We start from the raw sequence: 115343 nt of genomic DNA on the forward strand, positions 1-115343 counted from the left end.
GTCGAAGACGACTGGTCCCGGCGCCACGGCGCGTGGTGACCGCGCCCGGATCGGCCCCGAGCACGACGAACCCCGCGCACCGCAGCGCGCGGGGTCGTCTCAGAGCGCGGTGAGGCGTGACCGCCTCGCACGAGCGCTCAGGCTTGCGACGACGAGACGGGCGAGGTCTCGTCCTCGTCCTCGTCGTTGTACTGGTCCGCCCACTTGTCGACGTACTCGTCTTCGCTGTGGTGACCGAGCTCGCGCTCGAGCGCCGAGTAGTTCACGCTGTACGTGTCGTACTTCAGCTCTCGGGCGATCTTGGTGTGCTTCGCCTTCTGACGGCCACGCCCCATGCGAGACCCCCTCATTTAGAGTCGCGGGCTTTTCTGCGGGCTTTCCGCCGCGCAACCCGGGCATTCACGAATCCGGCTTCGAGCCGGTAAGAGTAGCATTCAGGATAACACGGAGCCCCCGCACCCCGGCGGTTCCGGCCCCAGTGGTGCGGGAGGAGCACGGACGTATGACCGACGAGGCATCCGAGCCCGAAGTCGACGACAGCAGCAACGCGAGCCTGCACGGGGCGGTGATCGCGGGAGTGATCCCCGACCAGTCGCCGCGGGTCCTCAAAGAGGCCGCTCGGTACGCGAAGCTCCTCCGGGCGCCGCTGGCGGTCGTCCACGTCGACGTCACCCGCTTCGTCACCTACGAGGACCCCGACGGCTACGTCCACTCGGCCCCCATCGACATGAACATCACCGGTGGCGAGGGTGACCTGACGAGCGTCCAGGATGCCGCGGCAGCCGTCCTCGCCGACTCCGGCGTGGACTGGACCGTGCGCCAGCTCGTCGGCGACCCGGCGATGGCGCTCAAGCACCTGGCGGATGAGATCGACGCCCGGCTGCTCGTGGTCGGCACCCGCAAGCGCGGGTTCGGTGAGTCGGTCCGCGAGTTCTTCACCGGCTCGGTCGGCGCCCGCCTCGCGCATCGGCAGCACCGCCCGATCCTGGTGGTGCCGCTGGGCGAACCGGTGCCCGACGACGAGGAGATCTGGCCCGCCTGACGCCCGTCGGTCCAGCGCCGGGCCATCGTCGAAAGAGCGGATGTTTAGGCCGCGCTGTTGACTCGCTTTCCCGATATGTCCAAGATTGAGGACGATACATCGGATGAAAGTCGAGGATGCCGTGACCGATGAGAGCTGGGACGACCTGTCACGCCCGCTGCCCGAATGGTTCGCGAAGGCGAAGTTCGGAGTCTTCATCCACTGGGGTGCGTACTCCGTGCCCGCGTGGGCCGAGCCGATCGGCGCGCTCGGCGAGGTGCCGGACGACCAGTGGTTCGCCCACAACCCGTACGCGGAGTGGTACTTCAACACCATCCGGATCGACGGCAGCCCGGCACAGGAGCATCACCGCACCGTCCACGGAGATGCACCGTACGACGACTTCCTCGACCAGTGGAAGGCCGAGCGCTTCGATCCGGCGGCGTGGGCGGAGCTGTTCGCCCACGCGGGGGCGGAGTACGTCGTTCCGACCACGAAGCACCATGACGGCATCGCGTTGTGGGACGCCCCGGGGACGGCTTCGCGCAACACCGTCCGGCGCGGCCCGCAGCGCGACCTGATCGGCGCGATCGCGGACGCGGTCCGCGCGAAGGGGATGCGGTTCGGCGTCTACTACTCGGGCGGGCTCGATTGGTCGGTGAGCGATCTGCCGCCTCACCGGTCGGGCCCGGAGGTGCACTCGATTCGTCCCAACGACGCCGCGTACAACTACTACGCGCTCGCCCACGTACGCGATCTCATCGACCGCTATCGCCCCGACGTGCTGTGGAACGACATCAACTGGCCCGACGCCGGCAAGCATTTCGGCAAGGACGGGCTGTACGAGCTGTTCGCGCAGTACTACGAGGCGAATCCCGACGGCGTCATCAACGACCGGTGGGGCGATACGCATTCCGACTTCGCGACCACGGAGTACTCGGCCGGACGCGAGAACGAGGCCAAGGAGGTCTGGGAGAACAACCGCGGCCTGGGGTGGTCGTTCGGATACAACCAGCTCGAGTCGCCCAAGGAGATCCTGGACTCGACCAGTCTGGCCAAGCACTGGATCGACGTCGTGGCCAAGGGCGGCCGGCTGCTGCTGAACGTGGGGCCCACCGCGGAGGGGATCATCCCGGAACTGCAGCAGGAGTCGCTGCGCGGGTTCGGCGACTGGAAGCGCGCGGTGGCCGAGGCGTCTGAGACCACGATCCGCCGCGAGAGCCCGCAGTGGTCCGATGGGCGCTGGATGCGGGAGTGGTGGACGCCGTCGGAGCGCATCGTCTTCCTCGACGGGACCGGCGACCACCGGCTCGGCCGTGACAGCGTGGACTTCGACCGCTCCCGCGTGCTGTCGGGCGACCTGGTGGTCGAGCGCGACGGCGACGACGCGATCCTGCGCGTCGGCGACGTCGACGGCGGCCCGGCGGCGGTGGCGTTCGCGCGGCGCTGATCGGCGGCGCGCGCACGACGAGAGGGTGGGCTCCCGGGACGGGGCCCACCCTCTCGCATTCAGCGGATGCCGCGGCTCAGCCTCGCAGCGCGCGTGTCACGTCGCGCGCGATGCGGTCGAGCTCGCCGGCGACCTGGTCCACCACCGTGGAGGCGAGCTCGCCGCCACGGGCGACATGGACGCGGACGTCACCGCGCAGGTTCGCGCGGAACTCGTTCACGAGCGCGTCGAGCCGCTGCACCTGCTCACGGCTGCGGACGCGCGGGTCGTCCTCGCGCGGACGCTGCGGTGTGGTCTCGCGCTCCTCGCGGGAAGCGGCGGCGAGATCCGCCCGCAGGCTCTTCATGGCCTCGCGGACGCTGCCGCGCACCTCGTCGGCGATGAGCCGCACCGAGTCGGCGAGACCCGCCTCGATGCCCTCGAGCTCGCCGGCGCGGGCCTGCACCTCGGCGTGGCCTGCCTCGGTGATCGAGTAGACGGTCTTGCGGCCGTCGACGGACTTCGTCACGAGGCCCTCCTCTTCGAGCTTCGCCAGTCGCGGATAGATCGTGCCGGCGCTCGGGGTGTAGGTGCCTCCGGTGCGGTCCGACAGGGCCTGCATGATGTCGTAGCCGTGTCGGGGCCCTTCATCGAGCAGGTTCAGCAGGTACAGGCGCAGGTCGCCGTGGGAGAAGACCGGGGCCATCACAGCTCCTCCCGGTCGGCGCCGGCCTCGGCCTGCCGGTCGGTTCCGAACGGGGTGTCCGCGGTGCTGTCGCCGCCGTACGCCTCGGCCGGAGCCTCGGAGCCCGCGACGGGAGCCTGAGCGGCCGGCGTCGTGCCGACGGAGGCCGCGGCCGGGGCATCCGTCATCTGGGCGGCCGCGCGGCGGAGCACGGTGATGTCGCCCGAGACGCTGTGGGCCCGCACGTCGGCGAAGTTGCCGCTCAGCTCGCCCACCGAACCGGCGTAGTTGGTCGTCGGGCCGGTGCCCTGGCCGGAGCGCACGACGCCGTCGATCTGCACGCGGCCGCTGACGCTGCGGATGACGTAGTTGGCCGGGTAGCCCTCGTCCAGCCGCACGGTGGAGCTGCCGCTGACGGTGTTGAGACCGACGGAGTGGATCTCGCCGGTGGAGTCGACCAGCACGGAGCCCGACACGGTGTCGACGGTGGCCTTGCGCAGCGAGCCGGTCGCCGCGACGTCGCCCGAGACGCTGTTGGCGTTGAGGCCGCCGACGAGGCCGCGCACCTGCACGTCGCCCGAGACGGCGTTGACCGAGAGGTCGCCGGTGAGGCCGTCGACCAGGATGTCGCCGGAGACGGTGTTCAGTGCGGCGCCGGCCTGGAGGCCGGTGACGAGGGCGCTCGCGCTGACCACGCCCAGGGTGAGCGCGACGTCGCGGGGCACGGCGACGCTGATCTCGGCCTTGGGACCGCCGGCGCCGAAGTTGCGGAACACCTCGAGGAAGTTGTCCCAGCGCAGCTGCGGGTGGTCGATCTCGACCTGGTCCTCGGTGACCTCGATGCGGAGGTCCTTGACGGTGACGTCGTGCACCTCGATCCGGATGCCCGGCTCGTCGTGGGCGACGACGTCGACCTGTCCGCCGACGAGGCCGATCTTGAGCGAGCGAACGGCTTCGATGTCGATGACGCGCGTCTCGCCCGGGTGGATGATCCACTTCTCCAGGGTCATGGCTGCTTCTCCTGCCTGTCTGGGGTATTCGCGATATATCGCGTGTCTGAAGGATAACACGATATATCGCGACCATGTCAAGAAAGTACAGCGATCATTCGGCTTGACCTTGACGCAGCGTCAACCTTTACCGTGATCAGGGACGGCACGAGAGAGGGGAAGAGGTCATGACGGATCACGAGTGGTCGATCCAGCAGATCGCCAAGCTCGCCGGAACGACCAGCCGAACGCTGCGTCACTACGACGACATCGGGCTGCTCGCGCCGTCGAGCGTGGGCCACAACGGCTACCGCCACTACGACCAGGCCGCGCTCGTGCGCCTGCAGCGCATCCTGCTGCTGCGCGAGCTCGGACTGGGGCTGCCGCAGATCGGAGAGGTGCTCGATCGCGAGGCGTCCGAAGCGCACGCGCTGGAGACTCACCTCGCCTGGCTGCGGCAGGAGCAGGACCGGCTGACGCGGCAGATCGCGTCGGTCGAGAGCACGATCAGCGCATTGAGAGGAGGTGAACGACTGATGGCAGAGAACATGTTCGACGGCTTCGACCACACGCAGTACAAGGACGAGGTAGTAGAGCGCTGGGGCACGCAGGCCTACGCCGACAGCGACCGGTGGTGGCGCTCGATGAGCGCGCAGGAGAAGGCCGCGTGGCAGCAGCGCGTCTCCGAGCTCGGCCGTGACTGGATCGCCGCGGCGGAGTCCGGCATCGCGCCCGACAGTGATGAGGCGCAGGCGCTCGCGAAGCGCCACGTCCAGTGGCTGACCGGCGTGCCCGGCACGCCCGCGGCGACGCCCGGTGGCGACGTGAGGGGCTACGTCCTGGGGCTCGGGGAGATGTACGTCGCCGACCCGCGCTTCGGCGCGAACTACGCGACGAGCTCGGGCGGCACACACGGTGCGGAGTTCGTCCGCGACGCGCTCCGCGTGTACGCGGAGGCGAACCTGTAGTCCCGCGCGGACCCCGTAGACAGGCGGATGCCGCGGCCAGCTCTGGCCGCGGCATCCGCCGTCTACAGCTCAGTGGGTCGGGTCAGGCCCTGCGGTTCCCGCTGATCACTCGGAACAACCACACGATCAGCGCGATGACACCGACGATGATGGCCACCCACAGCAGCCAGTTCAGCGCGGAGTTCAGACCGCCCACGATCGCAAGGATGATCGCGACGACGATGATGATGATCAAGGCGAGGTTCATGAGATCTTCTCCTTCTGCGTGTCCGGTGCAAGGGGATGCAACGGATGCCTTGTGGGCACGGTCTCACAGTGGCACTGGTGACCGCTCCTTCGCAGGGGGTTGACGGCGTGTCGGCGCCGGTGATAGTCGAAAGGCCTCGTGTTAAGGCCGTCCGCCGGGGAAGTCAACCCCCGTGAACGCGCGCACGCGCGGCCCTAGCGTGCGGGTATGAGTTCATCGGCGCCCCAGGACCCCACGACCGCGCACCACGACGAAGGCTTCCCGGCTCAGCAGCAGGACCAGCCGGGGCTCACCGGCAAGACGCGTCCCGAACCCGATCACGGCGAGGAGTCGTATCGGGGCGCCCAGCGCCTGACCGACCGCCGCACGCTGATCACCGGGGGCGACTCGGGCATCGGCCGCGCGGTCGCCGTCGCCTTCGCCCGCGAGGGCGCCGACGTGGCGCTGGTCTACATGCCCGAGGAGGAAGAGGACGCGCAGGACACCGCGCGCGTCGTCGCCGACGCCGGCCGGCGGGCGCTGACCCTTCCCGGCGACCTTCGCGAGGAGCAGTTCTGCGCCGACATCGTCGAGCGCACCGTCCAAGAGCTCGGGGGACTCGACGTCCTCGTCCTCAACGCGGCGTACCAGAAGGACCGCGACGGCATCGAGACGCTCGAGACCGCGGAGATGGAGCGGGTGTTCCGGACCAACCTCTTCGCGCAGATCTTCACACTCCGTGCCGCCGTGCCGCACCTGAAGCCGGGCGCCTCGATCATCCTCACCACGTCGGTGCAGGCGTTCAACCCCTCGCCGGGCCTCGTCGACTACGCGATGACCAAGGCCGCTCAGGTCGCGCTCGTGAAGGCGCTGGCCGAGGAGCTGGGGCCCAAGGGCATCCGCATCAACGGCGTGGCGCCCGGTCCGATCTGGACGCCGCTCATCCCCGCCACCGGCTGGGACGAGGAGCGCCTCGCGTCGTTCGGGCAGGACACGCCGCTGGGCCGCGCCGGTCAGCCCGCGGAGCTCGCGGGCGCGTACGTGTATCTCGCCTCGGCCGTGTCGTCGTACACCTCCGGCGCCATCGTCCCGGTCACCGGGGGAAAGCCGCTCTGAGCGGGCGGCCAGCACGTCCGCATCCGAGCGATGCGGCGAGGGAAGGAGGAAGCGATGCCTCGAGGACGCGGATCCAACCTCAAGGATCCCGAGCTGTACGAGGAGCTCCGCAAAGACGGAGCGTCCAAGGAGAAGGCGGCGCGCATCTCGAACGCGGCGGCCAACCAGGGCCGCAAGACGGTCGGACGCCGCGGCGCCCAGGCGACGAACTACGACGACCGGACCGTGCCCGAGCTGCGCAGGCGCGCGAAGGAGCTCGGCCTCTCGGGCTACTCCGGCAAGAAGAAGTCCGAGCTCGTCGAGATGATCCGGAACCACTGACGATGTGGTCGCCGGGCCGACCGGGCAATGCGCCGGCCGGCCCGGCGGTCGGGGGAGACTGAGCACATGCCGAAGCTCACGCGTGTGCGCCCCTTCCACGACCCCGGCTTCCGGCGTCTGCGAGCCGGGTCCGGCTTCCGGTATCTCGACGCGAAGGGCCGCACGCCCGGGCAGCGGCACCTGGAGCGGATCCGGGCGCTGGTCATCCCGCCGGCCTGGCAGGACGTCTGGATCAGCGTCCGCGACGACGGCCACATCCAGGCGGTGGGGACCGACGACGCCGGGCGCCGGCAGTACATCTATCACCCCGCCTGGACGGCCGGCCGCGACCGGGGCAAGTTCGCCCGCGCCCTCGCGCTCGCCGAGGCGCTGCCCCGCGCCCGCGCACGCGTCACCACCTCGATCCGCCGGGACGACCTCGATCGCGAGCGGGTGCTCGCCGTCGCCTTCCGGCTGCTCGACAACGCCGCACCCCGCATCGGATCCGAGCGCTACCTCGCGCAGAACGGCAGCCGGGGGCTCACGACCCTCCATCGACGGGATGCCTCCGTCGAGGGCACCGTCGTCACCCTCACGTTCCCGGGCAAGAGCGGCAAGCTGCAGTACCTCGAGATCGACGACGCCGACCTGGCGGCGGCGATCGAGCTGCTCGTGCCCGGGCGCCCGCGCTCACCGCTGCTGGCGTTCAACCGCGCCGGGCGCCGCGTGCCGCTCACCCCCGCCGAGGTCAACGCCTACGTGCGGTCGCTCACCGGCGGCAAGTTCACCGCCAAGGACTTCCGCACGCTCCGCGGCACGATCCTCGCCGCCGAAGCGCTCGCGCACATCGGCACCGTCGACACCAAGACCGACCTCAAGCGCGCCGAGGTGCTCGCGGTGCGCGCCACCGCGGAGGCCCTCGGCAACACCCCGGCGGTCGCCCGCGGGTCGTACATCGATCCCCGCGTCTTCGTCCGTTACCGCGAGGGCAACCTCCTGGACCTGTCCAGGACGCCCGAGTCGGCGATCCGGTCGCTGCTGCGCCCGGTCCGCAGCGATACCGAGCCGGAGGACGTCGCTGAAGTAGCGTGAGTGGATGCCCCAGCCCGTCGATGTCCGCGTGCTCGCGGTCACCGTGGCGGGCGGGGCGGTCGGCGTGCTGGCCCGGGCCGCGATCGTCCTGCCGGTCGGCGACCCCGCCGCCGTGCCGTGGGTGACGCTCGGCATCAACGCGGCCGGCTCGCTGCTCCTGGGCATCGTCGTCGGATGGCTCGACGGGCGGCGTCCGCTGCTCCGCGGGTTCCTCGGCACGGGCGTGCTCGGCGGGTTCACGACCTACAGCGCATTCGCGGTGGCGACGGCCGCGTGGGCGGCGACGCCGTGGCTCGCTTCGGCGCTGGCCGCGGTATCCGTCACCGCCGGCGTCGTGGCAGCCGTCGTCGGCCTCTTCCTCGGACGCCGGATCGCCGACGCCCCCGGCCGAATCGAGGGACCCGAGGACGCCGAATGAGTCCCCTGCTGCTGGTGGTCGCCGCGGCCGGGGGCGTCGGGGCGGGCCTTCGCTACCTCGTCGACCGCCTCGTCACGCCCGCCGCGGGCGCGCGGTTCCCGGTCGGCATCCTGATCGTCAACGTCTCGGGGTCATTCGCGCTCGGCGTGCTCACGGGGCTCGGCGCGGCGGTGGCGCCCGGGCTGTCGCTCGCCCTCGGTGCGGGGCTGCTGGGCGGGTACACCACCTTCAGCACGGTGTCGGTCGAGACGGTGCTGCTCGCCGAGCGGCGGCGGTGGCGGGATGCCGCGCTCAACCTCTTCGGCACGCTCGCGCTCGCCGCGGTCGCCGCCGGGCTCGGGCTGCTGCTCGGCTCCGCGGCGGCGTGACCCGTCGACCGGCACTCAGGGCGCTCACATGAGAGCTGCATGAAATACTGACACCCGATACATCTTCGTATCGTGCCGGCTCCTGCCGCCGGATCGAGTGCGGTTCCGCGCGAAACGGGGACCGTATCGAGATCATCCGTCGCACCACTTCACCCAGCGAAGGCACCTGTGTCCAACCTCGCCGTCCTGAGCCTCAAGAACCGCGCGCTCATCGCGCTGATCACGATCGTCGCCGCCATCTTCGGCGGCCTGGCGCTGACGAATCTCAAGCAGGAGCTCATCCCCTCGATCGAGTTCCCCGCCCTCATCGTGGTGTCGACCTACCCGGGCGCGTCGCCCGAGGTCGTGAGCAACGACGTCTCGGTGCCGATCGAGAACGCCATCCAGGGCGTGCCGGGGCTCGAGACCTCGACGGCGACCAGCACCACCAACGCCTCGATCGTGCAGGCGTCCTTCACCTACGGCACGGATCTCGCCACCGCCGAGCAGAAGATGACGCAGGCGATCAACCGCATCAAGAGCCAGCTCCCCGAGAGCGTCGAGCCGAGCGTCATCTCGGCGAGCATCGACGACTTCCCCGTCATCCAGCTGGCCGTGACCGGCTACGACGACGAGGAGGCGATCCAGTCGCAGCTGGAGGCATCCGTCATCCCCGACCTCGAGGACGTGGCCGGCGTGAACGCGGCGCAGATCGTCGGCGGCGTCGGGCAGCGGATCACCATCACGCCCGACCAGGCGGCGCTCGCGGCCGCAGGGTTCACGCAGCAGGCGATCAGCGACGCGCTCGAGCAGAACGGCGTGCTGTTCCCCGGCGGCGAGATCACCGAGGGCGACGAGACGCTCACCGTGCAGACGGGCGCCAAGATCACGACGGTCGACGAGATCGCGGCGCTGCCGCTGGTGCCGTCGACGCCGGAACAGACGCTGGCGGGGGCGACGACGATCGCAGACGTCGCGACGGTCGCCGAGGAGGCCGACCCGGTCACGACGGTCTCGCGCGTGAACGGCGAGCCCGCGGTCACGATCGCCGTCACCAAGCTCCCGGCGGCCAACACCGTCGACGTCTCGCGGGGGGTGCTGGCGATCCTGCCCGACCTCGAGGAGTCGCTGGGCGGTGCGCAGTTCACCGTCGTCTTCGACCAGGCGCCGTACATCCAGGAGTCGATCGACACGCTGGCGAAGGAGGGCCTGCTCGGCCTCGTCTTCGCGGTGCTCGTGATCTTCGTCTTCCTGCTGTCGGTGCGCTCGACGCTCGTCGCCGCGATCTCCATCCCCACCAGCGTGCTCATCACGTTCGTGGGCATCCAGGCATTCGGGTACTCGCTGAACATCCTCACGCTCGGCGCGCTCACGATCGCCATCGGACGCGTCGTGGACGACTCGATCGTCGTCATCGAGAACATCAAGCGCCACTACGTCGGCGACGCCGACAAGCGCAGGGCGATCCTCCGCGGCGTGCGCGAGGTCGCCTCGGCCATCACGGCGTCGACGATCACGACCGTCGCGGTGTTCCTGCCCATCGCCTTCGTCGGCGACGTCACCGGCGAGCTCTTCCGCCCGTTCGCGCTGACCGTCACCATCGCCATGACCGCGTCGCTGTTCGTCGCGCTCACGATCGTGCCGGTGCTGGCGTACTGGTTCCTCAAGCCCGGCAAGCCGATCCTCGACGAGCGCGGCGTCGCGATCGACCCGGAGGACCCTGCGGCGCCGCCCAGCCGCCTGCAGAAGTCGTACCTGCCGATCCTGCGCTGGACGCTGAAGCACTCGTGGGTGACGCTGGGACTCGCGCTGCTCGTGCTCGCCGCGACGATCGCCGCGGCGCCCTTCATGAAGACGAACTTCCTGGGCGACTCCGGCCAGAACACGTTCACCATGACGCAGGAGATCGGCGCGGCGCCCTCGCTCGAGGCCGAGAGCGCGGCCGCCGAGGAGGTCGAGGAGGTGCTCCTCGGCATCGAGGGCGTCGAGACCGTCCAGGTGTCGATCGGCTCCAGCGGCTCGGCGCTGCGCGACGCCTTCTCGGGCGGCGGCAGCGGCATCACCTACTCGATCACCACCGACCCCGGTGTCGACCAGGTCGCCCTGCGCGAAGAGGTGCAGGCGGCGGTCGCCGATCTCGACGACGCCGGCGAGATCACCGTCTCGGCGGCGGGCGGCGGGTTCGGATCGAGCGACATCGAGATCGATGTGACGGCGCCCGACGCCGACACGCTGGAGACGGCGACGGATGCCGTCGTCGAGGCCGTCGACGCAGCCGAAGGCGTCGGCCAGGTCTCGAGCAACCTCTCGGCATCGCTGCCGTACATCGCCGTGACGGTGGACCGCGAGCGGGCCGCCGAGCTGGGCCTCTCGGAGGTCGCCGTCGGCGCGCTGGTGTCGAACACGATGCAGCCGCAGTCGATCGGCTCGGTCGAGATCGACGGCACGTCGCTGACCGTGTACCTCGCGGCGTCCGAGACGCCCGCGTCGCTGGACGAGCTGCGTCAGCTCCAGGTGCCGAGCGCCACCGGACCCATCCCCCTCGAGGAGGTGGCGACCGTCGAAGAGAGCGAAGGCCCGACCTCGATCACGACCGAAGGCGGCCGGCGCACCTCGACGGTGACGGTGACGCCGTCGACCGACGACCTCGCCAGCGCCTCGGCCGCGGTCACGACCGCGCTGGAAGACGCCGACCTGCCGGCATCCGCCGACGCATCCCTCGGCGGCGTGGTGACGCAGCAGCAGGACGCCTTCACGCAGCTCGGCCTGGCGCTTCTGGCCGCGATCCTCATCGTCTACATCGTGATGGTCGCGACGTTCAAGTCGCTGCGCCAGCCGCTGCTGCTGCTGATCTCGGTGCCGTTCGCGGCGACCGGCGCCATCCTGCTGCAGATCATCACGGGTGTGCCGCTCGGGGTCGCATCGCTCATCGGCGTGCTGATGCTCATCGGCATCGTCGTCACGAACGCGATCGTGCTCGTCGATCTCGTCAACCAGTACCGCGAGAAGGGGCTGTCGGCCCGCGACGCCACGATCGCCGGCGGCTCGCGCCGTCTGCGCCCGATCCTCATGACCGCGCTCGCGACGATCTTCGCCCTCACTCCGATGGCCCTCGGCATCACCGGCCAGGGCGGTTTCATCTCGCAGCCGCTCGCGATCGTCGTGATCGGCGGCCTGGTGTCGTCGACGGTGCTGACGCTCCTCGTGCTGCCGACGCTCTACAACCTCGTCGAGGGCGCGAAGGAACGGCGGGCCGAGCGCCGCCGCGGACGTGACGGCGGTCCCGGGCCGGACGGCGAGGGTCCCGCCGGCGGGACGGATGCCGCGGCCGTGCCGGCGCTCGTCGGCGCGGGCGCTGCGGCGGGCGAGGCCGATGGCAGCGGCGAGATGGCCGCGGGCGGAAGCGCTGCCGGAGCCGGTGCCGCTGCCGCCGCCGCGGCGGCATTCGAGACGCGACGCCAGCGCCGTCTGCGCGAGTCCGCGGGCGCGGTCTCGACCGATACCTCGGAGATCGCGGTGCCCGTCATCGAGGAAGGGCCCGACATCGAGGTGTCGGATGCCACGCCGGCGCCCGCCGGCGCGGCACACGACGTGGAGCCCGCGCAGGCGAACGTCGAGCCGGTGGACGTGGAGCCGGTGGACGTGGAGCCGGTGGACGTGGATACCGCGGATGCCGGTGAGCCGGTGGACGTGGAGCCTGCGGATGCCGCTGAGCCGGCGAATGCCGGTGAGCCCGGGGGTGTCGGGGCCGACGGCGAGGGCGAGGTGCCGGTGATCGAGCAGGGTCCCGACATCGAGGTGTCGGAGTCGGCTGCTGCGCCGGCGGAGGCGACGCCGAGTTCGGACGAGACCGGCGAGGCCGAGGCATCCGACGATGTCCCCGCGGAGCCTGCCGCGGCGCCGGACGAGGAGGCGGACACCGCAACTGCGGAGACCTCAGCGCCGCTCGAGCGCGAGAACGAGACCGGGGACGCGCATGATCCGGACCGGCGCGAAGACGACGGGGATCGCACCCGCGGCGACGGCTGAGTCGCGGGTCCGACCGGGCGACCGCCCCGGTTGAAGAGCCGGCGGGAGCAGCGGCTACGATTCGGGGATGACCAACCCGGCTCGCATCGACGACGTCTCGATCGGCGGGGGGGCGATCCGTCTCGGGCAGTTCCTGAAGTTCGCCGGGCTCCTCGACTCCGGAGGAGAGGTGAAGGAGGCGATCATCGACGGCGCCGTGACGGTGAACGGCGAGGTCGACCGACGCAGGGGGCGCCAGCTCCGCCTCGGTGACGTCGTCGGCTACGAGGGCCGCCGGGTTCGCGTCTGCGCGTGAAGTCCGATCCGCCTGCTGTGCGAAGCCGGTGACCCGTGAGGGCGAGAATGCGGTTCTCGCCCTCACGGGCCGTCGTGTCACCCGATCGAGCCCGAGGCGTCAGCCCTGGAACAGGCGCGGCAGCAGGTCGATCAACGACTTCTGCCACACGTCCCAGCTGTGCGGGCCGGGGATGATCGGTGCGAACTCATGCTCGACACCGCGGTTCGTCATGCTGCTGATCAGGCTCAGCGTCGCTCCGTAGGTGAAGTCCTGGACGTCACCGGAGTAGATGCGCAGCAGCTTGGTGCCTTCGTTGATCGCTGCGACGTCGGCGCCGGCGGGAACGCTGCCGAACGCCGACATCCCGCTGATGTACGCGAACTCACCCGGGTGCGCCCACAGCGTGGTGAGAGTCGCACCGGAGCCCATCGACAGTCCCGCGAGGGCCCGGTCTTCACCCTCGCTGCTGACGTTGTACTGGGCCTCGGCTGCCACGGTGATGCGCTGCGTGATCTCGTTGGGGAAGTTCACGCCGTTGCCGTTGGCCATGACGACCACCATCGGCACGATGTTGCCCTTGGCGTAGTGGTTGTCCAGGATCTGGGCGGCGAAGCCGACCTCGATCCAGTCCGTCCACGTCTGTCCGCCGCCGTGCTGGAGGTAGAACACCGGGTAGGGCTCTTCACGCTCGGCGTCGTAGCCCGGGGGCGTCCACACGTACGCGGAGCGCTCGGGGTTGCCGTTCGCCGTGCTCGTGTAGTTCATGACCTCGACGCTGCCGCGCAGCTCGGGCGCGACCGGGGTCGTGTACTCGCCGCGCAGCGTCTCGTCACCGGGCACCTGGAACGTGCTCCAGTTGGGCTCGGAGAACACCGTCGTCGGGTTCGTCTCGTCCTTGTGGTCGACACCTTCGACCACGAACTTGTAGTAGTACGAGCCCGCCTCGACCGGCATCGTCAGGCGCCAGCGGCCGTCGTCCTGCTTGGTCATGGGCGTGCGCGGCCAGCTGCCGGCAGGGCCGAAGTTGCCCCACACCGTCACGTTGTTCGCGTCGGCGAACTCCGTCCCGGTCTCGAAGGTCACGACGCCGTTCTCGTCGATCCACGGCGTCGGAGTGGTGCCCGGGGCCGGGAGCGAGTGCGGCTCGAGCGGGAGGTGGCCTTCACTCGGACCGGTGTCGCCCGGGGCCTGGAACACCCGCTGCGCGAAGTCGTGCAGGTTCTTCTGCCAGGTGTCCCAGGTGCCGCCGGTCTCGGGGTCGGAGCCGTCCGACTGGAACTCGACGCCCGCGGCACCGAGCTTGTCGGCGAGGGCCACCGTCGGGTTGTAGTTCGGGTCGGTGACGTTCCCGACGTACAGGCGGATGAGGTCGGTCGCGTCGTTGATCTGCCGCGCCTTGCCCTTGCCCACGTTCTGCTCGAGGTCACCCGAGAAGGAGCCCACGTTCGAGAACTCGCCCGTGGCGCTGACCAGGAGGCTGAGAGCCTGCTCGGCGCCACGCCCGATACCGGCGATCGCGCGGTCATCGGCGTCGCCCGAGATGTTGAACGCCCCCTCCGCAGCCGGGAGCAGGTTCTTGACCACCTCACCGCGGATCTCATCCGTCTCGCCGTCGCCCATCACGACGACCATCGGCTCGGCGTCCCCGTCGACCGTCAGATTGTCGAGGATCTGCTTCAGCCGCCCGAGCTCGACCCATTCGCGATAGCTCTGACCCTCGTCCTGGAGGAGGTAGAGCACCGGGTACGGCTCCGCGCGGTTCTCGTCGTAACCCGGGGGCGTCCACACGAGGGCCGACCGCTCGGCGCCCGCGACGGAGCTGTCGTAGCTGAGCTCCTCGAGACTCCCGCCCGCGGGTTCGTCCGCGAGCCACTCGGCGCCCGGGCCGTCGACGAACAGTGTGTTCCACGTCGGCTTCGACGTCACCTCCTGAGCGCTGGCGGGGTTGCGGAACGCAATGGCGTCCTCACCCCACGACGGTCGTGCCGAGTACTGGTAGTAGTACAGACCCGGCTCGAGCGGGCCGATGGTCGAGGTCCAGTTGCCTCCGCCGGACCCCATGTTCAGGGTCGTCCAGGTCTTGCCCGGCGCGAAGTTGCCTTCGACCGCCACCACCGAGCCCGCGATGCCGGTCGCCGGCTGAATCGCCGAGTTGGGAACCGTGAACCGGTAGACGTCTGGGACGACGTTGTCGATCTCGGCGACCCACGGGTCTTCGGCGGCGGCGGCCGGCTGCGCCGTGAGGAGGGTAGACACGCCCAACGCGGCCGCAGTGGCCATCGCCACCCACACACGACGGGAGCGCTTCTCAGTGCCCCGCCCTTGATCTGTCCACATCACCTTTGATTTCCTCTCGTGTGACCTCCCGCATGGCGTCATGCGGGAGCCTTGCCCGCCGGGAGGGATGAGCCGCCGGCGGAGCGGCGACGTAGCTCCGCGTGTGCGGTTTACAACGTCGTAAATTCCCTACCCGCCCATCGTGATGTCCCGGCAAGTGAAGGTCAAGAGGAATTTGCAACGTTGTACAGAACTGCCTCCGATACCTCCCGAGCCGATCCCGGTTGTTCGGACTCGGGCGCGCTAGTTCTCGTCGGGGAACCTGCCCCGGACGGTTCCGTCCATGGCGTCGGCGAGGGCGTAGATCACCGGCCAGGCGCCCTCCGAGCTGTTGCCCAGCACCGTCACCGTCGTGCGGGTCTCCGGGATGTGGGTGGACCGGAACGACGCGCCCGCGTCGTAGCCTTCGAGGATCAGCGACGAGTTGCGGCGGCCCAGCCACAGCCCCATCCCGTATCGCTTGTGCTCCGATGGCACATCGAGGCGAGGACGGGTCATCTCGGCGAGCGTGTCTGGCGCCACGATCCTGCCGTCCAGGAGTGCGTTCCAGAATCGGTGCAGGTCATCGGCGGTGAAGTACATGCCGCCGTCGCCGTTGCCGCGTACCGGGAGGTGCAGCACGTTGGTGCGGTCGCCCTCCCCCTCCAGGTAGCCGAGCGCGGCATCGCCCGGGAGGTCGTCGGAGCGGAGGAAGGCGGACCCGGTGAGACCCGCCCGGTCGCAGATTTCCGTGTGGACCAGGTCGTGGAAGCCGCGGCCGCTGACGCGCTCGGCGAGAAGCGCGAGCACCACGTAGCCGCCGTTGCAGTAGGAGAAGCGCTCGCCGGGCGGGAACTTCTGCGGGAAGCCGTCGAGGGCGGGGAGGAACCCCTCCGTCTCGGCGAGCAGATGCAGCGGCAGGGAGAAGATGTAGTCGTCGATCTCTCCGTCGCCCTCCTCGTCGAGGTAGTCGCCGATACCGGAGGTGTGCGTGAGGAGGTGCTCGACGGTGACCCTGTCGTCGATCAGCGGCAGGTCGTCACCGAGCAGGGGACGTACGGGATCCGCGAGGTCGAGCATGCCGTCCTCGACGAGTCGCATGATCACGAGCGCGGTGAAGCCCTTGCTTCCGCTCGCGGCCGAGATGCGGGTGCTCGGCGTGTTGCGCACCCCGAGCGCGCGGTGCGCGAATCCCTCGCAGCGCTCGAGCGTGCGGGTGTCTCCCTCATCGATCGTGAGCACACCGGTGAACGACTCCGCTGCGATGGCGGCGTCAAGCGCCTCGGCGGTCAGGGGAACGCTCATGGTCGGGCCTCCGAAGCCTTGGGGGACGACTGTGCCCAACGTAGCCCCCGCCGCGTCGTCGTGTCAGCGAGGTGCGTCAGCCCAGGCGGCGATGTCCACGCCGTGGTTGTCGGGCGAGGCGAGCGACCACCACGCCGGAGCGTGGGTGTCGTCGGCCAGTCTCCCGCCGGCGGCGAGGGCGGCGTCCACTCGCGCCTGCGCCTGGTCGGCGGGCACATAGACGTCGAAGTGCGTGCGGCCTCGCGCCGCGACGTCGCCGGCGATCGGGTTGAAGGCGAGCTGGGGTCCGCGGCGCAGCGGGTCGACGGCATCCGTGTCGCCCCACGCGGAGTAGCCCAGCGCGGCCAGGAAGAACGGACGGACGTCGGCCCGTGAGTTCTGGGCGACGTAAACGCCGATGGATTGCACGCGCGAGGGTTCGGCGGCCAGCCGGAGCTCCGCGGCCGCCTCGGATACCTCCGCCGCGAACGCGATCGCCGCCGCGGGGATGCCGTCGTCGTCTGCCGGGATGCGCACGACGACCCCTTCCGGGCGCAGGTCGACGTCCGGGTGGACCCCGTACCGTTCGGCGGCGGCGACGATCGGCGCGATGAGCTCCGCTGCCTGTGAGAACGACGCGGCGGTGAAGACGGCCTCGGGACCGAAAGGCGTGACCGGCCAATCCGCCGTCTTCTTCGCCCGGCGGAAGTCGGTGGTGGAGATCCGTTCCGATGGGCCTGTCGGCGATTCGTCCATGACAGCTCCTTCACTGTTGTTCCGGTTTCGGTCGACGCGACCGTCTATTCCGAGGCGTCGCGTGCGAGATCTGTCGCCTGCTGGCGCAGGTACCCGGCATACCCACCGGGCGTCCGGCCGGTCAGGCGGCCGGACGTGATGACCTCGGCCTCGTCGCTGGCGACGATACGCGCGCCGCGGTTGCGGCACCGCGTGACGAGGTCCACGTCCTCGTGCTCACCGAGCGGCGCGAACCCGCCGGCGTCGAGATAGGTGCGCGCACTCAGCCCGAGGTTCGCGCCGTGGACGTGCCCGTTGGGTCGGCCGCGCGTGTGGGTGCGCAGCCAGAGGGCGCGCTGCGCGACCGACAGGTCATCGAAGTCGGGCCGTACGGTGCCGACGCACAGGTCCGCGATCCGCGAGATCTCGCGGAAGTGCGTGAGCCACCCTGCGGGCACCCGCGAATCGGCGTCGGTGCTGGCGATCCACACCCGCTCGAGCGGGACGCCCGCGAGCGCGTTCAACGCGTGGGCGATGCCGGCGGCGCGGGCGGCGCCCACCCGGCCGGCGGTCGAGACGAGCGTGGGGAACGCGAACTGCGCGGCGACGTCGGCGGAGGCATCCGTGCACCGATCCAACACGATGCGCACCTCGGTCCTGATGCCGGCCGCCGACCCGCGGTCGACGGCGACGGCGAGGGCCGACAGGGATGCCTCGAGCAGCAGCTCTTCGTCGCGGACCGGGACGGCCACGACCATGACGTCGGCCTGCCGGCGGCTCATACGAGTCCCTCGGCCTCGGCCACCGAGCGCGCGGGACGCCGGGCGAAGACCTCCAGCACGAAGTCGCGCTCCTCGTGGCGGACGATCGCGTCCCACGCCGCGACGCGATGGAGCGCCTCGTGCACGTCGTCGCCCGCCTGCGGATACGCGGCGACCGGGTGACGCCAGTGACAGGCGACCAGCCGGCCGTCGTCGGCGAGCGACCCCTCGATCAGCGCGATCGTGCGCTGCAGGTCCGACGGAGAGAGGTAGTAGCCGACCTCTGACAGGACGATCGTGTCGAAACGGCCCTCCGGCCAGTCCGCCGGGACGCTACCGCGGCGGAGCGACACCCGCGCACCGTCGCCGAGGCGGGCGCGGGCCGTCTGGAGGGCGGCGGCCGCGGCATCCATCGCGATCACGTGTCTCGCGCGGTCGGCGAGCTCGCGGGTGAGCATGCCGGTGGAGCAGCCGATCTCGAAGACGTCGCCCAGCTGGGCGGTCGGCAGCGTCGCCATCAGCACCGCCCGCTTGCGCCGCTCGTACCACCGCGACTCGAATCCCCACGGGTCGTCGCCGTTGCGCCGGTAGAAGTCGTCGAACCAGCGGGCGTCGAGACTCTCCTGGGGCTGCTCGAAGGCGCCCGCTTCGACCACGAAGAGCTCGACGTCGCGGTCGAAGTGCTCCAGCATGCCGGCGTGCAGGAGCACCTCGTCGCCGGGCAGATCGGACAGCGGCGCCGTCTGGGTGGTGTGCGACGCCAGTGCCTGCCGCTTCGCGCGGCGCTCGCCGTCGTCGAGGGCGAGTGCGACCAGCCGTTCCCAGGGCACGTCCGCCGGTGTGCCCCAGTGCCACGCCCACACCGGATACCCGAGCAGCGTGAATCCGCGACGGGCGGCGATCGCCGCGGTGACCTCGGCGGCGATCCGGTGGTCGCGGTGGCGGTCCTTCGCCCACGGAGCGGCGACGACCACCCGATGCGGGTCCACGGCCGGCACCTCGTCGAGGACGGCGCCGAGGCGCTCGCCGAGTTCGCCCTCGACCCGGTCGAGGCCGCCGTCCGGCAGGCCGAGGAAGGTGACCTCGGCGTCGGGCGCCAGCAGCCCGACGGCCCGGCCCACCTCCTCGCGGCGTAAGCGCGCGAGCGTCGCCTGGTCGTGCGTGGGGGATTCCGGGTGGGATGCCTCGCCGTCGGTCGCGATCACCACGACGATCCGCGCTCCCCGCCGGGCGGCGCGGGCGAGGAGCCCACCCGCGCCGAGGGTCTCGTCGTCGGGATGCGCGGCGACCACGACGAGCTGCTCGAACGAATCGTCGAGTCGACGGAACGTGCGGCGCGCCAGCTCGTCGCGCCAGACCGACTCGGCGGTGCCGTCGTCGAGGTGGCTGAACGGCGCCATCAGTCGCGCTCGCCCTCGATCGCGAGGCGTCCCAGCCGTGCGGCATCCCGCAGCCCGTGGTGCTGCCGGAGGTACAGGTGGAGGTCGGCCACCCTGCGTGCGTATGCGGCATCCGACACCAGCGGGCCCGGGCCGAGGGCCGAATCGGCCTCGGCGAGAACGGTGGTCGCGGCGCCGAAGACGGTCGTGCGGACGCGCTCGGCCAGCAGCCGGGGGTCCGTGACGGACCCGCCGTCGATCAGGGCGGCTGCCTCCCGCAGCGCGGCGCGGGCGCCCCAGAGCGCGGCATCCGCTCGCCCGAGGTGGACGAGGGCGATCTGGTCGGCGCGCTCCGACGACGCCGCCGCGCGAACGGCGTCGGCGATCCCGCGCGCACCGCCCCACCAGCAGGCGGCGACCGACATCCCGCCCCACGCGAAACCCGGGCGCGAGAGGTACCAGCCGGCGGCGCCGACCGGGACCGCGCGGGCCCCGTCGAAGTCGACGGGCGCGCTGACGATGTCGGGCAGGCCGCGCGCCACCCAAGGCCCTTCGTGCGGGTGCACCTCCGGCTCGCGCAGCGCGACCGCGAACAGGCGGCGCTCCTCGCCGACGAAGGCCGTCACCAGGGCGTGGGACAGGTGCGCCGCGAGGGAGCACCACGGCTTGGTGCCGGTGAGCCGCCACCCCGAGGACGTCTCGCCCGCGTCCACGCGCATCCCCGACCCTTCCGCCGCGAAGACGCCCCACGACGAGGACTCATCCACCCCGATATCCCGGACCCGCCACGGATCGGCGCCGGAGGCGAGATCGGTGCCGGCCTGCCGAAGGATGCTCAGCGCATCGAGGTGGGGTTCCAGGACGCGGGCCGCTGCGACATCGCGTGCCGCGGTCGCCGCGAGGAGGTCCCACAGCTCCGTCGTGCGTCCGTCGCCCGCGGCGGGGGCCTCACGTCCGACCCGCACGCACCAGTCGATGGTGGCCGGGATGTCGCGCCCGAGGTCCGGGATGCTCACCGCCTCGGCGAGGGCCTCTGCGCACCACCGGTCGCGGGGGAGGCCTGGCGCGATGAGTGACCGACGGTCACGTTCGTCGCCGGCCGTCAGCGGCTGCTCATCCGGCGAGGGGTCGCGGAGGACCGGATCAGTCGTTCGTCCCACGATCGTGCGAACCTCCCAGGTGCGGCGGGGCCTCCTCGGAGCGTACGACGCGACGCCCGGCGCACGGCGGTCTTGACAACCGTCGCCCTATGTCGCCGTGCGGTCGGCCCTCAGTCGCCGTCAGCGTCCGCGTCGCCCGCCTCCGCGGCGGACACCTCGCGGTCCTCGAGGATGTAGGCCGTCGACGTGCTCGTCGCATCGCCGGCACGAAGGTTCGCTTCCTCGAGCGCGCGCTCGATCGCGAGGTCGACTTCGCCTCCGGGCTCAAGATCCCGATCGGTGTTCGCCATGACTCCTCCTCGTGCCGTTGGGCCCAACTGTAACGCCGCTCGGGGAACCGCCGCCGGACCCGGCGCCCTGCCCGTTGCACCGCGCCGCCGCCTGCGGGAGACTCCCACCACGGCAGGCGAGCCGGCCGCCGGGGGGAGGCGCGGGTGCCATGGTCACGCAGCTTGTCGAGTTCCCGCTGGGCGACGGCGGCTCCATCGTCGTCGCCTCGAACGCTCCCGAGACGGATGCCTCGCCCGGCCCCGTCTTCCGTGGCGGCGCTCGCACCGAGGCCGTCGTCACCCGGGCGAGCGAGTCGTTCGAGAGCGTGGTGCAGCGGGCACGGCCGGCCGCCGCCGCCGTCCTCGACGCCGTGCGGTCCGGCCCGAATCCGCCGACCGAGGTGAGGGTCGAGTTCGGGCTGCAGCTGTCGGCCGACCTCGGCGCCGTCATCGCGTCGACCGCGGTGCAGGCGAACTTCACCGTCACCCTCACGTGGCGTCGCGACGCGGACTGACGCCCGTGGGATGGCCGCGGCGTCCGGTCCGTCCTATTGGTTGAGCGTGACGAACGCGGCGAACTCGCCGCTGTTGTCGGCCAGGTCGGTGTCGTTGATCCCGAGCATGAGGTCGCCCTGCGCCGGGCACTCGTAGGTGGTGCCCGCGCCGACGGCGAAGACCTCGGGCGTGGTGCTGAGCGTGCCGATGACGGCGCCGGTGCCCGCCTCGGCGAGGACGCGCGTGCCGGTGGATGCGTCGTCGACGACGCCCTCCGGCCCGATCTGCGACTCGGCCGTCTCGTCGAGCCAGCCGCGCCCGGTCACCTCGATGACGAACTCGTCGCCGAGGAGGCAGTACAGGCCCGTGTCGACCCACTCGATGTCGAGCGGGACGGCGAGGCGGGCGGTGCTGGCGGAGCCGCCGGATCCGCCCTCGTCGGTGCCGGCGGTGCCACCGCCGCCCTGGGCCATCGTCATTGCGGCGTAGATCGCCGCGCCCGCGGCGATCGCGAGGGCGGCGGCGGCACCGCCGATCGCCCATCGTCGCCAGGCGGACGCCCCGCGGACGGATTCGGCGTCGGGCACGGCATCCCGCTGCGTGTCCGTTCCCGAGTCGGCCGTCGGGGAGGCGTCGTCGTCAGGCGGGGTGGGCGAGCGCTGCTCCGGCGGCGGGCCGGCCGCCGGGCCGACGAGATCGAACAGGTGGCCGTCGCCTCGCAGGTACAGCACCGGTGTGACCCACTCGAGCGTCCCGCGTCCGCCGCCGAGGATGCCGATCCGGCCACTGCGGACGGCCTCGTCGACGCCGCGGTCATGGGCCAGGGCCGTGTAGAACCCGCGCGCGAACGCGAGCGCCGCGGGATCGCTGATCGGGAACTGCATCGCGGCGACCGCACGGATGCCGCTGCGCGCGAGAGCGGCCGCGGTGCCCGAGAACAGGTCGGTGGGTCCGCTGGCACCGGACTGACACGAGTTGAGCACCACCAGCGGTGGTGTCGGCTCGGCCTCGTCGAGCAGATCGGCGAGGGCGGAGGCCGTGACGTAGTCCGGCCGACCGTCGCGTCCCACGAACGCCAGCACCCCCTCATCGGTCGCGCTGTCGTACGTCCCATGGCCGACGAAGTGGAGGACATGCCAGGCGGATTCGAGCAGCTTCGCGTGCAGCGCGTCCCACGTGACCTCGTCGAGCCAGTGCAGCTCGACGCGGCCGTCCTCGAGGTGCGCGCGCAGCGCCTCCTCGAGCCGTGAGCGCTCGAGGTCCACATCCAGGGCGACGAGACCCCGCGGCGACGAGATCATGCCGAGCACCCGGAGCGGCCGCGTCACCTGCAGGGCGGGGACGTGCGGCGAGGGAACGTTGCGCACCAGCGGATCCTTGCGGCACAGATAGCGCTCGGTGACGGGGTCGTACAGCGTCTCCCACGGCAGCGCGGCCAGTCCCGGAGCGGTCAGCCGCAGCGAGACCTGCACGCTGAGACCGCGTTCCGAGGCGACCGCCATGCTGGTGCGGTACGCGGTGGCGACGTCACCGGTGAACGCCGCGTCGAAGAGGCGGCGGCCGACGTCCTGGACGATCGCCTCGCTGTCCGCCATCACCCGGCGGGCCGGCACCGCCGACGCCAGGACGCTCGCCTCCAGCAGCGGCCGGCGGTCGAGGAGCTCGTCCACGTCGAGCCGGAAGCTCGCGGTCGGCTCACCCCCGCCGACGGAGTGGAGCACACGGGTGACGTACGAGCCCGGCTCCGAACCGGGCCCGATCTCCAGTTCCATGACGGACGCGTCCATTGCGGACATTGTCCCGCCGCGCAGCGCCCGGCGACAGGGCGTCAGTCCTGCCGACCGGCGACGCCGAGGAAGCGGATGAAGACGGCGATCCAGCCGAAGACCAGCGCGAAGACGATGATCTCGAAGGCGGTGAGTGAGAAGAACCCGATGGCCGGGATGAAGAGGATCACCGATGCCGCCATCGCGGCCAGGAACGCCCATGAGGCCACGAAGTAGGTGCGCGGCATCCCTCGGAAGAATCTGGGGCCCCCGATCAGCAGCACGAGGAACATCGCCGCCATGCCCGAGGCCGAGATGTTGTGCAGCGCGAGATTCACGTCGACGGGAAACACGCCGACGCACGCGAGCATGATGCCCATGATCACGAAGAGCACCGGCACGGTCCGCGGCGCGCGGGGGTTCTCGAGGACCCCCGCCGCCGCGAGTGCGCGCATGTCGTTGGCGATGTAGACCGCGAACGTCGTCACGAGCAGGCCCGCCGCGATCAGGGTGCCGTTGAAGACCCAGCTCGACAGGTCGTCCTCGAAGGTGCCGAGGTGGCTGAAGTGGATCGTCCACCAGCGCGGATCGGGGGTCGTCACCATCGCGGTGAGCGTGCCGATCGCGATGAACGCCAACAGCAGCGTCGACATGCGCTGGGTGGTCATCGCCGACACCGACAGGAAGACGACCCAGGTCGTGAGGCCGAGGGTCACGGACATCAGCACCACGGCCCAGAAGGTGACGATCGGCAGCCCGATGAAGCCCATCGCGAGCACGCGGTACAGCGCGTACACGGCGACGAACGCGAGGGCCGCATGCACGATCACGACCGAGACCGTGTTCACGATGAACTTCCACGACGGCAGGGACTGCCGCCACTCCTGCCCGGGCCGGTGGCGCGCACGCCAGTACTCGGCCGTCGATGCGACGGCGGCGACCACTGTCGCGCCGGCCGCCGCCCAGACGGCGAACGAGTCCGCCTGCCCGGCCAGCTGAAGATCGGGAGCGAACACGCCGACGAAGAAGCCGTAGACGGCGCCGACCACTCCGGCGCCGAGGGCGGCGTAGACGGCCTCGGATTCCGCCCGGCGACCGGGCGTGGGCGCTGCGGCATCACGCGGCGAGGTGTTCACGGTGCTCACGAGGTCAGGGTACGACCGGCACGGGTCGCGTGGGTCGCCCGGCGCGTCAAGATTCGGTGACGGTTCTCCCGGGATGCGCGCAGCGGTGGGAGGATGACAGGATCGCAAGGACGCGGGGGAAGGGGTGATCCCGTTGTCGCGTTGGGGGGCTTCGAAGCGACGGACCGTCGCGCGTCACGCGCCGCTGACCTCGCCGACCCCCCTTGGCCAGGCGCTGACCATCGCGGGCGTCACGGCGACGGCGCTCCTCGTCGCCGGCGGAGCCGTCGTCGCATACTTCCTCTACGACCTCAGCGCGAGCTTCGCCGAGGACGCCGTGGTCCTGCAGGACCAGACGCCGCTGCCGCCGCCCGAGATGGGCCCCATCGAGGGGCCGTTCGACCTGCTCGTCGTCGGCACGGATGAATGCGAGCCCGAGCTCGTCGCCGCGATCGGGCCGCGGTGCACCGGGCCGGACTCGATGAACGAGCTCAACGACGTGAACGTGCTCGTCCACGTCTCGGACGACCCGCGACGGGTGACGGTGGTGTCGTTCCCGCGCGATCTCATGACGCCCGTCCCGTCGTGCACACAAGCGGACGGCTCGACGACCGACGAGATCCCCAAGCTGCAGATCAACACGGTGTACCGCCTGGGCGGGCTCGCGTGCGTGACGAAGACCGTGTCGAACCTGACGCAGCAGAACATCCAGTTCGCAGCGAAGGTCAGCTTCGGCGGCGTCGTGGCGATCACCTCCGCCATCGGCGGGGTCGAGGTCTGCATCGGCAACGACGGGATGCGCGACCCGTTCACCGGGATCGACTGGCCGCCGGGGCCGCGGACCATCGCGGGCTTCGAGGCGCTGCAGTTCCTGCGCACGCGGCACGGCGTGGGCGATCAGAGCGACCTGGCGCGCATCGGCAACCAGCAGCAGTACATGTCGCGCCTGGTGCGGAAGCTGACGAGCGAGGAGGTCCTCGCGAACCCGGCCACGCTGTTCCGGCTCGCCGCCACCGCCGCCGACAACATCACGCCGACCGAGTCGCTCGCGGACCCGTTGCGCATCGTGCAACTCGCGCTCGCGGGCAGGGACGTGCCCCTGGATCAGATCGTGTTCGTGCAGTACCCGGTGCTGGAGGACCCCTACGATCGCAACCGGGTCATCCCCGACCACGCTGCGGCGCAGGGACTGTGGGACGCCCTGGCGGCCAACCGGCCCCTCCAGGTGTCAGGCGACGCCGGGTCGAACGGCGGCGTGATCGAGGTGGCCCCGCCCGAGACGACCGACCCGTCGCCGAGCCCCAGCACCGGCGGCACGAGCGCGCCCGAACCGGTCGAGGAGCCCGTCGTCCTCTCCGAGAACATCACCGGGTCGACGGCCGAGCAGGCGACCTGCTCGGCGGGCAATCGCTGAGTCGGGGGCCTCAGGCGCCCCGCTGCAGCCAGGGGCGCAGCATCCGTGTCACCCACGGGAGCACCGCGTACGTCATCACCGGCGTCAGCAGCAGTGTCGCCAGCAGCACGCGCAGGATCAGCGGCCACTCCGTGAAGCCCGGGACGAAGCCGAGGAGCCACGACGCGAGGAGGTTCGTGGGGAAGAAGCCGAGCCAGATCGTGACCGCCTGCTTCCAGCGCGGAGGAGCGGCCGGGATGGGCTGCTGCACCGGACCGGTGGCCGGTGACGAGGGATGATCCGGATGCCGGCGCTCGACGTGCGTGGCGAACGGAGCGTCGAACCACCCCTCGATGCCGGTGCGGCGCTCGACCCTGACCTCGCTCGCGAAGGCACGGCCGGAGTCGAGCCACCATGAGCGCTGCGGGGAGTCCTCCCACCCCTCGAGGGTCGGGATGTCGCGGAACCGGTACAGCATGTACCAGAGGTCGCTGGCCTCGCCGGCGCGGACCCAGCCCGACCCGAGGAAGCCAGGGAAGCCCGCGGCGAGATCGGTGCCGGCCTGCATCCAGCTCGTGGCCTCGACGGTGCGGGAAGGGTCGATGCGTCGTTCGATCGCGACGGTGATGGGGTGGGCCACGGGTTCTGCCATGGCATCCATTCTCGGGGCGCTCCGGCCGGAGGCCTCACCTGCTCGGCCGCCGGCGCGGGCGTCACCCGGTGGGCCAGGGCGCGCGGCAGCGAGAGGAGCCAGACGCCCATCGAGACGAAGGCGACGAACTCGAAGAGCGCGAGCGTGATGAAGCCCGCGGCGAGCACGACCATGCCGGCCGCGAGCAGGCCGACGCAGAAAGCGGTGGCCCGGCGGAATCGCCGGCTGCGTCCCGGGATCGCCAGGCCCGTGGCCACCGTCGCGAGGAACGACACGCCGAGCCCGCTCGCGATGACGTCGTGCACCACTGCGCTCACCGGGATCGGCACGAGGCCGACGGCGGTGAGGTGGAGCCCCGCGGAGACCACCGAGCCGCGGAACGCGCGCGCTGCGCGGCGGCCGATGCCGGCCGGCAGGGCGAGGGACAGGAACACGCCGTAGGCGGCGAGGAAGAACCCCGAGAAGATCACGATCGAGTTGAAGGTGCGTCCCGACAGGTCGGAATGGGTGCCGAGCTGCGAGAAGTGGAGGTGCCACCACGTCGCGTCGCTGGTCGTCAGAACGGACACCAGCACGCCGACGGGGAGCGACAGCACCGCCAGCTTGCCGACGCGGTGCGCGATGAGCGCGGTCTCTGCGGCCGGGCGCGCGCTCCGCAGCGCGGCCGGCGCGGTCGTCGAGACGATCGACGGCGTGGCGCTCGTCCGGCGGGTCGTCGTGCTGACGGCGGGCACGACGATGTCACGCCGCGTCGCCTGCACCGGCGCCGTGTCCACCGCGACATGTGAGAGAGTGGCGGTGGCCGCCGACATCACGGCGCCGTCCTGGACCGGTGGGGCACTTGGTGCATCGCAAAGGGTCGTGGGAGACATTCGAGACTCACGATCGGTTCGGTGCGTGAGCCCGGTGCCGGTCGTCCCCCCATAGAATCCCCGGTCCGGGGCCCATCGGTATACGACGACTACTCCCCAGGAACAGCCCTCCCAGGCTGTTGAGCGGCAAGCCGCCTGTGGTAACACTAACCTGCCGAGCCCGGCAAGCGCTGACCAGAACTTGCGCCGATCCCCCGGAAGGCGGTATCGGAGGGGTCGCCGGACGGCCGCGAGTACGCTGGGCGCACCCCGCCCACCCCGCGCCGACGGCGCTGCGGGTGCCCGCCGAAACCGCACAGTGAGGAACCGGATGCCCAAGAACAAGAAGCCCGGCGGGGGGCGTGCGGCCAAGAACTTCGACCCGCGCTACAACCCGAAGTACCGCGCCGGCGGATCGCGTGACGGCGACGACGCGAAGCGGCGTCCCGGTGAATCGTCGACGGGGAAGCCCGGCAGCCGCAGCCCGGGGCACCGCGGCCACCGCGACGACGCCGGGCCGGCGCCCGCGAAGCGTCGCTGGACGGAGCAGGAGCGGGCGGGGCGCGATGAGGCGCGCTCCATCCGGAGCCACTCCCGCGATGAGCGAGCGCGCCCCGCAGAGCCGCGACGGGATGCCGCCGCCGGCCGCGACCCGCGCGCCGGCCGCGATTCGCGCCCCGGCCGCGATGCCGCGCCGCGCCGGGACGCCGGTCGCGCCGATCGGACGACCCGCCAGGACGTGGTGCACGAGCGGCTCGACGCCGCGGCGGTCTCGCCCACCGAGGTCGAAGGCGCCACGTTCGCCGACCTCGGCCTGGGGCAGAACATCGTCAAGGCCATCGGCGAGCTCGGGGCGCGGCATCCGTTCCCCATCCAGGCGGCGACGATCCCCGCGATCCTGGACGGCCGGGACGTGCTCGCGCGCGGGCGCACCGGCTCGGGCAAGACCATCGCCTTCGGTGCGCCGCTCGTCGAGAGCGTGCTGCGCTCGCAGGCCGGGCAGAAGCGCGACTTCGGCCGGCCGCCGCGCGCGCTGGTCCTCGCGCCGACGAGGGAGCTGGCGCTGCAGATCGATGCCACGATCCAGCCGATCGCGCGCAGCGTCGGCCTCTTCACGACGCAGATCTACGGCGGCGTGCCCAAGGCGCGGCAGCTCGGCGCGCTCAAGAAGGGCATCGACATCGTCATCGGCACGCCCGGCCGCATCGAGGACCTCGTCGAGTCCCGCGCCCTCGACCTGTCGCAGGTGCGCGTCGCCGTGCTCGACGAAGCCGATCACATGTGCGAACTGGGCTTCCTCGAGCCGGTGCAGCGCCTGATGCGCCGCACGCCGCGGGAGGCGCAGCGGCTGCTGTTCTCGGCGACGCTGGACGGACAGGTGCAGACGCTCGTGCGCGAGTTCCTCGCCGAGGCCGCCGTGTTCGAGGTGGCGGGCGAGACGCAGCGCTCCGGCACCATCGACCATCGCGTGCTCGTGATCGACCACCGCGACAAGCCCGAGATCCTGCGGTCGCTCGTCGGCGCGGCCGGGAAGGCGCTCGTGTTCACGCGCACCCGCGCGTACGCCGAGATGGTCGCGGCGCAGCTCGACGAGGCCGGCATCCGGGCCCTCGCGCTGCACGGCGATCTCGATCAGGCTCGGCGCACCCGAAACCTCGAGAAGCTCACGTCGGGGCGCATCGACGTGCTGGTGGCGACGGATGTCGCGGCCCGCGGCATCCACGTCGACGACATCGACCTCGTGGTGCAGGCCGATCCGCCGGACGAGTACAAGACGTACCTGCACCGCGCCGGCCGCACCGGACGCGCCGGGCGCAGCGGCCTGGTCGTCACCCTCGTGACCCGCTCCCGTCGCGCACGGCTCGCCGAGCTGCTCGAGCGCGCCGACATCGACGCGCCGTTCGACGAGGCGCGGCCGGGCGATCCCCTCTTCGACAGCGAGCGCCGCTGACGGCGAGGGGCGCGCCGGCCGCAGGGGCGGTCAGCCGCGCAGCGTGAAGGCCTCGAGCAGCCGAGCGGCTCCGGCGGCTCCGCCGAGCGACCGCAGCTGTGCGCCCACGCGGCTTGCGGCATCCCTCACCGCGGGGTCGGTCGTGACGCGCTCGTAGGCACGCGCGATCTGCCCGGCGGTCGGCGTGCCGGTGCGCAGATCGACGCCTGCTCCCGTCCATGCGACGCGGGCGGCAACCTCCGGCTTGTCGAGATCGCCGCCCGCGACCACGAGCGGGATGCCGTGGCTGAGCGCGGTCAGGGTGCCGCCCCATCCGCCGTTCGTGATCACGACGTCGGTGCGGGGCAGCAGGCGGTCGTAGGGGAGGAATCCCGCGACCCGGGCGTTCCCCGGCACCGGGAACGGCAGCCTGTCGCGTCCGCGCACCCCGGTCGACACCACGATGAGCAGGTTGCGGTGCGCGAGCGCCTCCAGCGCCGGCCGGATGAGGTCGGCCGGATCGATGTTCTGCGTCCCCTGTGTCACGTGCACCACCGTGCGACCGTCGTGGTCGCCCCACCAGTCCGGGAGCGGGCCGGGATCGGATGCCGGCGCCGCGAGCAGTCCCACGAAGTCCAGGTGGTCGGGCCGCGCGCGGGCGAAGTCGAGCAGTGGCGCGCCGCTGGCGAGGATGCGCTCGGGCGAGTACACCGCTGCCGCGAACGGCGTCGCGTCCGCCGGCAGGCCTGCGGCGTCGCGCGCGCGGGCGAGCGGTGCGGCGAGGGGCCGCATCAGCAGCGGGGCGACTGCGCGGAGGGCGGCATCCCTCGCGCGCGTGAGGGGATTGCGGCCCGGCGCGATGCCCAGGCCGCTGGGGGCGCCCTGCCGGCTCGGCAGGCTCAGCGGCAGCACGGCGACCGTGGCCCAGGGGCATCCGGTCCGCTCCGCGAAGAGCGCGACGCCGACCGAGGTCTCGTCGGCGACGACGACATCCCACGGCTCCCGGTCCCACTCCGCCTGCAGATCCTCCACCTGCGCGGGGGCCGTGCCGATCATGACGTCCTCGAGGTTCACGAAGACCTGCCTGATGCCCTTCCTGCCCTCCAGTCGCGGGAACGACGCGCGCAGATCGATCTCGTCGAAGTCCGGGGCGCTGCGCCATGGCACGAGGACCGCGCCGGATGCCGCCACCGCGGCCCGGAAGGCCGAGCCGGTGTAGAACCGCACGTCGTGCCCGCGCCCCACGAGCGCGTGCGCGATCGCCCGCAGCGGGGTCACGTGCCCGGTGAACGGCATCGCCGACAGCAGGAGGCGCGCCATCCCGACATCGTCCTCCGCGCATCCGGTCCGCGCCAGGGGCGCGCGGCGCGGACGCGGCTCAGGGCGTGGAGGCTGCGCCGATCGCGTCGACCAGCGCGGGGTCACCGCCGAGCGCCGTCAGCCGGGCGCGGACGGCGACCTCGGCGCGGCGGTACGGCTCATCGCTCGCGTGCAGCAGGGAGCGGGTGTTGGCGGCCTCGAGGAACGACACCAGCTCGAACGTCAGCTGGCGCGCATCGTCGAGCAGCGGCAGCTCGCCGGCGGCCATCGCGTGCTCGATGCTCGCGGTGAGGTAGTCCTCCCACTGGCCCGAGGCGGCGATGACGGCGTCCCGCACGGCACCGGGCTTGGCATCGAACTCGACGGACGTCGCCGCGAAGAAGCACCCGCCGCTGAACACGCGGTCGCGCGAGTAGGAGACCCAGTCGGTGAGGAGCGCGCAGACGCGGACGAGCCCGCGCGGTGTCCTGGCACGGGCGGGCGCCACCACCCGATCGATGAAGACCTCTCGCGCCGCCGCGACGACGGCCAGCTGCAGCTGCTCCTTCGACCCGAAGAGCGTGGCGATGCCGCTCTTGCTGTGCCCCGAGGCATCCGCCAGCCGGCCGATCGTGAGGCCGTCGAGGCCCTCGACCGTCGCCGTGTCGACCGCGTGTGACAGCACGGCACGCCGCGACTCGTCGCCGCGCAGGCGGCGGCGGTCGACGGGGGGTTGTGCCATGCGTCGAGGTTACCGTACGATCGTTCGTATTCATAAGTACGACCGTTCGTATTCTTCGGATCGGAGCATCATGGATATCGCAGCCGCCGTCGCCGGCACGTCCGTCCGCGCCGCAGGCGCCCTCTCGCCCCGGTGGGGCGCCGCCGTCGCGATGCCGCTCTTCGGCCGCGTCGCCAGACCGCGGCCCGTTCACCCCGACCACGAGCCGACGATGTCCCGCGCCCGACGCGGTCGTGTCACGGTCGCGGGCGTAGATCGGCGCGGTGCCGAGGTCGAGACGTACGAGTGGGGCGGCGGAAACCGGGTCGTGCTGCTCGCGCACGGCTGGGATGCGCGCGCCAGCCAGTTCGCGCCGCTCATCCGCGAGCTCGTCGCCGAGGATTACCGTGTCGTCGCGTTCGACGCGCCTGCCCACGGGAACTCGGCCGGGCGGCGCACATACCTCGTGGACTGGCTCCACGTCTTCGCGGCCCTCCAGGAGCGCCACGGCAGGTTCGAGGCGATGATCGGGCACTCGTTCGGCGGCCTCGCCACGCTGATCGGCGCCGCGGGAGGCATCCGGACGTCGCGGGCGGTCACCATCGCCGCGCCGGCGGACGCCGCTGCCCTGCTCACGCAGTTCCAGGCGGGCCTCGGCTACTCCGATGCCGTGTCGCTCCGGATGAAGGAGCTGTTCGCGAGCCGCTACTTCCCGGGTGAGCCCGACCCGTTCGCGTGGCTGTCGAGCGTGCAGCGGCCCGTGCCGGCAACGGTGCCGCTGCTGATCGCCCACGACCGTGAAGACCGCCTCGTGCCCTTCGCGGAGGCGCAGCGCATCGCCGCGGCGCATCCCGGTGCCCGTCTTCTGGAGACGCGCGGACTCGGGCACAACCGGCTCCTCGCGGCAGACGTCGTGCTCGACGCGGTGCTGGCGCACCTCGCCGCACCGGCCGTCGCCGCGGCGCCATCGGCGCCGACGATCGCCCAGGGACGACCTGAGCCGGCACCGCTCCCCACCGGCGCGGCACGCTCCGTCCCGGTGGGAGTCTGAGCCCCGTCGCAGCGGGGCCCTTCCGCCCCGATGGCCGCTGTGGTATTGCTGTGACCATCGACGAAGGCGTCGAGTCGACTGGGGGGTCGAGAGCACTGGGGGTATTCCGATGGACGTCTCGATCACACGCGTGCGGACGCACGAGGATTCGCGGCGCCGGCTGCGCGCCGTCATGGCGGTGGTCGCCGCGCTGGCGGTGGCATGCCTGCTCGCGGTCGCGGCCCCCGCTGAGGCGGGCTGGGCCGCGCCGGTCGCGGCCGCGAAGCCCGACAAGCCCGGCGGCGGGGGCGGCGGCGGCGGAGGCGGCGGAGGCGGCGGAGGCGGCGGCGGTACCGCCGAGCCCGCGTACGCGGCGGTGGGCGACTCTTTCGCCGCCGGCGTGGGCGCCGACAGCTATCTCGACAGTTCCTGCTACCGCAGCTCGAAGAGCTACCCGAAGCTGCTCGACGCCGATCCCGACAAGCGGCTCGTCGCCTTCCTCGCCTGCTCGGGCGCCAACACGTCCGCGGTGCTGACGCAGGTCGCCGGCATCCCCGCCGACGCGAGCATCGTCACGGTGACCGTCGGCGGCAACGACGTCGGGTTCGCCGACGTCATGCAGAACTGCTTCGTCCTGGTCACCTCGACCTGCTCCTCGAAGATCGCCGCGGGGTCCGCGATCGCGACCTCGGACGCCTTCAAGGCCAGCATCGGGAACGTGATCGGGGCGATCCGCACCAAGGCCGCGACTGCGCGCATCGTGGTGACCGGGTACCCGCTGCTGTTCTGGGAGAACTCCTCGGGAGTCAACCCCAAGTACACGTGGGCGGACGAGGTGAACGACCAGACCGTCGTCCTGAACGACGTCATCGAGCAGGTGACCGTCGCCAACGGCGCCCGCTTCGTCGACGTCGAGGACGACTTCGCCGGACACGGCATCGGCAGCACCGCCCCGTGGATCAACGACTTCCGGTGGCTCAGCAGCAGGAACGCCTTCCACCCCAACAGCGCGGGGTACGTCGCGTACGCCGCGGCCGTGCGCGTGACGCTGGCCGGCTGAGGGCGGGCTCGCCGTCAGAAGAGCCGGCCGGATGCATCGACGCCGGCCGTCGCGCTCCTCGCCGTCGCCTTCCTCGGCATCGCGTTCCTCGCGCTCGCGGCGGCGGCACGCCCGCGTGAGGTCGTGACGATCGGAGCGGCGCGTGCGTCGGCGCGGTCGGCGAGTCCTGCCACCGGCGCCCCGCGCCCGTGCTCCTCCTCGGCGCGCCCGTCGAGCCGGTGCGCGCGCAGGAGCGGTCGCACGCGCTGCGCCAGCCATGCACGGTACGCCTTCGGCGCATTCGCGGTCACGCCGGGGTACATCCCTCGATACGACGGCACGAGTTCCGGATGCCGCTGCTCGAGCCACTGCATGAACCACTGCTTCGCGCCCGGCCGGAGGTGCAGTGCGCCGTAGACCACCCGGATCGCGCCGGCCTCTTTGATGCGGGACAGCGCGTGGTCGATCGCTGCTGTCGAGTCGGTCAGGTGCGGGATGATCGGCATCAGGAACACCGTGACGCGGAAGCCCGCGTCGGCGGCCGCGCGGACCGTCTGCAGCCGGGCGGAGGCGCTCGGCGTGCCCGGCTCGATCAGGTGCTGCAGCTCGTCGTCGAACACCGCGATCGACATGGCCAGCGTGACGGGCACGTGGGCCGCGGCATCCGTCAGCATCGGCAGATCGCGCCGCAGCAGCGTGCCCTTCGTGAGGATCGAGAACGGCGTGCCCGACTCGGCGAGCGCCGACACGATGCCCGGCATGAGCTGGTAGCGGCCCTCGGCGCGCTGGTAGGGGTCGGTGTTGGTGCCGAGCATCACCGGCTGACGCTGCCAGCTGCCCCGCTGCAGTTCCTTCTCGAGCACGTCGGCGACGTTGATCTTCACGACGACCTGCGTGTCGAAGTCCCGCCCGGCGTCGAGGTCGAGGTACTCGTGCGTGCCGCGGGCGAAGCAGTAAACGCACGAGTGACTGCAGCCGCGGTACGGGTTCACGGTCCAGTCGAACGGCATCGCAGACGCCATCGGCACATGGTTGAGCGCCGACTTGCAGAGCACCTCGTGGAAGGTCACGCCGGCGAACTCGGGCGTGGTGACCGAGCGCACGAGGCCGTTGAGCTGCTCGAGGCCGGGCAGGGCCGCGGCATCCGCCACACCCAGCTCCTGACCCTGCCAACGCATTCACCCATGAGAACAAAAATTCGAAAGCGCGTCAAGACACCGAGGCGGCGTGTCGAACATCGCGGGAAAGCGTGCGCCGATGCTCCGTCCAGGTCAGAATGGCAGGCGTGACGGAGCCTGGCCGGCTCGCCACCCCCCGAGCCGTCCCCGAGACTCGTCGCGCTGCCCGAGCGATGCGCGATGAGGCGGCGCGGCGCGCCCGGGAGGAGTCCGCCGCGGTCGCACCGGACGCCGCGTCCGCCGCACCTGCACCCGCTGCCGCGGCCTACACGGCCTCCCCCGCGTCCGCGCCTCACACCGCATCCCCCGCGTCCGCGCCTCGCACCACCTCCCATGCGGCGGCCGCGCCCGACACGGCAGCGACGCATCCGGTTCCCTCGCTGAGAGCGCGACCGGGCGGGCGCGTCGCGCGCCATAGCCGCCCGGTGACGAGTGAGCGGCGGGCCGCCCGCGGCGCCGAGATCCTCGCCGTCGGCGAGGACGCGCAGCCGGTCCGGCACGCGCGTCCCCGGCGGCTCACGGGCCGCGTCGCCGCGGTGGCGGCCCTCGCCGCAGGTGCGGCACTGCTGCTCGGCTCGGCGGCGATGACGGCGGCGATGCTGCCGCCCGCCCCGCCGGCAGAGGTCGAGGCTGCGCTCACCACCACGCTGGAGGCGCGCGAGATCGAGCAGCTCCCCGTGCCCGCCGTGGAGCAGTCGCCGCTGGCCGCAGACCTCTGCGCTCTCCCCGAGTTCCTCACCGCGCTCCGCTCGGGCGCCGACGAGCAGGCGATCGTCGCCGCGGGTGGCGGCGAGGCGTTCCGCTCGGCAGTGGTCGACGGGCGTGCGCCGTGCGTGGACCTCGGCGACTCGTCGCGCATCTGGGCCGTCGTCGACAAGCTGCGCCCCGCGTCTCCGATCGACTATCGCCCCGGCGGCCTGGTGCTGCCCGACAGCGTGCGCAACATCGAGGGAGGCGCCCTGCGCACGGAGGCGGCATCCGCTCTCACCTCGCTCGTCAATGCGGCGCGCACGGCTGGCGTCGGCGAGATCGCCCTGGAGAGCGGGTTCCGCTCATACCAGACGCAGCAGCAGACCTACGGGCGGCATTTCGCAGAGCGTGGCGACCGTGCCGATCAGGTCAGTGCGCGGCCCGGGTACAGCGAGCACCAGCTGGGCCTCGGGGCCGACGTCGTCGCGTGCGCCGGTGCCTGCGGCACACTCGACGACCTCGCCGCGACGCCGCAGGGGCAGTGGGTCGCTGCGCACGCGTGGGAGCACGGGTGGATCGTGCGCTACGTCGAGGGCGCGACCGAGGTGACCGGGTACCTGCCGGAGCCCTGGCACCTGCGCTACATCGGGCCCGAACTCGCCAAGGCGTACCACGACGGCGGGTGGACGTCGCTGGAGGCCTTCTTCGCCCTCGCCCCCGCGCCGGACTACGCGCAGTGAGCGGGCGCGGCATCCGTGGTGAAGGAACTCGATTCCACATCTGGTGAGACTGGATGTCGCGGGCGCGGCGTAGGATCGGGGTACCGGGGCCGCGACGGGACGCCGGCTCGACGAAGAGAGAGGTTCGCCTGCCATGGAGCGGGATATCTACGACGAGGACCACGACGCCTTCCGCGACGTCGTCAAGGAGTTCATCAAGCGCTACGCCTCGGACGAGAAGCGCCGGCAGTGGGACCGCGACGGCGAGATCGACCGCGCCACCATGCTGGCGGCGGGCGAGGCCGGGATCATCGGCCTGTCGGTGCCCGAGGAGTTCGGCGGCGCCGGCATGCTGCAGGACTACCGCTTCCGCTCGATCGTGCTCGAAGAGACGATCGGCGCGGGCCTCGGCTCGCTGGCCGGCGCCCTCGGCATCCAGGACGACCTGGCCGTGCCCTACATCGTGCACATGGGCACGCAGGAGCAGAAGGAGAAGTGGCTGCCGGGCATGGCGACCGGCGAGATCCTCGGCGCCCTCGCGATGACCGAGCCCGGCGCCGGCTCGGACCTCCGCGGCATCAAGACCACCGCCAAGCGCGTCGAGGGCGGCTACATCGTCAACGGTGCGAAGACCTTCATCTCGTCGGGCAAGACCGCCGACATGGTGGTCACCTTCGTCAAGACGGGTGAGGGCAACCGGCCGGATGCCTTCAGCCTGCTGATCCTCGAGGACGGCATGACGGGCTTCGACCACGGCAAGAAGCTCGAGAAGATGGGCTTCCACGGCTGGGACACCGCCGAGCTGTCGTTCACCGACGTCTTCGTTCCCGAAGAGAACCTCATCGGTGGCAAGGAGGGCCTCGGCTTCATCCAGCTCATGATGAACCTGCCGCTCGAGCGCCTGTCGATCGGCGTCGCGGCGGCGGCAGCGGGCGAGGCCGCGTTCGTGTGGACCCGCGACTACGTGCTCAGCCGTGAGGCGTTCGGCGAGCGCATCGCCGACTTCCAGAACACCCGCTTCAAGCTCGCCGACATGGCCACCACCGTCGACGTCATGTGGGCCTACGTCGACCGCGCGATGATGCTCTACCGGGATGAGAAGCTCACCGCCGAGGAGGCCGCGAAGGTCAAGTTCTGGACGACCGACCGCGAGGCCGAGCTCCTCGATGTCGGCGTGCAGCTGCACGGCGGCTACGGCTACATCACCGAGTACCCGATCGCCCGCGCCTATCTCGATGCCCGCGTGCACCGCATCTACGGCGGCACGAACGAGATCATGCGCGACATCGTCTCGCGCCAGATCGTCGGCAGGCGCTGACGGATGCCACGACCCGGCCCTCTGCGGAGGCGCCGGGTCTCCGGCATCCGTCGCTCCCGGGCCGAGGCCCGCACGAGGTCAGGCCAGACCCCACGGGAAGGTGGCGGCGAGCAGAGCCGCGGAGACCGCCCAGAAGGCCAGCGTGAAGACGGTGTCGCGCGCCCGCCACGGCACGGTGTACCGCTCGGTGCGGTCGGGATGCGCCCCGAAGGCGCGCGCATCCATCGCGAGCGCGACCCTCTCGGCGTGGCGGATCGCTCCGGCCAGAAGCGGCACGATGTAGCCGAACCACCGCGCGACCGCGACGAACGGCCCCCGTCCGCCGTGCGCACCGCGCACGCGATGCGCCTGACGGATCACGTCGAGCTCGTACCCGAAACGGGGCAGGAACCGGAACGCCGCGAGCGCGGTGTAGCCGATCCGGTAGGGCACCCGCAGCTGCTGCACCGTGGCGCGCACGAGGTCGGGACCCGTCGTCGACAGGCCGGTGATCAGGGTGAGCGCGAGGATGGCCGACAGCCGGAGCCCGGTGGCGAAGCCGACGGCGAGGGCTCCGCCGTACATCGTCCAGCCGCCCACCTGCCACACCACCCAGGACTGGTCGACGCGCGACGCGTCCGTCCACAGCGCGAATCCGAAACCGATGATCAGGGCACCGAGCGGCAGCACGAGGAACAGGATCGCCGCCAGGCGCCGCGTGAACGAGACGCCCACCAGCAGAACGGCGTACGCGAGCGCGAGGAAGGCCGCAGGGGTCGCGGCGTCCCGCACGAAGACCAGCAGCGCGGCGGCGGGCAGTGGTGCAGCGAGCTTGGCGAGCGGGTTGAGGCCGTAGAGGAAGCGGACAGCGGATGCCTCGACCCGCCGCGCGTACGGATCGACCGCGCTGCGCGACGCCGTCGCCACGGTCAGGGGCCCGGTGTCGGTCACAGCGCACCTCCCGCGGCGTGCGGGGCGGGTGCCGCGTGCGGGCCGAGCTCCTGACCATTCGCGGCGGAGTGGTCGGGATCGGCGACCTTGCGCGACCTCGACGCGTCGTTCGGAAGCTCGGCCGACGCGGCGCCGTTCGGGAGCTGGGCGGGCGCCCCGTCGGGCTCGGAGCGCGGGAGGGCCGCCCGGCTGCCGGGGAGATCGGCCAGACGTGCGATGCGGGCGAGCTCGGGGTGGCGCACGACGTTCCGCAGCGCACGCCGCAGCGGCGGCGGGCGCAGGCCGGCGCCGGTGATGAGGGCGTCGTCGGCGAACACCTCGGCGGTCGGGCCCTCGGCGAGCACGCGGCCGCCGGTCATCACGACGGTGCGGTCGGCGTAGTCGGTGACCAGCTGCATGTCGTGGGTCACCACCAGGATCGTGGTGCCCTCGGCGTTCAGCTCCGACAGCAGCGACAGCAGCTCCTCCGCCCGTGCACGGTCCTGGCCGAAGGTGGGCTCGTCGAGCACGAGCACGGGGGCCCCGGCGACGAGCGCCGTGCCCACCGAGAGCCGCCGCTTCTGGCCGCCCGACAGCAGGAACGGGTGGCTCGCCGCCTTCGAGGCGAGCCCGAATCGATCCAGGAGAGCCGTCGTGCGCGTCCGCACCTCCTCCTCGGGCAGGCGCTGCAGCCGCAGGCCGTGCGCGATCTCGTCGAAGACCGTGTGCGCGATGAACTGGTGCTCGGGGTTCTGGAACACGAAGCCGATGCGCCGGCTCAGGGTGCGGGCGTCAGCACGGCCGACGTCGACCCCGTCGACGTGCACGGCGCCCCTCGGCGGCGTGACGACGCCCGCCATCGCCTGGATGAGGCTGGTCTTGCCCGCGCCGTTCGCCCCGACGACCGCGACGAACGCGCCGCGCGGAACATCGAGGTCGATGTCGTGGAGCACCTCGGTGCGGCCGCGGCGCAGCGTCAGGCCGCGCACGCGGATGAGCGGGCCGGGTGGCTTGCCTGCGGCCGGTCCGGAAACCGGAGAATCAGCGGTTTTCCGGACTGCGGCGGGCGTGGCATCCGGAATCTGCGCGATTGTCCGAATTCCGGATGCCGCGGGGGCCGGTGCGGGGGGAGACCCGGATGCCGCGGGGACGGGCGCGGGCTCGGCGTCGAGGGCGGCGCGCAGCTCGTCGGGGGTGAGCGGAAGCGGCTCGAGCGCGAAGCCGGCGCGGCGGAGACGCAGCGCGGCGATCGTGGACACGGGCAGCCAGACACCCATCCGCTGCAGCTCCTCGGCGCGGCCGCGGAGGACCTCGTCGACGGTGCCGTCGGCGAAGAGCCGCCCGTCGTGATCGAGCACGACCACCCGGTCGACGAATCCGACCGCGGCATCGAGGTTGTGCTCGACGAGCAGGATGGCCCGATCCCCGGCGGCCACGAGCTCGGCCAGGGCGGCGTAGACCTCTTCGATCCCGGCGGGGTCGAGGTTCGCGGTCGGCTCGTCCAGCACGAGCAGCGGCGAGCCCATCGCGAGGGCGCAGGCGATCGCCAGCCGCTGACGTCCGCCGCCCGACAGCCGGTCGGGGTTCTCGGAGCGGCGCTCCCACAGCCCCACGCGGCGCAGGGCGGCCTCGGCGCGGGCGAGGACGTCGGGCACCGGCATCCGCAGGTTCTCCGGACCGAACGCGACCTCGTCGAGAACCGTTCCGGTGACCAGCTGCGCGTCCGGATCCTGGAAGACCATGCCGACGCGGGTGCTGAGCTCGGCGACCGCGGTGTGCCGGGTGTCGAGGCCGCCGACCTCGACGGATCCCGTGACCTCGGCGGGCACCGTGTGGGGGATGAGCCCGTTCAGCGCGAGCGTGAGCGTCGACTTGCCCGACCCGCTGGGCCCGAGGAGCAGCACGACCTCACCCGGTGAGACGTCGAACGACACGGATGCCGGCGCCGGGGCGGTCTCGCCGTCGTGGGTGACGCCGAGCTCGCGCACCCGCAGCAGCGGCGCGGCAGTGGACACGGGCATCCGATCGTGGTGGAAACTTAGCCTTCCCTAACCTACCTGCGTCCTGGGTGGCGGCGAAACGAGCTCGCGCGCGGACGACGTCAGGCGCGGCTTCGGCGCGCCACGCCGGCGCGGCGCAGCGCCGCGCCGATCCCGAGCCCCACGGCGGTCCATGCCACCGGACCGACGATGAAGAGCGCGACGTAGACGATCTGACCCCAGAGCGGGAACCGCGACACGTCCGCGGCGAACCAGATCGCCACAGCGATCACGGCGCCCACGATCACCGCCGAGAGGAAGAACCGCCAGGGCTCCCAGCGCTTGTAGCGCGACGTGGCGGCGACCAGCTCCTGCAGCGCGCCGACGAGCAGGGCAGTGCCGATGTACCGGCCGATCCACAGCGGAACGACGGCGCTGGCGACGAGCGCCGCGATGAGGTGCGTGATCAGCGCGACCCACGGACGCCGGAGCAGCTCCTGGGCCACCACACCCGGAAGGACGTGCACCCCGAGCACGAGCCCGTACAGGATCGGCGCGCCCGCCGAGACGAACCCGCTGATGGCCCCGGCGCCGGCCTGCAGAACACCCGTCGCAACGCCGATGGCCGCGCACGTGAGCAGAACGCTCGTCGAAAGTCGAATCGGCTCAGCCACCTGCCCAGCCTATCGGCGGGAGGCCTCTCGATTCTCACAGAGCTCTCATTAACCGAGAATCAACCGAGAGTTAGGTTTGAGGTCGCTGCGCCCCGACGAAGTGGCGCAGCGACTCCCCACGAAAACCAATATGGAGGCCACGATGGGTCGATCCTCCGTCAGAGCAGCCGCGGTCGTCACACTCGCCGCACTGTTCACGGGCACTGCCACAGCCAGCTTCGGCGCGGCGCCGGAGGAGGTGAGAACCCCCGTTCCGATCGATGCGCCCTCCGGCCGCTACATCGTCATGCTGAAGGACGCACCGCTGGCGACGTACGACGGCGGCCAGGCCGGCATCCAGCGCACGAAGCCCGAGACCGGGAGGCAGCTGGACGCGCACTCCGCGAACTCGCAGAAGTACATCGCGCACCTCAAGAAGGAGCAGCAGGAGGTCGCCGCCGAGGCGGGCGTCACGCCCGCCACGACGTACCAGGTGACCCTGAACGGGTTCACCGCCGACCTCGACGGCGCTCAGGTCGCGAAGCTGCAGAGCGACAAGAACGTGCTCGGGGTGTACCCCGACGAGATCCGCCACCCCGACGCCGTCCCGTCCACCGAGTTCCTCGGACTCGGCTCGGGTGACGCCGGCACCGGCGGAGTGTGGGATGCCGTCGGCGGCGTCGCCGAGGCCGGCAAGGGCGTCGTCGTCGGCGTGGTCGACACCGGCATCGCCCCGGAGAACCCGTCGTTCGCCGGCGACAAGCTCATCGGCAAGCCCGGAACGGGCAAGCCGTACATAAACGGCGACAACGTCGTCTTCAAGAAGTCCGACGGCAACGAGTACCGCGCCCGGCGCGTGGACGCGTCCGACCAGGGCTGGACGAAGGACCTCTACAGCACCAAGCTCATCGGCGCGCAGTTCTTCGCCGACGGCGCCGCGGCGACGGGCTTCGACTTCAGCTACGACTACCTGTCCCCGCGCGACGGTGACGGCCACGGCTCGCACACCGCGAGCACGGCGGCCGGCAACTTCGGTGTCGAGGCGTCGGTCGAGGGCGTCGGCTTCGGCGACGTCTCGGGTGTCGCCCCGGCCGCGAAGGTCGCGTCGTACAAGGCCTGCTACGTGGGTCCGGACGACCTCGTCACCAGCGACGACATCTGCGCGCTGAGCGACCTGCTCGCCGCGATCGACACCGCAGTCGCCGACGGCGTGGACGTGATCAACTACTCGATCGGCGGCGGCTCGGCCACCACCGTGCTCCAGCCGGAGGACATCTCGTTCTTCAACGCGGCGGCCGCCGGCGTGTTCGTCGCGGTGAGCGCGGGCAACAGCGGCCCCGGTGCCGCCACGGCCGACCACGCGTCGCCGTGGTACACCACGGTCGCGGCATCCACCATCCCGACGTACGAGGGCACCGTCACGCTGCCGAACGGCTTCCAGGCCGCCGGCGCCTCGGTGACCGTGCCGTTCGGCGAGAGCCTGACCGGTCCGGTCGTGTACTCGGGCGACGTCGCCAAGGCGGGCGCCGCTCCCAACGAGGCGGCTCTGTGCTTCCTCGGCACGCTCGACCCGGCCAAGGTCGCCGGCAAGATCGTGGTCTGCGACCGCGGCACGAACGCTCGCGTCGAGAAGTCGCAGGAGGTCGCCGCTGCCGGCGGCACGGGCATGATCCTCGTGAACGTGACCCCGGGCTCGCTCGACAACGACTTCCACTCGGTCCCCACCGTGCACATCGACGCGCAGCACCGCACGGCGCTGCTGAACTACGTGCGCAGCACCGCGGACGCCACGGCGACCCTCGTGGGTGACAACATCACCGGCAAGGAGACCCCGACCCCGCAGGTCGCGGGCTTCTCGAGCCGCGGTCCGATGCTCGCCGACGGCGCCGACGTCATCAAGCCCGACGTCTCGGCTCCGGGTGTCGCGATCGTCGCCGCCACCCACAACGGTCCGACCGAGGCGCCGACGTTCGGCTTCAAGTCGGGCACGTCGATGTCGTCGCCGCACGTCGCCGGCCTCGGCGCGCTGTACCTCGGTGAGCGCCCCACGGCCACGCCGGCCGAGATCAAGTCCGCGCTCATGACGACCGCGTACAACACGGTCAAGGCCGACGGCACCGACAGCACCGACCCGTTCGCGCAGGGTGCCGGCCACGTCGACCCGACGAAGTACTTCGAGCCCGGGCTGCTGTACCTCAACGGTCCCGCGGACTGGGCGGGGTACCTTGAGGGCGCGCTCGGCGAGGACCTCTTCGGCGAGATCGAGCCCACCGATCCCAGCGACCTGAACCTCGCGTCGTTCGGCATCGGCACCCTGCCCGGCCCGCAGACGGTGACCCGCACGGTCACCGCGACGCAGGCCGGCACGTTCACCGCCGAGGCATCCGTCCCCGGGATGAACGTGACCGTCGAGCCGAGCACGCTGACCTTCGGCGCGGCGGGCGAGACGCAGTCGTTCACGGTCTCCTTCGCGAAGGGCGACGCCCCGGTCGAGCAGTGGGCCACCGGCTTCCTCACCTGGACGTCGGGCGAGACCGAGGTGCGATCGCCGATCGCGGTGTTCCCGGTGACGGCCGCCGCTCCCGCGCAGGTCGAGGGCGAGGGTGCCGACGGCAGCGTCGACATCGAGATCACGCCGGGCATCACGGGCGACCTCCCGCTGAACCTGGCCGGCCTCGCTCGCGAGGACGTGCTGATCGACGGCACCGAGGCCACCGGTGCCGAGGACGACGGGTACACCTACGAGCTGGTCCAGGTGGCCGCCGGGACCGAGCTGGCGCGCTTCGCGCTCGACTCGTCCGACGACACCGGATCCGACCTCGACCTCACGGTCTACCGTGTGGTGGGCCCCACCGATCTGCGCTACTACGAGAACTGGCAGTCCGCGTCGGCCTCGGCCGACGAGGCCGTCCAGATCGTGGCGCCGACCGCGGGCTACTACCTCATCGAGGCGCACGTGTACTCGTACACGGACCCGTTCACCTGGCAGGCCACCTCGGCTCTCGTCACGCCGGACGGACTCGGATCGCTCACCGCGACCCCGAACCCGCTGCCGGCGACCGAGGCCACGCCGACGCAGTTCCAGCTGTCGTGGTCGGGCCTCGAGAGCGGAAGCTACCTGGGTGTCGTGCGCTACGGCGACTCGCAGGTGCGCACGGTCGTCTCGGTCGACGTGCCGTAACCGTTCCACACCGAAGAGGCGTCCGGGCTGCGGCCCGGGCGCCTCTTCGCGTGCCGGGGCGGGGTCGCCGCGACGCGTGCACCGAATCGGAGGCTTCGGGCGGCGCGCCGGGCGACGGATGCCTCGCCCCGGCGTGTCGGCGAAAACCTCCGACGCTGTGCACGGCAGGCGATGCCGAGGCCGAAGGGGCTAGAGCCGTCGCCGACGCCGCGTGAGCCTCACGGCGGGCAGCGGCGGGGCGGGGATGCGCTCGTCGCCGTGGTCGACGACCCGGCCGAACCGCTCCGAGCCGGCCTCCCACGCCTCGCGCGCCTCGACGATCTCCTCGTGGGAGCGGCCGACGAAGTTCCACCACATCACGACGTCGTCCTCGAACGGCTCGCCGCCGAGCAGGAAGAGCGTCGCGCCGGCCGCGCTCGACAGCACGACGTCGTCGCGCTGGGTTCCGAGGTACAGCAGGTGCTCGGTGTCCAGGACGACGGCGGTGCCGGTCCCGTCGCCGACGGCGGACGCCACCTCGGCCTCGCCCGCCACGGCGATGAGCGCGTGCTCCCACGCCGCCTGCAGGGGAACGCGGACCGTCGCGCCGGGCGGGATGCGCAGCTCCGCCCCGACGATCGGCGTGTACACGGTGGCCGGCGACGCGACCCCGGCGAGCTCGCCGAGCACGACGGTCGCCGCGCCCGGGGAGCCGAGGAGCGCCGGAAGCTCGACGTCGGGCAGCACGTCGTGCTGCTCGAACGCCGGCGCGCCGTGGCGGCGGGACTCCGGCAGTGCGATCCACAGCTGCAGCGCGTCGAGCGGGGTGGGGCCGTCGCCGACGGAGTACTCGGAGTGGGAGATGCCCGCGCCGCTGGTCATGAGGTTGAGCGCACCGCGGCGGACGACGACGTCGCTGCCCACCGAGTCGCGGTGGCGCACGTCGCCGAGGTACGGCCACGTCACCGTCTGCAGCCCGATGTGCGGATGCGGCTCCACGCGCATGCGGGCGTCCTGCGGACCGAACCGGTCGAGGAAGCACCAGGCGCCGACCAGCGGCAGGTCGCGCTGCGGCAGCGAGCGATGCACCGACATGGCGCGGACGCCCCCCAGCGGGACCTCCCTCGATTCGAGGAGCAGCGTGCGCGGGCCGGAGCATTCGACGGCGGATGCCACCTCCATCGCGTCCGGACGGAGGCCGCCGGCGGTCGACGAGGCGTCGAGGCGGGTCATCGCCCTGGTCCGCTCACTCGGGGTGCGGCTGGCCGGGCCACTCGATCGTGAGCCCGGGGACCTCGTTCTCGCGCAGGTGCTTGGCCACGACAGGGCAGTGCGGCACGACGGTCTCGCCGCGGCGCGCGGCATCCGTCATCGCCTCCGACACGACCGCCTGCGCGAGTCCGCGTCCGCGGAACGCCGGGTCGACCTCGGTGTGCGGGAAGAGCAGGCGCCCGCGGGAGTCGATGCGGAACGTCGTGAAGCCGGCGAGGACGTCTCCGACGTGCACCTCGTAGCGGTGCTCCTCGTCGTTGCGGGTCACGGTGATCTGTTCGGTGTCGGTCACTCGGATTCCTTCCGTCGTTCCCTTCAACGTACGTGTCGTGCGCGTGATTCCGCCAGCGCGCGCGGGGGCCTCTGGCGGGACGGATGCCGCGGGTCTATCGTCGGCATCAACTGCGGCGTCCCTCGGGCGAGAAGACGGCGACGAGGCAGCAGCCGATTCACGGGGGAATCGATCCGAACGCTGGGGATTCGAAGGGGAATCATGAAACGACGCATTCTCGCCGCGGTCGCGGCGATGGCACTCGGAATCGGCCTGATCGGAGCGGGAGCGGCAAGCGCGACGGCCGCGCCGCCGCAGCAGGTCGCGAAGTACGTGGCTCTCGGCGACTCCATCGCGGCGGGCCAGGGCGGAGGAGTCCCCCTGGACTCGTGCGTTCGCACCGACGGGGGCTACGCCGCCCAGCTCGACGATGTGCCGAGGATCAATCTGCTCCGCAACCCGGGCTGCTCCGGCGCCACGATCGAAGAGACCTGGGCCCAGCTGTCGCAGGTGAACCGCGGCACCACCCTCGTCACGCTCACCGTGGGCGCGAACGATCTCGGTCTCGATGCGGTGTACGCGCAGTGTGCGGCGGTTCCCGCCGGCGGCGACCTCAATGCGTGCCTGATGGCGGTTCAGACCGTCATCGACGACGCGCCCGGCCTCGTTCAACCGCTCGCGATGCTGATCGGCGAGATCGCGCAGCGCGCGCCCAACGCCACCATCGTCGTCACCGGTTACCCGCACCTGCTCGAGCCGGTCGATGTGCAGGCGTGCGCGCTGGTCGCACCGGTGGAGCAGTGCTTGGCGCTGGCCGCCCTCGCCCAGGCCGTCAACACAGCCACGGACGCCCTCAACGCCGTGATCCAGGCAGCGGTGGCGCTGGCCGCCGCGAACGGTGCGAACGTCGTCTACGCCGATGTCGTGGAGGCGTTCCTCGGGCACGGGGTGCAGCTGGTGCCCGGCGTGCCGAGCGATCCCTGGTTCGGGCTGGACCCGGTGAACGATCCGGCCGGCTTCCTCCACCCGACCTACGCGGGGTACACCGCGTACACCCAGGTGATCCAGGCCGTGCTCGCGGGCTGATGACGGTGACGGATGCCGCGGCCCGCGGCATCCGTCCCGCCCCTGCCGTCGGGACGGGCAGCGGCCCGCGCCGGCGGCAACGTCGGGCAGACTCGATCGGGTGACGCTACTCGAGACGATCGCGGCCGCGGCCGAGGCATCCGGATCCCCCGACGGCCCGGACGCCGACGCCCTGTACGACGCGTTCGTGGAGTGGGCGGGCGATCGGGGCTTCGCGCTGTACCCCGCGCAGGACGAGGCCGTCATCGAGATCGTGTCGGGCTCGCACGTGATCCTGTCGACGCCGACCGGGACCGGCAAGTCGCTGGTCGCCGTCGCCGCGCACGCCGGGTGCGTCGCCCGCGGCGGTCGCACCTACTACACCGCCCCGATCAAGGCGCTGGTGAGCGAGAAGTTCTTCGCGCTCGTCGACATCTTCGGCGCGGCGAACGTCGGCATGGTCACCGGCGACTCGTCGGTGAATCCCGACGCTCCCATCGTGTGCTGCACCGCGGAGATCCTCGCGAACCTCGCGCTGCGGCAGGGTGCCGACGCCGCCGTCGACCAGGTCGTGATGGACGAGTTCCACTACTACGGCGACCCCGAGCGCGGCTGGGCGTGGCAGGTGCCCCTGCTCCTGCTGCCGAGGGCGCAGTTCGTGCTCATGTCGGCCACGCTCGGCGACGTCACGGCGATCGCCGAGGACCTCGAGCGCCGCACCGGCCGCACGGTGTCGCGCATCACCGGCGTGGAGCGCCCCGTGCCGCTGCACTTCTCGTATGCCCGCACGCCCATCCACGAGACCGTCGAGGAGCTGCTGCAGACCGGCGAGTCCCCGGTGTACGTCGTGCACTTCTCGCAGGCCGCCGCGATGGAGCGCGCGCAGGCGCTGTCGTCCATCAAGATCGTGAGCCGCGAGCAGCGCGACGCCATCGCCGAGGCCATCGGCGGCTTCCGGTTCACGACCGCCTTCGGGCGCACCCTCTCGCGCTACGTCCGCGCGGGCATCGGCGTGCACCACGCCGGCATGCTGCCGCGCTACCGCCGCCTCGTCGAGACCCTCGCGCAGCGCGGCCTCCTCCGGGTCATCTGCGGCACCGACACCCTGGGCGTCGGGATCAACGTGCCGATCCGCACCGTGCTCATCACGGCGCTGTCGAAGTTCGACGGCACCCGCATGCGGCAGCTCACGGCGCGCGAGTTCCACCAGGTCGCCGGTCGCGCCGGCCGCGCCGGATTCGACACGTCCGGAACCGTCGTCGTGATGGCGCCCGAATGGGAGATCGAGAACGAGGCGGCGCTGCGCAAGGCGGGCGACGACCCCGCGAAGCGCAAGAAGATCGTGCGGAAGAAAGCGCCGACCGGCGTCGTGAACTGGGGCATCGGCTCGTTCGAGCGGCTCGTCGACGCCGAACCCGAGCCCCTCGTGCCGCACCTCCAGCTCACCGCGGCGATGCTCATCAACGTGATCGCGCGCGGCGGCGACGTGTTCGAGCACGTCCGCTCGCTCGTGTTCGACAACCACGAGCCCCGTGCCCGGCGCTACGAGCTCGCCCGGCGGGCGATCGCGATCTTCCGCACGCTCGTCACCGCCGGCGTCGTCCAGGTCGACCGCAGCGGAGCGGATGCCGCGGCGCCCGGCATCCGTCTCACCGTCGATCTGCAGCCGAACTTCGCACTCAACCAGCCGCTGTCGCCGTTCGCGCTCGCCGCGATCGAGCTCCTCGACCCGGAGGACACCGCCGGTGCCGCCGGGACGGGGCACTACGCGCTGGACGTGGTCAGCGTCATCGAGGCGACGCTCGACGACCCGAGGCCGATCCTCGCGCAGCAGGAGTTCAAGGCGCGCGGCGAGGCGGTGGCCGCGATGAAGCAGGACGGGATCGAGTACGACGAGCGCATGGCGCTGCTCGAGGAGGTCACGTACCCCAAGCCGCTCGAGGAGCTGCTGACCCAGGCGTACGAGGTGTTCGCGACGAGCCAGCCGTGGGTGCGCGACTTCGCGCTGTCGCCGAAGTCCGTCGTGCGCGACATGTTCGAGCGCGCGCTGTCGTTCTCCGAGCTCATCTCCCAGTACCAGCTGGCCCGCAGCGAGGGCCTCGTCCTGCGCTACCTCTCGGACGCCTATCGCGCCATCCGGCAGACGGTGCCCGCCGAGGCGCAGACCGAGGATCTGCACGACCTCGTCGCGTGGCTCGGCGAGGTGGTGCGGCAGGTCGACTCCAGCCTCGTGGACGAGTGGGAGGCGCTGGTCAATCCCGTCGACGACCCCGCCGCGCCGGTCGTCCCGCCCGCGCCGCCGTCGGTGCTCACCAACCGCCGCGCCTTCCTCGTGCTGGTGCGCAACGAGCTGTTCCGGCGCGTGCAGCTGGCCGCGCTGCAGCGCGACGACGAACTCGTCGAGCTCGATCCCGACGTCGACTGGCCGGCCGCGCTCGACGCGTACTTCGACGAGCACGACGAGATCCTGACGGGCGGCGCCGCCCGGTCGCCGCGCCTGGTGACGGTGGATGAGACGGATGCCGCGGCATCCGGTCTCTGGCGCGTCGAGCAGACCGTCGACGACCCGGCCGGCGACCACGACTGGCGCATCCGCGGTGTGGTGGACCTGCCCGCCTCGGAGGAGGCGGGGACGGCCGTCGTACGCATCACCGAGGTCGTGCGGCTGTAGCCGACGCGCCGAGGCGTCGTCGACGAGCCCGTCGTCAGCCGAGCCCGAGCCCGCCGTCCGTGGAGAGCACCTGCCCCACGACCCACGCGCCGTCGGGGCTCGCGAGCCAGCCGATCAGGCGCGCCGGGTCGGCCGGCTCGCCGTAGCGGCCGAAGGGCGTCGAGCGCATCCAGGCCTCGATCTCGTCGAGCGGCCGGTCGGTCGTCTCCGGGTCGAGGTAGCCGGTGTTGACGGGGCCGGGGTCGATCGTGTTGAGGATGATGCCGAGCTCGAGCAGCTCCGCCGCCACCGTCTTGGTGATGCCCGCCAGCACCGCCTTGCTCGCGGCGTAGGCGACCTCGCCGCGCATCGGGCCGTGGATCTGGCCGGAGGTCATCCAGAACACCCGGCCGGTGGGCTCGGCGAACGGTCCGCGCCGCTCGATGCGCTCGCCGGGTCGCGCACCCGGTCCGTCGCCGGCGTGGAGGGCGGCGAACTCGCGGGTCAGCAGGATCGTCGAGCGCGCGTTGGCCTGCCAGAACCCGTCGAGCCGGTCCGCGGTCATGTCGAGGATCGACCCGTCGTCGCCGGACTGCGCGTGGTTGCACACGAGGATGTCGAGCCGGCCGGTCAGTGCGCGGGCCGCCTCGATGACACGGGGAACGGATGCCGCGTCCCGCAGGTCCGCGCCGAGGTCGCCGAGCAGGGCGCCGGGGGTGAGCTCGGCACGCAGCGCGTCGCGCACCGCGTCCAGGTCGTCGCCGCCCCACGGCAGGACGGTGTCGTGCGGGCGGAAGTGGTGGATGAAGACGTCGGCGCCGAGGCGCGCGAGCTGCGACGCGACGGCGAACCCGATGCCGCGCCGGCGTGAGACGCCGGTGACGAGGGCGGTCCTGCCGCGCAGCGGCAGGGAGGAGGAGGGGAACATGCGATGCCTTTCGTGGACGCCGTGTCGCGGCATCCGGATCATGCGCCCGCGCGGATCGCAGCGGGCGGCAGGGTGACGGAAGCGGCTCACCGGCATTGCATGACGACGACGATAACGGATGCCGGGTGTCGCCGGCATCCGGAATGATGACGTCATGCCCACCTACGTGGCCTTCCTGCGGGCGATCAACCTCGGCGCGAACCGGAAGTTCCCCAAGGACGACATCCGCCGCGTCGTCGAGGGCGTCGGATTCACCGATGTCGAGACCCACATCAACACCGGCAACGTGCGCTTCACGACGCCGATGCGCTCGCGCGCGAAGATCGAGGCGGTCCTCGAGCGGGCGTTCGCGGCCGACCGCGGCTTCGAGGTCCCCGCGATCGTGTTCACGACGGCGGAGCTCGCCGAGATCGCGCGGGACGCCACGGCGCTGAGCGCCGAGCGTCCCGGGCTGGAGCGGCACTACGTCTACCTGTTGAAGGACGAGCCGTCGGCGGACGTGGCGGCGCGGATCGAGGCGCTCGCGTCGGCCGAGGGCGAGATGGTCGTGCGCGGGCGGGTCGCGCACGCCCTGCTGGGGCCGGGATACCAGGCGGGGTCCGTCGACCCGCTGAACGCGGCGAAGCTGCTGGGGGTCGCGACCAACCGCAATCTCGCGGTGGTCACGGCCATCGCCGCGAAGTGGTGCTGACGCGGCTTCCTCCACAGGTCACGCCGGGTGCGACGGCCGGCACCGGTTCCCGCCGCATCCGCGGGCGGGCGGTCCCGCGTCGGGGGCCGCGGTTACCCTGGAAGCGATGACGATCCCGCAGGGCGACCCGTACGCCGATCTCGCGTGGGAGGCCGACGAGGTCGCGCCTCCGCCGGACGACTCCTGGGCGCCCCCGGAGGACGGGTGGATGCCTCCGTCCGACCCCCTCGCGGCCGGGTCGGCGCCGATCGATCCCTTCGCCGGCGCGGGGCCCCGCCGGGACTTCACCGGCACCGACGCGCGCGCCGTGCTGCGCGAGGTGTACGGCTACGACGCCTTCCGCGGCGAGCAGGACGCCATCGTCGACCACGTGATCGCCGGCGGGGACGCCGTCGTGCTGATGCCCACGGGCGGCGGCAAGAGCGTCTGCTACCAGGTGCCCGCGCTCGTGCGCCCCGGCACCGGCCTCGTCGTCAGCCCGCTCATCGCGCTCATGCACGACCAGGTCGACGCCCTCGTCGCCAACGGCGTCCGGGCGGCCTACCTCAACTCGACCCAGGCGCCCGCGGAGCGGGCGGCGATCGAACGCGCCTTCCTCGCGGGCGAGCTCGACCTGCTGTACGTCGCCCCGGAGCGGCTCAACACCGAGACGACGCTGCGCTTCCTCGCCCGGGGCCGGCTGAGCGTGATCGCGATCGACGAGGCCCACTGCGTGTCGCAGTGGGGCCACGACTTCCGGCCCGACTACCTCGCGCTGGGCGCGCTCGCCGAGCGGTTCCCCGGCGTCCCGCGTCTCGCGCTGACCGCGACGGCGACCCCCGCCACGCATCGCGAGATGACCGAGCGGCTGCAGCTGCCCCGCGCGCGCCACTTCGTGGCGAGCTTCGACCGCCCGAACATCCAGTACCGCATCGAGGCGAAGTCCGACCCGCGCCGTCAGCTCGTCGCCTTCATCCGCTCCCAGGGCGCCGGTGCCGCCGGCATCGTCTACGCGCTCAGCCGCAAGTCGGTGGAGCAGACGGCCGAGTTCCTCTCCGCGCAGGGCGTCGACGCGCTGCCGTACCACGCGGGCCTGCCGGCCGAGACGCGCAGCGCGAACCAGTCGCGGTTCCTGCGCGAGGACGGCGTGGTCATGGTCGCCACCATCGCGTTCGGCATGGGCATCGACAAGCCCGACGTCCGCTTCGTCGCCCACATCGACCTGCCGAAGTCGGTCGAGGGCTACTACCAGGAGACGGGTCGGGCCGGCCGTGACGGCGAGGCATCCGTCGCCTGGATGGCCTACGGGCTCGGCGACGTCGTGCAGCAGCGCCGCATGATCGACCAGTCGCCCGGCGATCGGGCGTTCAAGACCCGGCTGGGCCAGCACCTCGACGCGATGCTCGGCCTGTGCGAGACCGTCGGATGCCGCCGCCAGAACCTGCTCGCGTACTTCGGCGAGCCCTCCCAACCGTGCGGCAACTGCGACACCTGCCTCGAGGCTCCCGAGACGTGGGACGGTCTCGTCCCCGCGCAGAAGCTGCTCTCGACGATCGTGCGCCTGCAGCGCGAGCGCGGTCAGGCCTTCGGCGCGGGACATCTCATCGACATCCTCCGAGGCGCCCAGAACGACCGCATCCGCCAGCAGGGGCACGACGCCCTGTCGACCTACGGGCTGGGCGCCGACCTCAGCGAGCAGGACTGGCGCAGCGTGGTCCGTCAGCTGCTGGCGCGCGGCATCCTGGTCGCCCGCGGCGAATACGGCACCCTCGCCCTCGGTGAGCCTGCCGCCGGCGTCCTGCGCGGCGAGACCCCGGTGCCGCTGCGTCGCGATGTGATGGGACGCTCCGGCGGCGTCGCCCGGGTGCGCAAGACCAACGCGCCCGACAGCCTCAACCCGGCCGATGTCGGCGTGTTCGAGGCGCTGCGCGCCTGGCGGGCCGGTGTCGCGAAGGACCTCGGCGTGCCGGCGTACATCGTGTTCGGCGATGCGACGCTGCGGGCTCTCGCAGAGCGGCGGCCCGGATCGCTCGCCGACCTCGACGGGGTCGCGGGCATCGGCGCGAAGAAGCGCGAGGCGTACGGCGAGGCCGTGCTCGGCGTCATCCGCGAGGCCGCGTAGGGCGGCGGCCGACGCTCGTCCCAGCGCATCGGGTGGCGGCATCCGTCCCCCGTCCAGACCGACGCCCGCTCCGTCGAGGTGCGGGTCGTCGTCGGACCCGACCGCCTCCTGGCGACCGGTGACGACGCCGAGGCGGTCGCGGCCGCGGCGCCGGAGCTCCTGGCGGGCTAGGCCGGTGCGACCGCGGCGTTGGCGGGCGGCATCCGTCTCCATCGCCGGGGTCCGCGCGGCGCACCCCGCACCGGGCGCTGCGGTGGGCCGTGCGGGTCAGAGCTCCTGCGAGAAGTAGAAGGCCCGTTCACCGGTGTCGGGGTCCCCTCCGAAGAAGCCGTGGCGCTCGTAGAAGCGCTGCGCGTCGACGTCGCCCTCGTCGACGTTGATCTCGATCGCCGACACCCCGGCCCGGCGGCACTCCGCCACGAGACGGTCGACGATCGCGCCGCCGATGCCGGCCCCGCGCGCATGCGGCGCGACGTACATCTCGTCGAGCAGCGCGACCGGTCCGGGGTACCAGACGTTGGAACGCAGCGTCACGAGCGCGACGCCGACCGCGGGGTCGCCGCCGAGCAGCGCGAACGTGTGCGGCTCGGCCAGCAGCTCACGCAGCCGCTCGGCCAGCGCGGGCGCGCCCGGGGACGGGGTGTCGAACTCGGTGTTGAAGGCGTGGAGCAGCTCGGCGACGAGATCGGCGTCGTCGACGGCGGCCCTGCGCACGACTCGATCGGGCATGCCCCCACCGTAGGCCTCGTCCCCCGCCGGCCCCACCCCCCAGCCCCTCAGCCCCGTATCCCTCCTGCTCCCTCCTGCCCCTCCCGTTTCCGTCGACGAACCGCGATGTCGTCGAACAGCCACGTTGTCGGCGCCGACAGCGGGGTTTCTCGCCGACATCGCGGTATCTCGGCGAGGAGGTGGGGGCCCGCGGCAGCCCGGGGTTACTCGGCGACATCGCGGTTTCTCGGCGCGGGGGGCGCCCCGCGGTAGCCTGACGCGCAGGAGCGGGCGACGGCGCCCGCCGACGGGGAGCGACGTGGCCACGAGCAACATCGAGATCGCACAGCAGGCCGACCTCTGGCCGATCGGCCGGATCGCCGAGGGCCTCGGCATCCCCGACGACGAGCTCGAGCCGTACGGCCGGTACAAGGCCAAGGTGTCGCTGCGGCACCTGCGCACGCTGCGCGACAAGCCCCGCGGCCGCCTCGTCCTGATGACCGCCGTGTCGCCGACGCCGGCCGGCGAGGGCAAGACGACCACGACCGTGGGCCTGGGCGACGCGCTCACCCGGATCGGCGAGCGCGCCATGATCTGCCTGCGCGAGCCTGCCCTCGGCCCGGTGTTCGGCATGAAAGGCGGCGCCGCCGGCGGCGGCTACGCCCAGGTCGTGCCGATGGAAGACATCAACCTCCACTTCACGGGCGACTTCTCGGCCATCGCCATCGCCACGAATCTTCTCGCCGCGCTCATCGACAACCACGTGCACCACGGCAACGAGCTCGGCATCGACGTGCGCCGCGTGACCTGGCGCCGCGTGCTCGACGTGAACGACCGCGCCCTGCGCGACACCGTCGTGGGGCTCGGCGGACCCTCCAACGGCTACCCGCGCGAGGCGGGGTTCGACATCGTCGTGGCCAGCGAGGTGATGGCGATCTTCTGCCTGGCCACCGACCTCGCCGACCTCAAGGAACGGCTCGGTGAGATCGTCGTCGCCTACACGCGCGACCGCCGTGCGATCCGCGCGCGCGACCTGCAGGCGCACGGCGCCATGGCCGCGGTGCTGCGCGACGCGCTCGCGCCCAACCTGGTGCAGACGCTCGAGCACACGCCCGCCTTCGTGCACGGCGGACCGTTCGCCAACATCGCGCACGGCTGCAACTCGTACCTCGCGACGGATTCGGCGCTGCGACTGGCGGACTACGTCGTCACCGAGGCCGGCTTCGGCGCGGATCTCGGCGCCGAGAAGTTCGTCGACATCCTCTGCCGCACCACGGGCCTCCGGCCGGACGTCGCCGTCATCGTCGCGACGGTGCGCGCGATGAAGTACCACGGCGGCGTCGAGGTCGCGGACCTGCCGCACGAGAACGTGGCGGCGCTCCGGCGCGGCACGGCCAACCTCGTCCGGCACCTCGAGACGGTGCGCGAGACGTGGGGCATCCCCGCGGTCGTCGCGATCAACCATCGCGCGGAGGACACGGATGCCGAGATCGCGGCGCTCATCGCCGCCGCCGAGGCGGTCGGGGCGAAGGCGGTCGTCGCGAGGCACTTCGCCGAGGGCGGCGCCGGGGCCGAGGACCTCGCCCGCGAGGTCGTGCGGATCTGCGAGGAGCCTCGCGCCGAGGCATCCGCTCTGCACTTCACGTATCCCGACCACGCGACGCTGTGGCAGAAGATGACGGCGATCGCGACGCGGATCTACGGGGCGTCCGAGGTCACCGCATCGACGGCGGTGCGCGCCCAGATCAAGCGCCTGCAGGACGAGGGGTACGGGGGCTACCCGGTGTGCGTCGCCAAGACGCAGTACTCCTTCTCGACCGACCCGAAGCTGCGCGGGGCCCCGACCGGCCACGCCGTCGACATCCGCGAGGTGCGCCTCGCGGCCGGCGCCCGGTTCGTCGTCATGGTGTGCGGCGACATCATGACCATGCCCGGCCTGCCCGCCGTGCCGGCGGCGAACAGCATCGACGTCGACGACGACGGCCGGATCGTCGGGCTCTTCTGACGCGAGTCACGCGCTTCGGTCGTGTCAGGCCCGCGGATGCACGCGGCGCGAGCCGGTTTCAGGCCGGCGGGAAGGACCGCACCCGCTGCACGCGCAGCGCGTGGGGGAGCGCCGCGGCGTCGCGCGTGCCGTCGGCCCGCGGGAACTCGTAGACGTCGAGCATGAGCTGCACCGGGTAGTCGATGGACTGCGCCGCCGTCTTGACCCAGCGCCCATCGACGAAGAAGCGCAGCCGGTCACCCGTCCACTCCACCGCGTAGTCGTGGAACTCGGTGAGGTCGCCGTCGACGCGGATCTTCTCGAAGTCCTCGCGAAGCCGGGGGTCGTTCTGGGGCTTGACGCCGACGCCGACCCAGCCTCCACCTTCGTCGATCTCGCTGCCGAAGATCTCGGCGATGCAGATCTCGCCGCAGTCGTCGGGGCGCTCCTCGAAGCCGATCGGCCAGAACGCCACCATCGCGTCCGGATGCCGGATCGCGGCGAGCCGCACCTCGATGACGCCGTGGTGCACGAGCCACAGCCGGTGCTGCGGCTGCTCCTCGCGCACCCTGAGTCCCGGGCGGAAGCGATGCTGCCCGATCCCGGTGCCGAGGGGGCCCGAGAACTGCCCGGTCTGCAGATGCGAGACGCGCAGGTCGCCGTCGAGGTCGGGCGCCCAGGGTGCGGTGTCGGCGTCGATCCTCAGCTCGAGTCCGCCGGTGTCGACGCGCCACCGCGTGGCCGCCGCATCCCGCGACGACCAGTGCGGCGTGTAGAACGGCCACCAGCGCTCCGCGTCCAGAGCGGGCGACGCGAACGTCTCGTCGACGTCGGGCACACGGCCGGCGAGGTCGAGGGGAGACATGTCGAGCACCCACACGTTGAAGGCCAGCTCGCCGCCGCGCCAGGGCCCGGTGCCGGTGCCGCGATGCTCGAATCCGGCAGAGCGGCACAGCGCATTCGAGGCGGGATTGTCGACGCCCGGGTATGCCACGAGCAGTTCGCGGTCACCGCGCCGTGCGACCTCGCGGACGACGAGCCGCAGCGCCGCCCGCGCGAGGCCCTGTCCCTGCCATTCGGGGAACACGTTCCATCCGGTCTCCCACGCCGGCGCGCCGTCGTGCTCGACCGGCCAGTACCCGATGCCGCCGACAGCCACCCCGTCGGCCTCGATGCGGTACATCGCCGCGGTGCCCTCCGCGGTCAGGCGCAGATACCGTGCGTGGCGCTCCTCGAGCTCGGCCGGCGTCTCGGGGCCGCCGAGGTACGCGGTCATCTCCGGCGTGTTGGCGCGCTCGAGCAGGGGCAGGTCGTCGGGTCCCCACGGCTCCAGCGTCACGATGCGGTCGGCCATCCGGTCCATTGTCGCCGCCGCTCCCGACACTCCGGGCTCCCACCAGGCCCGGCTGCCTCAGCGGTCGGTGACGAGGAGGGTGTTGCCGTCGGGGTCGGTCGCCGTGAAGAACAGGCACCGCGCCGGATCCCCGAGCACGTCGCCCGGGTGCGCGCCGAGTCGGGCGAGGCGCTCGCGCGCCACCGCGAGGTCGTCGACGCGGAAGTTGCAGGTCGCCCAGCGCAGGCCGGGCGCGGTGTGGATGCCGCTCGCCGGCCCCATCAGGGTCACCTGGCCATGCGAGCCGGCCACGACGCTCGACCCGTCCGACGACTCGACGACGTCGAGCTCGAACGCATCGGCGTACCAGAGCGCCCCGGCGCGGGGGTCGTGCACCGGGATGAAGGCCGTCGTGATGGCGGTCGGCGGAGGCGTCATGCCGACGAGCCTAGGACTCCCCGGCCCGAGGGGGGAGGCGCGAGACACGCACGCACCTGTGCGTCTCGCACAACCCGGGCGCGCGACGCCCGGTCCTTGGATTGTAGACATCCACCAGCGGCTTTGATGACCGCTTGTGGGAGTCCTACGGTCGGAGAGAACTTGCTCCTGTCCATTGCACCGAGAGGTGATGCACATGGCCGACGCCGCCGTCCGCACCAAGAAGCCCGCCACCAGCAAGCGCACGCCCGCCGGCGGCGCCCCCACCGCGCCGCACACGGCGGCTGAGGCATCCGAGCCCCGCATCGACGTCGCCGCCGTCACCGATCTGCTGCTGGGCACGTGGGGCGAGACCCGCCGCGAGGCCCGCGAGATGATCAAGGACCCGGCGTTCTGGCGCATCGACGGCCTGCCGATGGCCGAGCACCGCGAGCGCGTCCTGACGCAACTGCACCTGCTCGTCGAGCACGGCGGCTCGCGCCGCGCGATGCCCGAGAAGTTCGGCGGCCTGAACGACAACGGCGCCAACATCGCCGGCTTCCAGGAGCTCGTGCTCGCCGACCCGAGCCTTCAGATCAAGTCGGGCGTGCAGTGGGGCCTCTTCGGGTCCGCGATCTTCCAGCTGGGCACCGAGAAGCACCACGAGGAGTGGCTGCCCGGCGTCATCGACATGTCGCTGCCGGGCGCGTTCGCGATGACCGAGACCGGCCACGGCTCGGACGTCGCCGCCATCGGCACGACGGCCACCTACGACCCCGCCGTCGAGGAGTTCGTGATCCACACGCCGTTCCGCGGTGCGTACAAGGACTACCTCGGCAACGCCGCGCTGCACGGCAGAGCCGCGACGGTTTTCGCGCAGCTCATCACGGGCGGCGTCAACTACGGCGTGCACTGCTTCTTCGTGCCGATCCGCGACGACGAGGGCAACATGCTTCCCGGCATCGTCAGCGAGGACGACGGCGTCAAGGGCGGCCTGAACGGCATCGACAACGGCCGGCTCGCGTTCGACCACGTCCGGGTGCCGCGCTTCAACCTGCTCGACCGCTACGGGCAGGTCGCGGCCGACGGCTCGTACACGTCCGAGATCCCGAGCCCCGGCCGCCGCTTCTTCACCATGCTCGGCGCGCTCGTGCAGGGCCGCGTGTCGCTGGACGGCGCCGCGACGACCGGCACCGCGCTCGCCCTGTACATCGCCCTGACGTACGCGAACCAGCGCCGGCAGTTCGACTCGGGCACCGGCACCGAAGAGGTCGTGCTGCTGGACTACGGCAAGCACCAGCGGCGCCTGCTGCCCCTGCTCGCCCAGAACTACGCGCAGTTCTTCAGCCACGACGAGCTGCTGAAGAAGTTCGACGGCGTCTTCTCGGGCCGCCACGACACCCCCGAGGAGCGCGAGGACCTCGAGACGCTGGCCGCGGCGCTCAAGCCCCTGTCGACGTGGAACGCGCTGGACACCATCCAGGAGGCCCGCGAGGCCTGCGGCGGCTCGGGCTTCCTCGCCGAGAACCGCATGGTGGGGCTGCACCAGGACCTCGACGTCTACGTGACGTTCGAGGGCGACAACAACGTCCTGCTCCAGCTGGTCGGCAAGCGGCTGCTGGCCGACTACGCCAAGCAGTTCAAGGGAGCGGATGCCGCGACCCTCGCCCGCTTCGCCGTCGGGCAGACCGCGGGCAAGCTGTTCCACGGCGCGGGCCTGCGGCAGCTGGGTCAGGCGGTGGCCGACTTCGGCTCCACCGCACGCTCGGTGGAGCTGGGCCTGCGGGCCGACCAGCAGCACGAGCTGCTCGCCGGGCGCGTGCAGCAGATGGTGGCCGACGTGGCCGCGGCCCTGCGCCCCGCGTCCAAGCTGCCGCAGTCCGAGGCCGCGGCCCTGTTCAACAGTCACCAGGCCGAGCTCATCGAGGCTGCTCGGGCGCACGCCGAGCTGCTGCAGTGGGAGGCGTTCACCGACGGCGTGAACCGCGTCTCCGACGAGGGCACGAAGCACGTCCTGCGGTGGCTGCGCGATCTCTTCGGCCTGCACCTGATCGAGAAGCACCTCGCGTGGTACCTCATCAACGGGAGGCTGTCGACGCAGCGCGCGGCATCCGTCTCGCGCTACATCGACCGGCTCGCCGCGCGGCTGCGTCCGCACGCTCAGGATCTCGTGGACGCCTTCGGCTTCGCCCCCGAGCATGTGCGCGCGCCGATCGCGTCGGGGGCCGAGCGCAAGCGCCAGGACGAAGCGCGGGAGTACTACCGCGCGCTCGCGGCGTCCGGCGAGGCGCCGGTGCCGGAGAAGTCCCTCAAGAAGAAGTAGCCCCGGGCCTCAGTCGGCCGACCAGCCGCAGATGCCGCACTCGCCCGTCGCCGACACCTCGACGAAGCAGTTCGGGCACATCGCCCGCTGCCGTTCCGGGATGACGGGCTTGGCGGGGCGCCGCTCGGCTGCGGGGCGCGACGCCCGTGCGCGGGTCGCCGGCGTCGTGGCCGGCTCCGGCCGGCGCTGCGCCTGCGGGACGTGTGTGGCGCAGTAGAACCGCACGTAGCCGTCGTGGTTCTTGGGGTGGCGGTGCTTGAAGGCCCACAGCTCGGTGCGCGCAAGCGGCGCGGAATCCGCCCCGCACGTGAAGCACCGCGTCGGCTCGCCAGGAACGACGTCTGCGACGAGGACCGGGGTCTCGAAGGGGACGGCGTCCCGCCAATCCGATGACGCGACGATCCTCATGCTGTTCCCTCCCGCCGGGGCGAGCGGTGGCCGCCCGACATTCCACCGTAAGCGACGTGCGGCCCGCTCGGGCAATCGCGGGATGACGACCGGGTGGCGAACGGATGCCGCGGCCCCGCGATCCCCTCCGGGGTACGCCATCCCGCGGGCGCCGCCGCACGACTGCCCGTGCAGCGGCGGCCCGTGCCGGGGGTCAGACGGTCTGGCCCGAGTGCGTGCCTTCGGCGATCTCTTCGACGACCTTGGCGTTGAAGGCCGGCAGGTCGTCGGGCGTCCGGCTCGACACGAGTCCCTGGTCGACCACGACCTCCTCGTCCACCCACGTCGCACCCGCGTTGCGCAGGTCGGTCTTGAGGCTCGGATAGCTCGTCAGCGTTCGACCGCCGACGACGTCGGCCTCGACGAGCAGCCAGCCGCCATGGCAGATCACGCCGACAGGCTTGTGCTGCTCGAAGAACGCCCGGCCGAACGCGACGGCGTCCACGTCCATCCGCAGGTGGTCGGCGTTCACGACGCCGCCGGGAAGCACGAGCGCGTCGTACTCGGCGGCGTCCGCCTGCGACGCCGAGAGGTCCACCGACTGCCGGTGTCCGTTCTTGCCCTCGATCTCGCCGCCCTCCGGTGCCACCATCACGGCGGTAGCGCCGGCAGAGGTGACGGCCTCCCAGGGGGAGGTGAGCTCACTGTCTTCGTATCCGTTCGTCGCGAGGAACGCGACCTTCTTTCCGGTGAGATCAGTCATGGCCGCCACGTTACGTGCGGCACCGTTCTCCCCAGAGGGGCTTGACAGTCCAGGCCGGCCCTAGGCTGGCGCGGTGAGTACCGACGTCCGCCTCGGCGCCGACGGCCGCGCGCGCTGCGCGTGGGTCGGCGACGACCTCGAGTACGCCCGCTACCACGACGAGGAGTGGGGCGTCGCGCTCCACGGCGACCGCGCGCTGTTCGAGAAGATGAGCCTCGAGGGGTTCCAGGCCGGCCTGTCGTGGATCACGATCCTGCGCAAGCGACCGCGATTCCGCGAGGTGTTCGCCGGCTTCGAGCCCGAGGTCGTGGCCGCATTCGGCGAGGGTGACGTCGCGCGGTTGATGACGGATGCCGGCATCATCCGCAACCGCGCCAAGATCGAGGCCACGATCTCCAACGCCCGCCTGGTCGCCGACCTCGCGCCGGGGGAGCTCGACGAGTTCATGTGGTCGTTCGCACCGGCATCCCACCGCCGTCCCCTCACCTTCGCGGACGTGCCCGCCACGACCGCCGCGTCCGACGCGCTCAGCAAGGCGCTGCGCAAGCGCGGGTTCCGGTTCGTGGGGCCGACCACGATGTACGCGCTCATGCAATCGGCCGGGATGGTCGACGACCACGTCGAGGGGTGCTGGCGGGCCGCCCGTTGACGCATGATGCGTGATGCATGATGATCGATGCATGCGCACCACTCTCACGATCGACGACGACGTCCTCGCCGCCGCGAAGCAGTTCGCGGACGCGCGGGGCATCACGCTCGGCGAGGCCGTGTCGCAGCTGGCCCGGGCGACACTGACCGAGCGGCAGCGCCACGGCGGCACCCGCAACGGCATCGTGCTCCTGCCCACGCCGCCCGGGGCGGGACGCGCCACCCTGGACGACGTCAACGAGCTGCGGGACGACTCCGCGTGACCCGCCACCTGCTCGACGTGAACGCGGTGATCGCGCTCATCGACCCCCTGCACGTGCACCACGAGCGCGCGCACCGCTGGTTCGCGTCGCGCGGCGGCGCGCCGTGGCACACCTGCCCGCTGGTGCAGAACGGCGTCGTCCGGGTCGTGAGCCACCCGAAGTACTCCAACAGCCAGCCGGCGCCGGTCGTGCTGGCCAGCCTCGCGAGCCTCGCCGCGCGAGAGGACCATGCGTTCCTCCCCGACACCGTCAGCCTGCTCGACAGCTCCGTCCACACCGAGCGGCTGCTGGCCAGCTCGCAGGTGACCGACACCTACCTGCTGCACCTCGCGGCCTCGAACGACGCGCTGCTGGCCACCTTCGACACCCGCATCGTCACGTCGGCGGTCCCGTCAGGGGCGACGGTGCTCTTCCCGATCCCGTAGCCGACCGGGCGTCCGGGCGCCCGTTCTCCCGGGTTTGGGGCGCACCCCGAACGGTCGCGACGCGCCCCAAACCCGGAAGAGGGGCCAGGGCGCGGCCACCTGAGCCGCGGCATCCGTCTCCCGTCCTTTCCGGGTTCGGGGCGCATGCCGCGCATTCGGGGCGCACGCCGCGCGCCCCGAACGGTCGCGGCGCGCCCCGAACCCGGTGGCGACCCGGGATCGAGCAGGATCGAGGAAGCGGGGTGTCCGGGTCGCCCGGCATACTCGTGCGCATGGCATCCCATATCGCTGACTCGCACGAGGTCATCCGGGTGGTCGGCGCGCGAGAGAACAACCTCAAGAACGTGTCGGTCGAGATCCCCAAGCGGCGGCTCACCGTCTTCACCGGCGTCAGCGGCTCGGGCAAGTCCTCGCTCGTCTTCGGCACCATCGCGAGCGAGTCGCAGCGCCTCATCAACGAGACGTATCCGACCTTCGTGCAGCAGTTCATGGGACAGCTGAGCCGACCCGAGGTCGACGCGCTCGAGAACGTCAGCCCGGCGATCATCGTCGACCAGGAGCGCATGGGCTCCAACGCCCGCTCGACGGTGGGCACCGCGACGGACGCGCACGCGATGCTGCGCCTGCTGTTCAGCCGCATCGGCGTGCCGCACGTCGGCTCGCCGCAGGCCTTCTCGTTCAACATCCCGTCCGTGTCGGGCGCCGGTGCCATCACCCTCGAGAAGGGCGGCAAGAAGGTCAAGGAGCGCCGGTCATTCGAGATCACGGGCGGCATGTGCCCGCGCTGCGAGGGCCTGGGCGAGGTCAGCGACGTCGACCTGGACGAGCTCTACGACAAGACGAAGTCGCTCGCCGACGGGGCCCTGAAGATCCCGGGCTACAGCGTCGACGGGTGGATGGTGAAGGGGTTCACCGAGTCCGGGTTCGTCGACCCCGCCAAGCCGATCCAGGACTACACCGAGCAGGAGCTCGCCGACTTCCTCCACAAGGAGCCGACGAAGGTCAAGATCGCCGGCATCAACATGACCTACGAGGGCCTGGTGCCCAAGATCACCAAGTCGATGCTGCAGAAGGACCGCGACTCGCTGCAGCCGCACATCCGCGCGTTCGTGGATCGCGCCGTGAAGTTCATGCCGTGCCCCGGCTGCGGAGGCACCCGGCTCAACGAGGGCGCCCGCTCGTCGAAGATCGACGGGACCAGCATCGCGGATGCCGCGGCCATGCAGATCACCGATCTGGCGACGTGGCTCGACACGGTCGACGATCCGTCGGTCGCCCCGCTCATCGCGGGACTGCGCCAGACCATCGCCTCGTTCATCGACATCGGCCTCGGCTATCTCTCGCTGGACCGCGCCTCGGGCACGCTGTCGGGCGGCGAGGCACAGCGCACCAAGATGATCCGGCACCTGGGCTCGCCTCTCACCGACATCAGCTACGTCTTCGACGAGCCCACCGCGGGTCTGCACCCCCACGACATCGCCCGGATGAACCGTCTGCTGCAGCAGCTGCGCGACAAGGGGAACACCGTCCTGGTCGTGGAGCACAAACCCGAGGTCATCGAGATCGCCGACCACGTCGTCGACCTCGGCCCCGGAGCCGGCCGCGCGGGCGGCGAGGTGCAGTACGAGGGCGACGTCGCCGGTCTGCGCGCCTCGGGCACCATCACCGGGCGCCACCTCGACGACCGCGCGCGCCTGAAGGCGACGACCCGGCCGGCGAAGGGCGCGCTCGAGATCCGGGGGGCGACCCAGCACAACCTGAAGGACGTCGACGTCGACATCCCGCTCGGCATCCTGACGGTCGTCACGGGGGTCGCCGGGTCGGGCAAGTCGTCGCTCATCCACGGCAACGTCCCGGCGTTCGACGACGTCGTGGTCGTCGACCAGTCGCCCATCAAGGGCAACCGACGGTCGAGTCCGGCGACCTACACCGGCATCCTCGACACGATCCGCTCGGCCTTCGCCAAGGCCAACGGCGTCAAGCCCGCCCTGTTCAGCGCGAACTCCGAAGGCGCCTGCCCGGCGTGCCGGGGTCTCGGCGTCATCATCACCAACCTCGGGTTCACCCAGACGGTCGAGACGCTGTGCGAGCTGTGCGACGGCACCGGCTTCAGCGACGAGGTGCTGGAGTTCACCCTCGACGGGAAGAACATCGCCGAGGTGCTGGCGATGTCGGCGGCGGAGGCATCCGTCTTCTTCTCCAAGGGTCCCGCCCACACCACCCTGACCCGCATGATCGACGTGGGGCTCGGCTACCTCACCCTCGGGCAGGCGCTCAACACGCTGTCGGGCGGCGAGCGGCAGCGGCTCAAGCTCGCCATCTCGATGGCGAAGAAGGGCGCGATCTACGTGCTCGACGAGCCGACGACGGGCCTGCACCTGGCCGACGTCGAGAACATGCTCGGGATGCTCGACCGCCTCGTCGAGGCAGGCAACAGCGTCATCGTCATCGAGCACCACCAGGCGGTGATGGCCCACGCGGACTGGATCATCGATCTCGGCCCTGGTGCCGGGCACGACGGCGGCGCGATCGTGTTCGAAGGGACGCCCGCCGACCTCGTCGCGTCCGCGGACACCCTCACCGCCCACCATCTGCGCGAGTACGTCGCCGCCGTACGCTGAGTCCGCCGGAGGGTGGGTGATTGTCCCCATCGTTAGCCTCTGACCTGGGCGATTAGCATCGACACGATGGCACTGCCCGTCCCATCCCCGTGGTGGCTCGGGTTAGGCTGAATCGTCCCCAGGTCTTCTGTGTGAGCGCCCGATGCCCCACGTCGGGTCCCGACGCCACGTAAAGACGCACGACACCCCGGAGGAGGCCGAGGTTCGATGAGGTCTTTCGCATGGCTTCGTGCGCGCCCGCGCGCATTCGCGTCCGCAGGCGCCGTCACGGCCGCCGCGGTCACGCTGACCACCCTCGCCTTCGTCTACCAGGGCGTTCCCACCACCGAGGTCGACCTCCACGACGGCGGTGTCTGGGTCACGAAGCAGTCGAGCCTCATGGTCGGCCACTTCAACCACGAGTCGCAGGTGCTGGACGGCGGGCTGCGCACCACGAGCGACGACTACGACATCCTGCAGTCCGGCTCGGACGTCCTCCTCGTCGACAGGGCGAACTCCGCCGTCAGCGTGATCGACCCCGGCATGGTCGCCCTCGCGGGGGCGGCAAGCCTGCCGGGTGACGCCGAGGTCGCCCTGGGCGGGTCTACCGTCGCCATCCTCGACCGCGCGTCAGGAGACATCTGGGCGCTCCCCGTGGAGGGCGCGGGCACCTTCCAGATCGAGGGCTCCGACCCCGTCGCCAATGCCGGCAAGGGAGCGGACGTCGCGGTCGGCGTGGACGGCGTCGTCTACGCGGCATCCTCCGAGACCGCCGAGCTCATCACCATCCGCCTGGGGACCGACGACACCCCGGAGGAGCCGGTGCGGACCGGCCTTCCCGGCGTCGACGAGAAGGCGGAGCTGACGGTCACGGCCGTCGCCGACAAGCCCGTGGTGCTCGACGCGGCGACCGGCACGGTCATCGTGGACGGTCGCGAGACCCTCGTCGAGGGCGGTCGCAGCGCCGTGCTGCAGCAGCCGTCCGCCGCGGCGGACGCCGTCTCGCTGTCGACCGAGTCCGCGTTCCTGCGCGTGCCCCTCGACGGCTCGGAGCCGACCGCGATCCCCGCGGGCGGCGAGGGCGCGCCCGCGGAGCCGGTGTGGCTCGAGGGCTGCGGCTACGCGGCATGGACGGGTTCCGGCCGCTTCGTGCGCGACTGCGCGGGTGAGGCGGACGACCTCACCGTCGACATCGAGGGCGTCGAGCCGACGTCCCTGCTGAAGTTCCGCGTCAACCGCGACGTCGTGGTGCTCAACGACATCATCGGCGGCGCCACCTGGATGGCCGCGGAAGACATGCAGCGCGTCGACAACTGGGACGAGATCACCCCGCCCGAGGGCGAGACGGAAGACACCGAGCAGACGACCGAGGAGACCACCGAGACGGTCCTGCCGGAGCGGTCCGAGGTCAACACCCCGCCCGACGCGAACGACGACGACCTCGGCGTGCGACCCGGGCGCACCACGATCCTGCCCATCATGGACAACGACAGCGACCCCGACGGCGACGTGCTGACCGCGCGGGTGCTGGAGGGCGGTCCCTCGGTCGGCGAGGTGCAGTCGATCGACAACGGCCGTTCGCTGCAGATCGCCGTACCCGAGGACGCCTCCGGGTCGGCATCCTTCACCTACGAGGTCTCGGACGGCCGCGGCGGCACCGACACCGCGCGGGTCTCCCTCGCGGTGCGCGGCTGGGACGTCAACGCGGCTCCCGAGCAGAAGCGGGTCACGACGGTGGCCGTCGAGGCCGGCGGCACGATCACCTACAACGTGCTGCCCGACTGGATCGACCCCGACGGCGACGACATCTTCCTCGGCTCGGTCACCCCCGCCGAAGGGGACGAGGCCGACTACACGTCCGACGGCCGCATCACCTATCGTGCGGTCGGCGGCACGCAGGGTCGCAAGGACGTCGAGATCACGGTGTCCGACGGCTCCGACGTCGCCGTGGGCATCATCCGCTTCGACGTGCGACCGGTCGGGTCGATCGACCCGGTCACCAACGCCGACTACATCGCCGTGCGCGCGGGGCAGACCGCGACCGTCGCGCCGCTGGCCAACGACGTCGGCGCCGGCCGCGAGCCGCTGCGCCTCGCCCGGGTCGATCCGGTGTCGGGCGCCGACATCGTTCCGGACTACGCCAACAAGACCTTCACCTTCCGCTCCTCGGCTCCGGGCACCTACTACGTGCAGTACATGGTCGCGGCGGGCGCCGCGGGCGTGCCGGGCATCGTGCGCGTCGACGTGCTTGCCGAGGGCGAGACCGACCTCCCGCCCGTCGCGGTGCGCGACGTCGCCCTTCTGCCGAGCGGCGGGGAGGTGCTCGTGAACGTGCTCACGAACGACTCCGACCCCTCCGGCGGCATCCTCGTCGTGCAGTCCGTGACGGTCGAGCCGAACTCAGGCATCGCGGTGGCCGTGCTCAATCACGAGACGCTCCGCATCAGCGACCAGGCCGCGCTCTCGGAGCAGGTGCGGATCTCGTACCGCATCTCCAACGGATCCAAGTCCGCCGAGGGCGACGTCATCGTCATCCCGATCCCGGCACCGTCGCAGCTGCGACCGCCCGTGGCCAACGACGACCAGGTCGTGGTGCGCGCCGGCGACGTCGTGACGATCCCCGTGCTCGACAACGACTACCACCCCAACGGCGACACGATCCATGTCGCGCCCGACCTCGTCCCGCCCCTGGTCGAGCCCGAGGACGGCGAGATCTTCGTCTCGCAGGACACCGTCCGCTTCCGAGCCTCGGACGAGCCGGGCACGGTGTACGCCACGTACGAGGCGGTGGACAGCACGGGTCAGAAGGACGCCGGCTACATCACCATCCAGGTGCTGCCGGTGGACGCCGACACCAACGCCGCCCCGCGCCCGCGCGACCTGACGGCCCGCGTGCTCGGCGGCAGCCGCGTCCGTATCGCCGTGCCGCTGGACGGCATCGACTCCGACGGCGACTCCGTCGAGCTCATGGGCCTGGCGTCGTCGCCCGGCAAGGGCCGCGTCGTCGAGACCGGCTCGGACTACCTCATCTACGAGGCGTTCGACGAGACCGCGGGTGTCGACACCTTCACCTACCGCGTGCGCGACCGCCTCGGCGCCGAGGCCACAGCGTCCATCCGCGTCGGCATCGCCCCGCCAGAGGGCGTCAACCAGGCGCCGTACGCCGTCAAGGACGCCGTCGTGATGCGTCCGGGGCGCGCCGTCGCCGTGCCCGTGCTCGCGAACGACTCCGACCCGGACGGCGATGAGTTCGGCCTCGTCCGCGACGGCCTGATCCTCCCCGACGTCTCGGGTCTCAAGGCGAAGGTGGACGGCAACCGGGTGGTCGTCACATCGCCCTCCGAGCCGGTGGAGACGTCGCTCCAGTACACGATCCGCGACGCGCGCGGCGCCGAGTCGAAGGCGGTGCTGCAGATCACCGTCGCCGAGGACGTCCCGCTGCAGCGGCCGATCGCGCGGGACGACTACGTCCGCGCCGCCGACGTCGAGGACGGCGTCGTCGACCTCGAAGTGCTCGCGAACGACGAGGATCCGGACGGCACGGTGGACGACCTCGAGCTCACCGTCGACGACGCTGACTCGCGCGTCCTCTCGGACGGCACCGTGCGCATCACGCTCGGCGACCGCGGTCGCCTCGCCGGCTACACCATCACCGACCGCGACGGGAACGAGGCATCCGCCTTCATCCACATCCCCGCGCTGTCGTCGCTGCCGCCCACGCTCGTGAGCGTGAAGCCGGTCGAGGTCAAGAGCGGCGAGACGGTCGAGCTCCCGCTGGACGAGCACGTGCGCGCCGCAGGCGGGGGCCCCGTCATCATCACCGAGGCGGCGAAGGTCTCCGCGGCCCACAGCGACGGCTCGTCTCTGGTGAAGGACCAGACGACGCTCGTCTACACCTCGTCCGCGGGCTACTTCGGCCCCGACGCGATCACCTTCGAGGTGACCGACGGATCGGGTCCCGACGACCCCGAGGGCCGCAAGGCGACGCTGACGCTGCCGATCACGGTGCTGCCCCCCGAGAACCAGCAGCCGACGTTCGTCAACGGGCAGATGGACGTCGCGCCCGGCGAGGACGCGGCGGTGCTCGACCTCGCGGGCCTGACGACCGACCCCGACCCCGAGGACGCCGACAAGCTGCGGTTCGAGATCGTCGGCGGGTCGCCCAGCGGCATGTCGGCGCAGATCGAGCGGGGCGAGCTGCGCGTGAGCGCGGCGGCCGACACCAAGAAGGGAACCGCCGCGACGATCGAGCTGCGCATCACCGACGGCACGACCGATCCCATCGAGGGCTCCGTCAGCGTGCGTGTCATCGCATCGACGCGCGAGCTGCCGACCGCGAACGACGACATCGTCGACGAGGCGCACCAGGGCAAGACCGTCTCGGTGCCCGTGCTCGGCAACGACGTCAACCCGTTCCCCGAGACGCCCCTGAAGATCACCACGGCGGTCATGGAGACCGGCCAGGGCGACGCGGAGGTGTCGGGCAGTGAGGTCCGGGTCACTCCCGACGCCAAGTTCTTCGGCACGATGGTCGTCCGCTACCGCGTGCAGGATGCGACCGGCGACCCCGACCGCGAGGTCGAGGGGCGCATCCGCCTGACGGTGCAGGGCAAGCCCGACGCACCGGGGACCCCGGTCGTCTCGAGCGTGCAGGATCGCACCGTCGTGCTGTCGTGGACGCCGCCGGCGAACAACGGCGCCGAGATCGAGCGCTACCTCGTGAGCTCCACCGCAGGAAACTACGAGAAGGAGTGCCTCGCGACGACGTGCACGCTCGACGGCCTGACCAACAACGTCGAGTACAACTTCGTCGTCGTCGCCGAGAACCGCGTCGGCCCGTCCGACCCGTCGGCACCGTCCGAGACCGCGCGTCCCGACGCACGGCCCGACACCCCGGCGGCCCCCGCGCTGCAGTTCGGCGACCAGAGCCTCACTGTCTCGTGGGTCACCCCCACCACGCCCGGTTCGCCGGTCGAGAAGTACTCGCTCGAGATCTCGCCGGCGCCGCCGTCGGGGATCAGCCAGAAGACCGACGTCGTCGGCAACTCGCTGGTGTGGGACGGACTGCAGAACGGCGTCGCATACCAGGTGCGCGTGCAGGCGCACAACCGCGCGCCCGAGCCGTCGAGCTGGAGCCCGTGGTCAGTGAGCGAGATCCCGGCCCGCGCGCCCGACGCGCCCGGTGCGCCCTCGGTCAACCGCCTCGACCCGGTCGGCGACCAGGCGCAGCTCGAGGTCGTGTGGAACCCACCCGCCGACAACGGCGATGCCATCTCGGGCTACGAGCTGCAGGTGATGCAGGGCTCGTCCGTCGTGCGGACGATCACCGGCATCCCCGGTTCGCAGACCCGCCAGGCCGTCAACGTCACCACCTCGACGACGGACTACACGTTCCGCGTCCGCGCCTCGAACAAGGCCGGCTGGGGCGAGTGGGGCGCGTCCTCCGCTCCGCGCCGCGCCTTCGGCGTGCCGGGCGCCCCGACGAACGTGCAGGCGACGACCCCGCGCGGCGACAGCACCATCGACGTGACGTTCACGCCCGCTCCCGGAAACGGCGCGAACGCCGGTGAACTGCAGTACGAGTACTCGCTCAACGGCGGCGGATGGCAGGCGTTCAGCGGCCGCACGATCGGCGGCGTCAGCAACGGCACGACGTACACCGTGCGTCTGCGGGCGTACACCGCGATGGACGGCGTGCGCTACAACGGCGACCCGTCGGCACAGTCGAACGGAGCGGTCCCGTACGGACCGGTGCGCAACCCCGGTGTCTCGGCGACGCGCGACGGCACGAGCATCACCTTCCAATGGAGCGCACCCGCCGAGAACGGTCGCAAGATCACGCAGATGCAGATCCGCATCGACGGCGGCGGCTGGCAGAACGTGGCGAACAACGGCTCGCGCACGAACAACTACGGCTACAGCGAGCGCCACACGATCGACGCCCGCGCGCAGGACGCCGAAGGCCAGTGGAGCAACGTCGTCTCGGATGCCGCCACCACCGTCGATCGTCCGCGGCCGACCGCGCAGACGGTCAAGGGCGCGTCGGGGAGCTGGAGCGACTGCGGGTCGGCATCGTGCGCCTATATGGCTGTCGACGTGACGAACTTCCCGGCCGGCAACTACGCGCTGCGCTGCAACGACGGCAACAGCTCGTGGGGTGGCGGCAGCACGACGTGGGTGCCGGAGAACGGCCGGGCCCGCGCGAACTGCTACCACGGCTACCCCGGCGCCCGCGTCTGGGTGACCATCGTGGGCTGGGGCGACGCCGCGCCGATGAACTGGTACTAGCCGCGGCATCCGCCATCACCACTTCACGCAACGAGAGAACGAGACGAACATGACGATGACCCCCGAACAGGCGGCCTGGTTCCAGGGCACCTTCTCACGCCTGGTCGACAACGTCGACCAGGCCCTGATGGGCAAGCGCGAGGTCGTGGGACTGGTGCTCTCGGCGATGCTCGCCGAGGGCCACGTGCTGCTCGAGGATGCCCCGGGCACCGGCAAGACGAGCCTTGCGAAGGCGCTGGCCGCCACCGTGCAGGGCACGAGCAGCCGCATCCAGTTCACGCCCGACCTGCTCCCCTCGGACGTGACGGGCGTCACGATCTACGACCAGGCCTCGCACCGCTTCGAGTTCCACCGCGGTCCGGTCTTCGCCTCGATCGTCCTCGCGGACGAGATCAACCGCGCGTCGCCGAAGACCCAGTCGGCGCTGCTGGAGGTCATGGAGGAGTCGCGGGTCACGGTCGACGGCGTCGCGCACGATGTGGGCCGCCCCTTCCTGGTCATCGCGACGCAGAACCCCATCGAGCAGGCGGGCACCTACAAGCTCCCCGAGGCGCAGCTCGACCGCTTCCTCGTGAAGACCTCGATCGGGTACCCCGACCTCGCGGTGGCCGAGCGCATCCTCGCCGGTGCGGCCGACCGCAACCCGTCGGCGCACCTGCCGGCGATCATCACCACGGGCGCCGTCGCCGACATGGCCGACCTCGCCGGCACGGTGCACGTCGACCCCGCCGTGCTCCGGTACACCGCGCAGCTCGCCGAGGCCACCCGCAACGACCCGGCCACACGCCTGGGCGTCTCGGTGCGCGGCTCGCTGGCGATGATCCGCGTCGCCAAGGTGTACGCCGCGGCGCAGGGCCGCCACTTCGTGCTGCCCGATGACATCAAGGCGCTCGTGGCTCCGGTGTGGACCCACCGCATCGTGCTCGACCCCGAGGCCGAGTTCGCCGGCACGACGGCCGAGGCGGTCGTCGCGCGCGTGCTCGACGCCGTCGCCGCGCCGCAGGCGAGGTCCGCGGCCTGATGGCGACGGAGGCACTCGGGCAGGCGACGGCCGCGGAGGATCGGCGGGCGCAGTACGGCGACTTGGCGCTCGCGGTGCTGCGGCCCGCCGGTGCGGCGCTCGGCCGCGTCTTCGGGGTCGTGCGCCCCGCCGCCTGGGTGCTGATCGCCGGCGCCGTCGCACTGTGGATCGCGGGGCAGGCGCTCGGATGGTGGGAGCTGACCGTGGCGGCCGTCGTGGTCGCCGCCGTGCTCGTGCTGTGCCTGCTGTTCCTCATCGGCCGCACCGCGTACGACGTGTCGCTCGACCTCAACCGCACGCGGGTCGTCGTCGGGGAGCGCGCTGTGGGGGCGCTGACGCTCGCCAACACGGGGTCCCGCGCGATCCTGCCGTCGCGCGTGCTGCTGCCCGTGGGCAACGGCCGTGGCGTGTTCGACGTCGACCGGCTCGCAGCCGGCCAGTCCGCCGAGGAGCTCTTCGCCATCCCCACCTCCCGCCGGGCGGTGGTGAAGGTCGGTCCGGTCAGCGTCGTGCGCGGCGATCCGCTCGGGCTGTTCGAGCGCGTGCACCGCCGCGACGAGCCCGTCGACCTCTTCGTCCATCCGCGGACCGTGCTCTTCGACGGCCAGTCGCTGGGTTTCCTCCGCGACCTCGAGGGGCTTCCCGCCACCGATCTCTCGCCCGACGACGTCTCGTTCCACGCCCTGCGCGAGTACCAGCCCGGCGACGATCTGCGCCACGTGCACTGGAAGTCGACGGCGCGCACCGGCCGCATGATGGTCCGCCAGTACGAGGAGACCCGTCGCTCGCACTTCGTCATCGGCCTGTCCACGAGCCCCGCCGACTACCGCGACGACGAGGAGTTCGAGCTCGCGATCTCGGCAGCCGGGTCGCTGGGCCTGCGTGCCCTCCGCGACTCCCACCGCGTCGAGGTGCGGGTGCAGGAGCGCGCGCTGCCGTCCGGAACGGGCAAGCAGTTCCTCGACTCGCTCTCGGCGCTGGAGAAGTCCAAGCCCCGGGCCGGCGGCATTGTCGAGCTCGCCGGGTCGGTCGCCGCGACGCTGCCGCTGGCGAGCGTCGTCGTGCTGGTATGCGGCAGCCGGGTCGACACCGGCGACCTGCGCACCGCGTGCAGTCGCCTGCCGTTCGGTGCGCGTGCGCTCGCCGTCGTGGCGGCCTCCGCCGCGGCATCGCCGACACTGCGCCGCATCGGCGATGCGGACGTCGTGACGCTCGGAGCGCTCGAGCAGCTGCCGAACGCGCTGCGGAAGGTGCTCGCATGACCGCCCCCGCGCCCCTGCGCCCCCGCCGCTCCCGCGCGGAGCGCCCGGAGCCGGTCGCCGCACCGGTCGCCGCGCCGGCGTCGCGAACCGCGCGGCCGGAGGCCGAGGCGCTCCCGGTGCGCCGCTGGGTGCTCGATCTCGGGGCGGTGCTCGCCCTCCTGCTGGTGCCGATCATCGGGTTCCAGCCGACCTTCGACAGTCCGCTGTACCTTGTGGCGGCGCTGGGCGGACTCGTCCTCGGCATGTCGCTGGCGGTGCTGGGCCGCGCCTTGCGGTGGGGCATCCTGCTCATCGCGGCCGCGACCGTCGTGGTGTACTTCCTGTTCGGCGGCGCCCTCGCCCTGCCGCACACCACCGTCGCCGGCGTCATCCCCACCCTGGAGACGATCCGCCTCCTCGGGCTCGGCACGTTCATGTCGTGGAAGCAGCTGCTGACCACGGTCGCACCCGTGGCGACCGACGGCGGACACCTCATCGTGCCGTTCCTCCTCGCGCTCGTCGCCGCAGTCCTGACGGCATCGCTGGCGCTGCGCCTGCGCAGCGCCGCGTGGGCGCTCATCCCGGCCGCCGCCTTCCTCGCGATCGAGATCGCGCTGGGCACCTCCGAGCCCATCGTGCCGGTCGTGCAGGGCATCGTCTTCGGCCTGGTGGCCGTGGCGTGGCTCGCCGTGCGTCAGGCGTGGCAGCCCCAGACGGCGGCGATCTCGGTGGGCGAGGGCTCGGCAGCGCGCGGCGCCGGCGTCCGCCGGCTGCTGATGGGAGCGGCGGTGATCGCGATCGCCGCGCTCGTCGGCGTGGCCACCAGCGCCTTCGCCGCACCCTCCTCCCCCCGGTACGTGCTGCGCGACGTCGTGATCCCGCCGTTCGACATCCGCGAGTTCCCGAGTCCCCTGCAGTCGTTCCGCGCGTACGTGCGCGACCACCCCGACGAGGCGCTGTTCACCGTGCGCGGTCTGCCGGAGGGTGCGCGCGTGCGCCTGGCGACCATGGACGCCTTCAACGGCACCGTCTACAACGTGTCCGACTCGGGTACCGGCAGCTCCAGCGCGTTCACGCCCGCGCGCACCAACATGTCCGCCGACGCCGAGGGCACGGCGGCGACGGTCCACGTCGAGATCGGCGCGCTGGAGGGGGTGTGGATGCCGGAGGCCGGCGCCGTCCGCAGCGTCACGTTCGACGGCGACCGGGCCGACGACCTCCGCCGCACCGCGCACTACAACGAGTCGACCACGACCGGTGTGGTGACCGCCGGTCTGCAAGAGGGCGACGAGTACACCCTCCAGGCCGTCATCCCCGAGGTCCCGAGCGACGAGCAGCTGGGCGACCAGTCCTTCGCGCCGCTGAAGATGCCCAAGCAGGAGGGCGTGCCCGAGTCCCTCGCCGAGATCGCGGCGGAGGCCGTCGCAGAGGCCGAGACGCCCGTCGAGCAGGCCCGCGCACTTCAGCAGATGCTCTCGGAGGGCGGCTACTTCAGCCACGGCCTCGCGGGCCAGCCTCTCTCGCGGGCGGGCCACGGCGCCGAGCGCATCCAGACGCTCCTGGGGTCGCAGCAGATGGTCGGCGACGATGAGCAGTATGCGACGGCGATGGCGCTGCTGGCCGGTCAGCTCGGCATCCCCGCGCGGGTCGTCATGGGCTTCTACCCCGCGGAGGACGAGGCGGCGGAGAGCTCCTTCACGGCCACCGGCGACACCCTGCACGCCTGGGTCGAGGTCGCGTTCGAGGACGCCGGCTGGGTGCCGTTCGATCCGACCCCGCCCGAGGATCAGGTCCCGAGCGATCAGACGACCAAGCCCAAGGCCGACCCCAAGCCGCAGGTGCTGCAGCCGCCGCCTCCGCCGCAGGAGCAGGTGGACCTGCCGCCCACCGTCGCCGACGACCGCGGGTCCGAGGACGAGAACGGGTTCGATGCGGCGCTGCTGTGGACCATCGTCACCATCGGCGTCGGCGTGCTCGGCATCCTCGCCGTGCTGCTCGCCCCGTTCATCGTCATCGGTGCGCTGAAGGCGGCCCGCCGCCGTCAGCGCCGCGAGGCCGCTCGCGCCGCGGACCGCATCTCGGGCGGCTGGGACGAGCTCGTCGACAGGGCGTCCGACTACGGCGCTCCGGTGCGCGCCGGATCGACCCGTCAAGAGGACGCGGGTGTGCTCACGGCGGCGCTGGCGGAGCCGCGCGTGGCGACGCTCGCCACGCGGGCCGATGCCCAGGTGTTCGGCCCGGTCGAGCCGACGCCCGATGACATCGAGGCGTTCTGGACGCAGGTCGACGAGATCGTCGGCGGCATGGGCAGCGGAAGATCGCTGTGGCAGCGCCTGCGGGCGCGGCTCAGCGTCCGCTCGCTCCTGGAGGGCACGCGGTTCGAGCTGCCTGCGCGGGTGCCGCGCACCGCGTCGCGTCGGCCGGAGGCGGCGGCATCCTCCGGGCCGGCGGCCGCGACGGCGGACGACCCGACGGCGACCGCCGCCGACAGGCCGTCGACGCGCGCATCCCGCCGCCGTGCCGACAAGTCGCGGGGTGCATCGGAGCACTCCGCCCGCCCCGCACAGGAGTCCGAATGACCGTGAGTCCGCCCGGCGACGCCCCCTCGGGCACCATCGGACGCCGCGTCGGGGCGTTCGCGATCGACATCGCCCTCGCGTATCTCGTCGCCGGCGTGATCGTCGGCATCGTGGCCGGTGTCACGGTCGCCCTCGCACGCGCCCTGCAGCCCGACGAGCTCGCGGCGGTCATGCTGTTCGCCTGGTCGGGCCTGGTTCTGCTGCTCCTCGGGTGGTGGCTGGTCTACTCCGGGATGCAGGGCGGGCACGGCTCCATCGGACAGCGTCTGCTCGGCCTGCGGCTGGCGGACGCGGGCTCGGGGGAGCCGATCGGCTTCTGGCGCGCCGTGTGGCGCAACATCGTCTTCGGGCTGGCCGGATCGATCGTCGTCGGCTACTTCACCCCGCTGTTCGACGCGTCTGCGCGCCGGCAGGGCTGGCACGATATGGCCTCCGGCGCGGTCGTCGTCGACGTGCGCGCAGCCCGCGCCGTCGGCTCGGCCGCCTCCCGCCGGCCGACCGGAGCGCCGGCGGCCGCCGGCATCCCGAGCCCCGTCCCGCCGGCACCCGCGCTGCCGATGCCGGCGCCGGCGAGCCCACTGCTCGACCGCACCGCGACGGCCTCGCCCGCCTGGCCGCCGGCGACCGCGTCCGCCACGCCGGGATGGCCATCCGCGTCCGCCGTGCCGGGATGGCCGCCCGCCACCGCGTCCGCTGCGCCGGTGTGGCCGTCGGCGACCGCCGACCGCTCCGCGGCGCCCCCGCTGTCCACCGCCCATCAGCCGACCGGGCCGGTCGCCGATCTGTCGTGGCTGTTTCGCGGCGACGACGCGGCGCCCGCGGAGCCGGCCACGCGTGCGGAGCCCGTCGACGCGTTCCCGAGCGTCACGACGCCGTTCCCCGCCGCGACGACCACAGAGCCGTTCGGCGCGGCCGTCCCACGCCGGCTCTCACCGGCGGTGACGACCGACGCGCGCCCCGCGCCGCAGCCGGCCATGGCGGCCGCGGGTACGACGATGCTGGCGTGGGCACCCGCCGACGACGTGGACGCCACCCGCGCGGCCGTGCCGCCGCCCGCGCAGCGCGCCGCCCTGTACGCCGATGCCCCCGTGATCGCGGTCCTCACGTGGGACGACGGCACGCGGATGGCCGTCTACGGCCGGACGCTGTACGGCCGCAACCCCGCGTCCGAGCAGGGCGCCGTCGCGATCGCGGTGCGCGACGAGACGCTGTCCCTGTCGAAGACGCATTTCGAGATCGGCGGCGACGTCGCAGGCGCGTGGATCGCCGACCGTCATTCGACGAACGGCACCACGCTCGTGCGCGACGGCAGCCGCATCCCGCTCATGCCCGGCCTGCCCACGTCCCTCCGTGCGGGTGACAGCCTCGAGCTCGGCGATCGCCGCGTCACGGTGGGAGCAAGCCGATGACCGCCGCGGCGACCCCGATCACGCTGGCCTTCGGGGCGGCGACCGATCCCGGGCTGCGACGGCGGATCAACGAGGACTCGTACCTCGCCGCCGCCCCGCTGTTCCTCGTCGCCGACGGCATGGGCGGACACAACGCGGGCGAGATCGCCAGCGCGACGGTGATCCACGAGTTCGCCGCGCTCGTGGGCCGCGAGAGCCTCGCCATCGACGACGTCCACACCGCCGTGGCGACCGCTCGCCGCCGCGTCGCCGCGCTTCCGGCGGGCGGGGGCGCGGGCGCCGGCACCACGCTGGCCGGCGTGGTCGTCGCCGACGTCGACGGCGAGGGGTACTGGCTGGCGGTCAACCTGGGCGACTCGCGCACCTACCGCCTCAGCGACGGCCGGCTCGAGCAGGTGAGCGTGGACCACTCGGTCGTGCAGGAGCTCGTGGACAGCGGCGAGCTCGCCGCCGACGCCGCGCAGCGCGATGCGCGTCGCAACGTCATCACGCGCGCGATCGGCGCCGGCAGCGACGCCGATCCGGACTACTGGCTGATCCCCGCCGAAGACGGCGACCGTATCCTGGTCTGCTCCGACGGGCTCTCGGGCGAGCTCGAGAAGGACGCGATCCACGGCATCCTCCTCGCCGAGCCCGATCCGCAGGCGGCGGCCACGCGGCTCGTGCACGAGGCCATGGTGCGCGGCGGGCGCGACAACATCACGGCCATCGTCGTGGATGCGCTCTCGGTGCGCAGCCGGGCGACCCGGTCGGTCGAACACGATACGGTGCCGGTGAGCGCCCCCACCGCTCCCGTCGTCGACATCGACGGAGACACGCTGCCGCGCGCAGCGGTCACAGGAGGTCTCTGATGCCGACGCTGTACGCACCCGGCGCCACGCCGGTCGCCGTCACGACGCGCGGGTTCGCCGCGCTCGAAGCGGGCGCCTCGGCGGCGCTGCTCGGGCGGATCCGGTCGCTCCTCGCCGACGGGCGCGGCCTCGGCGGCGTCATCGAGGCGCTCACGGGCGCGTACGGCGCCTCGCTCACCGCCATCCCCGGCTTCGCCGTCGCGCTCGTGGAGGGCGAGAGCGTCCGCGTCGCCGTGCGCGGCGACTTCGCGTTCGAGGTGGCCGCGGGAGCGGCCGAGCGCGTGTCGGGCGCCGGTGTCACGACGTGGACCGAGCGCGTGATCCCCGCGGTCCAGCGCGTCACGCTCACCTCGTCCGAGCCGGATGCCGCGCCCGCCGAGTTCGAGATCGCCGACGGCATCGTTCTCGCCGGAACCATCGTCTGGGATGCCGCGCCCGTGCGCTCCGTCGCGGCCGCGGCCGCCGACGCGCCGGCCCCCGCCGACGCGCCGGCCCCCGTCGCCGCGCCGGCTCCCATCGAGGCGCCGGCTCCCACCGCCGCGCCCGCTCCCGCCGACGAGCCTCGGCTTGCCGCCGACGCGCCCGTTGCCGGCCGCCGTGACGAGCCCGAGGGCCAGGACGATCCGGCCGAGCCGAGCCCCGACGCCGAGGAGGAGCCCGCCGCGCCGGCTCCGGGCCCGCGGCGCGCCGCGCCCCCCGCTGTCGCGGCAGCGTCGGGCATGCTGATCGACTCGAGCTCCGTGCCGTCGGTGGCGGACGCCGAGACGCTGCTGCCCTTCGACTCCGCGCTGCACCCCGTCGCGGTGCCCCCCGGTGCACCGGACACCGCCGGCGCCCAGCCTGACGACTCCGACGACGCCGCGGGCTTCGACGCCGAGGTCGGCGCCACCGTGCTGCGACCCCTCGACGAGCAGGGTTCGCCCCGCGACGCCACCGCGGGCGTGCCCGGCGTCCCCGCGCCCGTGCCGGGCATCCCGGCCCCCGTCCCGGGCGTCCCTGCGACCGTGATCGGCGACCACGACGGCGCCACCATCTCCCTCGCCCAGGCGCGGGCGCTGCGCGCCGGCGCGTCCGAGGACGCGGCGGGCGCGGCATCCGCTCTCCCGGCCGATTCGGCCCCGGCGCCGCTGGCCCCGCCCCGTCCGCCCGCGCCCGGCCGCGTGCGGCTCTCGACCGGCCAGGTCGTCGCACTCGACCGCACCGTCGTCATCGGCCGCCGTCCGCGCTCGACCCGCGTCAGCGGCACCGACCTGCCGCACCTCGTCGCCGTCGACAGCCCGCAGCAGGACATCTCCCGCAGCCACGTCGAGCTGCGGGTCGAGGGCGAGAGCATCGTCGCGACCGACCTGCGCACGACCAACGGCACGACGCTGCTGCGGTCCGGCGCCGATCCGGTGCGGCTGCACCCGGGCGAGGGGACCGTCGTCGTCCCGGGCGACGTGCTCGACCTCGGCGACGGCGTGACGGTCCACATCGAGGCGCTGTCGTGAGCGCCAAGCGCGCGCCCATGGCGCCGCCGGACCTCCCCGGCTTCACGTACGTCGACCTGCTCGGCTCCGGCGGCTTCGCCGACGTGTACCTGTACGAGCAGCAGCTGCCGAAGCGGCGCGTCGCGGTCAAGGTGCTGCTCACCGAGCGCATGTCCAGCGGGTCGGTCGAGGAGTTCACCGCCGAGGCCAACGTCATGGCGATGCTCTCGACCCACCCGGCGATCGTCACGATCTACCAGGCGGGCGTCGCCGGCGACGGCCGGCCGTACCTCGTCATGGAGTACTGCCCGCGGCCCAACCTCCAGGTGCGGTACCGGCGGGAGGCGTTCTCGATCGCGGAGTCGCTGCGGGTCGGGGTGCAGGTCGCGGCGGCGGTCGAGACCGCGCACCGGGCGGGGGTGCTCCACCGCGACATCAAGCCGGCCAACATCCTGGTGACGGAGTACAACCGGCCGGCGCTGACCGACTTCGGCATCGCCTCGACGACGAGCGCCGCCGCCGAATCGGCGGGACTGTCCATCCCGTGGTCGCCGCCGGAGTCGTTCGCGGACGTACCCCGCAGCGATCCGCGCTCGGACGTCTGGGCGCTCGGGGCCACCGTGTACACCCTGCTCGCCGGCCGCTCGCCGTTCGAGCTGCCCGGTCAGCGCAACGGCGCCGCCGAGCTCATCCATCGCATCGAGTCCCAGCCGCTGCCCGCCCTCGGCCGCGCCGATGTACCGGCGTCGCTGCAGCGCGCGCTCGAGCGGGCGATGGCCAAGAACCCGGCCGACCGGCACGAGAGCGCGCTCGCCTTCGCCCGCGCTCTGCAGACCGTCCAGATCGAGCTGTCGCACTCGGTGACGCCGATCGACATCCTCGACGACCAGCTTCCCGAAGACATCGAGGCCGACGAGGACGACGGACTGACGCGGGTGCGCGGCGTCGTCAGCATCAGCCCCGAGACCGCGCCCGCCGCGGGGGCGACCCGCCCCTCGGCGAAGACGGCACCGAGCGCCGGATACGCCCCGGTGTTCGAACCGGCTGCGATCGACACCGAGACGGCGCTGCGCGCGACGCCCGCGGCGGCCTTCGAGCAGACCGTCCGCCGCCGGAGCCCGGGGGAGGCGCTTCCCGACGAGACGATCCTGCGGGCACCGGCGGCACCGCCCGCGGCATCCGTCCCCGTGCCGGCGCCGACCGCGTTCGAGACCGTCGCCGCGCCGGAGGAGGTGACGGGCACGGATGCCGCGCCCCGGCGTCCGCGCACCGGGCTGTGGATCGGGCTCGGCGCCGTCGCCCTCGTCATCGTCGCGGTGATCGTGGCGGTCTCGCTTCCCGGCATGCTCTCCGGGACGGGCCCGTCCACGAGCGAGCCGACGGCCTCGTCGCGCCCGCAGGACCCGATCGCGGCGATCGTCCCGCCGGTCGAGCAGGTCACGGGCACGCCGGTCGAGGGCGGCGTGAGATTCACGTGGACCAACGCCGATCCGCAGGACGGCGACTTCTACATCGTCGAGATCGTCGACCTCGCCGACAGCACGCCCGTCGTCGAGACGGTCGAGACCGCTGAGATCACCGTGCCCGCCGCCGCATCGGGTCAGACCTGCGTCGACGTCACGCTCGTCCGCGCCAACGGCACGCAGCAGCAGGATCCCGAGAAGACCAGGGGGTGCACGCCATGACCGTCGCGGAAGCCGACGCGCTCACCGTCGAGTTCGCCGGCGAGGAGTTCTCGGTCGAGCCCGACACGGTGTTCACGGTGGGCCGCGAGGGCGACCTCGCCATCGACGACAACCTCTTCCTGCATCGCAACTTCCTCACCATCCAGAACGTCGACGGCCTGTGGCTGCTGTCGAACGTCGGCTCGCGGCTGTCGGCCACCGTCACCGACTCCGGTGGGCGGGTGCAGGCCTGGCTCGCACCCGGTGCGCGCCTCCCGCTCGTCTTCGCCGCGACATCCGTCATCTTCAGCGCCGGTCCGACGACGTACGAGCTCACGATCCACGCGTCGGAGCCGACGTTCCGCGAGTCGCAGCCCCCGGCCGACGACGAGGGCCTCAGCACCATCGGCGAGGTGCCGCTCACCCACAGTCAGCGCGTCATGATCCTGGCTCTCGCCGAGCCGGTCCTGCGACGCGACGGGACGGGCATGAGCGAGCTGCCCACCTCGGCGCAGGCAGCCGAGCGCCTGGGCTGGACGCTGACCCGCTTCAACCGCAAGCTCGACAACGTGTGCGACAAGCTCGACAAGATCGGCGTGCCCGGCATGCGCGGCGGGGTGCGCTCCTACGCCACCAACCGCCGGGTGCGCCTCGTCGAGCACGCGATCGCCGCGCGCCTCGTCACCCGCGACGACCTCCCGCTGCTCGACATCGAGCGCGAGGACTCGCGCAACGGCGTGAGCGGGAACGCGGACGACGACGCCTGATCCGCCCGCCCGGCGATCCCGCTAGCGGCGCGCCGCAGCGTCGGCTCAGCGCCCCGCGTCGTAGAGGTGGCGTCCGCCATGGCTGACGACCTTGACCACCACGCCGCGGCGGTGGAGCTCGGCGACCGTGCGGGTCTCCTCGTCGATGTCGCGACCGAGCGCGTGCACGTTGGCGACGACGAGCACGTCGCCCCGCACGAGCGTGCCGAAGAGGCGCACCAGCCGCTCCTCCCACGACTCGAGGGTCTCGGGCGCCGGGTGGCGGAAGCCCTCGATCGGCACACCGAAACGCGTGAGATCGTTGCGCTGCTCGACGACGGAGGGCATGTCGTCGCGGGAGATCACCAGTCCCACCAGGCGCGAGCCGGCGGGCTGGGCCAGCCACCAGTTGCGGTCCTGCTGCAGCTCGGTGAAGCACTTCGGGCACTCGGCGGCGGGGTGGGGGAGGTGCAGCGGCGCGGTGTCGGCGCCGACGGACTGCGCGGTCGCGGCGGCGTGCGTGCGCGCGGCATCCGGCGTCTTCGTCGTGTCGGTCATGGGGGCCCCTTCGCTCGCCCCATTGTCTCACCCGGTGGCGTCAGTCCTGGTCCCCGAGCCGCAGCTCGAGGCTGAGCTGATCCGCGTCGAGCTCGGCCAGCGCATGCCGCAGCGACTGCCGCCGGGCGTCAGAGTGCGCCGAGCTCCCGCACCGCGTCGCGCTCGGCGACCAGTTCGTCGACGGATGCCGCGAGCCGGCCCCGTGCGCGCTCGTCGAGGTCGAGCCCCTCCACCACCTCGTAGCCGTCCCCCCGCGAGGTCACCGGGAACGAGCACACGATCCCCTCCGGCACGCCGTACTGACCGCGGGAGACCACGGCCGCCGACGTCCAGCCGCCCCGCGTCCCCTGCTGCTCATCGCGCACGTGGTCGATCGCGGCGTTGGCGGCGGACGCGACCGACGACGAGCCGCGGACCTCGATGATCTCCGCGCCGCGCTTGGCGACGCGCGGGATGAAGACCTCGTCGAGCCACGACGTCGCCGCGTCGCGGCCGCCGAGGCGCTCGGCGAGCACCTCGAGGAGCGGCATCCGTCCTCCCGATCCCTTCGCCGGCGGCACGGTCGCGTGCGAGACGTCGGGGAACTGCGTCGCCGAGTGGTTGCCCCAGATGGCGACGTCCTCGATCTCGCCGGCCCCGATCCGGAGCGTCGCGGCGAGCTGACCCACGGCCCGGTTGTGGTCGAGGCGGGTGAGCGCGCTGAAGCGCTCCACGGGCACGTCCGGACCGGCGGATGCCGCCGCGATGAGCGCGTTGGTGTTCGCGGGGTTGCCCACCACGACGACCCGGACGTCGTCGTCGGCGACCGCGCCGATCGCCGCCCCCTGGGGGCCGAAGATGCCGGCGTTCGCCGCGAGGAGGTCCCCGCGCTCCATGCCGGCCGAACGGGGCCGGGCGCCCACGAGCATCGCGATGTGCGTGCCGTCGAACGCGGTGAGGGGATCGTCGGCGATGTCGACCTCGCGCAGCAGCGGGAACGCGCAGTCCTGCAGTTCGAGCGCCGCGCCCTCGGCCGAGCGCATCCCCTGCGGGATCTCGAGCAGGCGCAGGCGGATCGGCACGTCGGGGCCCAGCATGTCGCCCGCGGCGATGCGGAACATGAGGGCGTAGCCGATCTGTCCGCCGCCGCCGGTGATGGTCACGGTCCTGGGCGTGTTCGTCATGGCTCGAGCCTATGCCCGCGGCATTTTACCCTTTCGCGGGGATACGGGGAGGCTCCTCGGCGGAAGGCGTGCATCGGGGTACCGTGACTGCCATGACGTTCAATGAGAACGCCAACGTCGGGGGGAACCGGGCGAGGCGTCGGGGAGCCGGGGCGGCGGTCGCCGGCGGCGGCATCGCGGGTATCGGCGCGATCGCGGTGCTGCTGTTCCAGCTCTTCACCGGGCAGGACCTGTCGGGCCTCGTGCCCGCACCGCAGACGGGGTCGGGCACCGAGTCCGAGATCCAGCAGTGCGAGACCGGGGCCGACGCCAACCGCGACGACGCCTGCCGTCTCGCAGCGGGCAGCGTCGTGCTCGACGAGTACTGGGAGACGCAGGTGCAGGGCTATCGGGCGCCCCAGCTCGTCATCGTCGACGGGCAGACCGGCACGCAGTGCGGCACGGCCTCCAACCAGACCGGACCGTTCTACTGCCCGCCCGAGGAGACCGTCTACATCGACCCGACCTTCTTCGGCCTGCTGCGCCAGCAGTTCGACGCCTCCGCGGGCGACCTCGCCCAGCTGTACGTGCTCGCGCACGAGTACGGGCATCACGTCCAGTACATCACCGGCGTCATGGAGCAGCATCCGAACAACGGCACGGGCCCCGACAGCAACGGCGTGCGCACCGAGCTGCAGGCCGACTGCTTCGCCGGGGCCTGGGTCGGCGACATGACCGAGCTGGAGGACGACAACGGGGTGCCGTATCTGAAGGCGCCGACGCAGCAGCAGATCGCCGACGCGATCAACGCCGCGGGGACGGTGGGCGACGACCACATCCAGCAGGAAACCGGCGGCACGGTGAACCCCGAGAGCTGGACCCACGGGTCCAGCGAGCAGCGGCAGCGGTGGTTCGAGACGGGCTACCAGAGCGGCCCGTCCGCCTGCGACACCTTCGGCGTCGCCGGGGGAAGTCTGTGAACGAGCACCTCGACGAGATCCTCTACCCCGCCATCGAGCCCTACGACACCGGCACCCTGATCGCCGGCGAGGGGAACCGCATCTACTACGAGCAGTGCGGCAACCCCGACGGCAAGCCCGTGGTGTTCCTGCACGGCGGCCCGGGGGCCGGGGCATCCGCGTGGCACCGTCGCTTCTTCGACCCGGAGCGCTACCGCATCATCCTCATCGACCAGCGCGGCTGCGGCCGGTCGACTCCGCATGCGAGCGACCCGCACGCCGACCTGCGGCACAACACGACGTGGCACCTCGTGGCCGACATCGAGCTGCTGCGCCGCAACCTCGGCATCGCCAAGTGGCAGGTCTTCGGCGGCTCGTGGGGCAGCGCGCTGGCTCTCGCCTACACCCAGGCGCACCCGCGCGCGGTCAGCGAGATCGTGCTGCGCGGCATCTTCACGCTGCGCCGCCACGAGCTGGAGTGGTTCTACGAGGGTGGCGCCGCGTCGATCGTCCCGGATCTGTGGGAGGACTTCGTCGCCCCCATCCCGATCCTCGAGCGGTCGCAGATGATGCAGGCCTATCACCGCCGCCTCACCGACCCGGATCCCGAGGTGCACGTGCCCGCCGCGATCGCCTGGTCGCGCTGGGAGGCCGCGAACCTCACCCTTCTTCCCGATCCCGCACTGATCGAGTCGATGACCGAGCCTCGCGCGGCCGTCGCGTTCGCACGCATCGAGAACCACTACTTCCTCCACGGCGGCTGGTTCGACGAGGGCCAGCTCATCGCCGGCGTCGAGCGCATCCGGCACATCCCCGCCGTGATCGTGCAGGGTCGGTACGACCTGTGCACGCCCGCGATGACGGCGTGGGACCTTCACCGCGCGTGGCCCGAGGCCGAGTTCACGATGGTTCCGGATGCCGCGCACGCGGCGTCCGAGCCCGGCATCGCCGCCGCCCTGCGCGCCGCCACCGATCGGTTCGCGGCCGACGCGCACGACGGGCACGGCGCGCACGACGTCGATGATCCGCGCGACGAGCATGACGACGCCGCGGTCGAGCACGAGGCCGCGGGCGAGGCATCCGTCGCCCCCGACATCGACACGACGGAACCCGCGCGCGAGTCCGGCGCCGCATAGCCCTGCCTTCGGGCGGCGGGCAACGCTCAGGTGCGCACTGGTAGGGTGGGTAGCCTTGCAGCGCTCCGATGCGCTTCTCGCGTCGTAGAACGCTTCCTTTCCGCCGCCGCGCCCCGCGCGATGCCGGTGATGACATTCGTACGGCGACCCGTGGGCGAGATCCGCCCCCGGCCACCGACAGGGCACCACTGTGCCCGGAGATGTAACCATCCATGACTGAAACCTCCTTCGGCGCGCTCGGCGTGCCGCAGCCCCTCGTCGACGCGCTGGCCGCCGACGGCAAGACCACCGCGTTCCCGATCCAGGTCGACACGCTCCCCGACACCCTCTCCGGCCGCGACGTGCTCGGCCGCGGCAAGACCGGCTCGGGCAAGACCCTGGCCTTCTCGATCCCCATGGCCGCGCGCCTGGGCGGCAAGCTCGCCGGCGGCAACCGCCGCAAGGGCCGCCCGCTCGGCCTCGTGCTCGCGCCGACGCGCGAGCTCGCGACCCAGATCGACGCGGTCCTCGCCCCGCTCGCCAAGGCGTACGGCCTCACGACCACCACGATCTTCGGCGGCGTGAACCAGAACCGCCAGGTGAACGCCCTCAACGCCGGTGTCGACATCGTCGTGGCGTGCCCTGGTCGCCTCGAGGACCTCATGAAGCAGGGCTTCGTGCGCCTCGACGCGGTCGAGATGACCGTCATCGACGAGGCGGACCACATGGCCGACCTCGGCTTCCTGCCGGGCGTCACGCGCATCCTGAACGCCACACCGGCCGGCGGCCAGCGGCTGCTGTTCAGCGCGACCCTCGACAACGGGGTCGACAAGCTCGTGAACCGCTTCCTGCAGAACGAGGTGCTGCACTCGGTCGACGAGGCGCACTCGCCCGTCGCCGCGATGACGCACCACGTCTTCACGCTGGCCGACGCCGACGCCAAGAAGGACGTCGTCAAGGCGCTCGCCTCGGGCACCGGCCGGCGCATCCTGTTCATGCGCACCAAGCACCAGGCCAAGAAGCTCGCGAAGCAGCTGACCGGCGAGGGCATCCCCGCCGTCGACCTGCACGGCAACCTGTCGCAGGCCGCCCGCGACCGCAACCTCGCGGCGTTCTCGGCGGGCAGCGTCAAGGTGCTCGTCGCGACGGACGTCGCCGCCCGCGGCGTGCACGTCGACGACGTCGAGCTCGTCATCCACGTCGACCCGCCGACCGAGCACAAGGCGTACCTGCACCGCTCCGGCCGCACCGCCCGCGCCGGTGCCGAGGGCGCCGTCGTCACCCTCGTGCTCCCCGAGCAGCGGCGCGACGTGTCGCAGCTGCTGCGCAAGGCCGCGATCTCGGTCGAGCCCGTCGCCGTGACGGCCTCCTCGCCCGAGGTCGTCGAGCTCGTCGGCCAGGTCGCACCGTACGTCAAGCCCGTTCCGGTCGCCGAGACCCCGCGCGGCACCAGCCAGGGTGCGAACGCGCAGCGCAAGCGCGCGGCTCGTGACGCACGCGACACGGATGCCGGCACCCGCTCGGGCGGCTCGGGTTCGGGTGGCTCGGGTTCGGGCGGCGGCCGCCGTCGCCGCGGCTCCGGCCAGGGCGCTCCCGCCGCCGCGGGTCAGCGCACCGGCGCGCCGCGCCGCGATGCCGCCTCGGCACGCGACAAGGCCGCGCACCAGCGCCACGACCAGAGCGCCGGTCACACCCGGTCGGCTCAGCCCGCCGGCAACCCGCGCACGCCCGGCCGCCGCGCCTCCTCGGCCGGCACCGGCAAGCTCATGGTCGGCTCGGTCGTCCGCCCCAACGGCACCAACCGCCGCGGCGGCCGCTGACCCGCAGCCAGAACCCCTCGCCCATGATGGGGCGGGGGGTTCTGTCGTCCCCCCGCGCTTCCCCGCGCTTCCGTCGGCGGGGTCGTCGCGCCCTCGGTCATCCCAGGGTGAACACCACATCCGCGACGAGCCACCGCGACGCAGCGTGGTGTCTCGCCGCGGATGCGGTGTTTCGGGGGAAACGAACGGGCGCGGGGGCCGCAGGGTGGCAGGGCCGCGGCGCGGGTCGCAGGGCGGGGGATGGGTCAGCGGCGGCCGCGCAGCAGGTCGGCGGCGACCTCGCCGATGACGATCGCGGGGGCGTTGGTGTGGCCGCGGATGACGGTGGGCATGACGGATGCGTCGGCCACATGCAGGCCCGTGACCCCGCGGACGCGGAGCTCGGGGTCGACGACGGAGGCGGCATCCGTCCCCATCCGCGCCGTCCCGACCGGGTGGTAGAGCGTATGGGAGTAGCGGCGGAGCGACAGCTCGGCGCGCTCGGCGGCGGTCATGCGCTCGCCGCCCTCGGGCTGCACCCAGCCGCCCGTCGTGACGGCGCGCAGCGCGTCGGTGTCGAGGAGCCGCTCGCACTCCGCCAGGCCCGCGAGCATCGTGGCCTCGTCGATGCGGTCCGGATCCGACAGGTACGCGGGGTCGATGAGCGGCTTGTCGGCGGGATCGCCCGACGCGAGGCGGATCGTCCCGCGGCTGCGCGGACGCAGCAGGATCGCGCCGACGGTGATGCCGTGGCCGGGTGAGGGCACGAGCCCCTCGCCGATGTAGGGCACCGCCGCGAAGATGAGCTCGATGTCGGGCAGCCCCTCGGGAGTGCCGGACCGCTCGGCGACCTCCGTCCGCACGAACCCGTACGCTTCGGCGACGTTGGAGGTCAGCATCCCTCGCCGCCGCGTGACGTACTTCACCAGCTCGGCGACGCGATCGGCGTCGTGCAGCGTGCCGGCGTCGACGGCGGGGGCGAGGCCGGCCACGAGGTGGTCCTGCAGATTCGCGCCGACGCCCGGCGCGTCGACGACGACGCCGATCCCGTGCTCGGCGAGGTGATCGGCCGGCCCGATCCCGCTCAGCATCAGCAGCTGCGGCGTGTTGATCGCGCCGGCGCACAGCACGACCTCGCGCCGCGCCCGCACGTGACGCGTCACGCCGCCGATGTCGAGGTACACGCCGCTCGCACGCGGCTCGTCGCCGGCACCACCGGCGCCGAACGTGACGCGGCGCACCAGCGCACCGGTCAGCACCCGCAGGTTGCGGCGCGCGGCGGCCGGCCGCAGGTACGCGTCGGCGGTCGACGCGCGTGCACCGCGGCGCTGGGTCACCATCGTCTGCGAGAAGCCCTGACCGGCGGGCAGGTTGGGAGGAGTGAGCGGATGCCCCGCCTCCGCGGCCGCCGCCAGGAACGCCGCCGTGTGGGGTCGCGGGTCGCGCTGGGGCTCGACGGGCTGTGCGCCGTCGGTGCCCTGCGACGGATCGGCCGGGTCGGTCGTGCGCTCGACGCGCCGGAAGTAGGGGACCAGCGCGTCCCACGACCAGGCTGGGCCGGCGGCATCCGCCCATTCGTCGTAGTCCGCCGCGAACCCGCGGATCCACATGAGCGCGTTGAGCGACGACGAGCCGCCGAGCGTCTTGCCGCGCGGCCAGTAGACGGTTCGGCCGTCGAGCCCGGGCTGCGGCACGGTGTCGTAGCTCCAGTCGTACGGGCCGCGGAACAGTCGCGAGAACGCCGCCGGCACGTGCAGCTCGATCGCCCTGTCGGGCCCACCGGCCTCGAGCAGCAGCACCGAGACCGACGGATCCTCGCTCAGCCGTGCGGCCAGGGCGGCACCGGCGGAACCGGCACCGACGACGACGTAGTCCGCTTCCAGCCCGTCGCGGCCGAAGGCGCCGACGTCCCACCGCCGGGCTGCCCGCCGGCGGGGGATGGCCACCGCCCCGGTCACGCCCGCATGGCCTTCGCGAGCGTCCTCACGAGCCCGGGGACCCGGCCGTCGATCAGGTAGCGCGTGAGGCCGGCGCTGACCTCGGCGCCGGTGCGCGAGCTCACGAACCACGGCGGCGTGGGCAGCACCGTGCGCCGGGCCAGGCGCACCCGCCGCAGGGTGTCGCCCATCGATCGGGGGAAGGGACGGAACGGACCGCGGCCGATCGAGCGCTCCACCCGGTCCAGCAGCAGCGCGTTGTGCACGATCCCGATTCCGCTCGAGACGTCGGCGAGCGTGGCGCCCGGGAACCCGCCCCACGTGAGACGCGCGGTGAGGAAGTTGAACGCCGTCCACGTGTTGATCGCGATGTCGCCGTAGCGGAGGTCGGCGATGGCGCGCTCGAAGCCGTCCCCGAGGGCCTCCTCGGTCGCGGGGTCGACGAGCACGTTGGCGCCGAGGGTCCCGGTCAGCTTCTCGTTGGCGTGGGCGACCGCGGCGTCGAGGAACTCCTGCCCGGTTCCTCTCACCTCTACGACCCCGAGGACGGGCGCGAAGTACTCGACGGTCTCGATCGCGGTGGCATCGGCGTGCGGCCCGACCTCGACGAGGGCGCGGGTGCCGTCCGCGCTCCACACCGCGTCGGGATAGTCGGATGCCGCGGCCGCGAGCCGCTCGTCGCTGCGGGGATACCACACCGGGCGCACGGGGGCGGCGGTGTAGGCGGCGTGGAGCTCGCGCAGGAACTCCTCTCGCTGGGGCCAGTCCGCGCTCAGGATCACCACCTGCCCGGCGATGCAGTTGTGGCCGGCGTTGACCAGGCGCATCGTCGCGACGTGCTGGGCCTGGTATCTCAGGTCGGCGGCCGACCAGCGTCCGGGCACCACGATGATGGGCGACACCCCGCCGAGCTCCGCCGTGATCGGCACGGTGAGCGACGGTTCGCCCTTCTGCGCCGCCGCCGTCGTCCCGGCACCGGCGTCCGAGCCGCTCGTCGGGCGTGCCGGATCGCCCCACACGATCGCGTCGAACGTGCCGGCGGATCCGGTGATGTGCACGTGCGCGATGCCCGGGTGCGACGTCAGGTAGGCGCCGGTCGCGGCGCCGCCGCGCACGATGCGCAGGAAGCCGGGCTCGATGAGCGGCGCGAGGGCCTGCTCGAAGACCGGCAGGAGGGTGTCCTGGGTGGGATTGAGCTTCAGCAGCGCGACGCGGTTGGCGGCGACGAGCTCGTACAGCACGTCGGCGGCCGGGATCGAGGCCACGTTCCCGGCGCCGAGGACGAGCCCGACGCCCGCAGGCTCGGTGGGCGTCAGCTGGGCGAGCCCCGCCTCGCGCCGGGCGTCGGCGGCCGTCACCCCCGGTTGGAACCACACCTCGCCGGTGAAGCCGGACAGGAGGAGACGCTCGGTGCCGTTGAGCGGGAAGGTGTGCGCGCGGAGGCGCCCGCCCGGAGCCGTGTCGAGCCTCACGCCGTCGAGCGGGTTCCCGCCCTTCGACAGTGTCTGCAGCGTCTCGCGCAGGGCGTCGAGGAGGCTGATGATCGCGTACGGCCCGCCGAGCCATTCCTCAGCGGACAGCGGATGCCCCGGCTCCAGGCCCTTCGAGGTCGTGGCGATGTCGGCCCAGTCCTCGGCGGCCGCTCCGACGGCGTCGCGCACGCGGCCGAGCAGTCGTGCCCGCTGGTCGAGGGTGAGCGCGGCCCACACGCGCGAGCCGTCCTCCAGACGGGCGATCGCCTCGTCGAGGGCGGCGCGCTCGGCGGCGGGGAGCGCCGCCGGCGTCGCACCCGGGGCGTCACCCGTCGTCTCCGCCTCGGCGGGGGCGCTGCCGGCCATGTGCTCTCCTTCGACGCAGAGGGTGACGGTGCGCGGGGGCGTCCGTCTCGGGCATCCTACGTCACGTCGACCCAGCGACAGGACGCAGTCTCACCCTGCCTGGCACGCGGTCTCGCCGCTGCCTCCGCGCGCCGGGGACGGCGGCGGTCCCCTCGCGCCGGGTCAGGCCTCGGCCCGGACGGCGGCCTCGACGGCTCGCAGACCCGCGAGCGTCTCGGCGAACGAGGTCGACAGCGGCGACAGGCCGACGCGCAGGCCGCCGGGGTCGCGGTAGTCGGGGATGACGTCCTCGGTCCACAGCCGGGCGGTCACCGCGCGCATCCGCGGGTGCGACAGCGTCACGTGCCCGCCGCGGAGGTTCGGGTCGCGAGGAGACGCGATCTCGACGCCGAGCGGAGAGAGCAGCTCGTCGGCGGCGCGCACGGCGAACTCGGTCAGCGCGACCGACTTCGACCGGACGGCCTCGATCCCCACCTCCTCGATGAGGGCCAGGGTGTCCTGCATCGCCAGCATGCCGACGATCGGCGGCGTGCCCGACAGGAATCGCCGCATGCCCGCGGCCGGCCGGTACTGCGGTCCCATGGCGAACACGTCGGCGGTGCCCATCCAGCCGTGGATCGGCTGGGCGAGGCGATCCTGCAGCCGCGTCGCCACGTAGGCGAACGCCGGCGAGCCGGGACCGCCGTTGAGGTACTTGTACGTGCAGCCGACCGCGACGTCGAATCCCCACGCGTCCGCCTCGACGGGGACGGAGCCGGCCGAGTGGCACAGGTCCCACACGATGAGCGCGCCGGCGTCGTGGGCGATGCGGGTGAGAGCCGGGGCATCCGCCAGATATCCCGAGCGGTACGCGACGTGCGAGAGCAGCACGACCGCCGTCTCGGGCCCGACCGCCGCCCGCAGGGCCTCGGTCGTCACGCCCGACGCGAGGTCGACCTCGATCCAGCGCACCCGGCCGCCGCGCTCGGCGGCGATGCCCTCGACGAGGTAGCGGTCGGTGGGGAAGTTGTCGCGGTCGACCACGATCTCGACCCTGCCGGGGTCGGCCGCCACCGCGGCGTCGAACGCCGCGCGCAGGAGCTTGTACAGCATCACGGTGGTCGAGTCGCCGATGACGGTCTGCCCCGGGGCCGCGCCGATCGCGGCGCGCCCGACGGCGTCGCCGATCTCGAAGGGGAGCTGCATCCAGGACTCGTCCCACCCTCGGATGAGCCGGCCGCCCCATTCGTCGCGCGTGAACGCCGCGAGCCGGTCGACGGTCGCCCGCAGCGGCCGGCCGAGCGAATTGCCGTCGAAGTAGACCAGCGACGACTCGGCTCCGACGAACCGTTCGCGGTGCGTCCGCAGGGGATCGGCCGCGTCGAGGGCCGCGGCATCCGTTTCGAGGTCCGCCACCGCGCCGGTCCCGGCACGACCGGGGGTTCGGGGCGCGTCCCGCACGTTCGGGGCGTGCGGCACGCGCCCCGAACGTCCGTCGTGCGCCCCGAACCCGGAAGAGGCCGGGTCCGACGATGCGACGGGATCAGTGGTCGTCATGGACGAGCTCCTCGGTGGGGACGACGGTCGCGCCGCGCAGCCACTCGGCGACCTCGTCGAGCTGGCCGGGCGGCGGACCCGGGACGAACGTGCGGACGCCCGACGGCGGCTCGGCGAACGGCCACGGGTCGGACATCGCGCGGATCAGCGCCGCTCCGCGCACACCGGCCCGGTCCAGCGCCGAGACCTCCTCGGCGTTCACCCCCACCGGCTGCTCCCCGTTGCCGAGGTCCGTGCCGTAGAGCACGCGTCCGCCGGCCGCGGCGAAGCCCGCCAGATTCACCCGCGCGAACTCCGCCTCGGCGTCGTCCCGGTGGATGGCCAGTGTCGAGATCCACACGTGACCGGCCGCGGCGGCGTGGGCGATGAAGGCGCGCCCGACGTACTCGCTGAACGGCGTATGGGCGAAGCCGCTCACTCCGGCCTCGAACGCGAGCCGTGGCATCCCCTCGCCCTCGGCGTGGGCGATCACGGGCAGCCCGCGCTCGCGGGCCACCTCGACGACGGCGGACAGCGTCGCCGGATCGAGCACGGGCCCGGCAGCGCTGTTGAGCGACGCCTTGATGACGGATGCCCCGAACGAGGCCTGCTCGTCGACCGCGGTGGCGGCGCTCCCGGGAACGCCGGGGTGGGTAGAGGGATCGCTGATCTCGCGGGCGATCTCGGCCGGCGCCCAGGACCGGCCGACGGGGTAGCCGCCGGGGGCGGTCAGGAACGCACCGGCGTATGCCACGCGGGGAATGCTGTGGTTCTCGCGGCGGGCGAGGGCCACCGGATCGCCGCCGAGGTCCACGACGCCCGCGATCCCGCCCGCCGCGAGGCGGCTCTCGTCGATGAGGTGCAGGTGCACGTGGTGATCGGTGAACGGGGGCAGTGAGACGCCGTGCTCTCCGGTGATCGCCCGGTGGCAGAGTCCGGCGTCGTCGCCCAGGAGGGCGCGGAGCGCATGAGGATCGTGGTTCATCACAGCTCCGTCCGCACCGCGTACAGCTCGGGGAAGAAGGTGAGGTCGAGCGCGCGCTGCAGGAAAGGCACACCGCTGGAGCCGCCGGTCCCGGTCTTCAGGCCGATGATCCGCTCGACGGTCTTGAGGTGGCGGAACCGCCAGAGCTGGAAGTTGTCCTCGAGGTCGACCAGCTCCTCGCACGTCTCGTACGCCGCCCAGTGCGCGCGGGGGTCGCGGTAGATGTCCACGAAGACCGGCACGAGCTCGGGCGAGTAGGTCCAGGCGGTGGTCACGTCGCGGTCGAGGAGCGCAGCGGGGACGGGGTAGCCCGAGCGGGCCAGGAGCCGCAGGAACTCGTCGTAGAGGCTCGGCGCCTCCAGCGCCGCCTTCACGAGCGCGTGGGCGCCGGGGTCGGACTCGAAGACCCGCAGCATGCCGGCGTTCTTGTTGCCGAGGGTGAACTCCACCGCGCGGTACTGCGCCGACTGGAAGCCGCTCGCGTTGCCCAGCACGCCCCGGAACTGGCCGTACTCGGCGGGTGTGAGCGTCGCAAGCACCGACCACTGCTCGGTGAGGGTCTTCTGGATGTGCTTCACCCGGGCGATGCACTTGAGCGCGGGGGCGAGCTGATCCTCGCGCAGCAGCCGGCAGGCGGCGCCGAGCTCGTGCAGCACGAGCTTCAGCCACAGCTCGGTGGTCTGGTGCTGCACGATGAACAGCAGCTCATCGTGGTGCTCGGGGTCGCTGAGGGGGCGTTGCGCCGACAGCAGCGTGGCGAGTTCGAGGTACCCGCCGTAGCTCATGCGGTCCTGGAAGTCGGTGACCACCGACCCCTCGATCGCCCGGGTGTTGCGTTCGACGCTCACGGCCTCAGCCTAATGAGGAGCGGCGTCGCGCCGTCAGGCCCGTGCGTCGATCCGTGTCAGATGAGGGACAGCTCGCGGAGCTTCGCCTCGACGTCGGAGTTGGACGGCTCGACGTGGTGCGAGGCATCGGGGTAGACCACGACGGGGATGTTGGTGCGGCCGGAGATGTCACGCGCGACGTCGGCGGCGGACGGGTCGGCGACGAGGTCGACGTACGTGTACGAGACGCCCAGCTCGTCGAGCTGCTTCTTCGTGCGGACGCAGTCGCGGCACCAGTCCGCGCCGAACATGGTGATGGTCGTGGGGGAGGTCATCGTTCCATTCTCCCCCGGGAATCCTGGGTGGGCGCCGCATGCGGGGGCCGGCCCAGCCGCGGTTGCGGCATCCGTCCGGGGGAGAGGTGACGCGCGATCACCGGCGCATGGGAGGATATGCGGCAATGCAGCTGTCGATCATCGTCCCGACGTACAACGAGGCTCCGAACGTCACGGAGCTCGTGCGTCGCATCGCGGCCGCGATCGGCGAGGTGCCCGGCGGCGTCGAGGCCGAGATCCTCTTCGTGGACGACAGCACGGATGCCACGCCCGACGTGATCCGCACGGTGGCGGCATCCGCTCCCGTGCCGGTCAGGCTCATCCATCGCGACAGGCCCACCGGCGGTCTCGGCGGTGCCGTGATCCAGGGGCTCGCCGAGGCCGCGGCCGACGCGTGCCTCGTCATCGACGGCGATCTGCAGCATCCGCCCGAGAAGATCCCCGAGATGTGGGAGCGCTTCTCGCACGGCGACGTCGACGTCGTCATCGCGTCGCGGTACGCCGGGGGCGGCACCGCCCACGGCCTCGCCGACCGCACGCGCGTACTGGTCTCCAAGGCCTCGACCGCCCTCACGCGCGCGATGTTCCCCGTCCGCCTGCGCGAGGTCAGCGATCCCATGACCGGCTTCTTCCTGATCGACCGGCGAAGCGTCGATCAGGCGCTGCTGCGACCGCGCGGCTTCAAGATCCTGCTCGAGATCCTCGCGCGGCGTCCGATGCGCATCGCGGAGGTGCCGTTCGACTTCGCCGACCGCCATGCCGGCGAGTCCAAGGCGTCCATCCGGCAGGGCGTGCACTTCCTCACCCAGCTCACCGCGCTGCGCTTCGGCAAGATGTCGCTCTTCGCCGTCATCGGCGGGCTGGGGGCTGTCGCCAACGTGGCGATCGTGTGGGCGCTCACCGGACTCGGGGTCGACTACATCATCGCGGCGATCGTCGCCGCCGAGGTGACGATCATCGGCAACTTCCTGCTGCTCGAGCGCTTCGTCTTCCATGACATGCGCGACCAGGCGTCGGGCGGCTGGGTGCGCTTCGCGAAGTCGTTCACCTTCAACAACGCCGAGGCGCTCATCCGCATCCCGATCATCGCGCTGATGGTCGAGTCGTGGCATTTCTCCGCCGTGGTGGCCACGGCCATCACGCTCGTGGTGGCGTTCTTCGTGCGGTTCGTGTTCCACTCGCTGGTCGTCTACGCGCCCCGCAGGCCCGGAGTCGCGCCCAGCCCTGCGCGGCGCTTCGTCGACGAGCTGGACGCGCAGGCCACGGCGCCCGGCGAGCTCTAGCAGCGGCCCGGCCCGGAGGCGCTGGTCGCCCGCTACCCGATGAGGCCGACGAGGGCGTCCAGGCCCATGCCGTAGTTGATGCGCACCGTCGGAAGGGCGAGCTTGTCGGTGCCGATCGTGACGAAGCCCGGCTCGATGGTCCGCGCCATCTCGAAGCCGGCCTGGCGCAGCCCCTCTTTCGCGGTGTCGTCGTAGTGGCCGAAGGGGTAGGCCATCACCTGCTTGACGCCCAGCACCGCCGCCGAGGTCTCCATGTCGGCGACGATCTCCGGCACCGAGAGGTTCACGATGCGGCCGTCGCCGTCGTCGCCCGCACGGTGCATGTCGTGCGTGTGCGATCGCTGCTGCACGTAGGGGGAGGGCGAGGGACCCGTCCCGTCGATGGTGATGCAGAAGGCGGTGGTCAGCACCTTCTTCTCGACCACGATCGGAACAGCCATCTGCAGCCACGTCATGTCGCAGTCGTCGTCGGTCACGATCACCGAGTGCGGCGGCAGGAACAGGCGCCCGTCGATGAACGCCGAGAGCTCGTCCCACGTCGGCAGGTAGAACCCGGTCGTCGCGATGTGGTTCATGTGGGCGTCGAAGTCGCCGATGTAGGCGTAGTTGCCGCGCAGCCACCCGCTCTCGCCCTCGGGCTTCGCGGTGAACTGGTGGTACATCAGGATCGGGATGCGGGAATCCGCTGCCGCGTTCTGCTCCGGGCTCATCCACGCGCCGTGCAGCGTCGCGCGCCGATCTGTGCACACCACGGTCTCCGAGCCGTTGATGCGGCCGGGGATGGCGAGCGCCGCCGCATCCTCGGGGTTCGCATACCACCCGGCGAAGACGAGGCCCTCGCGCGCGGGGATCGGCAGGTCGGCGTAGAGCGCCCCCTGCGTCTGCAGCATCGGGGCGTCGGCGACGCCCTCCCCGGTGAAGCTGACGACGCACGCCGCGGGGTCGGAGGTGGTGGCGAGCAGCTCGTGCTCGGGCGTCAGCGGGGTCGGCTCCGGCGTCGCCTCGGGGCTCGGCGCCGTCGGCGGTGCCGCTGCCTGGGTCGCGCGAGCCTCTGCGCCGGCGCGCGCGAAGCTCACGGCCGCGATCGTGCCGCCGACGGCGGCGAGCACGACGACGGCGCCGGCGACGCCTGCGAACAGGCGCCGACGACGAACCCGCGCCGACGGACGGGCGGGACCGGTACCGAATGTGGCCATGCGACTCCCCCAGGAGTCCGCGCCGCGCGTCCCCACGCACGACTCTCGACGCCGATCGTATCGGGATGCCGCGACCGCCGCCCGATGGAACCGCGGGTTGTGGGGAACCGGCGTGACGCCGGGCGGATGCGCTCGCTACGCTCGGATGTCGTGCTGCCTGCCGACTGGATCGAACATCGTCGCGCCGACGGCGAGCTGCTGGGATGGATGCTGCCGCACGGCGAGGGCTTCCGCGTCTTCGACCTGCTCGGGCGCGAGCGCACACCGGCGGGTGCCGAAGGGCCACTGGACTGGCTCGTTGCCGAGGAGCTCCTCGAGGAGCTCGGCATCGGCTACCTCGCGGACCGGTGGACGCTGCGCCTGCCCGACGGCACCGAGCGTCCGGTACGGATCGCCGAGGCGAGCTCCCGCGGCGTCACCGTGGTCGCCGACGAGTACGGGGCGGCGTCGGCTGTCGGCGCGGACCCGGAGCGCTTCCGCCTGCCGTTCCCCGTGACCGACGAGCTCCGCCCCGCCTGAGGCGCGGCGGTCCCGGAGTGCGCCCCGCAACTCCTCTGCACCCGGCGACCCCGGCTGGCTACAGTGAACGCATGACGACGCTCGTGCTCACCGTGGTCGGCGACGACCGCGTCGGACTCGTGGCCGCGGTCGCCGACGTCGTGGACGACCACGGCGGCAACTGGGAGAACAGCCAGCTCGCCGAGCTGGCGGGCGCATTCGCGGGCATCATCGAGGTCTCCGTCGCGCCCGAGCGCGCCACCGAGCTGCGCGAGGCGCTCGCCGTCCTCGACGGCCTGCTCGAGGTCACGGTGCACCCCGGATCGGCCGAGCCGCCGGCGGGGGCGGCGCGACTGCTGCACCTGAAGGTCATCGGCAACGACCATCCCGGGATCGTGCGCGACATCTCCGCGGTCCTTCACCGCCACGACGTCTCGATCGACCGTCTCACCACCACGACGACCGACGCGGCGATGTACGGCGGCCGGCTCTTCGAGGCGTCGGTCGTCGCCCGGGTTCCGGCATCCGTCGACCTGGACGCTCTGACGGCCGAGCTCGAGCGTCTCGCGGCCGAGATCCAGGTCGACGTCACGCTCGAGCCCTGATCCGGCGCCCGGTCGATACCTCCCCCACGCCGGCGGGCCGGCCGAACCGGAGCGGCCCCGCCTCCGGCGCGAACGGGGGCGGGGCCGGCTCCTGTGGGAGCTGCCGCGGTGAGGCGCGGCGCTACGCGATCAACCGCACGGCGCGCGGCAGACCGGGCTCACCGGCGGCTGCCGGCGCGGCGCCCGGAGTAGCGTCAGCCTGTCCGCGCGGTGCGACGGCCACCACGTACACCCCGTCCTTGCGGTAGTCCACGGTGTACTGGGTGCCCTCGGCGCCCCCGGTCACGGCCACCGACGCGAACCGTCCGTTGGACCGGTCGTGCTCGATGACGCGCACGCCGTCCGCCGACGCGCCGAGGCCCGCCACGTCGACCTCGAGCGTGCCCGCGTAGCGCGCCGTCCCCTCGACGGCGAGCGCCGGTGCGGACGCGGTCTCCTGGGTGAGCCGCAGGGTCGCGTCGCGTCCCTGGACGTACGCGTCCGCCACCTGGACCGTGTCTGCGGCGGTGTCGACCAGCGCGCCGGCGCGCACCTCGACCGCGCCCGCGCCGAGCGACTCGGCGAGCGTCGCGACCACGTCGCCGCCCGCCACGAGCACGCCGCCCGCGAACGAGTTCTCTCCGGCCAGGGTGAGGCTGCCGGTGCCGTGCTTGGTCAGCCCGCCCGCGCCGTCGATGTCGTTGAGCCACACATCGGCGGCGGCGGTGCCGCCGGCCGCGGCATCCATCGTCACGCTCACATCGCGGTCGAGCGTGCCGAAGCCGTGGACGGCCGAGTAGAGGTCGATGCGCCCCCATCCTTCGGCGTCGCCCACGAGCGGCAGCGACGAGTCGACGGCGGTCGAGTACAGCACCCAGCGCAGCTGATCGTCACTCAGATACGGGAACCGGGAGCGAAGCAGCGATTCCGCACCCGCCGGCACGTGCACGGGCTCGCCCGAGGCGCCGACCGGGGTGAGCCCGAAGGTCGTCAGGTCGTGATAGCGCGCGAGCTCCGCCTGGTACGCCTCGCGGTCGGCGTCGAGCTGCGGCGTCAGATCGAGCAGCTCGCGGGTGTCGGTCCGCGCCTGGGCGATGAGCGCGGAGTTCTCCGGGTCGGCCAGCGTCGCGCCGGCGAGGCCTGTCGCGAGGATGCGGCCGCCGATCACGTCCAGCGGCGAATGCATGCCCGAGACGACCCGCGTGCGTCCGAGGTCGGCAGCCGTCATGAGCAACTCGTCGTAGTGCTCCGGCGCCGAAAAGGCGAGCGCGAGGCCCGCGATGAAGGCGGCATTGGTGTGGCCGCTCGGGAACCCGCCGTCGGAGGCGGCGTCGGCCTCGGGCACGAGGCGCACGACGAGCTCGGGCACGACCTCCACGTCGGAGCTCCAGCGGAAGGGCCGCATGTACTGGTAGTGGAACTTCGCGTGGTTGCCCGACGCGTACGGGCCGCGCAGCGTGTTCACGAGGCGCACGGCGGAACCGAGGGGCGAGTCGGCGTCGGCCCAGACGCCGTTGGCGTTGCCCTCGTCGCTGTAGCGGACGGTGAGCGCATCGGCCGGCACCTCCGTGATCGTCGTGCCGGCGCCGGTCAGCGACGCGAACTCCTCAGCGTCCTCGCCGAGGCCCGCGATCAGCGAGTAGCTCTGGTGGCGGCGGTCATCGATCCACGCCTGGTCGGACTCGGCGTCGGTGCGGTTCCGGGTGATGTCCTCGACGATGCCGATGTTCTCGGCGTGGAGCTGCGCGTTCAGCACCGTCCCGTCGTTCCATGAGGAGCCCGGGGTGAAGTAGTCGAGCATGGGCGTCAACACCCCGATGGCGGGATTGGCCTGCGGGGTGTCGTTCGCGGAGACGTTCTGACGATAGGTGTCGGTGAACGTGCCGTAGACGCCTGGCCGCGGTTCGATCGCGGTCGCCGGGGTGAACGCGGCCGGGTCTCCGGAGCCGGCAGCCCGTGGCGCGCTGGAATGGGCGGGCGGAGCGGCAGCCCCGGCATGTGCCGCGGCGGGCGGCAGCACCAGCGACGTCAGCACGACGCACCCGACGGTGGTGGCGACGGCGCGCCGCGGGGATCGAGGCGGATGGGGGGTGGTTCTCACCACGTCAACTCCTTCGTTCGACAGACTCCCGTGACGCGCCGTTGCACGCCGAAGAGGACCCCGGCGAGGTCGTCACGGGGAGGAGATGCGACCTCGTCGTCCTGTCTTCGGCAAGCGCCTTCCGACAACCTAGCCGGGCTTTGTGCGTATGTTCAATAGTCCTGACAAGACCGACGACCTCTCCGGGGGGTGACGCCGCCGATCGGCGGCGAGTAGCGTGCCGACTCGTGGGCTCGCTCGTGTATTTCAACTCCGCCTCGCTCGACGGCTACATCGCCGGTCCGGACGGCCGCTGGGACTGGGCCGTGCCCGATGAGGAGGTGCACTCGTTCGTCAACGACCTCGTCGCGCCCGCCCGCACGCACCTGTACGGCCGCAGGGTCTACGACGTGATGAAGGTGTGGGACGAGCTCGACCTCGACGAGCTGTCGCCGCCGGAGCGCGCGTTCGCGCTCGAGTGGCGCGGGAGCGACAAGATCGTGTACTCACGCACGCTCGACGCGGTCACGACGAGCCGCACCGCGCTGCGGCCGGACTTCGACGTGGCCGAGGTGCGACGGATGGCGGATGCCTCGCCCGCACCCGTCGCGATCGGCGGCGGGCGGCTCGCCTCGGCGGCCGCGCGCGCCGGCATCCTCGACGAGGTGCACGTCGTGGTGTCGCCGGCCGTGGTCGGCGGCGGCATCCGATTCCTCGACGAGGGGCTGCGACTCGACCTCGAGCTGATCGACGAGCGCCGCTTCGGCAACGGGGCTGTGTACCTCGGCTACCGCGTTCGGCGGTGACGCGAATCGACCTCGTCCCTCGGCCGCTCCCCGTCATCCCACCCGCATCATCGGTGCGGGCGAGAGAGAGGGCGCGGTGGAGACGGTCACGCGGGGGTCCCGCGACGGCCGAAGGCCCGCAGCTTGGCGAACATGTCCCCCATGAGCCAGCGGGTGTCGACGGCCTCGCACACGCGGATGCGACGTGAGGCGTCGATGGTGCCGATCACCTCGCCGTCGGCGCTGAACCGCGGCGGCGGGCGCAGGCTCCACCGAGCGCCGAGTGGATTGAGCAGCGCGCCGATGGCCGGGCTGTCGCCGAGCGAGCGGAAGTCCATGGGACCGTAGTCGACCTGCGCGTTGAAGGCGATGACACGCTCGACCAAGTAGTCCGCGAGCGCCCCCGTACCGCCGAGGCGTTCGACGAGCTCCGCGTGCCCGACCCCGATCATCGTGTAGACGGGCATCGGAACCTGCCATACCTCGACGCCGGAGGCCATCACCACGTTCGCCGCGGCGACGTCGTTCGACAGGTTGAACTCGGGTGAGTACCCGACGACGCCCTCGTACGGCGGGCCGCCGATCCACACGATCAGGGGGTCAGCGTCTACGAGTGCCGGATCCTCGAGCAGCGCAGACGCGACATCGGTGAGCGGCCCCAGCACCGCGATGCGCAGGCGCCGGTCGTCGGATCGCGCCTCGTGCCGGATCAGGGCCGAGGCCGCCGACGGGCGCGGCGTCCGCTCATCCGGGAGCGCCGCGTCCGCGCCGTCGGCGACGACACGGTGCCCGGCGGCTCCGAGCAGCGAGTGCAGGAGGTCCACCTCGGCGCGGGACTCGGCGCAGCTGCCCTCTCGTCCGAAGTGAGCCGGCAGGATCCCCCGCACGTCGAGGACGGGCGAGAGCAGAGCATGCACGACGGCGAACTGGTCGTCGACCTCGTTCGCGGCATCCGTGCTGATGAGCACCTTGTGCGGCGGGACGGGCATCTCAGAGCGACTCGCGACGGACGAGCGACGTGGGCAGCAGCTGCTCCTTCTCGGCAGGCAGTCCCCGGATGGTGGCGAGGAGCGTGTCGGCCGCCGCGCGGCCCATCTCTTCCAAGGGCTGCCGGACCGTCGTGAGCGGGGGGTCGGACGTGCTCGCGATGAGCACGTCGTCGAAGCCGACGACCGACACGTCCGTCGGCACGCGACGACCCGCCGCCTGCAGGACGCGCATCGCACCGGCGGCCATCAGGTCGGACGACGCGAAGACCCCGTCGAGATCGGGGTCGCGCTGAAGCAGACGCGCCATCGCCGCGGTGCCGCTGTCGAGCGTGAAGTCGCCGTGGACGATCGGGCCGGGCTGGATGCCGTGACGGGCGAGTTCGTCCGTCCATCCGCGCGTCCGCTCGCGAGCCTGCTCGAGATCGAGCGGACCGGTGATGATGCCGATCGAACGCCGCCCGCGCTCGACGAGCGCACGCGCGGCGAGGACGCCGCCCCCGTAGTTGTCGGAGTCGATCACGATCGGGTCGGGGCCGATGTCGGCGTGCGGTCTGCCCACCCAGGCGACCGGGATCGGCGACTGGGCGAGGCTCTCGACGAGATGGGTGATCTCGTGCTGCAGGATGACGATCACGCCGTCGAGTGCTCCCGAGCGCAGGAACCGCGGGATCCGATCGAGGTCCTCATGATCGGCGGGAAGCAGAACCGGCTGCACCTCGCCGGCCGACAGGCCCTTCGCCGCCCCCTTGAGCACGGCCGTGAAGAACGTACCACTGAGACTGCCGAGCTCGTCGAAGGCGATGACCAGGCCGATCGAGCCGGCCCTTCCGCCGCGCAGCACCCGTGCGGCGAAGTTGGTCTCGTAGCCCAGTCGCCGAGCCTCGCGCGCTACGGCCTCCGTCATCGCCGGGTCGACGTTCGTCGCCCCGGCGAGCACGCGAGCGGCGGTGGCGCGTGAGACGCCCGCCGCCTGGGCGACGTCGACGATGGTGGGTCGGGCCATGGCTTCCCCTCCGAAGAAATGCACATCCGCCGTAGATCGATCTCACGATCACGTCGATCATTGCACGTACGCGTGCTCGGGACGTGCTGCGTTCTGACAGCCGCGCCGTGGAACGGCACCGCACGTCTCTGAGAAGCGCTTTCCGTGAGCAGGCTTGCGCTTTTCAACGTTGCATCGCTACTGTGGCTCGCGGACGAGAGAACGATCTCTCGCACGGTGAGATTCCGTCATCTCCCGCACTCACATGTCCCCCAAGGAAGAGGAGCAGTTGTGAATCGTCGCAAACTGGCCCTGCCCATCGCCGCCGTCGGCGCACTCGCGCTGCTGATCTCAGGATGCTCAGGAGGCTCCGGCTCCGGCTCCGAGGCCGGAGACCCGAACGCCGAGTTCGAGTTCTGGTCATTCACCGGAATCGGTCAGAAGGACTCGGTCGACCGGTACCTCGAGAAGAACCCCGACGCGAAGGTCAAGCTCTCGGAGGTCGGCAGCACCACCGAGACGGCGACCGCGCTGACGGCCGCCCTGGCAGGCGGTCGGGTGCCCGACCTGGTCATGATCCAGAACGACGACCTGCCGAAGTTCGTCGAGAACCCCGGCAACTTCGTCGACCTGCGCACGCTCGGCGGGGACGACATCGGCGACGGATACCTCGACTGGGCCATCGAGGGAGCCACCGCCGAGGACGGATCGATCATCGGCATCCCGACCGACGTCGGCGGCCTGGCCTTCGCCTACCGCGCGGACCTTTTCGAGCAGGCGGGCCTGCCCACCGACCCGGCGGAGGTGGCGGAGATGTGGTCGACGTGGGATGACTTCATCGCCATGGGCGAGCAGTACACCGAGGCCACCGGCGAGCCGTTCGTCGACAACGTCGAGACCTCGGTCTTCTTCTCCACGGTGAACCAGGTGAGCGAGAAGTACTACACGCCTGAAGGGGAGCTCGTCTACGACACCAACCCCGAGGTCGAGGAAGCCTTCGACGTCGCGGTGCGCGCCTACGAGGCCGGTATCAGCGCCGACATCCCGGCATGGTCCTCGGGCTGGGCGCCCGGCAAGGCCAACGGCGCGTTCGCCGTCACCACGGCGCCGTCCTGGATCCTCTCGGGCCTCAAGAACGACGCCCCCGACACCGAGGGCAAGTGGCGCATCGCCTCGATCCCCGGCGTCGGCGGCAACTGGGGCGGCAGCGTCATCGCCATCCCCGCCCGTGCTGAGAACAAAGAGGCGGCCTGGCAGTACATCGAGACGATGCTGTCGCCCGAGGGTCAGACCGAGCACTTCGCCGAGACGGGCACCTTCCCCGCGGCCGAGGCGGCGCTCGAGAGCGACGAGGTCAAGAGCTACACCGACCCGTTCTACGGCGACTCTCCGATCGGTCAGATCATGAGCGACTCGGTGATGAACTTCCAGTCGTTCTACAACGGTCCCGACACCAGTGCTATCGGCGGTGCGCTGCTGAACGCGCTCGTGGACATGCAGGCGGGCAACGTCGCGCCCGAGGATGCCTGGCAGACAGGCCTCGACAGCGCGAAAGCAGCCATCGGGGGCTGACCCCCTTCGACAGACGGTGGCCCGGCGCGCCCGGGCCACCGTCCCGACCGAGGCAGAGGAAGATGACCGTCACCGCTCCCGCGACCGAAACCGCCACCATCATCTCCGTGCGCAAGACCCGCCGAGCTGACCGACCGCCGTCGCGCATCCGGCAGAGCTTCGGCGAGCGCATCGCGCCGTACGTCTACATCGCGCCGTTCTTCGTCATCTTCGCGATCTTCGGGCTGTTCCCGCTCGTCTTCACCTTCTACGTGGCGCTGTTCGACTGGAACCCCATCGGCGAGCAGACCTTCGTCGGACTCGCCAACTTCGAGCGGCTGTTCCAGGACCCCCGCTTCTGGAACGCGTTCGTGAACACGTTCGGCATCTTCCTCATCTCCACGATCCCGCAGCTCCTGCTGGCGCTCGGGCTCGCCCACCTGCTCAACCACGCCATGCTCAAGTGGGCGAACTTCTTCCGCATGGCCCTGCTGGTGCCCTACATCACCTCGGTGGCGGCCACCGCGCTCGTCTTCGCCCAGATCTTCGACCGCAACTTCGGCCTCATCAACTGGGTCCTCGGCATCTTCGGCATCCCCGCGGTCAATTTCCTGTCCTCGCAGGTCGGGTCGTGGATCGTCATCTCGTCGATGGTGATGTGGCGCTGGTTCGGCTACAACACGCTGCTCTACCTCGCGGGGCTCCAGGCGCTCCCGCGGGAGATGTACGAGGCGGCCTCGGTCGACGGGGCATCCGGGTGGCAGCAGTTCATCCACCTCACCATCCCGTCTCTGCGCCCGATCATCATCTTCACCGTCATCATGTCGACGATCGGCGGGCTGCAGATCTTCACCGAGCCGCTTCTCGTGGCACCCGAGTCCGGGCTCACCTGCGGTGGCGGACGCCAGTGCCAGACGCTCGCGCTGTTCCTCTACGAGCAGGGCTTCGGGCAGTTCGAGTTCGGCTACGGCTCGGCGATCGGCGTCGCACTGTTCCTCATCGTCGTCGTCGTGTCGCTCATCAACTTCTACCTGACCACTCGCACCCGGAAGGCGCGCTGATGTCCGACGTCATCGATCAGGCGGTCCCGCAGGCGGGCCAGGAGGCGCTCACTCGTCCGCAGAAGCGTCGCCCCGGGCGCGGGGCCCGGGCAGGCCGCGTGTCGTGGCCCGTCTACCTGATGCTCATCATCGCGGTGCTCGTCAGCGTCTTCCCGCTGTACTACATGTTCGTCATCGCGTCGGTGGGGGCCTCGGCGGTCACCTCGATCCCCCCGCGCCTCTACCCCGGGTTCAACTTCTTCGAGATCGCCGGCAAGGTCTTCGACACCGTGCCGTTCTTCCAATCGCTGCTCAACAGCGTGATCGTGTCGCTGTCGATCGCGGTGATCGCCTCGCTGCTGTGCGCACTGGCCGGCTTCGCCTTCGCCAAACTGCAGTTCCCCGGCCGCAACGCACTGTTCCTGATCGTGCTGCTCACCATGACGGTGCCGGCGCAGCTCAGTGTGATCCCGCAGTACCTGATCATCTCGTGGCTCGACTGGGTCGACACGCTGCAGGCGATCATCGTTCCGGGGCTGGCGAGCGCCTTCGGCATCTTCTGGATGCGTCAGCACATGGCCACGACGCTGAACGACGAGCTCATGCAGGCCGCGCGCATCGACGGGGCCAACAGCTGGCAGATCTTCTGGCGCATCGGCTTCCCCGTCGTGCGTCCGGCGGCGTTCGTGCTCGGGCTCATCACCTTCACGGCGGTGTGGAACGACTTCATGTGGCCGTTCATCGTGCTGAAGTCGCCCGAGCTGTTCACGGTCCAGATCGTGCTGAAGCAGCTGCAGGCCAACCGTACGATCGACCTGGCGCTGACGATGGGCGGGTCGTTCATGGCCACCCTGCCGCTGCTGATCGTCTTCTTCTTCGTCGGCCGTCGCATGGTCGCCGGGATCATGGACGGAGCGTTCAAGGGCTGATGAGCGTGAACGCAGGCGTCGTCGACGAGGGTCGGTGGCGCGATACGACGCTGAGCGCGCGAGAGCGCGCCCAGGCACTCGTCGACGAACTGACTCTGGAAGAGAAGGTCGCGCAGCTGGGGTCGGTGTGGCTCACCGATTCCGCCGACGCCTTCGCCCCCAAGCTCGAGGGCGACGCCGACGCCTCCGACGCCGGTGACCCCTTCACCCACGGCCTGGGTCAGCTGACCCGCGTGTACGGCACGGCGCCGGTGACCGTGCCCGAGGGCGTGGCCCGGCTACGCGAGCTGCAGCGGAAGGTGATCGCGCAGCAGCGGCTCGGCATTCCGGCGCTGGTGCACGAGGAGTGCCTCACCGGTCTCGCCGCGTTCGGCGCCACCGCCTTCCCCACCCCGCTCGCGTGGGCCGCGAGCTTCGACGAAGATCTGGTGCGCGAGATGGCTCGCGCCATCGGCGAGGACATGCGTGCGATCGGCGTGCACCAGGGACTCGCCCCGGTCCTGGACGTCGTGCGCGACTACCGCTGGGGCCGCGTCGAGGAGACCCTCGGCGAGGACCCGTACGTCGTCGGTCAGATCGGTGCGGCCTACGTCGCGGGGCTCGAGAGCGCCGGCGTCATCGCCACCCTCAAGCACTTCGCCGGGTACGCCGCCTCGCGCGGAGCCCGCAACCACGCTCCGGTCAGCATGGGCCCGCGCGAATTCGCGGACACGGTGCTGCCCCCGTTCGAAACGGCGCTCCGGCAGGGCGGGGCCCGCAGCGTCATGACCTCGTACACCGACGTCGACGGCATCCCGAGCACCGCCAACCGCGAGCTGCTGGACGGCGTGCTGCGCACCGAGTGGGGTTTCGACGGCACGGTGGTCGCCGACTACTGGGCCGTGCCGTTCCTGGTGTCGATGCACCGGGTGGCCGCCGACGCCGCAGCCGCCGGTGCGCTGGCCCTGCGGGCGGGCGTGGATGTCGAGCTGCCCTCGACGGTGGCATACGCCGCCCTGCCGCGTCTGGTGCGCGAGGGGCTGGTGGACGAGAGTGACATCGACCGTGCCGCCGTCCGGCACCTGCGCCACAAGATCGAGGCGGGACTCCTCGACGGCGGGGCGATCGTCCCGGACGGTGCGGAACAGGTATGCCTGGACGGCGACCGCAATCGCGCGCTGTCGTCGCGGCTGGCCGAGGAATCGATCGTCCTGCTCAAGGACGACGGCACGGTCCCGCTGCGGCCGGGGGCGCAGATCGGCCTCATCGGCCCGGCCGCCGCCGAGTACCGCAGCCTGCTCGGCTGCTACGCCTTCCCCAACCACGTCCTCACCAAGTACCCCGGACACGACCCCGGCATCGCGATCCCCACGATCGACGACGCGGTGCGCGCCGAGTTCGAGGCATCCGTCGTCGTCACCGAGCCCGGGTGCGCGATCGTGGGCGACGGGAACGCCCGGATCGCGGAGGCCGTGGACCTGGCCCGCGACAGCGATGCGGTGATCCTCGTCGTCGGCGACGTGGCGGGGCTCTTCGGCGCCGGCACCTCTGGCGAGGGATGCGACGCCGAGGATCTGCGACTGCCCGGCCGCCAAGACGAACTCGTGCGGGCGGTCCTCGCGACGGGCACACCGACCGCGCTCGTCGTCGTGTCGGGCCGGCCGTACGCCCTCGGTGACTACGGCGCGGCGGGCATGATCGTGCAGGCGTTCTTCCCCGGAGCCGAGGGGGCCGCCGCCGTCGCCGGGGTCCTCTCGGGGCGTGTGGCCCCGAGCGGAAGGCTGCCGGTGCAGATCCCGCGGTCGCCCGCCGCCGCCGGCACCTACCTGCAGCCGCCTCTGGGCCGGCACAATGCGGGCATCACGGTGGCCGACCCCACCCCGCTGTACCCGTTCGGCTTCGGCCTCACTCCCGGTCGGATCGCCTATGAGGACCTCTCCACGCCGCTCATCGTCCCCACGACGGGAGCAGCCGAGGTGGCGGTGACCGTCGGCAACAGCGGCGAGGACTGCATCGAGGTCGTTCAGCTCTACGCATCCTTCCCGTCGTCGTCCGTGGTGCGCCCCGACGTGCAGCTGGTCGGGTTCGCCCGCATCCACGTGCCCGCCGGGCAGCGGCGCACCGTGCGCTTCACCCTCGAGGCGGCACGGCTGGCCGCCACCGGCGCCGATGGCCGCCTGGCCGTCGACCCCGGTGTCGTGGTGCTCTCGGCGGGGCCGTCGGCCGCCGATCGGCCCGTCGAGGCGCGGGTGCGTCTGTCCGGAGACCGGTGCATCCTCCTCGCCCGGGCGGGCCGGACCGCGTGGGCTGAGGACGGCACGGAAGGAAGGTCAGCGCAGTGACATCAGGACGGACGACATCAGCACCGGACCCAGGGATCCGCGTGCTCGTGTGGGGCGAGAATCACCACGACAAGCACGACGAGACGACGCAGCGGCTGTACCCCGACACCATGCACGGCACGATCGCGGCGGGGCTCCGCCGGCTGCTGCCGGACGACGCGGTCGTCGAGACCGCCACGCTCGACGACCCCGAGCACGGCCTGACCGAGGAGCGACTCGAAGCGACCGACGTGCTGTTCTGGTGGGGTCATCTGCGCCACGACGCGGTCGACGACGTCGTGGTCGAGCGCGTCCAGCGTCACGTCCTCGCCGGGATGGGGCTCGTCGTGCTGCACTCGGGCCATTTCTCGAAGATCTTCATCCGCCTCATGGGCACGACGTGCTCGCTGCGCTGGCGGCAGGCGGACGACCGCGAGCTGGTGTGGACGGTCGCGCCGACGCATCCGATCGCCGTCGGCGTCCCGCATCCGATCGTGATCCCCTCGCAGGAGATGTACGGCGAGTTCTTCGACGTGCCCGTCCCCGACGAGCTGGTGTTCGTCTCCACGTTCACCGGCGGAGAGGTCTTCCGCTCGGGCATGACGTTCTCGCGCGGTCACGGGCGCATCTTCTACTTCTCGCCCGGCGACCAGGAGTACCCCGTCTACCACCAGCCAGAGATCCAGCGGGTGCTCGCCAACGCGGCGGCGTGGGCCAGGCAGGTGCGCCCCCGCGTCGTCCCGCGCCTCACGATGCACCGCGCCGGCGAGTTCGACACGCCCCGCGAGTGGGACGGCGAGGTGCTCGCATGAGGGACGTCGTCGTCGTCGGCGCCGGCGGGATGGGACGCGCGTGGCTCGACACCGTCGCCCGCCGCGACGACCTCCGCGTGAGCGCGATCGTGGACGTGTCGGTAGAGACCGCACGTGCGGCCGCCGGCGAGCGCGGATGGGACATCCCGTGCGTCGCGTCGGTCGACGAGGCCTTCGCGGCGGCAGGACACCCGGGGATGCTGCTGAACGTCACCATCCCCGAGGCGCACCGCGCGGTCAGCGAAGCCGCCCTTCGGCAGGGCGTCCCGGTGCTCAGCGAGAAGCCCGTCACTCCGACGGTGTCGGACGCGCTCGCGCTCGCCGCGGTGAGCGAGCTCACCGGTGTGCTGCTCGCCACCAGCCAGTCCCGGCGGTACTCCGCCGGCATCCGCGCCTTCCGCGACGAGGTGGCCGCCGCCGGGGGCGCGGCGCAGCTGACAGCGCTGTTCTTCCAGAACCCGCGCTTCGGCGGATTCCGAGACGAGATGGAATCGCCCCTCCTCATCGACATGGCCATCCACACCTTCGATCAGGCGCGATACGTGCTCGGCGCCGACCCCGTCTCGGTGTACTGCGACGAGTTCTCGCCGCCGTGGAGCTGGTACCGCGGGGGCGCGGCGGCAGAAGCGGTGTTCCGCTTCGACGACGGCGCCCGCTTCTCCTACTCGGGCAGCTGGTGCGCCGACGGCCTGACGACCTCGTGGAACGGATCGTGGCGCGCGAGCGCCGCCGCCGGCTCGGTGACGTGGGACGGCGAAGCCGGGGTGAGCGCCCAGGGTCGCGACGGAGAGCCGCGGACGGTGCCGGTCGGGGACGGGGACGAAGGGCTCGATGCCGCGCTGGCCGAGTTCGTCGCCGCGCTGGACGGCGGCCCGGTCCCCTCCGGCGAAGTGCGGGCCAACATCTGGAGCCTCGCGATGGTCGAGGCCGCCCTCGCCTCGGCTCGGTCCGGTGAGTCGGTGCGCCTCGACGACGTCTTCGCCGCGGCATCCGCACACGCCGCCGAAGCGGCGCGGGGAGCGGGCGACCACGCCGTCGCCGAGGCGATCACGCGCTGGCGCGAGGCACCGCCGCGCTGACGCCCTTCAGTCGACCACCTCGACGTGCAGGACGGCCGCGCGCTCGGGGTGGAAGACGGGGAAGTCGAGCCCCACGATCCCGAGCGCGGCCCCGCTGAGCACGGGCGCCGCGGCGTCGTCGTCGCCGTCGAGCGTCGCCGCGTCGAGCCAGGCCGGCACCTGCCAGGGCGGACCCAGCGACTCGGGCGCGCTCGCCCTCAGCCGGTAGCGGCGGCTCGGGTCCAGCCCGGGAAGACGCAGGTGCGCCATCGCGTCGGCGCTGGTGGCCGGCGTGACGACGGTGTAGATCGCCTCGTCGCCGGTGGGCGACACGACGCCCCGCAGCGACGGGGCGGCGAGGTCGCTCGAGCCCGACACGGCTCGTCCGGTGGAGATGAGGTCGCGGTGACGACGCCAGCGCGCGATCCACGTCGAGAGCACCTCCCGCTCGTCGTCGGTCAGCTCGCGGATGTCCCACTCGATGCCGAAGTGCCCGAGGAACGCCACGGCACAGCGATACGCGAGCGTGGAGGTGCGTCCGGTGGTGCTCGAGACCGCCGAGGCCACGTGCGATCCCATCATCTCCGGCGGCACGAGCAGGCCCGTCCAGCCGAGGATGTGGAAACGGTCGACGGGGTCGTGACTGTCGGAGGGATGGATGCGGTCGGTGCGCTCGAGGATGCCGAGGTCGACCCGCCCTCCGCCCGACGCGCAGCTCTCGATCTCGAGCTGTGGATGCCGGTGCCGCAGCTCGTCGAGGAGCCGGTACACCGCCAGAGTCTGCTCGTGGACCGCCGGGGCGCCGGTGGCCGGATGCCCGGCGTCGACGAGATCGCGGTTGTGGTCCCACTTCAGATAGCTCACGCCGATCTCGGTGACGAGGGCGTCCAGCCGGCCGAGGATGTGCGCGTACGCGTCGGGATTGGTGAGGTCCAGCACCTGCTGGAAGCGGTAGCGTGCGGGCAGGGTGTCGCGGGCGCGGAGGATCCAGTCGGGATGGGCGCGGGCGAGGTCGGAGTCCTCGTTGATCATCTCGGGCTCGACCCACAGCCCGAACTCCATCCCCAGCGAGCGCACCCGATCGGCGAGGGGCCGGAGCCCGTCCGGCCACGCGTGCGGATCCGGCTCCCAGTCGCCGAGGCCGGCGCGGTCGTCCCGTCGCCCGCGGAACCAGCCGTCGTCCAGCACGAACCGTTCGACGCCGAGGGCGGCGCCCTGTTCGGCCAGCTCGGTGAGGGTTGCGGCATCCTGATCGAAGTACACCGCCTCCCACACGTTCAGGGTGACCGGTCGCGGACGCGTGCCGGCGCGATTGCGCTCCCGCAGGTAGGCGTGGAACCGAGCGGATGCCGCGTCCCACCCGTCGCCGTAGGCGCCGAAGATCCACGGGGACACGTACTGGTCACCGGCCTTCAGGCGCACCTCCCCGGGAAGGAGCAGTTCGCCGCCGCGGAACGCCAGGAAGCCGTCCGTGCGCTCCACGGCGTGCTCGTGGTCGCCGCTGAACCCCACGTGACAGAGCCATGTCTCACCGGTGTCGGCGGCGAATCCCGGCACGCCGAGGGCGAGGACGGTGGTGGCGTCCAGTCCCGTGCGGCCGCGGCGCGAGACCCGCGCATGGGTGCCGCGGACCACGGGGTGACGCTGCGGAATGCGCTCGTGAGCCCATCTGCCGCTGAAGTCGAGGATCTCGCTCGCACGCAGGGGCACCGGGAGTGCGAGCAGCGCTTCGACGACGTCCACCTCGCCCGCTCCGGTGCCGGTGTTGCGCACCCCTACACGTGTGCGCAGCAGGCCGCCGGAAGTGAGATCGATCTCCAGGGTGACCGCGATGCCGGCCCACTCGTCGCTCGCCTCGACGGTGATGCCCGCCGCTCCGAGCGAGGTCGCGCCGACGGCGGCCGCGGTTCCCGCCACATGAATCGGCGCGGCGCGGAAGCGCGGAGACCATGCGCGACCCCCGCGGTGCACGCTCAGCCCGGGTCGTCCGAACCAGCCGCGCGAGTGCTCCGGGAGCACGCTGGGTCGGTACGGCACGTCGGAATCCGCCGACAATCCGGGCCGATCGTCGATGGTGGCGAGCGTGCGCAGGTCGTCGTCCGACACGTCCAGGCGTGCGCCCCAGTGCACGATCGCCGGCAGCTCGTCCCCGCGCTGGGCCACCACCAGCGACACGTCGGCGGATGACAGGTGGACCACGCGAAGTTCGCTCATACCGACCATTGTGATGGTCGAGGGGCAGAGGAGTACAGTCAGAGATCGATCTCACCGAGGAGAAATCGTGACTGCGAACCCTGCCGCGCACCGGTCGGCCGCGCCCCGCCCTGCCGCCGACGCCCCTGGCTCGTCCGCTCCGGCCGCCACCGCCCTCGCGCCCGACCGGGTCCGGCTCACGTCCGGAACGTTCGAGAACCGTCGACGCCTCAACCGCGAGTACGTCGCGTCACTGACCGAGCGGAATCTGCTGCAGAATCACCTTCTCGAGGCCGGGGTCATCGATCAGGCCTGGCACCTGCATCCGTCGCGCGCCGACCTCGTCGACCGCGGTCTCGATCGCCACTGGGGCTGGGAGACCCCGGGGTCGCTCCTGCGCGGGCACTTCCTCGGGCACTGGATGTCGGCCGCGGCGCGCGAGGTCGCCACCACGGGCGACCCGCTGCTGCGCGGTCGTCTCGAGAACGTGGTGGCGGGGCTGGAGCGGTGCCAGGACGAGAACGGCGGCGAGTGGGTGTTCGCCACCCCCGAGTCGTTCCTGCGGCGACTGGGTGAGGGTCGCGAGACCTGGGCGCCCCAGTACGCGATCCACAAGACGTTCATGGGACTGGTCGACGTGTGGCGCGACCTCGGCGACGAGCGCGCGCTGGGGATCGCGCACCGCGCGGCGGGGGCGATCGCACGGTGGGCGCGCGGGTTCGACCCCGGCAGATTCCAGCAGATCCTGGAGGTCGAGACCGGCGGGATGCTGGAGGTCTGGGCCGATCTCCTCGAGGCCACCGGCGACGAGCGGTACCGGGACCTGCTCGACCGCTACTGGCACGGCACCCTCTTCGACCCGCTTCGGGCCGGAGAGGACGTGCTCACCAACATGCACGCCAACACCACGATTCCCGAGGTGCTCGGAGCCGCTCGCGCGTACGAGGTCACCGGCGACGAGCGGTGGCGCGAGGTCGTTACCGCCTACTGGCGGTCGGCGGTCGTCGAGCGCGGCACCTTCTGCACCGGAGGCCAGACCTCGGGTGAGATCTGGACGCCGCCCTTCGCTTTCGCCGCCCGTCGGGGGCCGAAGACCCAGGAGCACTGCTCGGTGTACAACATGATCCGGCTGGCGGACGTGATCTTCCGCTGGACCGGAGACGTCGAGGCGCTGGACTACATCGAGACCAACCTGCACAACGGCCTGCTCGCCCAGCAGAACCCGCGCACCGGCATGGTGGCGTACTTCCTCCCGCTCGAAGGCGGCGCGCGCAAGGAGTGGGGCAGCCCCACCGAGGACTTCTGGTGCTGCCACGGCACGCTCGTCCAGGCGCACACCCGTCATGCGCAGTCAGCGGTGTACGCCGGACCGGGCGCCGCCGTGACGGTGGCGCAGTACGTGCCTGTCCGAGCCGAAATCCCCGAGCGCGACGCGCGCATCGACATCGTCCTCCTCGACGACGCGCGGTACGTCGGCCCCGACGCCAATGCCGGACCCGGCGGCGACCGCCATCGTCCGCGCGCGCTGCGCGTGCGCGTCACCGTCACGGGAAGCGCGAACCGGGTGCGTCTGCGCGTGCCGGCGTGGATTTCGGCCGCGCCCCGCGTGCACACCGAGGCGTCTTGGCACCATGGCGACCGGTGGCTCGAGATCGATCATCCCGGGGGCGAGACCGAGATCGCCGTGGAGTTCCCCTTCGCCGTGCGGACGGTGCCGATTCCTGACGAGCCGGCGACGATCGCCTTCGTGGAGGGTCCGGTCGTGCTGGCGGGCCTGGTCGATCACGAGGTGTCGCTCATCGGCGATCCGGGCGATGCGGCCACGATGCTCGCGCCCGACGACGAGCGGCAGTGGACCCAGTGGCTGGTGCGCCATCGCAGCGTGGGGCAGCCGCAGGCGATCCGGTTCGTGCCGTTGCACGAGGTGGTCGACGAGCGCTACTCGGTGTACTTCCCGGTGCGCCCGGCGTAGCTGCGCCGATCTCTAGATCGCGGCGCGGGTCGAGCCGCGCTCGACGAGCTCGGTCGGCATGACGATCGCATCGGGTGCGACCTCTTCGCCCGCTGCGGAGCGGGCGAGGAGCCGCACCGCGGTCGCCGCCATCTCGCGGATCGGCTGACGGATCGTCGTGAGGGACGGATGCAGCCACCGTGCGCCTCGAACATCGTCGAAGCCGACCACGAGCACGTGGCGGGGGATGGTGAGCCTGCTGTCGGCGACGGCCCGATAGGCGCCGGCGGCCATCTCG

94 protein-coding genes (2 of these 94 running past the window's edge) are annotated in these 115343 nt (G+C 72.0%); 52 read left to right on the forward strand and 42 right to left on the reverse strand.

Features of this window, described 5'->3' with window-relative positions; all coding sequences use genetic code 11:
• A protein-coding gene (locus ACWGUG_RS03540; protein ID WP_452323835.1) for an MFS transporter crosses the window boundary here: on the forward strand, nucleotides 1–39 show its 3' portion. 1191 nt of this gene lie to the left of the window's left edge; 39 of the gene's 1230 nt are visible here — the last part of the coding sequence; the start codon falls outside the window, past its left edge; its stop codon occupies nucleotides 37–39.
• A gap of 98 nt (nucleotides 40–137) precedes the next feature.
• Here ACWGUG_RS03540 and ACWGUG_RS03545 read toward each other — a convergent pair whose 3' ends face one another.
• Nucleotides 138–335: a DUF3073 domain-containing protein gene (locus tag ACWGUG_RS03545; protein ID WP_194397108.1), complete on the reverse strand. Its 198-nt coding sequence runs from the start codon at nucleotides 333–335 to the stop codon at nucleotides 138–140.
• A 167-nt stretch (nucleotides 336–502) separates the two neighbouring features.
• Here ACWGUG_RS03545 and ACWGUG_RS03550 point away from each other — a divergent pair, with 167 nt between their 5' ends.
• Together ACWGUG_RS03550 and ACWGUG_RS03555 are read left to right on the forward strand one after the other, a co-directional pair.
• Nucleotides 503–1042, forward strand: coding sequence for a universal stress protein (locus tag ACWGUG_RS03550; RefSeq protein WP_336393903.1), 540 nt, complete (start codon nucleotides 503–505; stop codon nucleotides 1040–1042).
• 103 nt (nucleotides 1043–1145) lie between these two features.
• A complete protein-coding gene (locus ACWGUG_RS03555) occupies nucleotides 1146–2471 on the forward strand; it encodes an alpha-L-fucosidase (RefSeq protein WP_452323836.1) in 1326 nt (441 codons plus the stop codon).
• A 76-nt stretch (nucleotides 2472–2547) separates the two neighbouring features.
• Here ACWGUG_RS03555 and ACWGUG_RS03560 read toward each other — a convergent pair whose 3' ends face one another.
• Entirely contained in the window at nucleotides 2548–3156 is a 609-nt protein-coding gene (locus ACWGUG_RS03560) for a PadR family transcriptional regulator (protein ID WP_336393901.1), read from the reverse strand.
• Nucleotides 3156–4145 (reverse strand): DUF4097 family beta strand repeat-containing protein, encoded by a 990-nt coding sequence (locus tag ACWGUG_RS03565; RefSeq protein ID WP_336393900.1) that lies wholly within the window; start codon nucleotides 4143–4145, stop codon nucleotides 3156–3158. The genes ACWGUG_RS03560 and ACWGUG_RS03565 overlap by 1 nt, the downstream gene beginning before the upstream one ends.
• Nucleotides 4146–4312: 167 nt before the next feature.
• Here ACWGUG_RS03565 and ACWGUG_RS03570 point away from each other — a divergent pair, with 167 nt between their 5' ends.
• Complete coding sequence (locus ACWGUG_RS03570; protein ID WP_452323837.1) at nucleotides 4313–5092, forward strand: MerR family transcriptional regulator; 780 nt, start codon at nucleotides 4313–4315, stop codon at nucleotides 5090–5092.
• A gap of 82 nt (nucleotides 5093–5174) precedes the next feature.
• On the opposite strand, the gene ACWGUG_RS03575 is transcribed toward ACWGUG_RS03570, so the two are convergent.
• Nucleotides 5175–5339: a hypothetical protein gene (locus tag ACWGUG_RS03575; protein WP_336393898.1), complete on the reverse strand. Its 165-nt coding sequence runs from the start codon at nucleotides 5337–5339 to the stop codon at nucleotides 5175–5177.
• 207 nt (nucleotides 5340–5546) lie between these two features.
• Here ACWGUG_RS03575 and ACWGUG_RS03580 point away from each other — a divergent pair, with 207 nt between their 5' ends.
• The 7 genes from ACWGUG_RS03580 (at nucleotide 5547) to ACWGUG_RS03610 (ending at nucleotide 12915) form a co-directional block, all read left to right on the forward strand.
• Nucleotides 5547–6434: an SDR family oxidoreductase gene (locus tag ACWGUG_RS03580; protein ID WP_452323838.1), complete on the forward strand. Its 888-nt coding sequence runs from the start codon at nucleotides 5547–5549 to the stop codon at nucleotides 6432–6434.
• Between the two features lie 54 nt (nucleotides 6435–6488).
• Nucleotides 6489–6755 (forward strand): DUF7218 family protein, encoded by a 267-nt coding sequence (locus tag ACWGUG_RS03585; protein WP_452323839.1) that lies wholly within the window; start codon nucleotides 6489–6491, stop codon nucleotides 6753–6755.
• A 66-nt stretch (nucleotides 6756–6821) separates the two neighbouring features.
• The gene (locus ACWGUG_RS03590) at nucleotides 6822–7826 is read left to right on the forward strand and encodes a DNA topoisomerase IB (RefSeq protein ID WP_452323840.1); all 1005 of its coding nucleotides are present in this window, start codon (nucleotides 6822–6824) and stop codon (nucleotides 7824–7826) included.
• Between the two features lie 4 nt (nucleotides 7827–7830).
• Nucleotides 7831–8244 (forward strand): CrcB family protein, encoded by a 414-nt coding sequence (locus ACWGUG_RS03595; protein WP_452323841.1) that lies wholly within the window; start codon nucleotides 7831–7833, stop codon nucleotides 8242–8244.
• Nucleotides 8241–8612, forward strand: a complete 372-nt coding sequence (locus ACWGUG_RS03600; protein WP_336393893.1) for a fluoride efflux transporter FluC — start codon at nucleotides 8241–8243, stop codon at nucleotides 8610–8612. Before ACWGUG_RS03595 ends, ACWGUG_RS03600 begins: the two co-directional genes overlap by 4 nt.
• A gap of 168 nt (nucleotides 8613–8780) precedes the next feature.
• On the forward strand, nucleotides 8781–12620 hold the full coding sequence (locus ACWGUG_RS03605) for an efflux RND transporter permease subunit (protein WP_452323842.1): 3840 nt from the start codon (nucleotides 8781–8783) through the stop codon (nucleotides 12618–12620).
• Between the two features lie 67 nt (nucleotides 12621–12687).
• Nucleotides 12688–12915, forward strand: a complete 228-nt coding sequence (locus tag ACWGUG_RS03610) for an RNA-binding S4 domain-containing protein (protein WP_452323843.1) — start codon at nucleotides 12688–12690, stop codon at nucleotides 12913–12915.
• Between the two features lie 99 nt (nucleotides 12916–13014).
• On the opposite strand, the gene ACWGUG_RS03615 is transcribed toward ACWGUG_RS03610, so the two are convergent.
• The 7 genes from ACWGUG_RS03615 to ACWGUG_RS03645 all read right to left on the reverse strand — a co-directional run bounded on the left by ACWGUG_RS03615 (nucleotide 13015) and on the right by ACWGUG_RS03645 (nucleotide 20822).
• A complete protein-coding gene (locus ACWGUG_RS03615) occupies nucleotides 13015–15177 on the reverse strand; it encodes an alpha/beta hydrolase-fold protein (RefSeq protein WP_452323844.1) in 2163 nt (720 codons plus the stop codon).
• 300 nt (nucleotides 15178–15477) lie between these two features.
• On the reverse strand, nucleotides 15478–16518 hold the full coding sequence (locus ACWGUG_RS03620) for a serine hydrolase domain-containing protein (protein WP_452323845.1): 1041 nt from the start codon (nucleotides 16516–16518) through the stop codon (nucleotides 15478–15480).
• A gap of 63 nt (nucleotides 16519–16581) precedes the next feature.
• Nucleotides 16582–17253, reverse strand: coding sequence for a VOC family protein (locus ACWGUG_RS03625; protein ID WP_336393889.1), 672 nt, complete (start codon nucleotides 17251–17253; stop codon nucleotides 16582–16584).
• 44 nt (nucleotides 17254–17297) lie between these two features.
• Entirely contained in the window at nucleotides 17298–18014 is a 717-nt protein-coding gene (locus ACWGUG_RS03630) for a glycosyltransferase family protein (RefSeq protein ID WP_378879532.1), read from the reverse strand.
• Nucleotides 18011–19393, reverse strand: coding sequence for a PIG-L family deacetylase (locus ACWGUG_RS03635; RefSeq protein WP_452323846.1), 1383 nt, complete (start codon nucleotides 19391–19393; stop codon nucleotides 18011–18013). Before ACWGUG_RS03635 ends, ACWGUG_RS03630 begins: the two co-directional genes overlap by 4 nt.
• Nucleotides 19393–20532 (reverse strand): acyl-CoA dehydrogenase, encoded by a 1140-nt coding sequence (locus tag ACWGUG_RS03640; RefSeq protein WP_452323847.1) that lies wholly within the window; start codon nucleotides 20530–20532, stop codon nucleotides 19393–19395. Before ACWGUG_RS03640 ends, ACWGUG_RS03635 begins: the two co-directional genes overlap by 1 nt.
• A 110-nt stretch (nucleotides 20533–20642) precedes the next feature.
• Entirely contained in the window at nucleotides 20643–20822 is a 180-nt protein-coding gene (locus tag ACWGUG_RS03645; RefSeq protein WP_378879542.1) for a hypothetical protein, read from the reverse strand.
• A gap of 149 nt (nucleotides 20823–20971) precedes the next feature.
• Here ACWGUG_RS03645 and ACWGUG_RS03650 point away from each other — a divergent pair, with 149 nt between their 5' ends.
• The gene (locus ACWGUG_RS03650) at nucleotides 20972–21316 is read left to right on the forward strand and encodes a CU044_2847 family protein (RefSeq protein WP_452323848.1); all 345 of its coding nucleotides are present in this window, start codon (nucleotides 20972–20974) and stop codon (nucleotides 21314–21316) included.
• A 33-nt stretch (nucleotides 21317–21349) separates the two neighbouring features.
• On the opposite strand, the gene ACWGUG_RS03655 is transcribed toward ACWGUG_RS03650, so the two are convergent.
• The gene (locus tag ACWGUG_RS03655) at nucleotides 21350–23083 is read right to left on the reverse strand and encodes a CHAT domain-containing protein (RefSeq protein ID WP_452323849.1); all 1734 of its coding nucleotides are present in this window, start codon (nucleotides 23081–23083) and stop codon (nucleotides 21350–21352) included.
• A 41-nt stretch (nucleotides 23084–23124) separates the two neighbouring features.
• Nucleotides 23125–24207: a DUF998 domain-containing protein gene (locus ACWGUG_RS03660; RefSeq protein WP_452323850.1), complete on the reverse strand. Its 1083-nt coding sequence runs from the start codon at nucleotides 24205–24207 to the stop codon at nucleotides 23125–23127.
• A gap of 133 nt (nucleotides 24208–24340) precedes the next feature.
• Here ACWGUG_RS03660 and ACWGUG_RS03665 point away from each other — a divergent pair, with 133 nt between their 5' ends.
• Nucleotides 24341–25600 (forward strand): LCP family protein, encoded by a 1260-nt coding sequence (locus ACWGUG_RS03665; protein ID WP_452323851.1) that lies wholly within the window; start codon nucleotides 24341–24343, stop codon nucleotides 25598–25600.
• Nucleotides 25601–25610: 10 nt separating this feature from the next.
• On the opposite strand, the gene ACWGUG_RS03670 is transcribed toward ACWGUG_RS03665, so the two are convergent.
• Nucleotides 25611–26231: an antibiotic biosynthesis monooxygenase gene (locus tag ACWGUG_RS03670; RefSeq protein WP_452323852.1), complete on the reverse strand. Its 621-nt coding sequence runs from the start codon at nucleotides 26229–26231 to the stop codon at nucleotides 25611–25613.
• 1182 nt (nucleotides 26232–27413) lie between these two features.
• Between ACWGUG_RS03670 and ACWGUG_RS03675 the strand changes: the two genes are divergently transcribed.
• Nucleotides 27414–29033 (forward strand): DEAD/DEAH box helicase, encoded by a 1620-nt coding sequence (locus ACWGUG_RS03675; RefSeq protein WP_452323853.1) that lies wholly within the window; start codon nucleotides 27414–27416, stop codon nucleotides 29031–29033.
• A 30-nt stretch (nucleotides 29034–29063) separates the two neighbouring features.
• Here the strand turns inward: ACWGUG_RS03675 and ACWGUG_RS03680 are convergent, their stop codons facing one another.
• Entirely contained in the window at nucleotides 29064–30332 is a 1269-nt protein-coding gene (locus tag ACWGUG_RS03680; protein WP_452323854.1) for a glycosyltransferase, read from the reverse strand.
• Nucleotides 30333–30390: 58 nt separating this feature from the next.
• On the reverse strand, nucleotides 30391–31053 hold the full coding sequence (locus ACWGUG_RS03685; protein ID WP_452323855.1) for a TetR/AcrR family transcriptional regulator: 663 nt from the start codon (nucleotides 31051–31053) through the stop codon (nucleotides 30391–30393).
• Between the two features lie 70 nt (nucleotides 31054–31123).
• On the opposite strand from ACWGUG_RS03685, the gene ACWGUG_RS03690 reads away from it, so the two are divergent.
• Together ACWGUG_RS03690 and ACWGUG_RS03695 are read left to right on the forward strand one after the other, a co-directional pair.
• Entirely contained in the window at nucleotides 31124–32083 is a 960-nt protein-coding gene (locus tag ACWGUG_RS03690) for an alpha/beta fold hydrolase (protein WP_452323856.1), read from the forward strand.
• 109 nt (nucleotides 32084–32192) lie between these two features.
• Entirely contained in the window at nucleotides 32193–33122 is a 930-nt protein-coding gene (locus ACWGUG_RS03695) for an SGNH/GDSL hydrolase family protein (RefSeq protein WP_452323857.1), read from the forward strand.
• Nucleotides 33123–33136: 14 nt separating this feature from the next.
• Here ACWGUG_RS03695 and ACWGUG_RS03700 read toward each other — a convergent pair whose 3' ends face one another.
• A complete protein-coding gene (locus tag ACWGUG_RS03700) occupies nucleotides 33137–34279 on the reverse strand; it encodes an Rv2578c family radical SAM protein (protein WP_452323858.1) in 1143 nt (380 codons plus the stop codon).
• A 425-nt stretch (nucleotides 34280–34704) separates the two neighbouring features.
• Between ACWGUG_RS03700 and ACWGUG_RS03705 the strand changes: the two genes are divergently transcribed.
• Complete coding sequence (locus tag ACWGUG_RS03705; protein ID WP_452323859.1) at nucleotides 34705–35709, forward strand: M15 family metallopeptidase; 1005 nt, start codon at nucleotides 34705–34707, stop codon at nucleotides 35707–35709.
• A 133-nt stretch (nucleotides 35710–35842) separates the two neighbouring features.
• The gene (locus ACWGUG_RS03710; RefSeq protein WP_452323860.1) at nucleotides 35843–37006 is read left to right on the forward strand and encodes an acyl-CoA dehydrogenase family protein; all 1164 of its coding nucleotides are present in this window, start codon (nucleotides 35843–35845) and stop codon (nucleotides 37004–37006) included.
• A 78-nt stretch (nucleotides 37007–37084) separates the two neighbouring features.
• Here the strand turns inward: ACWGUG_RS03710 and ACWGUG_RS03715 are convergent, their stop codons facing one another.
• The 3 genes from ACWGUG_RS03715 to ACWGUG_RS03725 form a co-directional block, all read right to left on the reverse strand.
• Nucleotides 37085–37936 (reverse strand): energy-coupling factor transporter transmembrane component T, encoded by an 852-nt coding sequence (locus ACWGUG_RS03715; RefSeq protein ID WP_452323861.1) that lies wholly within the window; start codon nucleotides 37934–37936, stop codon nucleotides 37085–37087.
• Complete coding sequence (locus ACWGUG_RS03720; protein ID WP_452323862.1) at nucleotides 37933–39936, reverse strand: ABC transporter ATP-binding protein; 2004 nt, start codon at nucleotides 39934–39936, stop codon at nucleotides 37933–37935. The genes ACWGUG_RS03715 and ACWGUG_RS03720 overlap by 4 nt, the downstream gene beginning before the upstream one ends.
• 80 nt (nucleotides 39937–40016) lie before the next feature.
• Entirely contained in the window at nucleotides 40017–40568 is a 552-nt protein-coding gene (locus tag ACWGUG_RS03725; protein ID WP_452323863.1) for an ECF transporter S component, read from the reverse strand.
• A gap of 142 nt (nucleotides 40569–40710) precedes the next feature.
• Between ACWGUG_RS03725 and ACWGUG_RS03730 the strand changes: the two genes are divergently transcribed.
• Nucleotides 40711–43728, forward strand: coding sequence for a S8 family serine peptidase (locus ACWGUG_RS03730; protein ID WP_452323864.1), 3018 nt, complete (start codon nucleotides 40711–40713; stop codon nucleotides 43726–43728).
• A gap of 189 nt (nucleotides 43729–43917) precedes the next feature.
• On the opposite strand, the gene ACWGUG_RS03735 is transcribed toward ACWGUG_RS03730, so the two are convergent.
• On the reverse strand, nucleotides 43918–44940 hold the full coding sequence (locus tag ACWGUG_RS03735) for a pirin family protein (protein ID WP_442928083.1): 1023 nt from the start codon (nucleotides 44938–44940) through the stop codon (nucleotides 43918–43920).
• 13 nt (nucleotides 44941–44953) lie between these two features.
• A complete protein-coding gene (locus ACWGUG_RS03740) occupies nucleotides 44954–45271 on the reverse strand; it encodes a GNAT family N-acetyltransferase (protein WP_336393868.1) in 318 nt (105 codons plus the stop codon).
• A gap of 201 nt (nucleotides 45272–45472) precedes the next feature.
• Between ACWGUG_RS03740 and ACWGUG_RS03745 the strand changes: the two genes are divergently transcribed.
• Both ACWGUG_RS03745 and ACWGUG_RS03750 read left to right on the forward strand, forming a co-directional pair.
• Nucleotides 45473–46336, forward strand: coding sequence for an SGNH/GDSL hydrolase family protein (locus ACWGUG_RS03745; protein ID WP_452323865.1), 864 nt, complete (start codon nucleotides 45473–45475; stop codon nucleotides 46334–46336).
• A gap of 100 nt (nucleotides 46337–46436) precedes the next feature.
• The gene (locus ACWGUG_RS03750; protein WP_452323866.1) at nucleotides 46437–48986 is read left to right on the forward strand and encodes a DEAD/DEAH box helicase; all 2550 of its coding nucleotides are present in this window, start codon (nucleotides 46437–46439) and stop codon (nucleotides 48984–48986) included.
• A 34-nt stretch (nucleotides 48987–49020) separates the two neighbouring features.
• On the opposite strand, the gene ACWGUG_RS03755 is transcribed toward ACWGUG_RS03750, so the two are convergent.
• The gene (locus ACWGUG_RS03755) at nucleotides 49021–49893 is read right to left on the reverse strand and encodes an SDR family oxidoreductase (protein WP_452323867.1); all 873 of its coding nucleotides are present in this window, start codon (nucleotides 49891–49893) and stop codon (nucleotides 49021–49023) included.
• 154 nt (nucleotides 49894–50047) lie between these two features.
• Here ACWGUG_RS03755 and ACWGUG_RS03760 point away from each other — a divergent pair, with 154 nt between their 5' ends.
• Nucleotides 50048–50584: a DUF1697 domain-containing protein gene (locus tag ACWGUG_RS03760; RefSeq protein WP_452323868.1), complete on the forward strand. Its 537-nt coding sequence runs from the start codon at nucleotides 50048–50050 to the stop codon at nucleotides 50582–50584.
• Nucleotides 50585–50690: 106 nt separating this feature from the next.
• Nucleotides 50691–52685 carry a DNA helicase RecQ gene (recQ, locus tag ACWGUG_RS03765; RefSeq protein WP_452323869.1) on the forward strand — a complete coding sequence of 665 codons (1995 nt, stop codon included), beginning with the start codon at nucleotides 50691–50693 and terminating at the stop codon, nucleotides 52683–52685.
• Between the two features lie 267 nt (nucleotides 52686–52952).
• Here the strand turns inward: recQ and ACWGUG_RS03770 are convergent, their stop codons facing one another.
• Entirely contained in the window at nucleotides 52953–53414 is a 462-nt protein-coding gene (locus ACWGUG_RS03770) for a GNAT family N-acetyltransferase (protein WP_452323870.1), read from the reverse strand.
• Nucleotides 53415–53712: 298 nt separating this feature from the next.
• On the opposite strand from ACWGUG_RS03770, the gene ACWGUG_RS03775 reads away from it, so the two are divergent.
• Nucleotides 53713–55398: a formate--tetrahydrofolate ligase gene (locus ACWGUG_RS03775; RefSeq protein ID WP_452323871.1), complete on the forward strand. Its 1686-nt coding sequence runs from the start codon at nucleotides 53713–53715 to the stop codon at nucleotides 55396–55398.
• 58 nt (nucleotides 55399–55456) lie between these two features.
• Here the strand turns inward: ACWGUG_RS03775 and ACWGUG_RS03780 are convergent, their stop codons facing one another.
• Together ACWGUG_RS03780 and ACWGUG_RS03785 are read right to left on the reverse strand one after the other, a co-directional pair.
• The gene (locus ACWGUG_RS03780; protein WP_452323872.1) at nucleotides 55457–56731 is read right to left on the reverse strand and encodes a GNAT family N-acetyltransferase; all 1275 of its coding nucleotides are present in this window, start codon (nucleotides 56729–56731) and stop codon (nucleotides 55457–55459) included.
• Between the two features lie 57 nt (nucleotides 56732–56788).
• Complete coding sequence (locus ACWGUG_RS03785) at nucleotides 56789–57148, reverse strand: VOC family protein (protein ID WP_452323873.1); 360 nt, start codon at nucleotides 57146–57148, stop codon at nucleotides 56789–56791.
• Between the two features lie 196 nt (nucleotides 57149–57344).
• Between ACWGUG_RS03785 and ACWGUG_RS03790 the strand changes: the two genes are divergently transcribed.
• Nucleotides 57345–59450, forward strand: coding sequence for an acyl-CoA dehydrogenase family protein (locus ACWGUG_RS03790; RefSeq protein WP_452323874.1), 2106 nt, complete (start codon nucleotides 57345–57347; stop codon nucleotides 59448–59450).
• A gap of 9 nt (nucleotides 59451–59459) precedes the next feature.
• Here ACWGUG_RS03790 and ACWGUG_RS03795 read toward each other — a convergent pair whose 3' ends face one another.
• Both ACWGUG_RS03795 and ACWGUG_RS03800 read right to left on the reverse strand, forming a co-directional pair.
• Nucleotides 59460–59858 (reverse strand): glucose-6-phosphate dehydrogenase, encoded by a 399-nt coding sequence (locus ACWGUG_RS03795; RefSeq protein WP_452323875.1) that lies wholly within the window; start codon nucleotides 59856–59858, stop codon nucleotides 59460–59462.
• Between the two features lie 193 nt (nucleotides 59859–60051).
• Nucleotides 60052–60600: a type 1 glutamine amidotransferase domain-containing protein gene (locus ACWGUG_RS03800; protein WP_336393856.1), complete on the reverse strand. Its 549-nt coding sequence runs from the start codon at nucleotides 60598–60600 to the stop codon at nucleotides 60052–60054.
• A gap of 73 nt (nucleotides 60601–60673) precedes the next feature.
• Between ACWGUG_RS03800 and ACWGUG_RS03805 the strand changes: the two genes are divergently transcribed.
• From ACWGUG_RS03805 to ACWGUG_RS03865, 13 genes are all read left to right on the forward strand, one after another.
• Nucleotides 60674–61249, forward strand: a complete 576-nt coding sequence (locus ACWGUG_RS03805; RefSeq protein ID WP_452323876.1) for a DNA-3-methyladenine glycosylase I — start codon at nucleotides 60674–60676, stop codon at nucleotides 61247–61249.
• 31 nt (nucleotides 61250–61280) lie between these two features.
• The gene (locus ACWGUG_RS03810) at nucleotides 61281–61511 is read left to right on the forward strand and encodes a hypothetical protein (RefSeq protein ID WP_336393853.1); all 231 of its coding nucleotides are present in this window, start codon (nucleotides 61281–61283) and stop codon (nucleotides 61509–61511) included.
• On the forward strand, nucleotides 61508–61936 hold the full coding sequence (locus ACWGUG_RS03815; RefSeq protein WP_336393852.1) for a TA system VapC family ribonuclease toxin: 429 nt from the start codon (nucleotides 61508–61510) through the stop codon (nucleotides 61934–61936). Before ACWGUG_RS03810 ends, ACWGUG_RS03815 begins: the two co-directional genes overlap by 4 nt.
• A 272-nt stretch (nucleotides 61937–62208) precedes the next feature.
• Nucleotides 62209–64557 (forward strand): ATP-binding cassette domain-containing protein, encoded by a 2349-nt coding sequence (locus ACWGUG_RS03820; protein ID WP_452323877.1) that lies wholly within the window; start codon nucleotides 62209–62211, stop codon nucleotides 64555–64557.
• Between the two features lie 207 nt (nucleotides 64558–64764).
• Entirely contained in the window at nucleotides 64765–70824 is a 6060-nt protein-coding gene (locus tag ACWGUG_RS03825) for an Ig-like domain-containing protein (protein ID WP_452323878.1), read from the forward strand.
• Nucleotides 70825–70873: 49 nt separating this feature from the next.
• Complete coding sequence (locus ACWGUG_RS03830) at nucleotides 70874–71845, forward strand: AAA family ATPase (RefSeq protein WP_336393849.1); 972 nt, start codon at nucleotides 70874–70876, stop codon at nucleotides 71843–71845.
• Entirely contained in the window at nucleotides 71845–73107 is a 1263-nt protein-coding gene (locus ACWGUG_RS03835; protein WP_452323879.1) for a DUF58 domain-containing protein, read from the forward strand. The genes ACWGUG_RS03830 and ACWGUG_RS03835 overlap by 1 nt, the downstream gene beginning before the upstream one ends.
• Nucleotides 73104–75665 (forward strand): transglutaminase family protein, encoded by a 2562-nt coding sequence (locus ACWGUG_RS03840; RefSeq protein ID WP_452323880.1) that lies wholly within the window; start codon nucleotides 73104–73106, stop codon nucleotides 75663–75665. Before ACWGUG_RS03835 ends, ACWGUG_RS03840 begins: the two co-directional genes overlap by 4 nt.
• A complete protein-coding gene (locus ACWGUG_RS03845; protein WP_452323881.1) occupies nucleotides 75662–77074 on the forward strand; it encodes an RDD family protein in 1413 nt (470 codons plus the stop codon). The genes ACWGUG_RS03840 and ACWGUG_RS03845 overlap by 4 nt, the downstream gene beginning before the upstream one ends.
• Nucleotides 77071–77925 (forward strand): PP2C family protein-serine/threonine phosphatase, encoded by an 855-nt coding sequence (locus tag ACWGUG_RS03850; RefSeq protein ID WP_452323882.1) that lies wholly within the window; start codon nucleotides 77071–77073, stop codon nucleotides 77923–77925. Before ACWGUG_RS03845 ends, ACWGUG_RS03850 begins: the two co-directional genes overlap by 4 nt.
• Nucleotides 77925–79415, forward strand: a complete 1491-nt coding sequence (locus tag ACWGUG_RS03855) for an FHA domain-containing protein (RefSeq protein WP_452323883.1) — start codon at nucleotides 77925–77927, stop codon at nucleotides 79413–79415. Before ACWGUG_RS03850 ends, ACWGUG_RS03855 begins: the two co-directional genes overlap by 1 nt.
• The gene (locus ACWGUG_RS03860) at nucleotides 79412–81079 is read left to right on the forward strand and encodes a serine/threonine-protein kinase (RefSeq protein WP_452323884.1); all 1668 of its coding nucleotides are present in this window, start codon (nucleotides 79412–79414) and stop codon (nucleotides 81077–81079) included. The genes ACWGUG_RS03855 and ACWGUG_RS03860 overlap by 4 nt, the downstream gene beginning before the upstream one ends.
• Nucleotides 81076–81825, forward strand: coding sequence for a hypothetical protein (locus tag ACWGUG_RS03865; RefSeq protein WP_336393842.1), 750 nt, complete (start codon nucleotides 81076–81078; stop codon nucleotides 81823–81825). Before ACWGUG_RS03860 ends, ACWGUG_RS03865 begins: the two co-directional genes overlap by 4 nt.
• 45 nt (nucleotides 81826–81870) lie before the next feature.
• Here the strand turns inward: ACWGUG_RS03865 and ACWGUG_RS03870 are convergent, their stop codons facing one another.
• On the reverse strand, nucleotides 81871–82362 hold the full coding sequence (locus ACWGUG_RS03870; RefSeq protein WP_336393841.1) for a recombinase family protein: 492 nt from the start codon (nucleotides 82360–82362) through the stop codon (nucleotides 81871–81873).
• A gap of 128 nt (nucleotides 82363–82490) precedes the next feature.
• Nucleotides 82491–83525 (reverse strand): malate dehydrogenase, encoded by a 1035-nt coding sequence (locus ACWGUG_RS03875; protein WP_452323885.1) that lies wholly within the window; start codon nucleotides 83523–83525, stop codon nucleotides 82491–82493.
• A gap of 92 nt (nucleotides 83526–83617) precedes the next feature.
• Here ACWGUG_RS03875 and ypfJ point away from each other — a divergent pair, with 92 nt between their 5' ends.
• The 3 genes from ypfJ to ACWGUG_RS03890 all read left to right on the forward strand — a co-directional run bounded on the left by ypfJ (nucleotide 83618) and on the right by ACWGUG_RS03890 (nucleotide 87398).
• Nucleotides 83618–84484, forward strand: a complete 867-nt coding sequence (ypfJ, locus tag ACWGUG_RS03880) for a KPN_02809 family neutral zinc metallopeptidase (protein WP_452323886.1) — start codon at nucleotides 83618–83620, stop codon at nucleotides 84482–84484.
• Complete coding sequence (pip, locus tag ACWGUG_RS03885) at nucleotides 84481–85599, forward strand: prolyl aminopeptidase (protein ID WP_452323887.1); 1119 nt, start codon at nucleotides 84481–84483, stop codon at nucleotides 85597–85599. Before ypfJ ends, pip begins: the two co-directional genes overlap by 4 nt.
• Nucleotides 85600–85811: 212 nt before the next feature.
• Entirely contained in the window at nucleotides 85812–87398 is a 1587-nt protein-coding gene (locus ACWGUG_RS03890; RefSeq protein WP_452323888.1) for a DEAD/DEAH box helicase, read from the forward strand.
• A 245-nt stretch (nucleotides 87399–87643) separates the two neighbouring features.
• Here ACWGUG_RS03890 and ACWGUG_RS03895 read toward each other — a convergent pair whose 3' ends face one another.
• The 6 genes from ACWGUG_RS03895 to ACWGUG_RS03920 all read right to left on the reverse strand — a co-directional run bounded on the left by ACWGUG_RS03895 (nucleotide 87644) and on the right by ACWGUG_RS03920 (nucleotide 94814).
• Complete coding sequence (locus tag ACWGUG_RS03895; protein WP_452324190.1) at nucleotides 87644–89317, reverse strand: GMC family oxidoreductase; 1674 nt, start codon at nucleotides 89315–89317, stop codon at nucleotides 87644–87646.
• Between the two features lie 14 nt (nucleotides 89318–89331).
• Entirely contained in the window at nucleotides 89332–91152 is a 1821-nt protein-coding gene (locus tag ACWGUG_RS03900; protein ID WP_452323889.1) for an aldehyde dehydrogenase family protein, read from the reverse strand.
• 162 nt (nucleotides 91153–91314) lie between these two features.
• Nucleotides 91315–92688, reverse strand: coding sequence for a kynureninase (locus ACWGUG_RS03905; protein ID WP_452323890.1), 1374 nt, complete (start codon nucleotides 92686–92688; stop codon nucleotides 91315–91317).
• A complete protein-coding gene (locus ACWGUG_RS03910; protein WP_452323891.1) occupies nucleotides 92675–93652 on the reverse strand; it encodes a hypothetical protein in 978 nt (325 codons plus the stop codon). Before ACWGUG_RS03910 ends, ACWGUG_RS03905 begins: the two co-directional genes overlap by 14 nt.
• The gene (kynA, locus tag ACWGUG_RS03915; protein ID WP_336393832.1) at nucleotides 93652–94500 is read right to left on the reverse strand and encodes a tryptophan 2,3-dioxygenase; all 849 of its coding nucleotides are present in this window, start codon (nucleotides 94498–94500) and stop codon (nucleotides 93652–93654) included. The genes ACWGUG_RS03910 and kynA overlap by 1 nt, the downstream gene beginning before the upstream one ends.
• A 56-nt stretch (nucleotides 94501–94556) precedes the next feature.
• Nucleotides 94557–94814, reverse strand: a complete 258-nt coding sequence (locus ACWGUG_RS03920; protein WP_336393831.1) for a glutaredoxin family protein — start codon at nucleotides 94812–94814, stop codon at nucleotides 94557–94559.
• A 125-nt stretch (nucleotides 94815–94939) separates the two neighbouring features.
• On the opposite strand from ACWGUG_RS03920, the gene ACWGUG_RS03925 reads away from it, so the two are divergent.
• Nucleotides 94940–96097 carry a glycosyltransferase family 2 protein gene (locus ACWGUG_RS03925; protein ID WP_336393830.1) on the forward strand — a complete coding sequence of 386 codons (1158 nt, stop codon included), beginning with the start codon at nucleotides 94940–94942 and terminating at the stop codon, nucleotides 96095–96097.
• Between the two features lie 32 nt (nucleotides 96098–96129).
• Here the strand turns inward: ACWGUG_RS03925 and ACWGUG_RS03930 are convergent, their stop codons facing one another.
• Nucleotides 96130–97293, reverse strand: a complete 1164-nt coding sequence (locus ACWGUG_RS03930) for a polysaccharide deacetylase family protein (protein ID WP_452323892.1) — start codon at nucleotides 97291–97293, stop codon at nucleotides 96130–96132.
• Between the two features lie 150 nt (nucleotides 97294–97443).
• Between ACWGUG_RS03930 and ACWGUG_RS03935 the strand changes: the two genes are divergently transcribed.
• On the forward strand, nucleotides 97444–97812 hold the full coding sequence (locus tag ACWGUG_RS03935) for a hypothetical protein (protein ID WP_336393828.1): 369 nt from the start codon (nucleotides 97444–97446) through the stop codon (nucleotides 97810–97812).
• A gap of 71 nt (nucleotides 97813–97883) precedes the next feature.
• Nucleotides 97884–98396 carry a glycine cleavage system protein R gene (locus tag ACWGUG_RS03940; protein ID WP_336393827.1) on the forward strand — a complete coding sequence of 171 codons (513 nt, stop codon included), beginning with the start codon at nucleotides 97884–97886 and terminating at the stop codon, nucleotides 98394–98396.
• A 121-nt stretch (nucleotides 98397–98517) separates the two neighbouring features.
• Here ACWGUG_RS03940 and ACWGUG_RS03945 read toward each other — a convergent pair whose 3' ends face one another.
• Nucleotides 98518–100476: a phosphatase PAP2 family protein gene (locus ACWGUG_RS03945; protein ID WP_452323893.1), complete on the reverse strand. Its 1959-nt coding sequence runs from the start codon at nucleotides 100474–100476 to the stop codon at nucleotides 98518–98520.
• Between the two features lie 227 nt (nucleotides 100477–100703).
• Between ACWGUG_RS03945 and ACWGUG_RS03950 the strand changes: the two genes are divergently transcribed.
• The gene (locus tag ACWGUG_RS03950; protein WP_336393825.1) at nucleotides 100704–101261 is read left to right on the forward strand and encodes a dihydrofolate reductase family protein; all 558 of its coding nucleotides are present in this window, start codon (nucleotides 100704–100706) and stop codon (nucleotides 101259–101261) included.
• Nucleotides 101262–101347: 86 nt separating this feature from the next.
• Here ACWGUG_RS03950 and ACWGUG_RS03955 read toward each other — a convergent pair whose 3' ends face one another.
• Nucleotides 101348–102229 (reverse strand): nucleoside hydrolase, encoded by an 882-nt coding sequence (locus ACWGUG_RS03955; protein WP_452323894.1) that lies wholly within the window; start codon nucleotides 102227–102229, stop codon nucleotides 101348–101350.
• A gap of 1 nt (nucleotide 102230) precedes the next feature.
• A complete protein-coding gene (locus ACWGUG_RS03960; RefSeq protein ID WP_336393823.1) occupies nucleotides 102231–103232 on the reverse strand; it encodes a LacI family DNA-binding transcriptional regulator in 1002 nt (333 codons plus the stop codon).
• 270 nt (nucleotides 103233–103502) lie between these two features.
• Between ACWGUG_RS03960 and ACWGUG_RS03965 the strand changes: the two genes are divergently transcribed.
• The 6 genes from ACWGUG_RS03965 to ACWGUG_RS03990 all read left to right on the forward strand — a co-directional run bounded on the left by ACWGUG_RS03965 (nucleotide 103503) and on the right by ACWGUG_RS03990 (nucleotide 110922).
• Nucleotides 103503–104783, forward strand: coding sequence for an ABC transporter substrate-binding protein (locus tag ACWGUG_RS03965; RefSeq protein WP_378879698.1), 1281 nt, complete (start codon nucleotides 103503–103505; stop codon nucleotides 104781–104783).
• Between the two features lie 62 nt (nucleotides 104784–104845).
• Nucleotides 104846–105823 carry a carbohydrate ABC transporter permease gene (locus tag ACWGUG_RS03970; RefSeq protein ID WP_452323895.1) on the forward strand — a complete coding sequence of 326 codons (978 nt, stop codon included), beginning with the start codon at nucleotides 104846–104848 and terminating at the stop codon, nucleotides 105821–105823.
• The gene (locus ACWGUG_RS03975) at nucleotides 105823–106731 is read left to right on the forward strand and encodes a carbohydrate ABC transporter permease (protein WP_336393820.1); all 909 of its coding nucleotides are present in this window, start codon (nucleotides 105823–105825) and stop codon (nucleotides 106729–106731) included. Before ACWGUG_RS03970 ends, ACWGUG_RS03975 begins: the two co-directional genes overlap by 1 nt.
• Nucleotides 106731–109052, forward strand: coding sequence for a beta-glucosidase (locus ACWGUG_RS03980; RefSeq protein WP_452323896.1), 2322 nt, complete (start codon nucleotides 106731–106733; stop codon nucleotides 109050–109052). Before ACWGUG_RS03975 ends, ACWGUG_RS03980 begins: the two co-directional genes overlap by 1 nt.
• Before the next feature lie 35 nt (nucleotides 109053–109087).
• A complete protein-coding gene (locus ACWGUG_RS03985) occupies nucleotides 109088–109843 on the forward strand; it encodes a ThuA domain-containing protein (protein ID WP_452324191.1) in 756 nt (251 codons plus the stop codon).
• Nucleotides 109840–110922: a Gfo/Idh/MocA family protein gene (locus ACWGUG_RS03990; RefSeq protein WP_452323897.1), complete on the forward strand. Its 1083-nt coding sequence runs from the start codon at nucleotides 109840–109842 to the stop codon at nucleotides 110920–110922. The genes ACWGUG_RS03985 and ACWGUG_RS03990 overlap by 4 nt, the downstream gene beginning before the upstream one ends.
• Before the next feature lie 6 nt (nucleotides 110923–110928).
• On the opposite strand, the gene ACWGUG_RS03995 is transcribed toward ACWGUG_RS03990, so the two are convergent.
• Nucleotides 110929–113115, reverse strand: coding sequence for an alpha-galactosidase (locus ACWGUG_RS03995; RefSeq protein ID WP_452323898.1), 2187 nt, complete (start codon nucleotides 113113–113115; stop codon nucleotides 110929–110931).
• A 67-nt stretch (nucleotides 113116–113182) separates the two neighbouring features.
• Between ACWGUG_RS03995 and ACWGUG_RS04000 the strand changes: the two genes are divergently transcribed.
• On the forward strand, nucleotides 113183–115066 hold the full coding sequence (locus ACWGUG_RS04000) for a beta-L-arabinofuranosidase domain-containing protein (protein WP_452323899.1): 1884 nt from the start codon (nucleotides 113183–113185) through the stop codon (nucleotides 115064–115066).
• 12 nt (nucleotides 115067–115078) lie between these two features.
• On the opposite strand, the gene ACWGUG_RS04005 is transcribed toward ACWGUG_RS04000, so the two are convergent.
• Nucleotides 115079–115343 carry the 3' end of a LacI family DNA-binding transcriptional regulator gene (locus ACWGUG_RS04005; RefSeq protein ID WP_452323900.1) on the reverse strand. 755 nt of this gene lie beyond the right edge of the window, so only the last 265 of its 1020 coding nucleotides appear in the window; the start codon falls outside the window, past its right edge; its stop codon occupies nucleotides 115079–115081.

The sequence above is a fragment of the Microbacterium sp. NPDC055455 genome, assembly GCF_053619935.1.

Bases quoted from the DNA above. Each gene is read 5' to 3' on its own strand.
- ACWGUG_RS03595 (WP_452323841.1), top strand. From the start codon at position 7,831: ATGCCCCAGCCCGTCGATGTCCGCGTGCTCGCGGTCACCGTGGCGGGC.
- ACWGUG_RS03850 (WP_452323882.1), top strand. From the start codon at position 77,071: ATGACCGCCGCGGCGACCCCGATCACGCTGGCCTTCGGGGCGGCGACC.
- ACWGUG_RS03735 (WP_442928083.1), bottom strand. From the start codon at position 44,940: ATGACCCGCCTCGACGCCTCGTCGACCGCCGGCGGCCTCCGTCCGGAC.
- ACWGUG_RS03940 (WP_336393827.1), top strand. From the start codon at position 97,884: ATGACGACGCTCGTGCTCACCGTGGTCGGCGACGACCGCGTCGGACTC.
- ACWGUG_RS03685 (WP_452323855.1), bottom strand. From the start codon at position 31,053: ATGGCACAACCCCCCGTCGACCGCCGCCGCCTGCGCGGCGACGAGTCG.
- ACWGUG_RS03795 (WP_452323875.1), bottom strand. From the start codon at position 59,858: ATGAGGATCGTCGCGTCATCGGATTGGCGGGACGCCGTCCCCTTCGAG.
- ypfJ (WP_452323886.1), top strand. From the start codon at position 83,618: ATGACGTTCAATGAGAACGCCAACGTCGGGGGGAACCGGGCGAGGCGT.
- ACWGUG_RS03830 (WP_336393849.1), top strand. From the start codon at position 70,874: ATGACGATGACCCCCGAACAGGCGGCCTGGTTCCAGGGCACCTTCTCA.
- ACWGUG_RS03920 (WP_336393831.1), bottom strand. From the start codon at position 94,814: ATGACCTCCCCCACGACCATCACCATGTTCGGCGCGGACTGGTGCCGC.
- ACWGUG_RS03630 (WP_378879532.1), bottom strand. From the start codon at position 18,014: ATGAGCCGCCGGCAGGCCGACGTCATGGTCGTGGCCGTCCCGGTCCGC.
- ACWGUG_RS03975 (WP_336393820.1), top strand. From the start codon at position 105,823: ATGTCCGACGTCATCGATCAGGCGGTCCCGCAGGCGGGCCAGGAGGCG.
- ACWGUG_RS03925 (WP_336393830.1), top strand. From the start codon at position 94,940: ATGCAGCTGTCGATCATCGTCCCGACGTACAACGAGGCTCCGAACGTC.
- ACWGUG_RS03560 (WP_336393901.1), bottom strand. From the start codon at position 3,156: ATGGCCCCGGTCTTCTCCCACGGCGACCTGCGCCTGTACCTGCTGAAC.
- ACWGUG_RS03855 (WP_452323883.1), top strand. From the start codon at position 77,925: ATGCCGACGCTGTACGCACCCGGCGCCACGCCGGTCGCCGTCACGACG.
- ACWGUG_RS03970 (WP_452323895.1), top strand. From the start codon at position 104,846: ATGACCGTCACCGCTCCCGCGACCGAAACCGCCACCATCATCTCCGTG.
- ACWGUG_RS03835 (WP_452323879.1), top strand. From the start codon at position 71,845: ATGGCGACGGAGGCACTCGGGCAGGCGACGGCCGCGGAGGATCGGCGG.
- ACWGUG_RS03755 (WP_452323867.1), bottom strand. From the start codon at position 49,893: ATGTTCCCCTCCTCCTCCCTGCCGCTGCGCGGCAGGACCGCCCTCGTC.
- ACWGUG_RS03865 (WP_336393842.1), top strand. From the start codon at position 81,076: ATGACCGTCGCGGAAGCCGACGCGCTCACCGTCGAGTTCGCCGGCGAG.
- ACWGUG_RS03875 (WP_452323885.1), bottom strand. From the start codon at position 83,525: ATGACGAACACGCCCAGGACCGTGACCATCACCGGCGGCGGCGGACAG.
- ACWGUG_RS03990 (WP_452323897.1), top strand. From the start codon at position 109,840: ATGAGGGACGTCGTCGTCGTCGGCGCCGGCGGGATGGGACGCGCGTGG.
- ACWGUG_RS03905 (WP_452323890.1), bottom strand. From the start codon at position 92,688: ATGACGACCACTGATCCCGTCGCATCGTCGGACCCGGCCTCTTCCGGG.
- ACWGUG_RS03745 (WP_452323865.1), top strand. From the start codon at position 45,473: ATGAAACGACGCATTCTCGCCGCGGTCGCGGCGATGGCACTCGGAATC.
- ACWGUG_RS03995 (WP_452323898.1), bottom strand. From the start codon at position 113,115: ATGAGCGAACTTCGCGTGGTCCACCTGTCATCCGCCGACGTGTCGCTG.
- ACWGUG_RS03650 (WP_452323848.1), top strand. From the start codon at position 20,972: ATGGTCACGCAGCTTGTCGAGTTCCCGCTGGGCGACGGCGGCTCCATC.
- ACWGUG_RS03545 (WP_194397108.1), bottom strand. From the start codon at position 335: ATGGGGCGTGGCCGTCAGAAGGCGAAGCACACCAAGATCGCCCGAGAG.
- ACWGUG_RS03890 (WP_452323888.1), top strand. From the start codon at position 85,812: ATGACTGAAACCTCCTTCGGCGCGCTCGGCGTGCCGCAGCCCCTCGTC.
- ACWGUG_RS03930 (WP_452323892.1), bottom strand. From the start codon at position 97,293: ATGGCCACATTCGGTACCGGTCCCGCCCGTCCGTCGGCGCGGGTTCGT.
- ACWGUG_RS03700 (WP_452323858.1), bottom strand. From the start codon at position 34,279: ATGCGTTGGCAGGGTCAGGAGCTGGGTGTGGCGGATGCCGCGGCCCTG.
- ACWGUG_RS03670 (WP_452323852.1), bottom strand. From the start codon at position 26,231: ATGGCAGAACCCGTGGCCCACCCCATCACCGTCGCGATCGAACGACGC.
- ACWGUG_RS03770 (WP_452323870.1), bottom strand. From the start codon at position 53,414: ATGCCCGATCGAGTCGTGCGCAGGGCCGCCGTCGACGACGCCGATCTC.
- ACWGUG_RS03900 (WP_452323889.1), bottom strand. From the start codon at position 91,152: ATGGCCGGCAGCGCCCCCGCCGAGGCGGAGACGACGGGTGACGCCCCG.
- ACWGUG_RS03845 (WP_452323881.1), top strand. From the start codon at position 75,662: ATGACCGTGAGTCCGCCCGGCGACGCCCCCTCGGGCACCATCGGACGC.
- ACWGUG_RS03840 (WP_452323880.1), top strand. From the start codon at position 73,104: ATGACCGCCCCCGCGCCCCTGCGCCCCCGCCGCTCCCGCGCGGAGCGC.
- ACWGUG_RS03730 (WP_452323864.1), top strand. From the start codon at position 40,711: ATGGGTCGATCCTCCGTCAGAGCAGCCGCGGTCGTCACACTCGCCGCA.
- ACWGUG_RS03570 (WP_452323837.1), top strand. From the start codon at position 4,313: ATGACGGATCACGAGTGGTCGATCCAGCAGATCGCCAAGCTCGCCGGA.
- ACWGUG_RS03625 (WP_336393889.1), bottom strand. From the start codon at position 17,253: ATGGACGAATCGCCGACAGGCCCATCGGAACGGATCTCCACCACCGAC.
- ACWGUG_RS03720 (WP_452323862.1), bottom strand. From the start codon at position 39,936: ATGCCCGTGTCCACTGCCGCGCCGCTGCTGCGGGTGCGCGAGCTCGGC.
- ACWGUG_RS03585 (WP_452323839.1), top strand. From the start codon at position 6,489: ATGCCTCGAGGACGCGGATCCAACCTCAAGGATCCCGAGCTGTACGAG.
- ACWGUG_RS03550 (WP_336393903.1), top strand. From the start codon at position 503: ATGACCGACGAGGCATCCGAGCCCGAAGTCGACGACAGCAGCAACGCG.
- ACWGUG_RS03600 (WP_336393893.1), top strand. From the start codon at position 8,241: ATGAGTCCCCTGCTGCTGGTGGTCGCCGCGGCCGGGGGCGTCGGGGCG.
- ACWGUG_RS03620 (WP_452323845.1), bottom strand. From the start codon at position 16,518: ATGAGCGTTCCCCTGACCGCCGAGGCGCTTGACGCCGCCATCGCAGCG.
- ACWGUG_RS03690 (WP_452323856.1), top strand. From the start codon at position 31,124: ATGGATATCGCAGCCGCCGTCGCCGGCACGTCCGTCCGCGCCGCAGGC.
- recQ (WP_452323869.1), top strand. From the start codon at position 50,691: ATGACGATCCCGCAGGGCGACCCGTACGCCGATCTCGCGTGGGAGGCC.
- ACWGUG_RS03695 (WP_452323857.1), top strand. From the start codon at position 32,193: ATGGACGTCTCGATCACACGCGTGCGGACGCACGAGGATTCGCGGCGC.
- ACWGUG_RS03820 (WP_452323877.1), top strand. From the start codon at position 62,209: ATGGCATCCCATATCGCTGACTCGCACGAGGTCATCCGGGTGGTCGGC.
- ACWGUG_RS03565 (WP_336393900.1), bottom strand. From the start codon at position 4,145: ATGACCCTGGAGAAGTGGATCATCCACCCGGGCGAGACGCGCGTCATC.
- ACWGUG_RS03575 (WP_336393898.1), bottom strand. From the start codon at position 5,339: ATGAACCTCGCCTTGATCATCATCATCGTCGTCGCGATCATCCTTGCG.
- ACWGUG_RS03645 (WP_378879542.1), bottom strand. From the start codon at position 20,822: ATGGCGAACACCGATCGGGATCTTGAGCCCGGAGGCGAAGTCGACCTC.
- ACWGUG_RS03910 (WP_452323891.1), bottom strand. From the start codon at position 93,652: ATGAACCACGATCCTCATGCGCTCCGCGCCCTCCTGGGCGACGACGCC.
- ACWGUG_RS03980 (WP_452323896.1), top strand. From the start codon at position 106,731: ATGAGCGTGAACGCAGGCGTCGTCGACGAGGGTCGGTGGCGCGATACG.
- ACWGUG_RS03655 (WP_452323849.1), bottom strand. From the start codon at position 23,083: ATGGACGCGTCCGTCATGGAACTGGAGATCGGGCCCGGTTCGGAGCCG.
- ACWGUG_RS03580 (WP_452323838.1), top strand. From the start codon at position 5,547: ATGAGTTCATCGGCGCCCCAGGACCCCACGACCGCGCACCACGACGAA.
- ACWGUG_RS03590 (WP_452323840.1), top strand. From the start codon at position 6,822: ATGCCGAAGCTCACGCGTGTGCGCCCCTTCCACGACCCCGGCTTCCGG.
- ACWGUG_RS03955 (WP_452323894.1), bottom strand. From the start codon at position 102,229: ATGCCCGTCCCGCCGCACAAGGTGCTCATCAGCACGGATGCCGCGAAC.
- ACWGUG_RS03610 (WP_452323843.1), top strand. From the start codon at position 12,688: ATGACCAACCCGGCTCGCATCGACGACGTCTCGATCGGCGGGGGGGCG.
- ACWGUG_RS03555 (WP_452323836.1), top strand. From the start codon at position 1,146: ATGAAAGTCGAGGATGCCGTGACCGATGAGAGCTGGGACGACCTGTCA.
- ACWGUG_RS03790 (WP_452323874.1), top strand. From the start codon at position 57,345: ATGGCCGACGCCGCCGTCCGCACCAAGAAGCCCGCCACCAGCAAGCGC.
- ACWGUG_RS03760 (WP_452323868.1), top strand. From the start codon at position 50,048: ATGCCCACCTACGTGGCCTTCCTGCGGGCGATCAACCTCGGCGCGAAC.
- ACWGUG_RS03810 (WP_336393853.1), top strand. From the start codon at position 61,281: ATGCGCACCACTCTCACGATCGACGACGACGTCCTCGCCGCCGCGAAG.
- ACWGUG_RS03710 (WP_452323860.1), top strand. From the start codon at position 35,843: ATGGAGCGGGATATCTACGACGAGGACCACGACGCCTTCCGCGACGTC.
- ACWGUG_RS03800 (WP_336393856.1), bottom strand. From the start codon at position 60,600: ATGACTGATCTCACCGGAAAGAAGGTCGCGTTCCTCGCGACGAACGGA.
- ACWGUG_RS03635 (WP_452323846.1), bottom strand. From the start codon at position 19,393: ATGGCGCCGTTCAGCCACCTCGACGACGGCACCGCCGAGTCGGTCTGG.
- ACWGUG_RS03675 (WP_452323853.1), top strand. From the start codon at position 27,414: ATGCCCAAGAACAAGAAGCCCGGCGGGGGGCGTGCGGCCAAGAACTTC.
- ACWGUG_RS03825 (WP_452323878.1), top strand. From the start codon at position 64,765: ATGAGGTCTTTCGCATGGCTTCGTGCGCGCCCGCGCGCATTCGCGTCC.
- ACWGUG_RS03870 (WP_336393841.1), bottom strand. From the start codon at position 82,362: ATGACCGACACGACGAAGACGCCGGATGCCGCGCGCACGCACGCCGCC.
- ACWGUG_RS03615 (WP_452323844.1), bottom strand. From the start codon at position 15,177: ATGGCCACTGCGGCCGCGTTGGGCGTGTCTACCCTCCTCACGGCGCAG.
- ACWGUG_RS03780 (WP_452323872.1), bottom strand. From the start codon at position 56,731: ATGGCCGACCGCATCGTGACGCTGGAGCCGTGGGGACCCGACGACCTG.
- ACWGUG_RS03785 (WP_452323873.1), bottom strand. From the start codon at position 57,148: ATGACGCCTCCGCCGACCGCCATCACGACGGCCTTCATCCCGGTGCAC.
- ACWGUG_RS03960 (WP_336393823.1), bottom strand. From the start codon at position 103,232: ATGGCCCGACCCACCATCGTCGACGTCGCCCAGGCGGCGGGCGTCTCA.
- ACWGUG_RS03680 (WP_452323854.1), bottom strand. From the start codon at position 30,332: ATGGCGCGCCTCCTGCTGTCGGCGATGCCGTTCACCGGGCACGTGACC.